Origin of the sequence: Pseudomaricurvus alcaniphilus, assembly GCF_011440395.1 — a bacterium.
Lineage (GTDB): Bacteria > Pseudomonadota > Gammaproteobacteria > Pseudomonadales > Cellvibrionaceae > Pseudomaricurvus > Pseudomaricurvus alcaniphilus.
This window is the reverse complement of sequence record NZ_JAAOIX010000001.1, coordinates 403,699-518,030: the sequence shown is the minus strand read 5'-3', so window position 1 is coordinate 518,030 and position 114,332 is coordinate 403,699. Positions and strand designations below refer to the sequence as shown.

Annotated in this window: 106 protein-coding genes and 4 tRNA genes (2 of these 110 only partly in view); 57 read left to right on the top strand and 53 right to left on the bottom strand. The window is 58.0% G+C overall.

Annotated elements, in window-relative coordinates:
* The 4 genes from G8764_RS02265 to G8764_RS02250 form a co-directional block, all read left to right on the top strand.
* Positions 1-535 carry the final stretch of an indolepyruvate ferredoxin oxidoreductase family protein gene (locus G8764_RS02265; protein ID WP_166161442.1) on the top strand. Its footprint begins 2,957 nt before the window's first position, so the window shows 535 of its 3,492 coding nt (coding positions 2,958-3,492); its start codon lies beyond the left edge, outside the window; it ends in the stop codon at positions 533-535.
* Between the two features lie 698 nt (positions 536-1,233).
* Positions 1,234-2,196, top strand: a complete 963-nt coding sequence (locus tag G8764_RS02260; RefSeq protein WP_166161440.1) for a 2-hydroxyacid dehydrogenase — start codon at positions 1,234-1,236, stop codon at positions 2,194-2,196.
* 164 nt (positions 2,197-2,360) lie between these two features.
* Positions 2,361-3,305 (top strand): AEC family transporter, encoded by a 945-nt coding sequence (locus G8764_RS02255; protein ID WP_166161438.1) that lies wholly within the window; start codon positions 2,361-2,363, stop codon positions 3,303-3,305.
* 235 nt (positions 3,306-3,540) lie between these two features.
* On the top strand, positions 3,541-3,780 hold the full coding sequence (locus G8764_RS02250) for a TIGR02647 family protein (protein WP_166161436.1): 240 nt from the start codon (positions 3,541-3,543) through the stop codon (positions 3,778-3,780).
* Between the two features lie 92 nt (positions 3,781-3,872).
* Here G8764_RS02250 and G8764_RS02245 read toward each other — a convergent pair whose 3' ends face one another.
* From G8764_RS02245 to G8764_RS02205, 9 genes are all read right to left on the bottom strand, one after another.
* Positions 3,873-4,853 (bottom strand): DUF6635 family protein, encoded by a 981-nt coding sequence (locus G8764_RS02245; RefSeq protein ID WP_166161434.1) that lies wholly within the window; start codon positions 4,851-4,853, stop codon positions 3,873-3,875.
* Between the two features lie 15 nt (positions 4,854-4,868).
* Positions 4,869-5,039 (bottom strand): hypothetical protein, encoded by a 171-nt coding sequence (locus G8764_RS02240; RefSeq protein ID WP_166160658.1) that lies wholly within the window; start codon positions 5,037-5,039, stop codon positions 4,869-4,871.
* Complete coding sequence (locus G8764_RS02235) at positions 5,014-5,328, bottom strand: GIY-YIG nuclease family protein (protein WP_166162960.1); 315 nt, start codon at positions 5,326-5,328, stop codon at positions 5,014-5,016. The genes G8764_RS02240 and G8764_RS02235 overlap by 26 nt, the downstream gene beginning before the upstream one ends.
* 314 nt (positions 5,329-5,642) lie before the next feature.
* Positions 5,643-6,491: an SPFH domain-containing protein gene (locus G8764_RS02230; RefSeq protein ID WP_166161432.1), complete on the bottom strand. Its 849-nt coding sequence runs from the start codon at positions 6,489-6,491 to the stop codon at positions 5,643-5,645.
* 25 nt (positions 6,492-6,516) lie between these two features.
* Positions 6,517-6,969, bottom strand: coding sequence for an NfeD family protein (locus tag G8764_RS02225; protein WP_166161430.1), 453 nt, complete (start codon positions 6,967-6,969; stop codon positions 6,517-6,519).
* Between the two features lie 307 nt (positions 6,970-7,276).
* Positions 7,277-8,185: a response regulator transcription factor gene (locus G8764_RS02220; protein ID WP_166161428.1), complete on the bottom strand. Its 909-nt coding sequence runs from the start codon at positions 8,183-8,185 to the stop codon at positions 7,277-7,279.
* On the bottom strand, positions 8,172-11,678 hold the full coding sequence (locus G8764_RS02215) for a hybrid sensor histidine kinase/response regulator (RefSeq protein WP_243748526.1): 3,507 nt from the start codon (positions 11,676-11,678) through the stop codon (positions 8,172-8,174). The genes G8764_RS02220 and G8764_RS02215 overlap by 14 nt, the downstream gene beginning before the upstream one ends.
* Positions 11,679-11,822: 144 nt before the next feature.
* Positions 11,823-12,503 (bottom strand): ChrR family anti-sigma-E factor, encoded by a 681-nt coding sequence (locus tag G8764_RS02210; protein ID WP_166161424.1) that lies wholly within the window; start codon positions 12,501-12,503, stop codon positions 11,823-11,825.
* Positions 12,500-13,075, bottom strand: a complete 576-nt coding sequence (locus G8764_RS02205) for a sigma-70 family RNA polymerase sigma factor (protein ID WP_341806272.1) — start codon at positions 13,073-13,075, stop codon at positions 12,500-12,502. Before G8764_RS02205 ends, G8764_RS02210 begins: the two co-directional genes overlap by 4 nt.
* A 386-nt stretch (positions 13,076-13,461) precedes the next feature.
* Between G8764_RS02205 and G8764_RS02200 the strand changes: the two genes are divergently transcribed.
* From G8764_RS02200 to G8764_RS02170, 7 genes are read left to right on the top strand one after another with little or no spacing between them, the layout of a single operon-like run.
* Positions 13,462-13,881, top strand: coding sequence for a nuclear transport factor 2 family protein (locus G8764_RS02200; protein ID WP_207951631.1), 420 nt, complete (start codon positions 13,462-13,464; stop codon positions 13,879-13,881).
* A 52-nt stretch (positions 13,882-13,933) separates the two neighbouring features.
* Entirely contained in the window at positions 13,934-14,704 is a 771-nt protein-coding gene (locus G8764_RS02195; protein WP_166161420.1) for an SDR family NAD(P)-dependent oxidoreductase, read from the top strand.
* A 49-nt stretch (positions 14,705-14,753) separates the two neighbouring features.
* Positions 14,754-16,001, top strand: a complete 1,248-nt coding sequence (locus G8764_RS02190) for an NAD(P)/FAD-dependent oxidoreductase (RefSeq protein WP_166161418.1) — start codon at positions 14,754-14,756, stop codon at positions 15,999-16,001.
* The gene (locus G8764_RS02185) at positions 15,998-16,762 is read left to right on the top strand and encodes a DUF1365 domain-containing protein (protein WP_341806271.1); all 765 of its coding nucleotides are present in this window, start codon (positions 15,998-16,000) and stop codon (positions 16,760-16,762) included. Before G8764_RS02190 ends, G8764_RS02185 begins: the two co-directional genes overlap by 4 nt.
* Positions 16,755-18,023: an SAM-dependent methyltransferase gene (locus G8764_RS02180; RefSeq protein ID WP_166161416.1), complete on the top strand. Its 1,269-nt coding sequence runs from the start codon at positions 16,755-16,757 to the stop codon at positions 18,021-18,023. Before G8764_RS02185 ends, G8764_RS02180 begins: the two co-directional genes overlap by 8 nt.
* The gene (locus G8764_RS02175; RefSeq protein WP_166161414.1) at positions 18,007-18,528 is read left to right on the top strand and encodes a DUF2878 family protein; all 522 of its coding nucleotides are present in this window, start codon (positions 18,007-18,009) and stop codon (positions 18,526-18,528) included. The genes G8764_RS02180 and G8764_RS02175 overlap by 17 nt, the downstream gene beginning before the upstream one ends.
* Positions 18,529-18,569: 41 nt before the next feature.
* Positions 18,570-19,364, top strand: a complete 795-nt coding sequence (locus G8764_RS02170) for a hypothetical protein (RefSeq protein ID WP_166161412.1) — start codon at positions 18,570-18,572, stop codon at positions 19,362-19,364.
* Between the two features lie 61 nt (positions 19,365-19,425).
* Here G8764_RS02170 and G8764_RS02165 read toward each other — a convergent pair whose 3' ends face one another.
* A complete protein-coding gene (locus G8764_RS02165) occupies positions 19,426-20,085 on the bottom strand; it encodes an NAD(P)H-binding protein (RefSeq protein ID WP_166161410.1) in 660 nt (219 codons plus the stop codon).
* Positions 20,086-20,116: 31 nt separating this feature from the next.
* Positions 20,117-21,151, bottom strand: coding sequence for an alpha/beta hydrolase (locus G8764_RS02160; protein ID WP_166161408.1), 1,035 nt, complete (start codon positions 21,149-21,151; stop codon positions 20,117-20,119).
* A 224-nt stretch (positions 21,152-21,375) separates the two neighbouring features.
* Here G8764_RS02160 and G8764_RS02155 point away from each other — a divergent pair, with 224 nt between their 5' ends.
* Together G8764_RS02155 and G8764_RS02150 are read left to right on the top strand one after the other, a co-directional pair.
* Positions 21,376-22,899, top strand: coding sequence for an AbgT family transporter (locus G8764_RS02155; protein ID WP_166161406.1), 1,524 nt, complete (start codon positions 21,376-21,378; stop codon positions 22,897-22,899).
* A gap of 565 nt (positions 22,900-23,464) precedes the next feature.
* Positions 23,465-24,355 carry a DMT family transporter gene (locus G8764_RS02150; RefSeq protein ID WP_166161404.1) on the top strand — a complete coding sequence of 297 codons (891 nt, stop codon included), beginning with the start codon at positions 23,465-23,467 and terminating at the stop codon, positions 24,353-24,355.
* 39 nt (positions 24,356-24,394) lie between these two features.
* Here the strand turns inward: G8764_RS02150 and G8764_RS02145 are convergent, their stop codons facing one another.
* Positions 24,395-25,057 (bottom strand): nitroreductase, encoded by a 663-nt coding sequence (locus G8764_RS02145; RefSeq protein WP_166161402.1) that lies wholly within the window; start codon positions 25,055-25,057, stop codon positions 24,395-24,397.
* Positions 25,058-25,247: 190 nt separating this feature from the next.
* On the opposite strand from G8764_RS02145, the gene prfB reads away from it, so the two are divergent.
* The 3 genes from prfB (at position 25,248) to G8764_RS02130 (ending at position 28,704) form a co-directional block, all read left to right on the top strand.
* Positions 25,248-26,343, top strand: a protein-coding gene (gene prfB / locus G8764_RS02140; protein WP_166161400.1) for a peptide chain release factor 2 whose coding sequence is annotated in 2 segments (ribosomal slippage) — positions 25,248-25,319 and positions 25,321-26,343 — 1,095 coding nt in all. Because the reading frame shifts where the segments join, the coding sequence is not laid out codon by codon here.
* A gap of 25 nt (positions 26,344-26,368) precedes the next feature.
* A complete protein-coding gene (lysS, locus tag G8764_RS02135; protein ID WP_166161398.1) occupies positions 26,369-27,868 on the top strand; it encodes a lysine--tRNA ligase in 1,500 nt (499 codons plus the stop codon).
* 125 nt (positions 27,869-27,993) lie between these two features.
* Positions 27,994-28,704, top strand: a complete 711-nt coding sequence (locus G8764_RS02130) for a hypothetical protein (protein ID WP_166161396.1) — start codon at positions 27,994-27,996, stop codon at positions 28,702-28,704.
* 24 nt (positions 28,705-28,728) lie between these two features.
* Here G8764_RS02130 and G8764_RS02125 read toward each other — a convergent pair whose 3' ends face one another.
* Positions 28,729-29,502, bottom strand: a complete 774-nt coding sequence (locus G8764_RS02125; RefSeq protein ID WP_166161394.1) for a ferredoxin--NADP reductase — start codon at positions 29,500-29,502, stop codon at positions 28,729-28,731.
* Between the two features lie 146 nt (positions 29,503-29,648).
* On the opposite strand from G8764_RS02125, the gene G8764_RS02120 reads away from it, so the two are divergent.
* The gene (locus G8764_RS02120; protein ID WP_166161392.1) at positions 29,649-30,536 is read left to right on the top strand and encodes a LysR substrate-binding domain-containing protein; all 888 of its coding nucleotides are present in this window, start codon (positions 29,649-29,651) and stop codon (positions 30,534-30,536) included.
* 17 nt (positions 30,537-30,553) lie between these two features.
* On the opposite strand, the gene G8764_RS02115 is transcribed toward G8764_RS02120, so the two are convergent.
* Positions 30,554-31,273 carry a DUF3581 family protein gene (locus tag G8764_RS02115; protein WP_166161390.1) on the bottom strand — a complete coding sequence of 240 codons (720 nt, stop codon included), beginning with the start codon at positions 31,271-31,273 and terminating at the stop codon, positions 30,554-30,556.
* A gap of 145 nt (positions 31,274-31,418) precedes the next feature.
* Here G8764_RS02115 and G8764_RS02110 point away from each other — a divergent pair, with 145 nt between their 5' ends.
* The 4 genes from G8764_RS02110 to G8764_RS02095 all read left to right on the top strand — a co-directional run bounded on the left by G8764_RS02110 (position 31,419) and on the right by G8764_RS02095 (position 34,289).
* Positions 31,419-31,820, top strand: coding sequence for a hypothetical protein (locus G8764_RS02110; protein ID WP_166161388.1), 402 nt, complete (start codon positions 31,419-31,421; stop codon positions 31,818-31,820).
* Between the two features lie 9 nt (positions 31,821-31,829).
* Positions 31,830-32,231, top strand: coding sequence for an SMI1/KNR4 family protein (locus tag G8764_RS02105; protein ID WP_166161386.1), 402 nt, complete (start codon positions 31,830-31,832; stop codon positions 32,229-32,231).
* 82 nt (positions 32,232-32,313) lie between these two features.
* A complete protein-coding gene (locus G8764_RS02100; protein WP_207951630.1) occupies positions 32,314-33,180 on the top strand; it encodes an HpcH/HpaI aldolase/citrate lyase family protein in 867 nt (288 codons plus the stop codon).
* A 131-nt stretch (positions 33,181-33,311) separates the two neighbouring features.
* A complete protein-coding gene (locus tag G8764_RS02095) occupies positions 33,312-34,289 on the top strand; it encodes an HPP family protein (protein WP_166161384.1) in 978 nt (325 codons plus the stop codon).
* 127 nt (positions 34,290-34,416) lie between these two features.
* Here G8764_RS02095 and norR read toward each other — a convergent pair whose 3' ends face one another.
* Positions 34,417-35,964, bottom strand: coding sequence for a nitric oxide reductase transcriptional regulator NorR (gene norR / locus G8764_RS02090; RefSeq protein WP_166161382.1), 1,548 nt, complete (start codon positions 35,962-35,964; stop codon positions 34,417-34,419).
* Between the two features lie 274 nt (positions 35,965-36,238).
* Here norR and hmpA point away from each other — a divergent pair, with 274 nt between their 5' ends.
* On the top strand, positions 36,239-37,423 hold the full coding sequence (gene hmpA, locus G8764_RS02085) for an NO-inducible flavohemoprotein (protein WP_166161380.1): 1,185 nt from the start codon (positions 36,239-36,241) through the stop codon (positions 37,421-37,423).
* A 64-nt stretch (positions 37,424-37,487) separates the two neighbouring features.
* Here hmpA and tsaA read toward each other — a convergent pair whose 3' ends face one another.
* From tsaA to G8764_RS02070, 3 genes are all read right to left on the bottom strand, one after another.
* Positions 37,488-38,204 (bottom strand): tRNA (N6-threonylcarbamoyladenosine(37)-N6)-methyltransferase TrmO, encoded by a 717-nt coding sequence (tsaA, locus tag G8764_RS02080; RefSeq protein WP_166161378.1) that lies wholly within the window; start codon positions 38,202-38,204, stop codon positions 37,488-37,490.
* Positions 38,205-38,240: 36 nt separating this feature from the next.
* Complete coding sequence (locus tag G8764_RS02075) at positions 38,241-38,984, bottom strand: UDP-2,3-diacylglucosamine diphosphatase (RefSeq protein WP_166161376.1); 744 nt, start codon at positions 38,982-38,984, stop codon at positions 38,241-38,243.
* Between the two features lie 239 nt (positions 38,985-39,223).
* Positions 39,224-39,718 carry a peptidylprolyl isomerase gene (locus G8764_RS02070; protein ID WP_166161374.1) on the bottom strand — a complete coding sequence of 165 codons (495 nt, stop codon included), beginning with the start codon at positions 39,716-39,718 and terminating at the stop codon, positions 39,224-39,226.
* 197 nt (positions 39,719-39,915) lie between these two features.
* Between G8764_RS02070 and G8764_RS02065 the strand changes: the two genes are divergently transcribed.
* The 5 genes from G8764_RS02065 (at position 39,916) to G8764_RS02045 (ending at position 45,463) form a co-directional block, all read left to right on the top strand.
* A complete protein-coding gene (locus G8764_RS02065; RefSeq protein ID WP_166161372.1) occupies positions 39,916-41,610 on the top strand; it encodes a glutamine--tRNA ligase/YqeY domain fusion protein in 1,695 nt (564 codons plus the stop codon).
* Positions 41,611-41,686: 76 nt separating this feature from the next.
* Positions 41,687-43,072, top strand: a complete 1,386-nt coding sequence (gene cysS, locus G8764_RS02060) for a cysteine--tRNA ligase (protein ID WP_166161370.1) — start codon at positions 41,687-41,689, stop codon at positions 43,070-43,072.
* Between the two features lie 315 nt (positions 43,073-43,387).
* On the top strand, positions 43,388-44,383 hold the full coding sequence (gene hemB / locus G8764_RS02055; protein WP_166161368.1) for a porphobilinogen synthase: 996 nt from the start codon (positions 43,388-43,390) through the stop codon (positions 44,381-44,383).
* Positions 44,380-44,583 carry a DUF3012 domain-containing protein gene (locus G8764_RS22685; RefSeq protein ID WP_166161367.1) on the top strand — a complete coding sequence of 68 codons (204 nt, stop codon included), beginning with the start codon at positions 44,380-44,382 and terminating at the stop codon, positions 44,581-44,583. The genes hemB and G8764_RS22685 overlap by 4 nt, the downstream gene beginning before the upstream one ends.
* Before the next feature lie 61 nt (positions 44,584-44,644).
* Entirely contained in the window at positions 44,645-45,463 is an 819-nt protein-coding gene (locus G8764_RS02045; protein WP_166161366.1) for an ion transporter, read from the top strand.
* A 32-nt stretch (positions 45,464-45,495) separates the two neighbouring features.
* Here G8764_RS02045 and G8764_RS02040 read toward each other — a convergent pair whose 3' ends face one another.
* The 3 genes from G8764_RS02040 to G8764_RS02030 all read right to left on the bottom strand — a co-directional run bounded on the left by G8764_RS02040 (position 45,496) and on the right by G8764_RS02030 (position 48,017).
* Positions 45,496-46,206 (bottom strand): NUDIX hydrolase, encoded by a 711-nt coding sequence (locus tag G8764_RS02040; RefSeq protein ID WP_166161365.1) that lies wholly within the window; start codon positions 46,204-46,206, stop codon positions 45,496-45,498.
* Positions 46,207-46,564: 358 nt separating this feature from the next.
* Positions 46,565-47,410 carry a mechanosensitive ion channel family protein gene (locus G8764_RS02035; RefSeq protein ID WP_166161364.1) on the bottom strand — a complete coding sequence of 282 codons (846 nt, stop codon included), beginning with the start codon at positions 47,408-47,410 and terminating at the stop codon, positions 46,565-46,567.
* Positions 47,411-47,501: 91 nt separating this feature from the next.
* Positions 47,502-48,017: a DUF3806 domain-containing protein gene (locus G8764_RS02030; protein ID WP_166161363.1), complete on the bottom strand. Its 516-nt coding sequence runs from the start codon at positions 48,015-48,017 to the stop codon at positions 47,502-47,504.
* Positions 48,018-48,181: 164 nt separating this feature from the next.
* Between G8764_RS02030 and G8764_RS02025 the strand changes: the two genes are divergently transcribed.
* From G8764_RS02025 to G8764_RS02010, 4 genes are all read left to right on the top strand, one after another.
* Positions 48,182-49,204 (top strand): nucleoid-associated protein, encoded by a 1,023-nt coding sequence (locus G8764_RS02025; protein ID WP_166161362.1) that lies wholly within the window; start codon positions 48,182-48,184, stop codon positions 49,202-49,204.
* A gap of 38 nt (positions 49,205-49,242) precedes the next feature.
* Positions 49,243-49,623 (top strand): hypothetical protein, encoded by a 381-nt coding sequence (locus G8764_RS02020; protein ID WP_166161360.1) that lies wholly within the window; start codon positions 49,243-49,245, stop codon positions 49,621-49,623.
* Between the two features lie 47 nt (positions 49,624-49,670).
* On the top strand, positions 49,671-50,450 hold the full coding sequence (locus G8764_RS02015) for a DUF748 domain-containing protein (RefSeq protein WP_166161358.1): 780 nt from the start codon (positions 49,671-49,673) through the stop codon (positions 50,448-50,450).
* A 330-nt stretch (positions 50,451-50,780) separates the two neighbouring features.
* Positions 50,781-50,981 carry a hypothetical protein gene (locus tag G8764_RS02010; RefSeq protein WP_166161356.1) on the top strand — a complete coding sequence of 67 codons (201 nt, stop codon included), beginning with the start codon at positions 50,781-50,783 and terminating at the stop codon, positions 50,979-50,981.
* A 171-nt stretch (positions 50,982-51,152) separates the two neighbouring features.
* Here G8764_RS02010 and msbA read toward each other — a convergent pair whose 3' ends face one another.
* The 8 genes from msbA to ppnP form a co-directional block, all read right to left on the bottom strand.
* Entirely contained in the window at positions 51,153-52,892 is a 1,740-nt protein-coding gene (gene msbA, locus G8764_RS02005) for a lipid A export permease/ATP-binding protein MsbA (RefSeq protein WP_166161354.1), read from the bottom strand.
* A gap of 130 nt (positions 52,893-53,022) precedes the next feature.
* Positions 53,023-53,445, bottom strand: a complete 423-nt coding sequence (locus tag G8764_RS02000) for a thioesterase family protein (protein ID WP_166161352.1) — start codon at positions 53,443-53,445, stop codon at positions 53,023-53,025.
* Between the two features lie 133 nt (positions 53,446-53,578).
* Positions 53,579-53,809, bottom strand: coding sequence for a DUF2789 domain-containing protein (locus G8764_RS01995; RefSeq protein WP_166161350.1), 231 nt, complete (start codon positions 53,807-53,809; stop codon positions 53,579-53,581).
* A 103-nt stretch (positions 53,810-53,912) separates the two neighbouring features.
* Positions 53,913-54,539: an acyltransferase gene (locus tag G8764_RS01990; RefSeq protein WP_166161348.1), complete on the bottom strand. Its 627-nt coding sequence runs from the start codon at positions 54,537-54,539 to the stop codon at positions 53,913-53,915.
* A 59-nt stretch (positions 54,540-54,598) separates the two neighbouring features.
* Positions 54,599-55,348: an endonuclease/exonuclease/phosphatase family protein gene (locus tag G8764_RS01985; RefSeq protein WP_166161346.1), complete on the bottom strand. Its 750-nt coding sequence runs from the start codon at positions 55,346-55,348 to the stop codon at positions 54,599-54,601.
* Positions 55,349-55,354: 6 nt separating this feature from the next.
* Positions 55,355-56,500, bottom strand: coding sequence for a phospholipase D-like domain-containing protein (locus G8764_RS01980; RefSeq protein ID WP_166161344.1), 1,146 nt, complete (start codon positions 56,498-56,500; stop codon positions 55,355-55,357).
* Positions 56,478-56,741, bottom strand: a complete 264-nt coding sequence (locus G8764_RS01975) for a hypothetical protein (RefSeq protein ID WP_166161342.1) — start codon at positions 56,739-56,741, stop codon at positions 56,478-56,480. Before G8764_RS01975 ends, G8764_RS01980 begins: the two co-directional genes overlap by 23 nt.
* Positions 56,742-56,854: 113 nt before the next feature.
* Positions 56,855-57,136 carry a pyrimidine/purine nucleoside phosphorylase gene (gene ppnP / locus G8764_RS01970; protein WP_166161340.1) on the bottom strand — a complete coding sequence of 94 codons (282 nt, stop codon included), beginning with the start codon at positions 57,134-57,136 and terminating at the stop codon, positions 56,855-56,857.
* Positions 57,137-57,230: 94 nt separating this feature from the next.
* On the opposite strand from ppnP, the gene G8764_RS01965 reads away from it, so the two are divergent.
* Positions 57,231-57,836, top strand: coding sequence for a DNA-J related domain-containing protein (locus G8764_RS01965; RefSeq protein WP_166161338.1), 606 nt, complete (start codon positions 57,231-57,233; stop codon positions 57,834-57,836).
* On the top strand, positions 57,823-58,605 hold the full coding sequence (locus G8764_RS01960; RefSeq protein WP_166161336.1) for a spermine/spermidine synthase domain-containing protein: 783 nt from the start codon (positions 57,823-57,825) through the stop codon (positions 58,603-58,605). The genes G8764_RS01965 and G8764_RS01960 overlap by 14 nt, the downstream gene beginning before the upstream one ends.
* A gap of 69 nt (positions 58,606-58,674) precedes the next feature.
* On the opposite strand, the gene G8764_RS01955 is transcribed toward G8764_RS01960, so the two are convergent.
* The 4 genes from G8764_RS01955 to folD are packed head-to-tail and all read right to left on the bottom strand — an operon-like array spanning position 58,675 to position 62,165.
* Positions 58,675-59,724 (bottom strand): class I SAM-dependent methyltransferase, encoded by a 1,050-nt coding sequence (locus G8764_RS01955; protein WP_166161334.1) that lies wholly within the window; start codon positions 59,722-59,724, stop codon positions 58,675-58,677.
* A gap of 39 nt (positions 59,725-59,763) precedes the next feature.
* Positions 59,764-60,459, bottom strand: a complete 696-nt coding sequence (gene rsuA, locus G8764_RS01950) for a 16S rRNA pseudouridine(516) synthase RsuA (RefSeq protein ID WP_166161332.1) — start codon at positions 60,457-60,459, stop codon at positions 59,764-59,766.
* A gap of 51 nt (positions 60,460-60,510) precedes the next feature.
* Positions 60,511-61,308 (bottom strand): tRNA pseudouridine(65) synthase TruC, encoded by a 798-nt coding sequence (gene truC / locus G8764_RS01945; protein WP_166161330.1) that lies wholly within the window; start codon positions 61,306-61,308, stop codon positions 60,511-60,513.
* An 11-nt stretch (positions 61,309-61,319) separates the two neighbouring features.
* A complete protein-coding gene (folD, locus tag G8764_RS01940; protein ID WP_166161328.1) occupies positions 61,320-62,165 on the bottom strand; it encodes a bifunctional methylenetetrahydrofolate dehydrogenase/methenyltetrahydrofolate cyclohydrolase FolD in 846 nt (281 codons plus the stop codon).
* Positions 62,166-62,465: 300 nt separating this feature from the next.
* On the opposite strand from folD, the gene G8764_RS01935 reads away from it, so the two are divergent.
* The 3 genes from G8764_RS01935 to G8764_RS01925 all read left to right on the top strand — a co-directional run bounded on the left by G8764_RS01935 (position 62,466) and on the right by G8764_RS01925 (position 62,915).
* Positions 62,466-62,542: transfer RNA gene (locus G8764_RS01935), tRNA-Pro, on the top strand.
* 127 nt (positions 62,543-62,669) lie between these two features.
* Positions 62,670-62,746, top strand: a tRNA-Arg gene (locus tag G8764_RS01930).
* 93 nt (positions 62,747-62,839) lie between these two features.
* Positions 62,840-62,915, top strand: a tRNA-His gene (locus G8764_RS01925).
* A gap of 76 nt (positions 62,916-62,991) precedes the next feature.
* Here G8764_RS01925 and G8764_RS01920 read toward each other — a convergent pair.
* The 6 genes from G8764_RS01920 to G8764_RS01895 all read right to left on the bottom strand — a co-directional run bounded on the left by G8764_RS01920 (position 62,992) and on the right by G8764_RS01895 (position 70,850).
* Positions 62,992-64,368, bottom strand: a complete 1,377-nt coding sequence (locus G8764_RS01920; protein ID WP_166161326.1) for a multicopper oxidase domain-containing protein — start codon at positions 64,366-64,368, stop codon at positions 62,992-62,994.
* A 319-nt stretch (positions 64,369-64,687) separates the two neighbouring features.
* Entirely contained in the window at positions 64,688-65,836 is a 1,149-nt protein-coding gene (locus G8764_RS01915) for a DUF1513 domain-containing protein (protein WP_166161324.1), read from the bottom strand.
* Complete coding sequence (locus G8764_RS01910; protein ID WP_166161322.1) at positions 65,823-66,926, bottom strand: imelysin family protein; 1,104 nt, start codon at positions 66,924-66,926, stop codon at positions 65,823-65,825. Before G8764_RS01910 ends, G8764_RS01915 begins: the two co-directional genes overlap by 14 nt.
* 18 nt (positions 66,927-66,944) lie before the next feature.
* Entirely contained in the window at positions 66,945-68,318 is a 1,374-nt protein-coding gene (locus G8764_RS01905) for a di-heme oxidoredictase family protein (RefSeq protein WP_207951629.1), read from the bottom strand.
* 78 nt (positions 68,319-68,396) lie between these two features.
* Complete coding sequence (locus tag G8764_RS01900) at positions 68,397-69,641, bottom strand: imelysin family protein (RefSeq protein WP_166161318.1); 1,245 nt, start codon at positions 69,639-69,641, stop codon at positions 68,397-68,399.
* Positions 69,642-69,725: 84 nt separating this feature from the next.
* Positions 69,726-70,850 carry an LbtU family siderophore porin gene (locus G8764_RS01895; protein WP_166161316.1) on the bottom strand — a complete coding sequence of 375 codons (1,125 nt, stop codon included), beginning with the start codon at positions 70,848-70,850 and terminating at the stop codon, positions 69,726-69,728.
* 286 nt (positions 70,851-71,136) lie between these two features.
* On the opposite strand from G8764_RS01895, the gene G8764_RS01890 reads away from it, so the two are divergent.
* Positions 71,137-71,454 (top strand): hypothetical protein, encoded by a 318-nt coding sequence (locus tag G8764_RS01890; protein ID WP_166161314.1) that lies wholly within the window; start codon positions 71,137-71,139, stop codon positions 71,452-71,454.
* A gap of 18 nt (positions 71,455-71,472) precedes the next feature.
* Here the strand turns inward: G8764_RS01890 and selD are convergent, their stop codons facing one another.
* The 6 genes from selD to G8764_RS01860 form a co-directional block, all read right to left on the bottom strand.
* Positions 71,473-73,746, bottom strand: coding sequence for a selenide, water dikinase SelD (gene selD, locus G8764_RS01885; protein WP_166161312.1), 2,274 nt, complete (start codon positions 73,744-73,746; stop codon positions 71,473-71,475).
* 65 nt (positions 73,747-73,811) lie between these two features.
* Positions 73,812-75,326, bottom strand: coding sequence for a PhnE/PtxC family ABC transporter permease (locus G8764_RS01880; RefSeq protein WP_207951628.1), 1,515 nt, complete (start codon positions 75,324-75,326; stop codon positions 73,812-73,814).
* Positions 75,327-75,329: 3 nt separating this feature from the next.
* The gene (locus G8764_RS01875) at positions 75,330-76,013 is read right to left on the bottom strand and encodes an ATP-binding cassette domain-containing protein (protein ID WP_166161310.1); all 684 of its coding nucleotides are present in this window, start codon (positions 76,011-76,013) and stop codon (positions 75,330-75,332) included.
* The gene (locus G8764_RS01870; RefSeq protein WP_166161308.1) at positions 76,003-76,878 is read right to left on the bottom strand and encodes a putative selenate ABC transporter substrate-binding protein; all 876 of its coding nucleotides are present in this window, start codon (positions 76,876-76,878) and stop codon (positions 76,003-76,005) included. Before G8764_RS01870 ends, G8764_RS01875 begins: the two co-directional genes overlap by 11 nt.
* A gap of 27 nt (positions 76,879-76,905) precedes the next feature.
* Complete coding sequence (gene mnmH, locus G8764_RS01865; protein WP_166161306.1) at positions 76,906-78,012, bottom strand: tRNA 2-selenouridine(34) synthase MnmH; 1,107 nt, start codon at positions 78,010-78,012, stop codon at positions 76,906-76,908.
* A 377-nt stretch (positions 78,013-78,389) separates the two neighbouring features.
* On the bottom strand, positions 78,390-78,710 hold the full coding sequence (locus G8764_RS01860; protein ID WP_166161304.1) for an HPF/RaiA family ribosome-associated protein: 321 nt from the start codon (positions 78,708-78,710) through the stop codon (positions 78,390-78,392).
* Positions 78,711-79,410: 700 nt separating this feature from the next.
* Between G8764_RS01860 and G8764_RS01855 the strand changes: the two genes are divergently transcribed.
* Together G8764_RS01855 and G8764_RS01850 are read left to right on the top strand one after the other, a co-directional pair.
* Positions 79,411-79,932 (top strand): Hsp20 family protein, encoded by a 522-nt coding sequence (locus G8764_RS01855; protein ID WP_166161302.1) that lies wholly within the window; start codon positions 79,411-79,413, stop codon positions 79,930-79,932.
* Between the two features lie 177 nt (positions 79,933-80,109).
* Positions 80,110-80,757: a class I SAM-dependent methyltransferase gene (locus tag G8764_RS01850; protein WP_166161300.1), complete on the top strand. Its 648-nt coding sequence runs from the start codon at positions 80,110-80,112 to the stop codon at positions 80,755-80,757.
* An 86-nt stretch (positions 80,758-80,843) separates the two neighbouring features.
* Here G8764_RS01850 and G8764_RS01845 read toward each other — a convergent pair whose 3' ends face one another.
* Entirely contained in the window at positions 80,844-81,842 is a 999-nt protein-coding gene (locus G8764_RS01845) for a GlxA family transcriptional regulator (protein ID WP_166161298.1), read from the bottom strand.
* Positions 81,843-82,003: 161 nt separating this feature from the next.
* Here G8764_RS01845 and G8764_RS01840 point away from each other — a divergent pair, with 161 nt between their 5' ends.
* The 11 genes from G8764_RS01840 to G8764_RS01790 all read left to right on the top strand — a co-directional run bounded on the left by G8764_RS01840 (position 82,004) and on the right by G8764_RS01790 (position 97,181).
* Positions 82,004-83,902, top strand: coding sequence for a beta-ketoacyl synthase (locus G8764_RS01840; protein WP_166161296.1), 1,899 nt, complete (start codon positions 82,004-82,006; stop codon positions 83,900-83,902).
* A gap of 98 nt (positions 83,903-84,000) precedes the next feature.
* Entirely contained in the window at positions 84,001-84,531 is a 531-nt protein-coding gene (locus G8764_RS01835) for a helix-turn-helix domain-containing protein (RefSeq protein ID WP_166161294.1), read from the top strand.
* Between the two features lie 282 nt (positions 84,532-84,813).
* Positions 84,814-86,964 (top strand): fatty acid oxidation complex subunit alpha FadB, encoded by a 2,151-nt coding sequence (gene fadB, locus G8764_RS01830; protein WP_166161292.1) that lies wholly within the window; start codon positions 84,814-84,816, stop codon positions 86,962-86,964.
* A 136-nt stretch (positions 86,965-87,100) separates the two neighbouring features.
* Entirely contained in the window at positions 87,101-87,994 is an 894-nt protein-coding gene (locus G8764_RS01825) for a TraB/GumN family protein (protein ID WP_166161290.1), read from the top strand.
* Positions 87,995-88,155: 161 nt separating this feature from the next.
* Positions 88,156-88,240: transfer RNA gene (locus G8764_RS01820), tRNA-Leu, on the top strand.
* 90 nt (positions 88,241-88,330) lie between these two features.
* Positions 88,331-89,650, top strand: coding sequence for a trigger factor (gene tig / locus G8764_RS01815; protein WP_166161288.1), 1,320 nt, complete (start codon positions 88,331-88,333; stop codon positions 89,648-89,650).
* Between the two features lie 189 nt (positions 89,651-89,839).
* Entirely contained in the window at positions 89,840-90,478 is a 639-nt protein-coding gene (gene clpP / locus G8764_RS01810) for an ATP-dependent Clp endopeptidase proteolytic subunit ClpP (RefSeq protein WP_166161286.1), read from the top strand.
* 208 nt (positions 90,479-90,686) lie between these two features.
* Positions 90,687-92,003, top strand: a complete 1,317-nt coding sequence (clpX, locus tag G8764_RS01805) for an ATP-dependent Clp protease ATP-binding subunit ClpX (RefSeq protein WP_166161284.1) — start codon at positions 90,687-90,689, stop codon at positions 92,001-92,003.
* Positions 92,004-92,167: 164 nt separating this feature from the next.
* A complete protein-coding gene (gene lon, locus G8764_RS01800; RefSeq protein WP_166161282.1) occupies positions 92,168-94,564 on the top strand; it encodes an endopeptidase La in 2,397 nt (798 codons plus the stop codon).
* Positions 94,565-94,828: 264 nt separating this feature from the next.
* The gene (locus G8764_RS01795) at positions 94,829-95,101 is read left to right on the top strand and encodes an HU family DNA-binding protein (RefSeq protein WP_166161280.1); all 273 of its coding nucleotides are present in this window, start codon (positions 94,829-94,831) and stop codon (positions 95,099-95,101) included.
* A 205-nt stretch (positions 95,102-95,306) separates the two neighbouring features.
* Positions 95,307-97,181: a SurA N-terminal domain-containing protein gene (locus tag G8764_RS01790; RefSeq protein WP_166161278.1), complete on the top strand. Its 1,875-nt coding sequence runs from the start codon at positions 95,307-95,309 to the stop codon at positions 97,179-97,181.
* Positions 97,182-97,205: 24 nt separating this feature from the next.
* Here the strand turns inward: G8764_RS01790 and G8764_RS01785 are convergent, their stop codons facing one another.
* From G8764_RS01785 to G8764_RS01770, 4 genes are read right to left on the bottom strand one after another with little or no spacing between them, the layout of a single operon-like run.
* Positions 97,206-98,846, bottom strand: a complete 1,641-nt coding sequence (locus G8764_RS01785) for an ABC transporter ATP-binding protein (protein WP_166161276.1) — start codon at positions 98,844-98,846, stop codon at positions 97,206-97,208.
* On the bottom strand, positions 98,843-99,898 hold the full coding sequence (locus G8764_RS01780; protein ID WP_243748525.1) for an ABC transporter permease: 1,056 nt from the start codon (positions 99,896-99,898) through the stop codon (positions 98,843-98,845). Before G8764_RS01780 ends, G8764_RS01785 begins: the two co-directional genes overlap by 4 nt.
* Positions 99,899-99,903: 5 nt before the next feature.
* On the bottom strand, positions 99,904-100,983 hold the full coding sequence (locus G8764_RS01775) for a microcin C ABC transporter permease YejB (protein ID WP_166161274.1): 1,080 nt from the start codon (positions 100,981-100,983) through the stop codon (positions 99,904-99,906).
* Between the two features lie 8 nt (positions 100,984-100,991).
* Entirely contained in the window at positions 100,992-102,857 is a 1,866-nt protein-coding gene (locus G8764_RS01770; RefSeq protein WP_166161272.1) for an extracellular solute-binding protein, read from the bottom strand.
* A 167-nt stretch (positions 102,858-103,024) separates the two neighbouring features.
* On the opposite strand from G8764_RS01770, the gene G8764_RS01765 reads away from it, so the two are divergent.
* Complete coding sequence (locus G8764_RS01765) at positions 103,025-104,461, top strand: HDOD domain-containing protein (protein ID WP_166161270.1); 1,437 nt, start codon at positions 103,025-103,027, stop codon at positions 104,459-104,461.
* A 102-nt stretch (positions 104,462-104,563) separates the two neighbouring features.
* On the opposite strand, the gene G8764_RS01760 is transcribed toward G8764_RS01765, so the two are convergent.
* Positions 104,564-106,177: a LysM peptidoglycan-binding domain-containing protein gene (locus G8764_RS01760; protein ID WP_207951627.1), complete on the bottom strand. Its 1,614-nt coding sequence runs from the start codon at positions 106,175-106,177 to the stop codon at positions 104,564-104,566.
* Positions 106,178-106,606: 429 nt separating this feature from the next.
* Complete coding sequence (gene gloB, locus G8764_RS01755; RefSeq protein WP_166161268.1) at positions 106,607-107,383, bottom strand: hydroxyacylglutathione hydrolase; 777 nt, start codon at positions 107,381-107,383, stop codon at positions 106,607-106,609.
* 130 nt (positions 107,384-107,513) lie between these two features.
* Between gloB and G8764_RS01750 the strand changes: the two genes are divergently transcribed.
* The 3 genes from G8764_RS01750 to dnaQ all read left to right on the top strand — a co-directional run bounded on the left by G8764_RS01750 (position 107,514) and on the right by dnaQ (position 109,629).
* Positions 107,514-108,371: a class I SAM-dependent methyltransferase gene (locus G8764_RS01750; RefSeq protein ID WP_166161266.1), complete on the top strand. Its 858-nt coding sequence runs from the start codon at positions 107,514-107,516 to the stop codon at positions 108,369-108,371.
* Complete coding sequence (rnhA, locus tag G8764_RS01745) at positions 108,358-108,789, top strand: ribonuclease HI (RefSeq protein WP_166161264.1); 432 nt, start codon at positions 108,358-108,360, stop codon at positions 108,787-108,789. The genes G8764_RS01750 and rnhA overlap by 14 nt, the downstream gene beginning before the upstream one ends.
* Before the next feature lie 138 nt (positions 108,790-108,927).
* The gene (gene dnaQ / locus G8764_RS01740) at positions 108,928-109,629 is read left to right on the top strand and encodes a DNA polymerase III subunit epsilon (protein WP_166161262.1); all 702 of its coding nucleotides are present in this window, start codon (positions 108,928-108,930) and stop codon (positions 109,627-109,629) included.
* A 43-nt stretch (positions 109,630-109,672) separates the two neighbouring features.
* On the opposite strand, the gene nhaB is transcribed toward dnaQ, so the two are convergent.
* On the bottom strand, positions 109,673-111,178 hold the full coding sequence (gene nhaB, locus G8764_RS01735; RefSeq protein ID WP_166161260.1) for a sodium/proton antiporter NhaB: 1,506 nt from the start codon (positions 111,176-111,178) through the stop codon (positions 109,673-109,675).
* Between the two features lie 446 nt (positions 111,179-111,624).
* Between nhaB and G8764_RS01730 the strand changes: the two genes are divergently transcribed.
* The 3 genes in view from G8764_RS01730 to G8764_RS01720 are tightly spaced (at most 27 nt apart) and all read left to right on the top strand, a layout consistent with a single transcriptional unit that may run on beyond the window.
* The gene (locus tag G8764_RS01730) at positions 111,625-113,340 is read left to right on the top strand and encodes a FimL-related protein (protein ID WP_166161258.1); all 1,716 of its coding nucleotides are present in this window, start codon (positions 111,625-111,627) and stop codon (positions 113,338-113,340) included.
* Between the two features lie 27 nt (positions 113,341-113,367).
* On the top strand, positions 113,368-114,183 hold the full coding sequence (nudC, locus tag G8764_RS01725; protein ID WP_166161256.1) for an NAD(+) diphosphatase: 816 nt from the start codon (positions 113,368-113,370) through the stop codon (positions 114,181-114,183).
* A gap of 9 nt (positions 114,184-114,192) precedes the next feature.
* Positions 114,193-114,332, top strand: partial view of a hypothetical protein gene (locus G8764_RS01720; protein ID WP_166161254.1) — the start only. The gene runs 517 nt beyond the window's last position; 140 of the gene's 657 nt are visible here — the first part of the coding sequence; the start codon lies at positions 114,193-114,195; its stop codon lies beyond the right edge, outside the window.

Below are 114,332 nucleotides of genomic sequence, written 5' to 3'. Positions count from 1 at the left end.
CCCCTTGACCGAAGCAGTGGCCCGTTACCTGTTTAAACTGATGGCCTACAAGGACGAGTACGAAGTGGCACGGCTCTACACCGACGGCAGTTTCCTCGACCAGGTGGCGCAGACCTTCGAAGGCGACTACAAGCTCAAGTACCACATGGCACCGCCCCTGCTGGCGCGGGAACTGGATGCAGAAGGGCGGCCAAAGAAACTGCAGTTTGGCCCCTGGATGTATCGCGCCCTCAAACTCACTGCCAAATTCAAGTTCCTGCGCGGTACCGCCCTGGATCCCTTTGGTCGCACCCTCGAGCGCAAACACGAGCGCGCCCTGATCGAGGAGTACCAGCAAACCATCAATGAGCTGCTACCACAGTTAACCGAGCGCAATTTTGACTACGCCCTGCAGATCGCCTGCCTGCCCGACCAGATCCGCGGCTATGGCCCGGTAAAAGAGCAGGCCATGGAAGAAGCCAGGTTAAAGCGCAAGGATCTGCTGCAGCGCTTCGCCAATCCGGACAGTGTGGTACGGTTAGTGGAGGTGGCTTGAGTAGGGAGTTGAGCAGTATTTCTGTTTGTTGTGAAAACCAGTTTTTTGCCGGAATTCCCCTGCGCAGGATCAACCCAGACACGCCGTGAATACATCCGTGTAGGCTCTCTGTGGCCATCCATGGCCACAGAAGGTCTGGGTTGCTCCAGCGCAGGGGAATTCAACCACTTTCGAGCCAGCTCAAGGATTTTTTATAAACCAAAATCTTGCTCATAGGTTGGGGTGGCGATGGGCGAGGTTGCGCAGCTGACCGTCTGCCGACAGGGACAAGGTGAATCAAAGCGGAGCTTTGAGAGAGGGTCCCCTGGGGGGTCGACAGTCGAGCGACCCAGGGATGGCACGAGAAGAGAACTATCGACCCGCGGAGGCCCTATGCTCATGATGCGCGAAGGAAATACTGGCAGCGGGCGCGAAGGTTGGGGTGGCGATGGGCGAGGTTGCGCGGCTGACCGTCTGCCGACAGGGACGTCGGCAGTCGAGCGACCCACGGATGGGCTTGAGCGCGTCAGCTGCGCGACCTCGGCCATCGCCACTTGTGACAAACTCTTAATCGCCACTCTTGACGCACCCTCAATCGCCACTTGCGAGGCACTCCTCAACGCGACAGATTTCCCGGTAAATGCTCCACACAATCAGTAACCAAATTGGTGCATAATTAGTACTTCTTACTCCCAGCCAATTTATTCAAGCCTGCAGCTATGACGACCACTATTGTATTGACCCGCCGCTGGACCCCGGCGGTGGAAGCCGCGCTCTGCGAACGTTTTGATGTGCGACTCAATCCCGAAGACACTCCCCTAAGCCACGACGAGATTGTGCGCCGCTGTGCCGGGGCCACGGTGCTCTGTCCCACCGGGCCGGATAAGGTTAACCGGGAATTGATCGAACGGCTGCCTGACAGCGTCAAGTTGCTGGCCAACTTCGGCGCCGGTACCAACCATATCGATGTGGCGGCGGCCAGGGAGCGGGGCTTGCTGGTGAGCAATACGCCCGGAGGCGTGGTGGACGCCACTGCTGACCTGACCTTCGGCCTGATTATCGCCACCTGCCGGCGTTTTGCCGAGGGTGTGCAAATGATCAGGGATGACCAGTGGCAGGGGTGGGGTATCAACTTTATGCTCGGCAGCCAGGTGTCCGGCAAGACCCTCGGGATCGTCGGCATGGGCGCGATTGGCACCGCGGTGGCAAAGCGCGCCCGTGGTTTCGACATGCCGGTGCTCTATCACAACCGCCAGCGCCGCCCGGAGGCCGAACAGCTCACCGGCGCCAGCTATTGTGACACTCTGGAAACCCTGCTGGAGCAAGCGGATATTGTGGCTTTGACCTGTCCGCTGACCCCGGCAACCCACCACCTGATCGACGCAGTGGCGCTGCAGCGTATGCGGCCCGAGGCGATTCTTATCAATACCGCGCGCGGGCCGGTGGTGGATGAAGAGGCTTTGATTGTCGCGCTGCGAGAGGGTAGTATCGCCGCCGCGGGGCTGGACGTGTTCGAGGATGAGCCCCATGTACCGGAGGCACTGGTGCAACTGCCGAACACATTTCTGTTGCCCCATATGGGTACCTCCACCCGGGAGGCGCGGGATGCCATGGGCTTTATTGCCCGGGACAATATTGTCCGCTTCCTCGAGACGGGTGCGCTGATCGATCCGGTGGTCTAGTAGCCCATAAGTTTGTGACATCAAGTGGTTCGGCATTGCGACGTATTGCGCTGGGAAGGTCGACAACTTATCCAGGAAATACAACCCAGTGGTGGTGAATTTTAGGGCTACCCGCAGGGCCAGCCTGAGTCGGCGGTGAGGCACGACATAACCAAGGAAGCCAGATGGAAGAAGTCATATTACTGGTGGTGCCGATCTTCGGTGTCATGGCCCTCGGTTATCTCGTCGGCAAATTGGGCATTCTGGGGCAGGAAAGCACCCACGGGCTCAACGCTTTTGTGTATTACGTGGCGATGCCGATTATGCTGTTTCGGGCCATGGCCAATACCGACATTGTCGCTCTGTGGGACATCAACTTTATTGCCATCGTGGTGGTGCCGCAGTTTCTGGTGCACGCGGTGTATTTGCTGGTTGCCATGTACGTGTTTGGCCGCGGTTTCAAGGAGGCCATGCTGGCGGCGCTGGCTGCATCCTGGGGCAACACGGTGTATATGGGTTTTCCGCTGGCGCAGACGGTACTGGGGGAGGCGGCCATCGCCGCGGTTGTCATTATCGCCGTGGTGCAGACCTTTATCTTTTTGATCGGTACCCTGTTGCTGCTGGATATCAGTGACAACCGCCGCGGGTCAACCGCCATGCAGGCGGCGCGACGCAGCTTTATATCGTTTATCAAGAACCCGGCCATGGTAGCGGCGCTGTTGGGTATGTGCTTTTCTGCCAACCACTGGTCGCTGCCGCCGATGCTGGATTCATTCACCGCCATGTTAGCGCCGGCGGCGGCACCCTGTGCGCTGTTTGCCATCGGCCTCTTTCTCACCACCACGCGCTTGAATAAAGGCCTGGGGGAGATCTCGGTCATTACCCTGGTAAAGCTACTGGTCAGTCCGGCACTGGTGTTGGTGGCCGCCCTGTTGCTGCTGCGCTGGGGTATTGAGGTCGATACATTGTGGGTCAAGGCCGCCATCTTACTGGCCGCGACCCCCACCGGCACGCTGGTGTTTGTCATTGCCCAGAAGTACCACGCCGCGGAGGATTGTTGTTCCGGCGCCATCCTGCTCTCCAGTGTGGTGTCGGTGTTGACCATCGCCGTGTTGATCGGCTGGCTGTAGGCGTCGGGGATCAAAAAGTGTTTTGCCCCCTTCAATGTTGCTGGTTGAGGGGGTAGGATAAGCGGGTTTGGCGGTCGGCTGGATTCGGCCGCTGGATACAGAGAGAGTAAAACAATAACCGGTGCACCAGGCTAGCTTATTGCGCAACTGTCGCTGCAAGCAAGGGTTGGTCGACGCCCAATTCAATTTACGTGGTACGTTTGGCTCGCCGCCGAGCGCGACCCGGGATAAATTTATGCCCTATACGTTAGAGACAATGGAAGAAATCAAGCTGCTCAACCAATTCAAGCTGGATTCCACCCAAAGCGGTATCAAGGTTCACGCCCACCAGGCACCACCGGCTACCGTGGCCGCCGCCGCCCGGCTGTTTGACAAGGGGCTGACTGATCACGTCGACGGCGGTTACCTGACCGAGCGTGGCCTGGTTGCCGCCAATCACGCACAGATCCTGATGGGGTTGTTGGCACAAGACTAGCGGGGTAGCAGCCCATACAGGAATGCAGTTGACTGGCCGCCTGGCGTACAAGCGGGTCGGCCAGTGGTACACCTTCTGCTCCTGACAAGGCACTAGCCCAGGTTCGATTTCACCATATCAAACATATCCAGCACCCGGGCCACAAACTGGTCCTTGGGGCGGAAGCCGCCGCGGGTCTTGCGCCTGAAGTCGTCCTCCAGGTGGTCGATGAGCCGGTTGAGCCGGCGCCGGTGCAGGCCTGTGCCCGCCTGGATGGGGTCGGCCAGCAAGCCGGACAGGGAGGCAAAGGCGGCCAATCCCAATAACACGATTAACACACTGCTGAAGCTGGTTGCCAGCGATGGCGTCGGCGGAAAAGCTGCGTAGTACAAGCCGCCGAGAAAACTGCCGAAAATAAAATCCCGCGCCGCTATGGTCTTGGCCAAAATCGAAGCCAGCAACAACCCGACCCCAATCCCGCCCGGGGTAAACTTCTGGAACGCAAAAGCGCCGAGCACGGTACAGGCGAAGGTGTTGGTGATGTCCGCCGAGGCGGTGCGGGTGACCTGGTACTGCAGCATGGCGTCTTCGATCAGCGGCTCCAGTTGCTGGCGCAGGTGGGCCTGATCTCCCGGCGCCGCCGGGTATTGTCCGCTGTAGCTTTGCTGTAAGGCGGCGAGCACATAATCTTCCAGGGCGCTGGCCTGCTCGCTGGTTTGCAGCAGTTCGGTGTAAATCAACTCGCTGACATGCTGCTGCACCCGGGTGTCGAGGCCGGCCGGAATCCGATCCAGAAACCGGTACAGGCGCTGGCGCCCGGACTTGCGGATAAAGAATTTCAGCAGGCAGGCACCGGCGTAAATGGGCGCCCAGATCAAATTCAGCGGCGCCCGCAGAATGTCCAGCCCCAGTGCCACCTTGTTGGTGTGCCAGGCGCCGGGGTAATTGAAGTGGCGGTCGATAAAGCCGGGGATGCGCTGGCGGCAGTCGTCAAAATAACTGTGCGCAGCGGCCAACAGGGCATCTTCTATGTCCTCTGCTGCAGGGTGTTGTTGGCGAGGCACTGGTGCATTGAGGGTGTTGGCCTTGGGCATGGAGTTTTAAACAGTCTATGGCGGCGCTGGATGATAACATGAGCCGGGTGACAGTTTGAGGCAGTAGCGAAATAATGGGATTGGGTCGTCATCGCCGCGCAGGCCGTCATCCCCGCGCAGGCCGTCATCCCCGCGCAGGCCGTCATCCCCGCGCAGGCCGTCATCCCCGCGCAGGCGGGGATCCATCTATCAGATCTGAATATAAATCTCGCCATTCCGGGTTTTGAGTTTCAATCAGCCTTATTTTCCATTGCCTGTTCCATTTCTTTAACTGTTTTTCCCGGGTTATAGCGGCGTACATATCGTCGGCCAATTCAAAATACACCAGTTTATGTACCTGATGTTTTTGAGTGAACCCGGCGATGAGATTTTGTTTGTGTTCCCATATGCGCCTTACAAGGTTACTTGTGACACCTATGTAGAGAGTGCCGTTTCGTTTGCTGGCGAGTATGTAGACACACGGTTGCTTGTCCATCATGCAAGTCTATCTTGGATTCCCGCCTGCGCGGGAATGACAGCTCGCGCGAAGGAAACCGCCTGGTCGAGGTTCAAGGACCTTTCCGGAATGACAGCTCGCGCGAAGGTAACCGCCTGTTCGAGGATGAAGGTCGTCACACTGATGGCGAGACGTATAAAGATGACGGATCCTGCAAAGGTAAAGGGCTGTACAAAGATGACGGACCTTGCAAAGTTAAAGGGCCGTATAAAGATGACGTACCGCATGGAAAGGAGGGCCTGGGCGGTAATGACTCTCTAAAATAGACCCCATTTAACCGGACCCGCAGGCCTCTACTTGCCCATCATGCCCTTGATTGCCGAGGGGATATCCGCCGGGAACACCACGGTTTTACTGTTGGCCGAGGTGGAGAGATTCTCCAGTGACTTGACGTATTTTTCCCCGAGCAGGTAGACCACGGGCATTTCCTTGTCGCCGATGGCGGCGGTGACCATTTCGATGGCGCGCTGGCTGCCTTTGGCCAGTACCACTTGCGCCTCGGCGTCGCGACGGGAGGCTTCGAGGCGGCCTTCGGCTTCGAGGATGGCGGCTTGCTTGTCGCCGTCGGCGCGGGTGACGGTGGCGCGGCGGGCGCGCTCGGCGGCGGCCTGTTCTTCCATCGCGTGTTGCATGGTGCCGGAGGGGTTGATGTCCTGGATTTCCACGGTCTTGAGGATGATGCCCCAGTCGGAGATGTCGTCGGAGATGGAGTTTTTCAGGTGTGCCTTGATTTTATCCCGCGAGGAGAGAGCATCGTCGAGGTCCATTTCACCGATGATGGAACGCAGGGTAGTTTGCACCAGGGTCTGGATGGCAATGCGATAATCTTCCACCCCGTAGACGGCTTTTTCCGGCGAGACGATATTGATATAGGCCACCGCGTTGGCGATGATCACCGCGTTGTCGCGGGTGATGACTTCCTGGGAGGGAATGTCCAGCACGATATCCTTGGTGGTGACCTTGTAGGCGACGTTGTCCACGTAGGGGATAATAATATTTAGACCGGGGTTGAGGGTGGAGTGGAACTTGCCCAGCCGCTGCACCACCCATTTGTGCCCCTGGGGCACCAGCCGCACGCCCTTGGCGAGAGTGACAATGACCAGCACAAACAGTGCGACGACGACGTAAAATCCTGCTTCCATGAGTGATTCCTTTAGTGGGGAGTAATTAAGCTTTTTCTACCATCAGGGCATTGCCCGATACGTCAACCACGCGCACCCGGTCGCCCACTTGCAGCGGCTGGTTGGCAATGATCATCCACTCATCGTCCCCGAGAATGGGGGCGGGAAAGCGCAACTTGCCGCGCTTGTCACCGTTGGGGGCGTCGATGACCTGGCCGGTCTGGCCGACTATGGCTTCCCGCGACAGGCCTGCTGTGGTGCGGTCGATGGACAGCGGCTTGAGGTATTTAAACCAGGCGAAGGCGAGGATGGACGACAGCACCGTCCACAAGAAAATTTGCCAGGAGAGACTGATGCCCGGCGCAACAAACAGCAGGCCACCGATGATCAGTGCGGCGACGCCAAACCAGAGGAAAAAGAATGTGGTGATAACGATCTCCAGCAGCATCAGGGCGACGCCGAAGACGATCCAGTGCCAATAGAGCACATCATAGTCCATGCAAAACTCCAACTTGGGTTGGCGAGTGGGGTACGGTAGACGAATTCAACCAGCAGCACCATAAAAAGTTTGACTGGCTGCTCATCACTCTTGCCTGCATTAGTCTAGCCAAGCCATTGTGTCAGTCTAGGAGCCTGTCGGACTTAGGTGCCCGTAGCGAGAGAAAGTCCGATTTGAGTCAGTTTTTAACCATTTTTGAGGCGAATAGTGGTTCTATTTAACGAGAAAATGGTTAAAAAATGGCCAAGCTCGGCTTTTTCGCAGCAGGGCAACCCTAAGTCCGACAGGCTCCTAACCAACCATTGTGTCAACTTTGTGCCAGTGCCCGAATGGCGACGCTGGCGGCGGTGGTGCGGTTTTCCACGTTGATTTTGTGGAATACCTGCTCCAGGTGTTTGTTTACGGTGCGCGGGCTGATCTCGAGAATCTGGCCAATTTCACGGTTGGTCTTGCCCCGCGCAATCCACGCCAATACCTCCGCTTCCCGCAGGGTCAGGTTGAGGCGCTGGCGCAATAACTCCTCGTCGGAAACGCAGACCCCGTCGACCAGCTTGAGCAGGTATTCCTGGCGACTGCGGGCCTCCACGAACACCACTGCCACCGGATGCTCGAGGGCATCAAAACTGAGCCGGTGCTGGGGTTGTGGATCCTGCCGCAACCAGTCGGCCAGGGCGGGGGCGAAGCTGTGCAGCAGCCATTGATCGGACAGGTTGGCCAGTTGCAACAAGTCGTAGGTCTGGGGTGTGGCCCAGAGTAATTTGCCCTGCTGGTTGACGGTGAGCAGGTTCTGGCCGGTGGAGTCCAGCGCCTGCTGGGCACTGGAAGTGAGGCGGGCGTTCTGCAAATGTACCTTCATGCGGGCCAGTAATTCATCCGGGCGAATGGGCTTGGTCAGGTAGTCGACACCGCCCACCTCCAGCCCTTTGACCACGTTCTCGGTTTCCGTCAGCCCGGTCATAAAAATAACCGGGATATTGGTCAGTTGCGGGTCGGCTTTTAACTGGCGACAGGTTTCAAAGCCATCCATGTGGGGCATAACCGCGTCCAGCAGGATCATGTCGGGGCGCATGCGCTTGGCGATGGTAATGGCCTGGCGCCCTTCGAGGGCCACCAGCACACTGATGCCGGCCTGTTCAAGGGTATCGTTGATCAGGCTGAGAGCGTCCGGGGAATCGTCGACGACCAATACGACGTCCTGGGTATCAAGTGAATTCATTGCTGACTGCGCCTAGTATTTTCTCTATCTGGTTAAATTGCATGGTGTCGGCCATGGCCCGGATTTGCTGCAACTGCTCAGCGCTGAGGATATTTTCCGCCGCAACCTGTTGCAGCACCAGCAGAAAGCCTTTCTTGTGACCGATCTGGGCTTTCTCCAATAGCTGCTGTAATAGGGGGTGGTTGACCAGGGTGCCCAGGTCGCCGGGCTGCAGGGCCTTTTCGTCGCTGCAAGCTTTTTCCGGTTGCGGGGCATAGGCCCATTCCAGCGCCAGTAAACTGCCTACCTTTTCCAGGAACGCCTGGTTGCGAAACGGTTTGGTGATATAGCCGTTGTGGCTGGCCAGGGCTTGCAGTGGCTGGTGTGATTCGGTGGCGTCGGCCGACAGCATCAGGATGGGCGCGACCACACCGTGCTGGCGCAGCCACTCGGCCAGCTCGAGGCCGTTCATGCCGGGCATGTTGACGTCGAGGATAAACAGGTCGGGTTGTTCCACCTCCAGCAGCGCCATGCACTCCTCGGCGTCCTGGGCTTCGTGGGTGCGGATGCCGATGGCATCCAGTATTTCCGATACCAGTCCGCGGTGAATGGCTTCGTCGTCCACCACCAAGGCGGTCTTGCGTTCGCCGCGATAACCGATAACGGTTTTTTGCGGGGCGGCATCGACGACCGCTTCGGCCACCTTGGACAGCATCAGGGAAACGGTAAAACAGGAGCCGCTGCCCGGTGTGCTCTGGATCTTCAGGTCCCCACCCATCACTTCGGTCAACAGGTGGACGATGGTCAGGCCCAGGCCGGAGCCGGAGACCGAGGGCACGTCCTTGTTCCTGACCCGTTCGAAGGGGCGCAGGATGCGGTCGATGTCGGCGGTGGCAATGCCCACCCCGGTATCCATCACCATAAATTCCGCCACCTGGTAGCGGTAGTGGACATGGAAATCCACCCGCCCCTTGACCGTGTACTTGACCGCATTGGAGAGCAGGTTGATGAGGATCTGGCGCAGGCGCTTCTCGTCGGCGATGACCATGGCGGGCAGTGGATTGTGCTGGTGGAAATGGAACTCGATGCCCTTTGCCTGGGCCTGCTGTTGAAAGATCTCCACCAGTTGCGAGAGTAACTCCTGAATGGGCACGTTGTTGCGATAGATGTCCAGCCGGCCGGCTTCGATCTTGGAAATCTCCAGCAGCCCCTCGATCAAATCCGCCAGGTGCTCGCCGCTGTTGCGGATAATTTTGACGCCGCGCTGGTGCTGGGGTGGCAGGTCGGCCTGGCCCTGCAGCAGTTGCGCGTAGCCGAGAATCGCCTGCAGAGGGGTTCTCAGCTCGTGACTGATGCCGGACAGGTAGCGGGTCTTGGCACTGTTGGCGCGCTCGGCGTTTTCCTTGGCCTGTTGCAGTGCCGCATCGGTCTCTTTGTGGGCCTCGATTTCATCCAGCAGCAGGCTGTTTTGGCGGCTCGACTCCTGCTGTGCCACCATCCGACTTTCGTGGGCCAGCAGGAACAGCCAGGAAATGACCCCGGAAATCACCAGCAAAATATAGAATACGGTCCACAGGGTCTGTTTCAGCAGGGCCTGTTCCTGTGCCACGCCGGTGTTCATGTGGTAATAAATCAACGCCATAAACGCGCCAATAATCAGGCCAAGGGCAATAAATATGGCGATAAAGTGGGTGATGCGCGACTGGGCTATGGCCAGTGCCCGGGTCGGGGTAACCAGTCTTAACAGGCTCGCTAACTGGTCGCTGAGGCGCGCATCGGTCTTGCAGGCGTCCAGGCAGCGGGCATCGAGCGAGCAGCACAGGGAGCAGATATTGCCGGCGTAGGCGGGGCAATAGCTCATATCCTCAATTTCGAAATCGGTTTCGCAAATGCAGCAGTTGAGGCGCGCCGCCTCCACTTTCAGGGCATGGGGTTGGCTCGGCAGCCGCTGGTTGGCGGCCGGATAGATCATATCGACATCGTTGCGCGCCAGGTAGAAGCGGCCGCGGGTGATAATGGCCAATAGCGGCATCATGACAAAGCAAGTCAACAGGGCCAGGTAGTGGGCCAGGTGCCTGGCTATTTCGCCGAAGTAACCCAGGTAAGAGAAGATCCCCACCGCCGATGCCAGGATCATGGAGCCAAAGCCGACCGGATTGATATCGTACAGGTGGGAGCGTTTGAATTCGATGTGGGCCGGGCTCAACTTGAGGGGCTTGTTGATCAGCAAATCGGCGGACAGGCAGCCCAGCCAGCTGATGGCGACAATGGCAAATATGCCGAGGATCGCCTCCAGCACTCGATAGATGCCGAGCTCCATCAGCAGCAGGGCGATGGCAACATTAAACACCAGCCACACCACCCGTCCGGGGTGGCTGTGGGTGAGGCGGGAAAAGAAGTTGGACCAGGCAATGGAGCCCGCGTAGGCATTGGTGACGTTGATTTTCATCTGCGAGATGATCACCATCACCCCGGCCAGGATCAGGGCGAAGGTGGGGGACTGCACCAAATAGCCAAAGGCCATCTGGTACATATACACCGGGTCCAGCGCCTGTTCGGTGGCCACCCCGCTGGTAATGGCCAGATAGGCCAGGAATGACCCGAGTAGCATTTTTGGCAGCCCAATCAATATCCAGCCGGGGCCGGAGAGCAGCAGCCAGAACCACCACTGGCGCCGGTTGGCTTTGGTTTTATCGGGCAGGAAGCGCAGGTAGTCCACCTGTTCGCCGATCTGGGCCACCATGGCAAAAAACAGTGCTGAGCAGGCGCCAAACAGGGCCAGGTTGAAACCCTCGGCGGCCTCTGGCAGGTCGGCAGGGGCGTAGTCCAGCCACTGCGGCATCTGCTCCAGTTCGTAGTAGGCCACCACTCCCAAAGCGCCCAGCTGCAAGGCCAGCCAAATGGGCTGGGTACCGATCTGGAAGCGGCTGATGGCGGTGATGCCGTGGGTGACTATGGGGATCACCATAAACGCGCAGATGACATAGCCAATGCTCATTGGCACCCCGAACAGGGCTTTCAGGGCCGAGGCCAGAATGGCGGCTTCGATGGCGAAGAAAATAAAGGTAAAGGAAGCGTAGATCAGGGAGGTGATGGTGGAGCCGAGGTAGCCAAAGCCGGCGCCCCGGGTCAGCAGGTCGATATCGAGGCCGTTTTTCGCGGCATGCACGGTGATGGGTATGCCGGTGACAATAATCACTGCCGCCAGGGCCAGCATCGCATAGAGGGCGTTGATAAAGCCGTATTGCAGGGTGGCGGCGGCGGCCAGCGCTTCCAGTGCCATAAAGGCGGTGGCGCCGAGGGCGGTTTTGCCGATTTTATCCGCGCTCCAGCGGCGCGCCTGTTTGGCGGTGAAACGCAGGGCGTAGTCTTCCAGGGTCTCGTTGCCGACCCATTGGTTGTAATCCCGGCGCACGCGGAAGATGGATTGTGTCGCTCGCATAAGGCTCGTCAGCTGGTGGCTGGGCCGGGGCAGGGGGGTTGCGGCACCCATGCGCTCGGCAGAAGGCGACATTATACAGTTATTGGCGGGTAGCGCCCGGCGCTGGCAGGGTAAAAAAAAACGGCATGGGCCGGGGGCGGGCCAACATGCCGTATCAAGAGCGAAGCGGTGCGCGAGGAACTGTCTGGTGTGGTGCCGCCCAAGTTGCCCCAGGCGTCAGCTGGAATAGTGGCTGCGCCGGATCAGCGGGTTCAGCAAGCGGGCGAAGAACCCGGTAAACTGGATTGGCGCTGCCACCGAGGTCAGGCAGATACAATCCGCGTCCTGGCTGGCGATGGGGCGGTGATGCTTGTGCTCCCGATCGCGAAAAATAATATCGCCGCGGCGGTAGACACCATCGGCGTCGGAAAAGCTGCCCGCCAGCACCACGGTAATCTCCTCGCCACTGTGATTGTGACTGGCTACCTGGCCACCGGCTTTGATTTTCAACAGCTCCACCTTGGCGCCGTTGACATCAGTGCAGAGTTTGGCGGCGTAGATGGCCGGTGATAAACGCTTCCAATGCACCCCTTGCAGCCCATCGGGCAGCAATTTGCGCAGGCTGCGGGGCACATTCGCCGGTGCTGCTGGTTTGGGTTCTGTGGCAGGGCTGCCAGTGTCGGCTTCCAGTCCAAGGGTATCCAGTTTAGCCATCAGTGCAGTCTTGAGGTTGTCGCTGCGCCGTTGCACGGCGACAGCGCTGAATAATTCGGCGCCCAACAGTTCCAGCCGCTGCAGTTCGCGCCGGCATTGGGGGCAGTGCTCGGCGTGCACGCTGATGCACAGCGCCTGGTTCATCGGCAACGAACCGGCGGCAAAACAGGAGAGACGGTCGGCAGATGGATGGTGGTTACTCATTGTTCTTCACCTCGAATTAAAACCTCCAGCTTTTGTAAGGCCAGGCGCACCCGGGATTTAACGGTGCCCAGGGGAATACGCAGCTCAGCGGCCGCTTCCTGCTGGGTCTTGCCTTCCAGGTAAATCTTCGCCAGCACGTTGCTCTGGTCAACTGGCAGTTGATCCAGGCCGCGCTGAATACGATCGGCGGTGTGGCGCTGCTGGGTCGTTTCAAACGGGCCGGGTTCGTCCGCTTCGATGGCGGCAAACAGGTCGTCGGCATCGACCTCGCTGGCGTAACGGCCGTTGCGGCGCAGGTAGTCGATGCGACAGTTTCGCGCCAGGGTAAAGATCCAGGTGTTGACGTTGGCTTTGCTGGAGTTGTAGGTGTGCGCTTTGAGCCAGACTCGAATCAGTACCTCTTGCACCAATTCATCGGCCACCAGGTGAGCGCCCGGGTCACGGGCGAGGCTGTAGGAGCGGATCAGGGGAGCAAAGTGTTCGAATAGCTCGGCAAAGGCATCCCGATCTCGGTCTTTTGCCACCCGCTTCATTAATTCCTGGTGTTCTATGGTGCCTGGCCTGGACGTCACTGCGATTCTCATTGGTGCCCCGATGTCGGTATGCTAACGTTGGCTGAAGAAATAAGCTATGTCCTTTATACGCCGCTGCTGTGGCGACGGTTCAACGCGTTACAGCTTTTTTCGTTGGTGCGGTTTCAGCGGCGGCCCTATCGGTCAGCAGCAATCATATCGATAGCCAGTCTGTCTCTGCCGGTTAAAGCGGCTTAAAGTGGCTGCAGGGGTGCCGGGTGTAAGCGAGCCGGTGGCTGGGGTAAATAATCTTGATAAAAGAAGGTCGTTCAAGGTCGGTGCATTCAGTGCAAGTGATCTGGGCTGAGGCCCCGGGCGTAAGCAATAGCATGGATCAACCGGGCCGCAGGTGCGAGCACCGGTAGTCACAGATCAGGAGAAGGCCAGTGCCACCCTTGCTAGATGAGTTTAAAGCCCTCTACAGAGAGCTGGGCCCCGTAAATACCCGCAGTTTTAATCGTGTCTATCATGACAACGTCAAATTCAAAGATCCGGTGCATGAAGTGCACTCGGCGGCATCTCTGCTCACCTATATGGAAGATATGTGCCAGACGCTGGATTTTTGCAAGTTCGAGTACCTGGACGAATTGGTGGCCGCTGATGCCGCCTACATCAAGTGGAATATGAACTTCAGGCACCCGCGACTGGGTGACAAGACCCACACGGTGCGGGGTATGAGTCACATCCAGTTCGATGATCGCATCTACTTTCACGAAGACGTCTATGACCTGGGGCAGATGGTGTACGAACACGTGCCAGTGCTGGGCGGCATGACCCGCTGGGTAAAGGCGCGGTTGGCCAGTTAATTCCGGTTCCTGACGAACACAATTTGAAGCACCTGATTGGAAGGAAGTGGTTATGAGCACTGATGCATTGAACGGGGAAGTTATCTGGGTGACAGGCGCGAGCAGTGGCATCGGTCGGGAACTGGCTTTGCAGTTGGCCGCCAGGGGCAATCGGGTGCTGATCACCGGCCGCAACCAGCAGGCGCTGCAAGAGCTGGCAGAGGGCAGTGTTGGCGATCTCGTGCCGGTGCCCGGCGACATCGCCGCAGCCGACGCCGCCGAGAGCTTGCAGGCCAAATTGGAGGCGGCTTCACCGTGGCTGGACCGGATAATTCTCAATGCCGGCACCTGCGAATACTTCGACGTCAAGCAGCCGGACTGGGGCATGCTGCGGCGGATTATGGAAGTCAACTTCTTCGGCTCGATCAACTGTTTGCAGGCGGCCCTGCCACTGCTGGAGCAGCATCGGATCGGGCGCGGTCACGTGGTCGCCATCGGTTCCCAGGCCAGTCGCGCCGCCTTTCCCAGGTCCCAGGCCTACGGTGCCTCCAAGGCCGCGTTGAGCTACTTTATGCAGTGTATGGCCGTGGATATGCAGCAGCGGGGTATCGATGTCACTGTCGTGCAACCCGGCTTCGTGGATACCCCGCTGACCCGGAAAAACGACTTTCCCATGCCGTTTGTGATGTCGGTGGAGAAGGCGGCAAAAATTATTTTAAACAAGGTGGCAAAGCGGCCACTGCTGGTGCAGTTCCCGACTCGTCTCAATGCGGTTCTGGCGCTGGCTGAACTGGCTCCGCAGTTCTGGTGCCGGCGGATTGTGGCGCGGCGGAGCCGGGCCTGACAGGCGCAGTGCTGGGGCGGGCTTGAATTTCATGGGCGGGGATAAAAATTTGAAAATTGCAATTATTGGCAGCGGTATTTCCGGGCTCACATGTGCCTACCTGTTGCAGCAGCGTTATGACATCACCGTGTTTGAGGCTGCGGCTGACATCGGTGGTCATACCGCCACCAAAACAGTCAACCTGCATGGCCGGCAGTACCCGGTGGACACCGGCTTTATCGTCTTTAACGACCGCACCTATCCGACGTTTATTCGCTTGCTGGATCAGTTGGGGGTGGAGTCACTGCCCACGGATATGAGTTTCAGCGTCAGTTGCGAGCAGACCGGGCTGGAATACAACGGCACCTCACTCAATGGCTTGTTCGCCCAGCGCCGCAATCTGGCCAATCCGTATTTTTGGGGCATGCTCAAGGATATTGTGCGGTTTAACCGGCAGGCCCAGGCGGATCTCGACAGCGGCGCCATAGCCAGCGCCACCACCCTCGGTGAATACCTGGCCCGGCACGATTATGGCGAGTACTTCACCCGGCGCTACCTGTTGCCGATGGGCGCGGCAATCTGGTCGGCTTCGAGCGAGGGAATGCTGGAGTTTCCGCTGTTGTTCTTTGTGCGCTTTTTTAAAAATCACGGTCTGCTCAGTATCAACGACAGGCCCCAGTGGCGAGTGATCAAGGGCGGCTCGCGCAGTTATCTCGATCCCCTGACCGAGGGCTTCAGGGATAAAATTATGCGCGCTTGCCCGGTTACTTCGGTGCGAAGGGAGGCGGGTGGCGCAGTGGTGGCAACTGCCGCCGGCAGCCAGGCGTTTGACCAGGTGGTGTTTGCCTGTCACAGCGACCAGGCGCTGGCCCTGCTGGCGGATCCCTCGGCGGAGGAGGTCGATATTCTCGGCCGCATGGATTACCGGGACAATGATGTGGTGTTGCACACGGACACTCGACTGCTGCCGAAACGACCGCTGGCCTGGGCCTGCTGGAACTATCGCATTAAGCAGGCACCCACTGAACTGGCGACCCTGTCCTACAACATGAACATGCTGCAGGGAATCGACGCGCCGGAAACGTTTTGCGTCACCCTGAATGACACGGCGGCGATCGACCCGGACAAAATTCTCGGCCGCTACAATTACAGTCATCCGGTGTTTAGCCTGGCTTCCACCGCCGCCGCCCAGCGCTGGCAGGACATCAACGGGGTCAATAGCAGCTGGTATTGCGGCGCCTACTGGGCCAATGGTTTTCACGAAGATGGCTGTAACAGCGCTGTGCGAGTGGCGGCGGGGCTGGGAGTCGACTGGTGATTGAGCACAGCGCCGTCTACCAGGGCTGGGTCCGGCACCGCCGCTTTGCCCCCACCAGCCACCAGTTCCGCTACCGGGTGTATATGCTCTACCTGGACCTGGCCGAACTGCCCCGGGTGCTAAAATTGCACCCTTTCTGGTCGGCCCGGGCCTGGGCGCCGGCGCGCTTTTGTCGGTCCGATTTTTATGGCGACCCCGCCGTGCCTTTGGATACCGCTATTCGCGACAAGGTAGAAGCGGAGACCGGGCGGCGGCCCCGGGGGGCGATACGGATGCTGGCCAACCTGCGTTATTTCGGTTTTATCATCAACCCCATCGTCTGCTATTACTGCTTTGACGCTGAAGATCGCCTGCAGGCGCTGGTGGCTGAAGTGACCAATACGCCCTGGCGGGAAAAACACGCCTATGTGCTCAACTGTGACCCGGACGCACAAATGCAGCGTATTCAATTTCCAAAGACGCTGCATGTATCGCCCTTCAACCCCATGAATATTGAATACGATTGGCGCAGCAACAGCCCGGCAGACAGCCTGGTCATTCACATGCGCAATTTACAGGCGCAGCGGTGTGATTTCGACGCGACGGTCTGCCTGCAGCGACAGCCGCTGTCGCGCCACTTGTTACAAGGAATATTGCTGCGCTATCCGTTTATGACATTGAAGGTGGCGTGCGGAATTTACTGGAATGCGATGAAGCTGTGGTTTAAGCGGTCGCCTGTCTACGATCACCCGCAAGGAAAAAGGTCTGTAACACATGAGTGAAATGAATATTTCCAGCCTGGACTTGGGCACACAAAGGGGCAATTGGCTGGACAACCTGGCCCGCTCACTGGTGCTGCGCTCACTGAAAAAATTGCCCGCCGCACGGCTGCTTATCAAGGAGGGCGATCGCGTGCATCAGTTCGGTGAGCAGGGAGGTGGCGAGGACGGAAGTAGCGACGGCCTCTGCGCCACCATCATTGTGCACCAACCCTCAGCCTACCGTGATTTTGCCTTCGGCGGCTCGGTGGGTGCCGGTGAGGCCTATATGCAGGGCAGCTGGAGTTCGCCGTCGCTGTTGAACGTCGTCAGGGTGTTTGCCCGCAATATCGATGCCCTCAACAGTATGGAGGTGAAGTGGCCGTTTCTGCAGCGCTGCATTGACAAGTTTCTGCACACTTTCAAGGCCAATACCCTGACCGGATCGCGGCGCAATATCGCCGCCCACTACGATCTCAGTAACGAGTTCTTCGGTTTGTTTCTCGACCCCAGCATGATGTACTCCGCGGCGATCTATCCGCAGCCTTCAGCGAGCCTGGAGCAGGCGTCCATCTTCAAGCTTGAAACCCTGTGCCAAAAGTTGCAACTGCAAGCGGGCGATCACCTGTTGGAGATCGGCACCGGTTGGGGTGGGCTGGCGATTTACGCCGCCAAAAATTACGGTTGCAGGGTAACCACCACCACCTTGTCGAAGGAGCAATTCCAGTACGCCGAGGCGCAGATACGTGCCCAGGGGCTGGAAGACAAAATTACCTTGCTATTGAAGGACTACCGGGAACTGGAGGGCCAGTACGACAAGCTGGTGTCGGTGGAGATGATCGAGGCCGTGGGCCACGAATACTATCAGGAGTATTTTCGCGTTTGCAGCGAACGGCTCAAGGCCGACGGCCTGATGGTGATCCAGGCCATAACCGTCACCGACCAGCGTTACGCCACCGCCAAAGCCAGTGTGGATTTTATCAAGAAATATATTTTTCCCGGTGGCTCGCTGCCGTCGGTGACGGTGATGGCCAATTGCCTGGCGCGCAAGACGGACCTGACCATTACTCATCTACAGGATATCGGCATTGATTACGCCGATACCCTGCGCGACTGGTACCAGCGCTTCAGTGGCAATTTGCCCCAGGTCAAGGCGCTGGGTTTTGACGACACCTTCTGTCGGATGTGGGAATTTTACCTGCTTTATTGCGAAGGAGGCTTCCGTGAACGAGCGATCAGCACTGTGCAGATGGTCATGGCCAAACCCGGTGCCCGAGTGGAGTAACAGCGCAGTTAAAGCCGCGCTCAACGGGCTCCTGTTCCAGCTGGGCTGGTTGGTGGCGGTGCAGGGCAGTAGCCGCTATGCACTGCTTGCCACCGCGGTGCTGTTGGTGCTGCACTGGTGCTATTGGTCCAGGTCGCGGCGCGAGTGGGGCTTGATTATGGCGGTGGCGGCCGCGGGCTATGCCATCGACAGTGTGCTGGTGTGGCAGGGCGTGTTCCTGGTGGCTGGCAATGAGTGGGTAGCGCCCCTGTGGTTGCTGTGCATCTGGGTTATGTTTGCCACCACACTGTGCCACGCCTTCGCTTTTTTGCAGCGCAATCTGGGCCTGGCGATGCTGCTGGGCGCGGTATTTCCACCCTTCAGCTACTGGGCGGGCGAGAAGCTGGCGCCGCTGGAATTTAGCGATAGCGTGATTGCGCTGGGGGTGTTGGCTGTGATTTGGGCAATTTTGTTGCCGCTGCTGGCCCTGTCGGCGCGGCATGTGGAAGAGGGCAGTAAACAATGATCTGGACTGAGGTTTCTGGTGGTCAGCGCCGGTCAGCGGGTTTGAGCTGCGCAATAGCAGGGTGGCTGGCAGCGGCACTGCTGCATATTCCCGCTGCCTTGGGGGCAGGCGCGGCGAGCCAGTCGGCGGCGGCGGAAATTGTTGGTGAAGCCTTTTTGGCAGGTTCCGATCAACTCGCCTACCGCGAATACCTCTATCGCAATACGCAGGGCCATATACACCGGGTGGTGTATGAGTTGCCCGACGGCAGCTTGCTGGCGGAGAAAACCCTGGCCTTTGGCGAACCCCTGTCACAACCCTCTTTTCGCCAACAGAATTACTTCACCGGCCGCGTGATCGGGGTGGATGTGGTGCCGGCGGAGTCTGCGCCGGCCCCGTTGCAAGTAGCCATGTATCACCACGCTACTGGCGAGGCAATGCAACGCACCCTGGCGCCAGTCAGTGACCAGCGCAGCCTGGTCATCGATGCCGGTTTCGATCCGTTTATCCGCAGCAAGTGGTACAGCCTGTTGCAGGGGCAAAAGCAGGCGATCCAGTTCCCCCTCGCCAGCAGTGGCCGGCTATTGGATATGGTGGTGGCCAAAACCCGCTGCGCCGATGGGCCGGCGCAAACCACCTGCTTTCGAATCTACCCCGACTCAATGCTGTTGAATTTGTTGCTGCGCGATCCGGTTCACCTGGTGTATGAAAACAGTGGCGCGCGACTGTTGACCTACCGGGGCGTGGGCAACGTGGCACTGGCGGATGGCCAGTTACCGCGGGTGGAAATTCACTACCGCTATCCGGACGAGCCGGATGCAGCTGCACAAATGACCGTAATTGAGGCAGCGCAGTAAAGCCCGGTCCGGCACCGACCAGCGATTCCCTCCATGCCGTTAAATGCCCCACGGCGGGCTGTCACGACTCGAGAAACTGGAAAATTTTACCCAGCACAAAGGTGTGTTCGCCGGGAGGCAGGTCACTGCAGGCGCAGGCCACAATGGCCTGGCCGAGCTGGGCGCCGCTGATGGGACGATACTTGCTGGCACCGGGTATCCAGCGGCTGAGGGTGTCAATGACCGGGGCAGCCAGTTTTTCCGCGCTGCGATGGTCCGCACGATCGCCAGTGATCAACGAGGGCTGGAATATGGCCAGGGTTGGAAAGCTTTGCTGGCGGGCAAAATCTTCCAGCTTACCCTTCATTTTTGTGTAAAACAGCGGCGACTTCTGGCTGGCATTGGGGGATGAGACCAGGAATAGCCGCTGCACCCCATTGCGTGCCGCGGCCTGGATTGCGTTGGCCTGGTAGGTGTAGTCAACCCGGTACTGTTCGTGTTTGCTGCCGGCCTGCTTGCGGGTGGTGCCGAGGGCGGAAAACAAATCGTCACCCTGGAGCAGGTGCTGCCATTTTTTCGGCTGGTCAAAATTCACCACGTGGTTGGTCAGTTTGTCGTGGCGTAAGGCAAGCTCGCGCCGGGAGAGTACGATTACCTGGCGGTACTGTTCTGCATCGAGCAGGTGTCGGGTAATACTGCTGCCGGTGAGGCCGGTAGCGCCGATAACGATGGCAGTTGTCATGGGATTGTCTTCTGCTGGGTGGACGAGGGAGTTAACCGTAGCGGCAAAAATGGGCGATGCTGGCGGCGGTGTCGCGGCTGATGTCCGGGCAGGCCACCGGGAATATTTCCGTACCGTGAATGGTGCCCATCACTTGCCGGCAGCGAGCCTTGACGCCGGCGCGCAGCAGCAAACGATAAAACTCGATGCCTTCATCGCGCAGCGGGTCGCATTCATTGACACTGATAACCATGGGCACTAAACCGGCGACATCCGCCTCGCTGGCAAAGGCCGGCCAGGCCAGTGGGTTGCGCTGTTCAAACTCTTTGATGCCGTAGGCCATGGCGCCCTGGTTGTTGTGCAGGTCGATCAGCAGCCCGTTGTTCTCGTAGGAGGAGGGGTACTTGTCCTGTGGCCAGGCGCCGGCGATATAGGGGCAGAGCGCGTAGATACCCTGGATCAGGTCCAGTGCACCTGCCTGCTTCAGTTTCAAGCCAGTGGCAATGGCCAGGTTGCCGCCGCCACTCTCACCGGCGACGATCAGGTGCCGGTTGTCGATGCCGAGCAGTTCCGCATTGCTCGCCACCCATTGCAAACCGCTGACACAGTCGTTGAGACCGGCCGGGAAAGGCCCGATCTCAGGCACGGAAGAGGGCACCGTGGCGTTGCGAAAATCCACCATGGCAACCGCGACGCCCTGGGCGGCGAGTATTTTCCCCCAGGCCCGGTAGTTGCCTTCGTAGCAGGACATCACCTGCATGCCACCGCCGTGAATGTAGTAGATACAGGGCAGGATCTCGCTGTTGTCCGGCCGGATAAACTGGATTCTGGCGGTATTGCCATCCGGTGCGGAGGTAAATTCGTAATCCTGGATGCGCAGGCCGTGCTGCGGGGCGACCTGTTCGTTGTCACAGGTGTCGAGGAAAGCGCTCAGGCCCTGCCGGGCCGCCGCCGCGGTCGGGGTGTTGGCCGCCGCCAGTATTTCCTCGCGACTGCTGACATCCGGCAGGGCCTGAGCGGGAAGCCTTCCAAACAGGGCTTTGATGCGTGGATCTATGCGGGGGTCTGTATCCATTTTATTGGCCATTGTTAACCTCTATGTCAGCCTTTGCAGGTGCGACGCTGCAATTGTTATTTAAACCTTCCATGTTACATCGTTATTTAAGGCGCGCTTTTCTGTTGCCTGGTTTGCCGCCAGAACGACGGCCTTGAATTTTCAGTGGCGGCCAAGATAGCCCAGAGTGCGGACAAATTCCAGTTGCCGTTGCGGGTCTCGAATGGCTAGACTGGCGCCTGCAAAGGAGAATCGTATTGTCCATACAAGCAAACCCGCTAAATCGCTTCCTGTCCCGCCTCGAGCATATCGGTAATCGTCTTCCTCACCCGGCCATGTTGTTTGTCTATCTCTGTGGCCTGGTGTTGCTGTTGTCGCTGCTGTGTGCACTGGCTGGGGTCAGTGCCGTGCATCCGGTCAGTGGCGATACTGTACAGGCCATTAACCTGCTGAATAGTGTCGGGTTGCACAAAATTCTCACCCAGACGGTAACCAATTTCACCCAGTTTGCGCCGGTGGGCACAGTGCTGGTGGCAATTATGGGCATCGGTATTGCCGAGCACAGCGGCCTGATTGGCGCGGTGTTGCGTGCCGGAGTGACCCGGGCCCCGGCCGGTTTGTTGACCTTTATCGTGGTGTTCGCCGGGGTGATGTCCAGCCTGGCAGCGGATACTGGCTACGTGGTGCTGGTGCCGCTGGCGGCGATGATGTTTGTGGCGGTCGGTCGTCATCCGCTGGCCGGTATTGCGGCGGCCTTTGCCGGGGTGTCCGGCGGCTACAGTGCCAATTTGCTGATCGGTCCGCTGGATGTGATCCTGGCCGGCCTCTCCAGTGAGGCGGCGCATTTGGTCGATGCCGAGTACGAAGTGAGTGCGGCCGGCAATTACTATTTTATTGTGGTCTCCACCTTGCTGGTCAGTGTGGTGGGTACCTGGGTTACCGAGCGCCTGGTGGAGCCGCGTTTGGCCGAGCATAAGTTGACGGCTCACAATGAGGCGCCAGCGCAGGGGCTGACGCCGGAGGAGAAGCGCGGCTTGATAGTGGTAGCGCTATTCTCGCTGGGCTTTGCTGTGCTGTTGCTATGGGGACTATTGCCGGCCGATGGCCTGTTGCGCGATCCGGAGACGGGCAGTGTGCTGAAGTCGCCGTTTATTCGCGGCATCGTGGTGATCATTGCGGTCTACGCCGGGCTGGCGGGAATCCTGTTTGGTCGCAGCAGTGGCAAGTGGAAGTCCAGCAGTGAGTTTGTGCTGGCCATGGAGCGCAGTATGGTGACCATGGCCGGTTATCTGGTGTTGATGTTTTTTGCCGCCCAGTTTGTCAGTTACTTCAGTTGGAGCCAGCTGGGGGTGATCGCCGCGATCAATGGCGCCCAGTTGTTGCAGGTGTTGCAGTTGCCGCCGACCTTGTTGTTGCTGGTGTTTGTGTTTATGGCCGCGGCTATCAATTTGCTGGTGGGCAGTGCGTCGGCCAAATGGGCGCTGATTGCGCCGATTTTTGTGCCTATGTTGATGCTGCTGGGAATTGCCCCGGAGGCGACGCAGATGGCTTTCCGGATTGGCGACAGTGCAACCAATATCATTACTCCGTTGATGCCGTATTTTGGGGTGGTGGTGGCTTATGCCCAGGCTTATGACAAGAATGTGGGCATTGGCACTATTATGGTGACTATGTTGCCTTACAGTGTGATGTTTTTGCTGTGCTGGTCGTTGCTGTTGTTGTTGTGGTTGTGGTTTGGGTGGCCATTGGGGCCTGGGGTGGAGACACTTTTGGGGCAGTGAGCGGGTATATCTGTAAACTGGTGACTCGATGACCTTTTTGAGTTTCCCTGTGAGCGAGGGTGCTGTCGGGGAATATAGCTGTTTGGGGTATTAGTTCTTTATCCGGCTTGGCTGCGGGTGCTTGCTTTCAAGACTCGCCGTGCACCCGTCCATGGGGGCTCCACGACAGCATCCATGCTGTCGAGGGTCTTGAAAGCAATCACCCGCAGCCAGACCTGCTTTATTGCCAGCGTCCAGCTTCCTGCTTTGAGATACTTGGCTTTGGTGGTGATCGGGATAAGCTTCGTTGGAGGCTCCGCGGTAGCATCCGTGTTGACGAGGGGCTTGTAAGCAAGCTTCCGCAGTCAGACCTGCTTTATTGCCAGCGTCTAGTGTCCAGTGTTCTGATTTGAGCTGCCAGGCTTTGGTGTTGAGCGGGATAAACTGTAGACTGCGCGACCTGCGCAGTATCTTGCCGGGCTTGCCGATCTGCACTATGCGGCAGGCGAGAACGCTTGCCGCAGTCATTCAGCGTCGTAAAGCTCCGGCTAATTCAACTTTAAATTTTTTAACAGGACTGGCTTTGATGCAGTCGTTATCTGCTTTTGTACCCCTCGGTGCGCGCTATATGATTCTCAGCGCCTTTGGTTTCGCTTTGATGGGGATGTTTGTGAAGCTGGCCAGTGTCCGGGGTATTCCGCTGCTGGAGATTGTTGCGGCGCGCTCGCTGGTGTCGGCGCTGATCAGTTACCTGGACGTAAAGCGTAAGCGTATTCCCCTGTTGGGCACTCACAAGACCTTGTTGTTGGCTCGGGGCGGGGTGGGTACTTTGGCGCTGATCTGTGTGTACTACGCGCTTACTACGATTCCTTACGCCGAAGCGACTGTGTTGCAGTACTTGCACCCGATGTTTACTGCGTTGTTGGCGCTGGTGTTTTTGGGTGAGCGGCTGCAGCGTTCGACCCTGCTGTGTATCCTGTTTAGTCTGGCGGGTTTGTTGGCGATTGTCCGCCCAGAGTTTTTGTTTACTGAGCTGGCTGCCAGTTATCCGCCGCTGGCCATTGTGGCGGCGATTACTGGCGCCTTCGGCAGCGCCGTGGCCTATGTGCTGGTGCGCACCTTGAGTGGACGGGAAGATCCGTCGGTGATTATTTTTTATTTTCCCATTATTGCGCTGCCGGTGTCGCTGCTGTTGCTGGGCAGTGACTTTGTTATGCCCAGCGGCTGGGACTGGCTGCTGCTGTTGGCGGTGGGGGTTGCCACCCAGGTTGGCCAGGTTGGCCTGACCAAGGCCATGCAGACGGAAACCGCCAGCAAGGCCACCAGTTTTTCCTATTTGCAGGTGGTGTTTGCGGCGCTGCTGGGGTGGCTGGTGTTTAGCGAGGTGCCCGGGGTATGGACCCTGGTGGGGGGTGCGCTGATCGTGTTGGGGGCGTTTATTAATCTGTTGGGTTCGCGCCGGGCTAAAGCTGCCTGATTTGCCTGGCAGGGTGCCTAGTCGACAACTAGTCGACAACTAGTCGACAAAGGTAACGGCGTTACCCAGTTCCTCGCGCTCTGTGCGGGCGCGGTTGACGATGGCATCCGGGTCCGGATAGCCGATTGACATACCGAATAGCACCCCGCGGCTGGGGGGGATGTCCAGCAGTTCCCGGATCGGGTCGGGGTATTGGCCCAGTGCACCCTGCATACAGCAGCCAAGGCCGTGCTCGGTTAGCAGTAATGCCAGCGACTGGGCGTAGATGCCGGTATCTACCGCGCCCATGATATTGAGGTATTTCTCCATGGTGAAAAAAACCACGTGCGGAGCGTCGAAGAATTCCCAGTTGCGAATCATGGCCTGCTGCCTGGCCTGGCGGTCCTGGCGCTCAATGCCGATGGCGGAATAGAGGGCGTTGGCAGCGCCGTATTGACGCACTTTATGTTCCGCTTCGTAGTAGACCTTCCAGTCGAAATCCGGGTTGGGCTCGGCGCCACTGGTCACCAGTGCCAGCAGCCGCTGTTTTAGTTCTTCCCTTTTTGCGCCGGAGACCACGTAGGTCTGCCAGGGCTGGGTATTGCAGTTGGAGGGCGCCTGCTGGGCGCTGGCAAAGATGGTTTGCAGGGTGGCGGCCGGGATGGGTTGGTCGAGAAAGGCGCGCACGGAAACGCGGGCGTGCAGGGCTTCGATAACGTTCATGGATGGCTCATTGGAGTTGGGGTTGGGGCAAGAATAAACAATCCTTGCGGGAAACTGAATGGTTGCGCCGGGGCGGTGGGTAAATATTTGTTAATCGCTGATGTGCAGCAGCACTCTGGAGATAAGGTGGCGCCTCCTGTACAATTCGCGCCTGATTTTTGCCGCCACGCCAACCACTTATAGGGCTTCTATGGAAATCGCACCGCTGGTAAATTCCCTCAAGGATCTGCAAGAACGCACCGACGTTCTTAGGGGGTACCTTTGACTACGCTGAGAAGAAAGAGCGTTTAACCGAAGTCGAGCTGGAGCTGGCGGAGCCGTCCGTTTGGGATGATCCTGAGCGGGCCCAGGCACTGGGGCGCGAGCGCTCCAGCCTGGAAGAGGTGGTTGCCACCATTGAAAACCTGGATCAAGGGGTCAGCGACTGTCGCGAATTGCTGGAAATGGCCGCCGACGAAGAGGATGAAGACAGTGTTGCCGAGGTAGAGACGGAAATCGAAAGCCTGGAGGCACACCTGGCGAAGCTCGAGTTCCGGCGCATGTTTTCCGGCGAGATGGACGCCAACAACGCGTTTTTGGATATTCAGTCCGGCTCCGGTGGCACCGAGGCCCAGGACTGGGCCGAAATGGTGCTGCGCATGTACCTGCGCTGGGGTGAGCAGAAGGGCTTTAAGACCACCTTGGAAGAGGCCTCCGCCGGGGAAGTGGCGGGCATCAAGAGCGCCACCATCCGCTTTGAGGGCGAGTACGCTTTCGGCTGGTTGCGCACCGAAACCGGTGTGCATCGACTGGTGCGCAAGTCGCCGTTTGATTCCGGCAACCGCCGCCACACTTCCTTCTGTTCGGTCTTTGTGTCACCTGAAATCGACGACGATATCGAAATCGACATCAATCCGGCGGATGTGCGCACCGATACCTACCGGGCTTCCGGTGCCGGCGGCCAGCACGTCAACAAAACCGATTCGGCGGTGCGCCTGACCCACGCCCCCAGCGGTATCGTGGTGTCGTGCCAGAGTGAACGCTCCCAGCACCAGAACCGCGACAACGCCTGGAAAATGCTGCGGGCGCGGGTGTACGAACAGGAAATGCTCAAGCGCAATGCCGAAAAGCAAGCGATGGAAGACAGCAAGGCGGATATTGGCTGGGGCAGCCAGATTCGCTCCTACGTGCTCGACGACCAGCGCATCAAGGATCTTCGCACCTCGGTGCAAACCAGCAACTGCCAGGCGGTGCTGGACGGGGATCTGGACCAATTTATCGAAGCCAGTTTAAAAGCCGGCTTGTAAAGCGACAAGATACGACGGATTTGCTATGACTGACCACCAAACACCCCAGGATGAAAACAAGCTGATCGCGGAGCGCCGCGCCAAACTGGCGGCTTTGCGCGAGCAGGGTAATGCGTTCCCCAACAGTTTCCGTCCCCGGCACAAGGCGCAAGACCTGCAGGACGAATACGGCGAGCAGGAGAAAGCTGCGCTGGAGGAGCTGGGCAAGGTGGTCAGCGTCGCCGGTCGCCTGATTCGCAACCGCGGTGCGTTTATGGAGCTGCAGGACAGCTCCGGCCGCATCCAGCTCTATGTCACCAAGGAGGCGCGCGGGTTCGCCAAATCACTGGATCTCGGGGATGTCATTGGTATCGAGGGTGCCTTGCACAAGTCTGGCAAGGGCGATCTGTACGTGCAGCTGGACCAGTATCAACTGCTGACCAAGGCGCTGCGCCCGCTGCCGGACAAGTACCACGGCCTGGCCGACCAGGAGATGCGCTACCGCCAGCGCTATGTGGATTTGATCGCCAACCCGGAGGTGCGTGAGACTTTCAAAATGCGCTCGCGCATCGTCGCCTTTATCCGCAGCTACCTCAATGCGCGGGAGTTTCTCGAGGTGGAAACCCCGATGCTGCAGCCGATTCCCGGCGGCGCCACCGCCAAACCATTTACCACTCATCACAATGCGCTGGACATCGATATGTACCTGCGCATCGCCCCGGAGTTGTATTTGAAGCGCCTGGTAGTGGGTGGCTTCGACCGGGTCTACGAGATCAACCGCAGTTTCCGCAACGAGGGTTTGTCCACCCGTCACAACCCCGAATTCACCATGCTCGAGTTTTACCAGGCCTACGCCGACTATCACGACCTGATGGACCTGACCGAGGATATGTTGCGCAAGCTGTGCGAGCAGGTGATCGGCAGCAGCGAGATCCGCAGCACGGTGAAAAATGCCGAGGGCGAGGTGGTGCAGGAAACGGCCTACGACTTCAGCCAGCCGTTCCGGCGCATCAGCGTGTTTGATTCAATCTTGCACTTCAATCCGGATATCAAGCCCGAGGCACTGGCGGATGAGCAGGGCGCGCGGCAGATTGCCGAACATTTGGATATCCCCCTGAAAGACAACTGGGGGCTGGGTAAGGTGCAGATCGAAATCTTTGAGAAAACCGTCGAGCACCGTCTCGATAACCCCACCTTTATCACCGAGTATCCCACCGAAGTGTCGCCGCTGGCGCGGCGCAGCGACAGCAACCCGTTTGTCACCGACCGGTTTGAGTTTTTTGTCGGCGGGCGCGAGATCGCCAACGGCTTTTCCGAGCTCAACGATGCCGAGGACCAGGCCGCGCGCTTCCGCGCCCAGGTGGCGGAAAAGGACGCCGGCGACGACGAGGCCATGCACTACGACGCCGATTACGTGCGCGCGCTGGAGTACGGCATGCCGCCGACGGCGGGCCAGGGCATCGGTATCGACCGACTGGTGATGCTGCTCACCGATTCGCCCTCAATCCGGGATGTGCTGTTGTTTCCCGCCATGCGCCCGGAGTAATTTCCCGGGCGGCTGGTTTTAGCGACAGGTAATGCGCAAACTGTGGGCGGCGTCACAGGTTTACTTGGGGTTTCGGGTATAGTTCGTTATTGTTCAGGGAAGATTTGTCTCCAGTGGAGGTGGCAATGTGGGGTTACGACAGGGCGGACGAATCGCAGCTGGTGCCGTTCAAAACGCAGGACCAGCATTTTAATCTGTTTTGTATGGTGCTGGAGCGCGGCTTTGCTCTCCACACCGGCCATTCGGAGCGCCTGATCCCGGAATTTCGTCTGCGTGACGCCGGCTCACACCGCTATCTGCCCAAAGTCATTCCCAAAGAAGGGGTCAGTTTCCGCATCCCGGAAAGCTGCCTTTCACCCAGCCAGATGTACCTTCATTACGACCCCAAGAGCGAAACAGACTTGCCGGTACTGGCCTGCTACGATGCCGACCAGGGGGCGTTTGTGCCCTACGATTACCAGCAGAGCGATTTGTTCAGCAAGGGCGGCGAGGTGACACCACTGCCGGTGGTCAAGTTGTCCACTTTGCGGGGGCTGCACTACATCAAGGATATTGCCTGCTTGCAGATGTTTGAGCTGGATTTTGCTCGCCTGAGCGCGGTGGACTCGGCTCTGGCGGCGGAAGTGCGGCAGGTGTTGACCCGCAAATTGACCCGTTTTGTGGTGTATACCCATCCCTGGTTGCAGGCGACCCATGCCGAGCGGGCCGCCCATGATTACCTGGCCAACGAGGAGCAGCGGCGGGCGGCGCGGCGCCAGTCATTGGCGCAACCAAATCAAACGCAGAAGCCAGCGCCGGACAAGCCCGGCGCTGAACCCTTTATGGAGTGGGACTGAGCCGAAGCGCGCCAGCGCAGCGGGTTATTTCTCCACAAACGCTCGTTCGACTACATAGTGGCCCTGGTGGCCGTGACGCGACTCAATAAATCCCTCCCCATCGAGCCAATGGCAGGTGTCCTTCAGCATTGACGGGCTGCCACAGATCATAAAGCGATCATTCTCAGGGCAGATATCTGGCAGGTTTATCGCCCGGTTCAATTGCCCGGATTTCATCGAATCGGTCAACCGGCCCTGGTTGTGATAGGGCTCCCGGGTGACCGTGGGATAGTAGATCAGTTGCTCCTGCACCAGTTCGCCCAGGTATTCGTGCTGCGGCAAATCCTTGAGGATCACATCCTGGTAGGCCAGTTCAGAGACCGAGCGCACACCGTGGGTGAGGATGATCTTGTCGAAGCGCTCGTACACTGACGGGTCGCGAATGATACTCATAAATGGCGCCAGCCCGGTGCCGGTACTGATCAAATACAGGTGGCGGCCTGCCAGCAGGTGGTCGGCCACCAGGGTGCCGGTGGGCTTGGTACTGACCAGCACTTCGTCACCGACGGCGATATTTTGCAGTCGCGATGTCAGCGGGCCGTTGGCGACCTTGATGCTGAAAAACTCCAGCTCTGGCTCGTAATTGGCACTGGCAATACTGTAGGCGCGCATCAGCGGTTTGCCCTCGACTTCCAGACCCATCATGACAAAGTGGCCGCTTTCAAAGCGCAAATCCGGCGCGCGTGTGGTTTTGAAGCTGAACAGGTTGTCGTTCCAGTGGTGGACGCTGGTGACTCTTTCCTTGATAACGGTGGCCATGACTGAATCCTCAATACCAGATAGTGATTGTGGTCAGTTTAGGATTGCACTAGCATATACGTAAAACGCGTAGTTCGGCATTGATTAATCGGATTTACCGATAAGAGTGCGGCCTGCGCAAGCACACCGCGATCTCGGGGATAGTCATGCGTTACTCACTACGACAGCTGGAAGTGTTCCTCGCTGCCGCCCACTTTGAAAATATTACCCGCGCTGCCGACAGCCTGGCCATGTCGCAATCCGCTGCCAGCAGTTCGCTGCGGGACCTGGAGCAGCAGTTTGATATCCAATTGTTCGACCGGGTCGGCAAGCGCCTGCAGTTAAACGGCCTCGGCCGGCTGTTGCGGCCGAAGGCGGAAGCCCTGCTGGAGCAGGCGCAGGCGTTCGAGCGGGACTTGAAACAGCACCGGGAGGAGGGGCTGCTGAAGCTGGGCGCCACCCTCACCATCGGCGACTACCTGGCGGTGGATATGATGGCGCAGTACCTGCGGGAAAATCCGGGCGCGGATGTGAACCTGGTGGTGGCCAATACTGAGTCGATCGCGCGCATGGTGGAAAACTATGAGCTCGATATCGGCCTGATCGAGGGCGAGTTGCAGCACCACGACCTGGATGTGATCAAGTGGCAGGAAGATAACCTGGTGGTGTTTTGCGCGCCCGACCACCCCATGGCCGGTAAAAGTGAGTTAACGGATGCAGACCTGATGGGGTTGGTTTGGGTGGTGCGTGAGTCCGGGTCGGGTACTCGCCAGGCTTTCGATCGCGCCATGCACGGCATTTTGCCTGGGCTCAATATCCGCCATGAATTGCAACATACCGAAGCGATCAAGCGGGCTGTTGCCGCGGGGCTCGGGGTCGGTTGCCTGTCCGAATTTACCCTGTGCGAGGCCATCGCCCAGGGCAGTCTGGTGCCGCTGCCGGTGCCCCACAGGGATTGGCACCGGCAGTTCTATATTATCCTGCACAAACAGAAGTATCGGGGGCCCGGTATCGATCGCTGGCTAAAGCTGTGTGAGACCTATACCGCCAGCTAGTTGGGCTAAACGGCAACTCAACAGCCCAGTTCGACTTTCCTGCGGTTGTAAAACTCCACCAGGTCGTCAATGGCGGCCTTGTCGAAGGGTTTCAGGCCGCTGATGACCATGCGTTTTTCGCCGTGACCGATTTCACGATCGCCCTGCTTGAAGACAAAGGGCAGTCGCACATTGCCGCGCTTGCCGTTGACTTCCAGCGAGGGTTGCGCCAATTGCAATGTTGGCCGGTCAAAATCGAAGTCGTCCAGCTCAATGCTCATTGATTCATAGATCACCAGCGGCCGGGCGGGGTTGACCATAACGTCGTGCTGTTGCCACAGTGGCACCAGTACGTGGGGAAAGGTGGTGCCGGAGAAGGCGACGTACTGTTCCGTGAGGCCGCGAATTTTATCCTGGTCGCTGCAGTGCTCACCCCTGGCGCTTATACGCAGGTAGGTTTTGCCGTTGGCGTCCTGGATGGCGGTATGCTCATCGTCCTCTTGTTGCAGGTGCAGCTCGACCCCGTCGCTTACCATGTCGGAAAAGCTGATGTGCATTTTCTGGCTCAGCCCCAGTTTGGACAGGGCGATGGCAAACAGCAGGTCGCCGGGTACGCAAAAACGCTTGGCGTCGATGTCGTGGATGGGATTAAAATCGTCGGCTACCCGTTTGGCAAAGTTGCTTGCGTGTTGACGGGTGAATGAAAACGCGTCGGTTGCGCTAGTGGCTACAGGTTGGAAATACGTGTCTAGCTGCATGAGGTTGGGGTCGCCAGGTGGTTTGGATAATTTGATTCTAGCAGGGCGATAAGCGAAAACCAAAACAGTTGTAATAATTCAGGGGCCGCTGCCTATGGCGTCGGGCTGCCAGCTCGGCGAGCGGTACTAAAGGCGGGAGTTTGAAGTGGACGATATCGAGATTTACATTCGCGAGCCGGTGTTAAAAAAGCTCCTGGGTTGGCTCAAGAGTCGCCTCGGACCGCTGCAGGAGCTGGGGCCTGGGCAGCCGGGTGCAGGGCGATCGAAAGGCGCCAGGGTGTATACAACCCTTGAGTGGCAACCGCCAATTCCGATCCATATCCAGGCGGGTATCGAGGGTGGCCCTTATACCTGTCTCTGGTTCAAGTCTGCCCATACGCCCTGGCGTACCGATGCGGAGTGTGCCCGGGAGGTGTTTGCGGCACTGGGGGTGCCGGTGCAGTGTGATCCGGGCCAGGAATACGAGCACCAGGATGATTTTTTGCGTATCGATGGCAGCGGTGAGCGGGTAGTGCGTTTGCCGGGTGGCCGTCTTGGCAGTCAATAAGGGAAGGTTATGGAAGAGTTGATCGATGAGTTACATGAGCTGGCGGAGGATGTGCCGGTGCCGCTGGAGTTGCCTGAGCATGACCAGGTGGTGGATGCCCAGGAGCAGATTTTGATGCCGCTGCCACGTGATTTTCGCGAGTTCCTGATGACGGCGACGGATGTGGTGTACGGTTCCCTGGAGCCGGTAACAGTGGCCGATCCGGCTTCGCACACCTATTTGCCGGAGGTGACCTCGACGGCCTGGTCGCTGGGTATGCCGCGGGAGATGATCGCGTTGTGCGAGTGCCCCGACGGCTATTATTGCGTGGCCCAGGATGGGGAGGTCAAGCTTTGGACCCATGGGGATTACGCTGAGGAGACCTGGGAGAATGTCTGGTATTGGGTGCGGGATGTGTGGATGCAGAGTTAAGGGCGCGTAATTACTGCCATTGCAAAGAGCCAGCTGCGGTAGAATTCGGCTTTTTTATTTCGTTATTTTTGGGGAGATAGTTATGTCGTTGCGACCACGCCGTTCCGTTCTGTATATGCCGGGCTCGAATCAGCGCGCGCTGGAAAAAGCCAAAACCTTGCCGGCTGATGTGTTAGTGCTGGACCTGGAGGATGCGGTGGCGCCGGAGCAGAAGGAGGCCGCCCGGGAGCAGGTGCTGGCGGCGGTGCAGGCCGGTGGCTACGGCAAACGGGAGTTGGTGATTCGCGCCAACGGACTGTCGACGCCATGGGGGCGGGAGGATGTGTTGGCCATTGCGCGGGCACCGGTGTCGGCGGTGTGCATGCCAAAGGTGGAGTCGGCGGCCGAAGTGCGGGCAGTATCGGCGCTGCTGAAAGAGGCGGGAGCGCCGGCGCAGATGGAGATCTGGGCCATGATTGAAACCCCGCGGGGAGTGGTCAATGTGCAGGAGATTGCCGCGGCGGATGTCCGCCTGTCGTTGCTGTTGATGGGGACGTCGGATTTGGCCAAGGATATGCGTATTCCCCATACTGCCGACCGGCTCGGATTTATTTCGGCCCTGAGCCAGTGTGTGCTGGCGGCGCGAGCCAATCAGCTGGATATCCTCGACGGGGTGCATCTTGCTCTGGATGATGAAAGTGGGCTATTGGCGATTTGCGAGCAGGGCCGCAATCTTGGCTTTGACGGCAAATCGCTGATTCACCCCAAGCAGATCGCTGCGGCCAACGCTGTGTTTAGTCCGGCGGAGGCCGATGTAGTGCGGGCGCGCAAGATTATCGACGCCTGGCGGGAAACCGAGGCCGCGGGCGAGGCAGTAGTGGTCGTAGACGGCAAGCTGGTGGAGGTTCTGCACGTGGAAGAGGCCCATCGCACCCTGGCCATTTGGGATGCCATTGCCGAGCGGCAGTAAGCGCCGCCGCTTGATGCCTGGCTGCCTTAACCTGGTGCGCGAATAGCTGCCGCCAGTGGCAGGGCGTTGTATTTCTCGCCAACAGTCCTAGAATGGCGCACTGCAATGGTGCAGAAGCAAGGATTGGCGCTATGGGAAGCAGGGTTTGGTTGGGTGAACTTCGCCTGCTGGTCGGTTTTGAACAGAACCGGACCAGCCACGGGGAGAAAATAATATCCGCACTGGGAGCACTGCTGGGGATAATGGCGGTGGCCGCAGTGAGCGGCGGGATGCACCAGCTGGGCTTGCTCGATGCGGCGGCGGGTTACCTGGTCGTTATGTCCATTGGTGCCAGCGCCGTGCTGTTGTTTGCTGTGCCCCAGGGGGCACTGTCGCAGCCCTGGCCGCTGCTGGCTGGTCATCTGTTGTCGGCTTTTATTGGGGTGACCTGTTTCCAGCTGTTCCAGGATACCCTGTGGTCGGCGGCCCTGGCGGTGGGGCTCGCTATCGGAGCCATGCACTACTGCCGCTGTATTCACCCTCCCGGAGGTGCAACGGCACTCACTGCGGTTTTGGGCGGGACGCAGGTGCATGAGCTCGGTTATTTTTACCTGCTGGTTCCCATTCTGTTGAATGTGCTGGTCATTCTGTTGGCCGCCATTGCTTTTAACAGTCTTTTTGCCTGGCGCCGTTATCCCGCTCACCTGGCTCGCAAGCACAAGGTTGCGAGAATGTCGCAGCCGCCCAATCGCCAGTTTGAATTAACCCAGGAGGACTTCTCCGCGGCCATGCAGGAGTTGGACTCCTATGTCGATATCACGGCGGAGGGTTTGACCGAGCTGCTGGAGCTGGCCAAGCAGCACGCGGAAAAAAACATCACTCACCCGGCCGAGATTGTGGCTGGAAAGTTTTACAGTAACGGCAAGTTGGGCCGCCTGTGGAGCGTGCGCCAGGTGGTGGATGAATCCACCGATGTGCGTCCCGCCAATGACAAGATTATTTTTAAGGTTGTCGCCGGCGATCAATCCTATATCACCGATATTTGCCTGCGCGATGAATTCCGGCAGTGGGCACGGTTTGAAGTAGAAAAGCGGGACAATCGCTGGGTGAAACTGGTCAGCGAAGGCTAGGGCTTACCGGGCGGTACCGATTGGTTGCGAACCAGGCTGGCGGGGTTGAGCGGCACGGGGTTAAACGTTGCAGTGCCGCAACAGTGGTTTGAACCCGGGCTGGGCCTGGCGGCTGGTGGCAGTGATTTTACAGCCCCAGGCGTTTCTTCAGGCGGTGAAAATTGCTGCGATCCATGCCCAGCTGTTTGGCTGCCTGGGCCTGGCTGTTTTGGTTGGCCTGCAGGGCTTGCTCAAGCAGTTGCCGCTGGAAGTTGTCGGTGGCCTGTTTCAGGTTTGCGATGGCTGGCGGCGGTTGGTGAATTTCTGCGGCGGCGCTGGTGGTCGCAGCCGGGCTCTCCTGCCGGGGTATATCCAGGTCCTCCGGGGTGATGTGCAGCAGTGCCGGAGTGGTTCGGTGCCGGCTTTTGGCTTTCAGCAGGGCGCGGCTGATACTGTGTTGCAGTTCGCGCACATTGCCGGGCCAGTGGTAATGCAGCAGCTGGGCCTGGGTTTCCCGGGTCAGGCGCACCGCTTGCAGGCCAAAACGGCGGCGCTGCTGCTCCAGGAAAAATCCCGCTAGTAACACCGCATCGCGCTGCCGCTGGCGCAGCGCCGGCACCTGGATCGGGTATACGCTGAGGCGGTGGTAGAGGTCGGCGCGGAAGCGTCCCGCTGCCACTTCCTCGGGCAGTTGGCGATTGGTGGCGGCGACAATGCGCACATCCACCGACAGCGGCGTATCGTTGCCCAGCCGTTGAATTTCACCGCACTGCAGCGCCCGCAACAATTTCGCCTGGGCGGCCAGCGGCAGTTCGCCCACCTCATCCAGGAACAGTGTGCCGCCATCGGCGACCTCAAACTTGCCGGCCCTGAGCTGGGTGGCGCCGGAGAAGGCGCCCTTGATGTGGCCGAACAGTTCGCTCTCAACCAGGTTTTCCGGCAGCGCGGCGCAGTTGACGTACACCAGCGGCGCCTCGGCCCTGGTGGAATGTCGGTGGATTTGTTGTGCCACGAGCTCCTTGCCAACCCCGGTTTCACCGTAAATCAAAACCGACAAGTCTGATGCGCTGACCGCTTCGATGTCCCGTTTGAGTGCCTCCATGGCCGGGCTGTTGCCGAGCATGGGTTGGGCGTTGCGCTCGGCCAGCACGGCCTGCACCACCTGGTGTTCCCGTTGCAGTTTGCTCTCCAGGCTGCGAATCAGTTCGGCGGCGGTAACCGTGGCTTCGGCGAGGCGGATAAAAGCTTCCAGCTCCGCCGTACTGATGTCGTCGAAGGTGCCGGTTGCGGCGGCATCCAGGGTAAGCACACCCCAGGGCTTGGCATCGATATAGAGAGAGACGCCCATGCAGTCGTGAACTTTGAGGTCGTGGCTGCTGATGTCAATAAGTCCGTCGTAGGGATCAGGCAGCGGCGAGTTGGCATCAAAACGCAGCGGCTTGCGGTTGAGCAATATGGCGGCGAGGCGCGGGTGCTGGTCGAGATCAAACTGCCGGCCGAGGGTGTCTTCACTCAAACCGTCTACGGCCAGCGGGATCAGTTTGCCCTGTTGCAGTTGCAGCAGGGCAGTGGCATCGCAGGGAAAAACCTGTTTTAGCGCTTGTAGCAGGCGCTGGAAACGCTCCCGTTCTGACAGTGGTCGCGCCAGGTCGGTGACAATGGTGAGCAGTGACTGGATAAAATTGCTTGTTGTCATATTGACCTTTATTGTTGTTGAAATGATAACTTTATTAACTTGTCAAAGTGACAACATTAATTGAAAAAACTATAAATATCAAACGGTTATATATTGGTACGGATATTGTATTGGATGTTGTAATGAATGTTGTAAGAGGTATTACAACGACTATTGCAACGGGTATTGCACCAGTCGTTCTGTACTGGAAATTTCGAAGTAAAGATTCCCTCGGGGAGCGGGTTGCGATTGTGCGCCACCGCAGCCCAAATACTAACTGTTTGGAGATATATTAATGCTGTCACAAAAGAGCAAGGATTTAATCAACGCATCGCTGCCCGCGGTGGGGCCCAAAGTGGATCAGATCACCGCGGTATTTTACCCGCTGATGTTCAGCCGCTACCCCCACGTGAAAGCCTACTTTAACCAGGCGCACCAGGCCCAGGGTACCCAGCCGCGAGCGCTGGCAAACGCGGTGGTGGCCTACGCCACCAATCTCGATCGGCTCGAAGTGCTGGGCGATGCGGTCGCCCTGATTGTGCAGAAACACGTGTCGTTGAATATCCTCCCCGAGCATTACCCCATCGTCGGTGAGTGCCTGCTGGCGGCGATCGCCGAGGTACTGGGTGATGTGGCCAGCGACGAGATCCTGGCGGCCTGGGCTGAGGCCTATCAACAACTGGCAGACTTGCTGATCAGCGCCGAAGAGCAGGCTTACCAGCAAGCCGAGCAGCGCGAGGGCGGTTGGCGCGGCGAGCGCGAGTTTGTATTGCGGCGCAAGCAGCCGGAGAGCGAGGTGATTACCTCGTTTTATTTTGAAGCCGCGGACGGCGGCGCCATTTGCACGCACTTGCCCGGGCAATTCACCACCGTTGTGGTGGCCGCGAATGGTGAAACCTTGCGGCGCAATTACTCCCTCTCAGGCCAGGCCGGCACGGGCTATTACCGCATCAGCGTCAAGCGCGAGCCCGGCGGGGTGATGTCCAATTACCTGCACGATCACCTGCAGGTGGGTGACAGCGTCAAGCTGACACCGCCGGCGGGCAGCTTTACCCTGAATGATGCGGAGCGCCCACTGTTGCTGTTGACCGGCGGTGTCGGTGTGACCCCGGCCATGAGTATGTTGCCTGAGGCGCTGGCCCGGGGCAGGGATGTGCATTTTGTCCACGCGGCGCTGAACGGCCGGCATCACGCCTTTAAGGACAACGTCGACCAGTTACTGGCCCGGCACGGCAACCTGCAGGTCAATTACTGCTATGAAAAGCCTGAGCCGGACGATCGGCCGCACTTCGCCGGCTTTATCAGCCCGGAGATGCTCGACGGCGTACTGCCGGCAGAGCGGGATATCGATGTCTATATGCTGGGGCCAAAGGGTTTTATGCAAGCGGGATACCGCGCCCTGCAAAGCATCGGCGTGCCGGTGGCGAATATCAAATACGAGTTCTTTGGCCCGCTGGAGGCGCTGGAGGCGAGCGCCTAATCTCGCTGCAGATTAGCGCGGGCCTGTGCTTTGCAGTTGCGGCTATGGGCTCTGAACCGGGGCTTTAGTTCAGGGCCAGGTTCACCACCAGGCACACATCCCGGCTCTGGCGCCACTGGATATTGTAGTGGTAGAGGCTCATGCCGTAGATGCGCTCGTCGTCGCTGTGGTATGCCGGCTGGGGCCGTTGCGCCAGCACCTGCTCGATCAAGGTGCGGAAATTTGGCGGTGCATCGACCAATTGGTCCAGTTGCGCCAGGGCCTGCTCGGAGAATTGCACCGCTACGGTTTGCGCCGGTGGCTCGGGAGCATAGTTGGCGCGGGCGTCCGGCAGGGCGTCGGCATAGGGCAGGTAGGGCTTGATATCGAGTATGGGGGTGCCGTCCACCAGGTCGGCACCGCCTACCAGGACACGCCAGTGGCCGCCACTCTGTTCGATGCCTTCCAAAGTGACCACTGACAGGCCAATGGGGTTGGGCCGGAACGGACTGCGGGAGGCAAATACCCCGACCCGCCGGTTGCCGCCCAGGCGCGGCGGCCGCACCGTGGGTTTCCAGTCGTCGCGCTGGGCCTGGTGAAAAACAAACACCAGCCACAGGTGGGAGAAGCCTTCCAGGCCGCGCACAATCTCCTCGCGGTTGCAGCGCCCCAGCAGTTCAATGTGGGAGCGGGCCGCGGGCACCAGTCCCGGTTGCCGCGGCACGGCGAATTTTTCCGGGTAGGGGGTGTGGATGGTGCCGATGGGATCGAATTCGAAGCCTGTCGTCTGGTCGCCGGTCATTGTCGTCTGCTGCCAATCATTGCCGTCTGCTGCCAGTCACTTGGCCAGGTAGGCGTCGATGGGCTGTTGGCACAATTCCAGTGTGCCGTCGGGCTCGGCTTGCAGCCACCACAGGTGACTGCCCCAGTCGCCCAGCACGATGCGCTCGGCGGTTTCACCGTTGAGCTCCAGTTCATGCCTTGCCGGGCGGTGGGTGTGGCCGTGGATCAGGCGCTGGACGCCGTATTCCTGCATCACTCGCGCTACCTCGGCGGGGGTCACATCGGTGATGTCGGCGGCCTGCACACGGTTGTGAGCCTGGCTCTGTTGCCGCGCCTGGTCGGCGAATGCGCGGCGCACCTCCAGCGGTTGCGACAGCATCTGCTGTTGCCACTCGGGGGAGCGGGACAGGTGTCGAAACGCCATATAGTCGGTGTCGCGGGTGCAGAGGCTGTCGCCGTGCATCAGCAGGGTGGGGACACCGTACAAATCGATAAGGGCCGGGTCGTCGAGCAACATGGCACCACACTCGTCGGCAAAGTCTTGCCCCATCAGGAAATCCCGATTGCCCACCATCAGGTAGAGTTCGCCACCGTTATCGGTAAACTCCCGCAGCAGCTCGGCAATGCCGAGGTTGAATTCAGAGCGGTCGTCATCGCCGATCCAGACCTCAAAAAAGTCACCGAGGATAAACAGCGTATCGGCGGCCGGCGCTTGCAGCTGCATAAATTGTGCGAACGCGGCGCTCAGTTGGGGCAGCTTGGCATCGAGATGCAGGTCGGAGATAAAGAGCGTGGTCATAGGCGCTTGGATTGTGGAGTAAGTGGAGTAAAAAGCCGGGGCTTAGCCTGGATTTAAATTGGACTGGGGCCAGGTTCGAATGGGGCCTAGCTCGACCGGGGCCAGGATGGTCCAGGGTTAAGTTGGGCCGGGGTGTAAGTTGGACCGGGCCAGTACCAGCGTTCTGCTGGCACCGGTTGGGCAAACCCCTGTGTCGCGGCGCGGGGTCTGCGCCGCAATGATAAGTCGCGATAACCGGGTTACTTGTTGACTGTAACCTTGTCAATGGTGACTGCATCGACCGGTACGTCCTGGTGGCCCCCCTGGCTGCCGGTCTTGACGCCCTTGATCTTGTCGACCACGTCGGTTCCCTCGGTAACCTTGCCAAACACACAGTAGCCCCAGCCCTGGGAGTTCTTGCCGGTGTGGTTGAGGAAATTGTTGTCGCTCACATTGATAAAAAACTGGGCAGTGGCGCTGTGCGGGTCCATGGTGCGGGCCATGGCAACGGTGTAGGTGTCGTTGGTAAGGCCGTTGTCGGCCTCGTTTTCCACTGGCGCGCGAGTTTTCTTTTGGCTCATGTCAGCGGTCATACCGCCGCCCTGAATCATAAAGTTATTGATGACGCGGTGAAAAATAGTGCCGTCGTAGAAACCGTCTTCGGCGTACTGGAGGAAGTTGGCCGCGGTCTTGGGGGCCTTGTCGAAATCCAGTTCCAGGGTAATGTCGCCAAAGTTAGTGTGCAGTGTGATCATGTCGGTGTTTCCTGCCATATTATTGCTGTCAGATTGTGTGGGCCCGGTGAGGCAGGGTTGCCAACCAGGATTGCCAAAAAAGGTGCTTACCGCACCCCGAGACGGCTATAATACACGATTTGCCGGTTCGGGTAGGAGCTGGATAAGACCAGCACCCTATCCGGCCCGCAGGGCAGCCATCCAAGTTAAGTAAGAATATGAGCGAAACTAGCAGTAAATCCGGTACTACCAGACCCTTGAACTTTCTCGAACAAATCATCAGCCAGGACCTTGAGCAGGGCAAGGTCGACAAAGTGATCACCCGTTTTCCGCCCGAGCCCAACGGCTATTTGCATATTGGTCACGCCAAGTCTATCTGCCTCAATTTCGGCCTGGCGGAAAAGTTTGGCGGCGCCTGCAACCTGCGCTTTGACGACACCAACCCCTCCAAAGAGGAGCTGGAGTACGTCGAGGCCATCAAGCGCGACGTGCAGTGGCTGGGCTATAGCTGGGCCGATGAGGTGCGTTACGCCTCCAGTTATTTCGATACTTTTTACCAGTGGGCGCTGCACCTGATCAATGAGGGCAAGGCCTACGTGTGTCACCTGTCCGCCGATGAGGCGCGGGAGTACCGCGGCTGGGCCTCCAAGCCCGGTAAGGAGAGCCCCTACCGCAACCGAACCGTAGCGGAGAATCTGGCTGAATTCGAGAAAATGCGCGCTGGCGAATACGAAGAGGGCGCCTGTTCATTGCGCGCCAGGATCGATATGGCCAGCCCCAATATGAATTTGCGCGACCCGATGCTCTACCGCATTCGCAAGCAGCGCCACCATCAAACCGGCGACAAGTGGTGTATCTACCCCACCTATGACTTTGCTCACGGCCAGGAGGATGCCATCGAGGGGGTCACCCACTCCATCTGCACCCTGGAGTTTGCCGATCATCGACCCCTGTACGACTGGTTTATCGCCAACTTGCCGGTGCCGCACAAACCCACCCAGTACGAGTTTGCCCGGCTGGAGCTGAATTACACGGTTACCTCCAAGCGCAAACTGAAACTGCTGGTGGACGAGGGCCATGTGGATGGCTGGGATGACCCGCGCATGCCCACTATTTCCGGCATGCGCCGACGCGGCTACACCCCGGCGTCACTGCGCCAGTTTTGCGAGCTGATCGGGGTCACCAAGTCCGGCAGCACCATCGACGTGGGGCAGCTGGAATACTGTGTGCGCGATGACCTCAACAACAACGCGCCGCGCGCCATGTGTGTGCTGAGCCCGTTAAAGGTGACCCTGACCAACCTGCCGGCCGGTGAAGTGCAGACCATGACCCAACCGGTGCACCCTAACCGGCCTGAGCTGGGCGAGCGGCAACTGCCCCTGTCCCGGGAAATTTTTATCGACAGCAGCGATTACAGTGAAGACACCAGTCTGTCACGGAAGAAGTTCAAGCGCCTGGTGTTGGGGGATTACGTCCGCCTGCGCGGCGCCTACGTGATTCGAGCCGACGAGAGTGTCAAGGATGCGGCCGGCAATATTGTCGAACTCAAGGCCAGCCTGGTGGAGGGCACGGTGGGTGAAAATCCGCAGGATGGGATCAAGCCCCGCGGAGTCATTCACTGGGTCGACGCAAGCAATTGTGTCGACTGCGAAGTGCGCCTCTACGATCGGCTGTTCAGTGACGCCGCACCGGATGCCGGCGACAAGGATTTCCTGCAGGCACTGAACCCGGAGTCACTGACCATCATCGAGGGCTGCAAGGCGGAAACCAGCCTGGTCAATGCCGTACCGGAGCAGAGCTACCAGTTTGAGCGGGAGGGCTACTTCTGTCTCGATGGCAAGTACTCCAGCGCCGCCAGGCCAGTATTTAACCAGACCATTGGCCTGAAAGATAACTGGGCCTCCAAGGTATAGAACTCCGGGCCGCCAGGCTCTGTCAGTCAGGGCCCTGGCAAACCAGGCTCTAGCAAACAAGGTATACGCAGTAACAATGACTCTACACGTTTACAACACCAGCACGCGCCAGAAAGAAGAATTCAAACCGCTGCAGGCGGGCAAGGTCAAAATGTACGTCTGTGGCCCCACAGTCTACAACCTTGTACATATAGGCAACGCTCGCCCGGTGGTGGTGTTTGACACCCTGTTTCGCCTGCTGCAGAGTGAATACGCGGAGGTGATCTACGCCCGCAATATTACCGATATTGACGACAAGATCATGAAGGCGGCGGCTGAGAACAGCGAGCCCATCTCAACGCTGGCGGCGCGCTACGCCCGGGAGTTTGAGGCCGACATGGCCCAGCTCAACAACCTCGCGCCCACCATCGTACCCTACGCCACCGACCACTTGCCGCAGATGATCAGCATGGTGCAGCGCCTGATCGACAAGGGCCACGCCTACGTCGCCGAAGGGCACGTGCTGTTTGCGGTGCAATCCATGGCGGAGTATGGCCAGCTGTCCAATCGCTCGCTGGAAGATATGCTCGACGGCGCCCGGGTCGAAGTAGCCCCCTATAAGCAGTACGCCGGAGATTTTGTGCTCTGGAAGCCCTCCCGCGGCGACGAACCCGGCTGGGACAGCCCCTGGGGCTACGGTCGCCCGGGCTGGCACCTGGAGTGCAGTGCCATGATCGAAGCACACCTGGGTGAAACCATCGATATTCACGGTGGCGGCCGCGACCTGGTCTTTCCCCACCACGAGAACGAAGTGGCGCAGAGCTGCTGCGCCCACGACGGCAAGGAATACGTGCGCTACTGGATGCACAACGGCTATATCAATATCGGTGGTGAGAAAATGTCCAAGTCGCTGGGCAACTTTCGCACCGTGCGCGAACTGCTGCAGCAGTACAAGGGCGAGGTGATTCGCTTTGCCCTGTTGTCGGCCCAGTACCGCTCCGAGCTGGACTTCTCCGCCGACCTGCTCAACCAGTCCAAAGCCAGCCTCGATTCCCTCTACGGATTTCTGCGCGACGCCGAAGAGGTGGTGGCCGACCCATCGGTGGACATCAAGACCCAGCCTTTCTACAGCGCTATGCTCGACGACCTCAATACGCCGATTGCCATCAGTGAGCTGCATCAAATGGCCAAGGCCCTGAATAAGGCCGAGGCAGCGGAAAAGGCACGCCTGAAAGGGCTGATCCTGCAGGCAGGTGCACTGCTGGGTATTTTGCAGCAATCACCGGAAGCCTGGTTCACCTCCACGGCGGGCAGTGCCGAGGAGGGTATATCGGCCGCTGAGATCGAGGCCCTGATCGCCGAGCGCGCCCAGGCCAAGCTGGACAAGAATTACGCCCGCGCCGACGAAGTCCGGCAAGAGCTGAAAGCCCTGGGCGTGGTGCTGGAGGATTCCCGCGAGGGCACCAAGTGGCGGCGGGAGTGATTCATCGAGGCAACTACCGCCACATTATCGATAGATGAAAAAAGCGCCAGTGTTGCAGCTGATGACAACCCGCAGACGAAGCGTTGATTTCTGGCAGGAATATGCGCATACCCGCAATGTGAGCGAGAGGGTGGGAGGTACCAGGGAAAACCGTCTGCGGCATGGAGACCCAATGCACTCGCGTTGCTCGCGGGGCCGGCTCTGCCGCAGTCGAGCCTACATGGACGTATTTACGGCGTGTTTTCTATGGTGCCTCCCACCCTCTCGCGCGGGCTGGAAACCAAAAGTAATTATTAACTGAGTGGCCTTTATTAAATGACCAACACCATAACCCCTGAATTCCGCTTCCGCCGCCTGCGCCGCACCTCCGTATTGCGCGACCTGGTGCGCCAGCCCACCATCTCCACTGACGACCTGATCCTGCCACTATTTATCGAGGAGGGCATCACCGAACCGCTGGCCATCAGCAGTATGCCTGGCGTGGTGCGCTACCCGGAAGATCAACTGGCAGGCGCAGTGCAGCGGGCCTGGTCCAAAGGCATCAAGGCGGTATTGCTGTTTGGCGTGTCCCGGCACAAAGACAGTATCGGTTCGGACACCTGGGCCGACGACGGCCTGATGGCGCGCTGTATTCGCAGCGCCAAGAAAGCGCAGCCGGAAATGGTGGTGATCAGCGACAACTGCTTCTGCGAGTACACCGATCACGGTCACTGCGGAGTGCTCTGTGAAGGTTCCCACGAGGGTGTGGATGTGGACAACGACGCGACCCTTGCCAACCTGCAAAAGCAGGCGGTGGTGGCGGCCCGGGCCGGTGTGGATATGATCGCCCCCTCCACCATGATCGACGGCATGGTGGCGGCCATTCGAGAGGGGCTGGACGAGGCGGGCTATAGCCATATCCCCATCATGTCCTACTCTACCAAATTTGCCTCGGCATTTTACGGGCCGTTTCGCGACGCCGTGGACAGTACATTTAAAGGCACTCGCTCCACCTACCAAATGGATCCGGCCAACAGCCGCGAAGCATTGGCAGAGTCCATGCAGGATGAACTGGAAGGTGCCGATATCCTGATGGTTAAACCTGGTATTGCTTACCTGGATATTATTGCCGCTGTGCGCGCCAATAGTCAGCGACCGCTGGCGGTCTACCAGGTCAGTGGCGAGTACGCCATGATTAAAGCTGGCGCCGCCGCCGGAGTTATTGATGAAGAGGCCATTGTGATGGAAATTATGACTGCGTTTAAGCGGGCCGGCTGCGACCTGGTGATCACCTATTTTGCCGAGGCCATTGCCGACTGGCTCAAGCCGTGAAAAAGTATCTGGGCATACTGATCTTGTTGTTGGCGGGTTTGCTGGTGGCGTTGCTGGGCCTGAGCCTGGTCTCGGGCGGGTTCTGGGGTGCGCCGGAGCCGGTGGGCGAAGAGTGGTGCGAGCTGATGATGGAGAAGGCCAATGGCGATTGGACCGACGCCGAGACGCGCAGCTTTTCCAGGACCTGTTTGTACGAATAGCCAAATTACTTGTGCAGCATTCGAGTGACTGGCGAGTGCGTTTTTTGAGAGATAGGAAGGTATGGATCAAGCGTTAAACAATCAATGGCAAAATGCATTTTATCGGCTGCGCTCCAACAAGGCCTTTGAGCTGTTTGTGATTGGCATTATTGTATTTTCCGCGCTGGTGATTGGGGTCAAAACCTATCAGCTGCCGGATTACGTGTATCGTATCGTCACAGTGCTGGACTGGGCGATCACGTTTATTTTTCTCACGGAAATCACCATTCGCTACCTGGGTGAGCCGGATAAAAAGCGTTTTTTTCGCAACCCCTGGAACGTTTTCGACACCCTTATCGTGGTGGTGAGCCTGATACCTATCGACAATACCGATATGGCCCTGATCGGTCGCCTGGTGCGAATTTTCCGGGTGCTGCGGATGGTGTCGATCATTCCGGAATTGCGCATGTTGCTGAACTCGCTGGTGCGGGCGCTGCCGCAGTTGGGCTATGTGTTGCTGATGATGTTTATTATTTTCTATATCTACGCCGCGATTGGCAGTACTTTCTTTGCCGCGATCAACCCGGGTTTATGGGGCGATATTGCCCTCAGTCTGCTCACCCTGTTCAGGGTGATGACCTTTGAAGACTGGACCGACGTCATGTACGAGACCATGACAGTCTATCCCCTCAGCTGGTTTTACTACCTGACGTTTATATTTTTCACCGCTTTCGCGTTTCTCAATATGATCATTGGTATCGTGGTCAATGTACTGGATGAAGAGCATCGCAGGGTGGCCCGGCAGGAGGCCGAGGACGCGGGTGAGCCGGATTTGCGCGACCTGCAGCGGGAAATTCGCGAGCTGAAAGAGCTGATTTTGCAGCAGCAAAAAGCGGGCTGAAGATCTCGCCCCGCGCCCGGGCACGGGCTCGCTCAGCAGGTTTTGATGTACTCCCATCCCGATTTGCCAAGCACGATCCGGTGCTTTGGCCCGTCCAGGCTCAAGTCCTTGCTTGCGTAGGCAATATCTTCGGCGTAGAGGCTGTAAAAGACGTCGTCGCGAGTGGTGGTTCTGGGCAGGATCTGCGGCACCTCGCGCTCGCTGGCAAAGGTTCTGGCGGCGGCCATAGTTGCGCATTGCTGCAATTCCAGCAGGGTGATATACGCCGGCGGCATCAGCTTCAGGTCGCCGGCGACGTGCTGTTGTAACGCCTCGTCAGGAGTGAGCCAGCGGTATTCGACAATCTCGTGGTCGTCGATCAGCACCGCTTGGTCCTCTGCCACAGTGTCCAGCACAAACCAGGTGGCAAAACGCTTCTTAGACTCCGCTGGGGTGGTCCAGTGGGAGTAGTAAATCATTGAGTCGGTGGCCAGTTGCAGGCCGGCTTCCTCCCGGCACTCCCTGGCAGCGGCGCTTTTGGCGGCTTCCAGGGTAAAGCGATCGCCAGCGGGGGCGTCACTATCCTCAATGCGGCCGCCGGGGAACACCCAGGTGGCGCCGGCGAATTTGATGGCACCGGCGCGCAGCAGCATTAGCACTTCAAAGCCCGCACTGGCCGGGCGCAGCAGTATCACTGAGGCGGCCGGGTGAGCAACAGAGGGTTTGCTGCCCGGGTCTTTGCTGGCAAAGGGTTGTTCGGTCATTCAGGTTCCTGCTGTTTTAAGTGTTTTGGCCAGCTAATTACTTTATAACTAAGTCAGCCATCGGGGTTGTTAGGCTATATATTTTAGTGCTTGGGACATCCGCTTTTTCCCCGGCCTGGCTGCGGGGTCTTGCGTTCAAGACTCGCCGTACCCAACGCACTCACTGCGTTCGCGGGGCAGGCTCTGCACCATCCCTGGGGGCTCCACGACAGCATCCATGCTGTCGAGGGTTTTGAACGCAAGCCCCCGCAGCCAGACCTACAATTTCGCCAGATTTAGGAGTCTTGGCTTCGGTGGTAACGAGGTATGATTGATTCGTTTACCAACTGCTGCCCGTGCCGTACGGCCCCTTTTCTGTTCAACTGCTTTCGCTGTTGCCGAGCATGCGCACTTCCCGCTGCGGGAAGGGGATGTCCACGCCTTTTTCATTGAGTGCGGTGAAAATAGCGCGATTCAGTTTGTACATGTTTTCGTAGTACTGCTGTGTAGGCAGCCAGGCGCGAATGCCGATATTGACACTGCTGTCGGCAAAGGCCTCGATACCGACCCGGGGTGGTTTGGCGGGGTCAAAACCACCGGTTTGCTGCATCGCCTCTTCGATAATGGCAATGGCGTTGTTCGGGTCTTCATGGTAGGCGATGCCGATGCTGATTTGGGCAAGGGTATTGGCAAACGAGTTGTGGATGATTTCGCCGACGATGTGGCGGTTGGGAATGGTGATTCGCACTCCGTCTTCATCCGTCAGGACGGTGTTCGCCAGGTGTACTTCCTCTACCTGTCCTGTAACCTCTTGCACGGAAATGGTGTCGCCAATCACAAACGGGCGAGTAATGATGATGGTCAGGCCGGCACTGTAGTTTGACAGCAGGCCCTGTAGCGCCAGGCCGGCACCGAGGCCGAGGGCGCCGATGGCGGCAATAAACGGTGTGATACTGATGCCGATCTTGCCCAGGGCAATGACCGCCACCATGATAACCACCACAATCCTGGCGGCGGAGGCAATAAAACGGCTGAGGGTGATATCGATGCTTTTACGCTGGCACAGGTTGAGCACCAGGTTGCCCACCTTGCGCGCCACCAGTAGGCCGATCAGCAGAATAATGATGGCCCCCAGGATCTGGAAGCTGTATTTCACAAAGAACTCGACCACCATCTGGTAGATGGCCGTTGCCTGCTCCAGTTCCTTGCTAAGTTTGTCATCCATATGGTCGTTTCCCTGGTTGGTTGATTTGAGTTTCAGCGATCAGTTGGGGGCCGCCAGCGTGCGCAGCGTCGCGTTCAGGTGCTATGGGGGCTTAGATCGACGGCTTTTGGTGGCTGCGGCTTCTTTGAATGTGGGGCGCTATTTCGGCGCTGGCATCGCGGTAGAGTTGCTCGATATCGGGCAGTAGCCCCACGGCCATTCTGCGCGACAGCATGGTGATGGGAAACAGGCATTCGCTACCGCCAGGCACGCAGGCTGCGCGGCTCTTGCCCAGCTGGTCCTGGTAGACTTTCCACTCCAGGCCGAGATCCGCCACCATGACATTGCCGAGTACGGCACCGAGGGCCTGCAGGGCAGGGATGTCGTCCCTGGGGATCAGGCCGCGATAGACGATGCGCTGCAACAGGTCGAGATCGTCGCGGTTGCCCCGCACTGGAGTGCCGAGTTTCATGCGGGCCAGTTCGTCGATCTGTTCGACCTGGCTTTCCAGGTGGCGTCTTTCCAGCCAGGACAGATCTTCAATGACAACGGGTTGCTCTGCCGCTGATAGAGACAGGCTGGCGAGCAGGGCGAGGACAAAAACACTATAGCGAGCTGTAAACATCATAAATTCTGCAAAACCTCTGGCCGGGCATTTGATTCGAGCCGGTCATTATAACAGCATCTATTATTGTCGGGGGCGGTTGGGAGCTACACTTGGCTATGCGTCGCCCTCTATGGGGTTATAATAGCGGGCTACTTCTATCAAGCCGAATACCGGGACACCTCTCAATGCCGTTTACTCATTCTATCGGCCACGCCATTTCGCGCAGTGGCACCGAAGCACCGCTGCAATCGCATATTCGAGATCAGGAGTTTCCCGTCAGCGGCTACCTGGATGAGTTGCTGCGCGAGCTCAAACACGCCTTTCAGGGTAAGGCGGGCAAGCAGTACGGGCAATTCCACAGCGATGCGGCCATCGCTTTGGTCTGTCAGTGGCTGCGCCAATTCAGGCAGGAGAAAATGGGTTTCCAGGCCTTTACTAAAAAAGCGGTTGAGCATTTGCAGAGCCTGCTCGCCGATACCGAGATAGTGGTCGACGGTCACCTGTTGTTTACGCTGGAGTCGCTTGCTGATGGCGATTACCTGTACGTGTTTTTTGTGGTTCACAACGAAGGCATCTATCTCGATGGCGACTTGAACCTGGAAATCAGCCGTGCCCTCGACGTTAAGGGCGTGCTTTGGGCGGCAAAGGTCAATTTAACCGACTGGGAGAGCGAGGACGCGGAAGGTAGCTACCTGGCAGTGTTGCGCGCGCGGGGGGACAAGGATCTTACCGAGCAATTGTGGAAGTGGATCGGCTTTGCCGATCAGCGCGATATCGCCGCTGAAACCAACACTTTCCTGGACGCGGTCAGTGCCTATGTGGAGACGCTGGAGCCGGAAGCTGCCCAGACCTACCGTCACAAAGTGGTGGATTTCTGTCTCGACCAGGATCGCCAGGGCGAGGCGGTTGTTATTCGCGAGCTGTCCGCGCATATTGACGATGAGCAGCCAGAGCGCTTCGCCAGCTTTATGGAGGCGCGCGATGAGACTCCCCGGGAATTGATCCCGGTGCGAAGGCAATTGAAGGAGTATGTTCGCATCAGTGGCCGCAATGACCTGCTGAGCATGAGCTTTGCCGCGGAATGTCTCGGCGATTCTGTGGTCTATGACAGGCAAGATGACAGTTTGACCATTCGCAATATTCCTGCGCCGTTGAAGTTGCGCCTCATCAAGCACATGCAAAAGCTGGGTAGCAGCGACACAGAGTGAATTCTGCGGCGCCTTGCCACGTGTAATTGGAGACCAGGATGAAAAAGTTGATCGCGCTTATCGGTGTTTTGTTGCTCGCCGGGCTCGGCTATCTGTATGTGGATAGCCAGCGGCAGTTGCAGCACTACCAGCAGGAGGCCGCGGCGCTGCAATTGCAGCTGGATGCCTTGCGCCAGGACCTGCTGGCGCTGGAAAAAAAGGTGCATATATTGGATAAATCCAGTGTCCAGGGAATCGTGCGCGATACCAATAGTGCCTTGCTGGAAGGCTGGAAGGCATTGATGTCTACCGTTGAAAAAGAGATTAAAAAGGTCGGCGGGGCCACTGCCGACCCGTCACCAGCACCTGCCGACCCGCCACCGGCGCAAGACGATGGTGCTGCGGCGGCACCCGCTGCGCCGGGAAAGCCCGCGCAATAATGCAGCAGGCAGGGAAAGTTCGCTCAATAATCAGTTAAGGAGTTCTTATGAAAGCGGTAAAAATTATTGCCGGGGTGCTGGTTGCTATTGTCGCCATTGTGGCGATTGTGCTGGTCGTCGGTTTGCAGAACCTGGATAAAATCGTCAAGTCAGCGGTGGAAGAGTTGGGCCCGCAGGTGATGGGCAGCAGTGTCACCCTGGATGAGGTCAAGATTACCCTGACCGAGGGGCGCGGTGAGCTGCGCGGCCTGAATGTGGGCAATCCCAAGGGTTTCAGTAGCGCCAATGCCCTGAGCATGGGGGAAGTGGCGCTGGAGATCGACCCTGCCAGCGTCACCGGTCCGGTCATCGTTATCAACGAGGTGCTGATCAGCAATACCCAGCTGCTGGCGGAACTGAAAGGGCTCAAGGACAGCAATCTGCAGGCGTTGTACAACAACGTCAGGGCCAATACTGCCGGTAGCGGCAAGGCCCAGGCGCAGCCCGCCGCAGGCGATCAGGCCGAGGTGCGGCTGGCGGTGAAAAAGTTCACCTTTGCTGACGGCTCCATTCAACTGGTGTCGGATCAGCTGGGGGAAAAGACCCTGAAGTTGCCGGCGATCCGTTTGCGGGACCTGGGTTCCGTAGAGCAGGGGTTGACCCCCGACGAACTGGCTGCTGCGGTGATGCAGCCGATCCTGGCTGCCGCCAAGGAAGCGGTTCAGGATTATGTCGAGGGCATGGCGAAAGACAAAGCCAAGGAGGCGCTGAAGGACAAGTTGTCCGAGAAGCTGGGGGAAGATGGCGCGGAAAAGCTCGACCAGTTGAAATCGTTGTTTAATCGCTAAGGCGCTGTTGCATAGCGGTTTACTGCGCCGCTATTTGCTGCGCAGTGCTGCTTGTTTCTTGGGTGGGCAATAAGGAGGGCAATAATTGGACGGGCTATGTTTTGAAACGTCTATGTTTTGAAAGGTCTATGTTTTGAAAGGTCTATTTTTTGAGAAGGCTACGGTTAAAGGGCTGGCTTTTGCGACGGGCTGTATGTGGTTTAGTCGGGCAGTTTGATTCAACCAAACAGAGTATATTTACCGGTTAAGTCACCGCCTGCAAGCTTTTTCTGCAAAAACATGCTGGATCATGTACAATGGCGATCAATTTCAATAGAGGTTCCCCCTGCTATGCCTGCCAAGCCTAAAACCGCAGCCGCAAAAAAGAAGCAACCAGTCGCCGTAGAATCTTCTGAGAGCATCGCCCAGCAAACCGAAGCGTTCCTGAAGTCCGGGGGCAGCATCGACCACATCAAGTCCGGAATCAGCGGCCAGCAGAGCATGGCAGGCCCCAAACACATTTCCCTGGGCAACAGCAAACCGGCCAAATAAGCCCGGCTTGAGTGTCCCTGGCGGTTAGCTGTTGCCTTTAACAGCTACTGCCTTGCAATAGCCCCGAATGAAACCCCCGATTTACTCTGCTGGCCTGGTCTTGCACCGGCCAGCGGAGTATAGCTGTGGGCTAAAGGCCCTGATCCTGACTGTTCTGGACTTATTCAGGTCCTAATCCTGTTCCGACTCAAACAAGCGGGCGTAGTGGCCACCGTTCTTGATCAATTCTGCGTGAGTGCCCTGTTCCACGATTTTGCCGTGATCCAGCACGATCAGGCGGTCGGCACGAAGGATGGTGGACAGTCGGTGGGCGATGACAAAGGTTGTCCTGGAGCGCGCCAGGTCTTCCACGCCTTCGGTGATGATGGCTTCGGATTCGTTGTCCAGGGACGAGGTCGCCTCGTCGAGAATAAGGATCGGTGCATCTTTCAGGAAGGCGCGGGCGATGGCCAGGCGCTGGCGTTGGCCGCCGGACAGCTTCAGTCCGTTTTCGCCAATCTCGGTGTTGAGCTTGTCCGGCAGGGCTTCGATAAATTCCAGCGCGTGGGCTTTCTCCAGTGCGGCGATAATCTCGGCGTCGCTGTAGGTGCTGACACCGTAGCTGATATTGTTGCGAATGGTGTCGTTAAACAGGGCCACATGCTGGCTGACAATGGCAATTTGCTCGCGCAGGTTGGCCAGTTTGTAGCGATTGATATCGACCCCGTCGATAAATATCTTGCCATCGTCCACCTCGTACAGGCGGTAGATCAGGCTGGAGAGGGTGGATTTGCCGCTGCCGCTCTTGCCCACAAGGGCAATCATTTCACCCGGGTTGACATGCAGCGAGATGTTTTCCAGAACCCGCTTGTCAGTGGCGGGGTAGTGAAAGGTGAGGTCGCGAATGTCGATGTCACCGCGAATTCGCTCTGCCTGGTAATCGCCCTCATCTTTTTCCGCCCTCTGGTCGAGAATGGCAAAGATCAGCTCTGCGCCAATAATACCCTGCTGGATAGTGACGCCGACGCCGCTCAGTTGGCGCAGCGGCTTGGGAATCAGGGCGGCGGCAGTGAGGTAGCCAACCAGTTCGCCAGTGGTGTTCTGCGCCAAAATTGCCGGGTCGAGCAGCAAAAAGATAATCATTGCCACCGCAATGGCCACCACCAGTTGCGATACGGGTGAGAACATGGCCTGCACCCGGCGTATCTTCAGCTGGCTTTTATAGGCTACGTTGAGCGCCTTGGCGTAGCGTGACATCTCGTACTTTTCCGCGCCGAAGCCGCGTACCACACTGTAATTGCCGATGGTTTCCTTGGACACCTGCATGGCTTCGCCCAGGGCGCTTTCATTGCGGCGGGTGATTTTGCGGAAGCGCTTCGATGTGCTGGTTACCATCCAGGCGAGTAATGGTGCCGCCAGTAAAAAGATCGCCGACAGCTGCCAGTTCAGGTAAAAGACATAGGCGAGCAGGCAAACGACGGTCAGCCCCTCCCGGATGATGGTCTTAAGGGCAGTGGTTACCGCCGCCTGGATCTGGTTCACCCCTGAGCTAATACGATGCAGCAATTGCCCCTGGGTGGTCCGGTCGTAAAATTCCGCCGGCAATAACAGCAGCCGATCAAAGATTTCCACGCGGATATTGCGCACGACTGTGGCGCCGACGTAATCGTTGAAGTAAGTGCCAAGGAAAAACCCAAGACCCCGTATCACGAACACCCCGACGGAGAACAGCGGCAGGGTAATGCGGGCGACGGTGTCCTTGTTCTCAATGGCCTCGATAATCAGTTCCATGACTTTGGCCAGCATGGGCTGCGAAGCGGCAAAGATTAGAAAGCCGATGATGCTGAGGCTGAACGGCGTAAGCAGCCCCCGGAGATACCCCAGTAACCTGAGGTAGGTGGTCAACGTTGTTGGTGCAGGGCTTTCAGGCATGAAGTTCTAACACTGTGTCCAGGGGTTCAAGGGCGCGATTATACGTGAATTGTTGCAAAAATAATGTCTTTAGCTGGGACCGATGCCGGTAAAAGTCGATGGCCGCTGCGTGGCAAACCGCCATCGGCGCTTACTGCCGGGTCTTTGCTCTACCCAGTTTGTCGACAAAGCGCTGGTGATCAATAACCACCCGCTCGTGCTTGCCCCGGGAAATGGTATCGATGCCGTCGTGGGCTTCCACGCTAAACGTCAGTTTGCGCCCCTCCACATTAATCAGTTCTACGTTGGCGATGATTTCCATACCCGGTAGGGTCGCCACTTCGTGGCTGACATCAATATGGGTGCCGAGGGTCTGTTCCCGGGGCCAGTCGATGTGGGGGTTGACCGCCAGGATACAGCTCCACTCCAACAGGCCGACCAGGAAGCCGGTGGCGAAGACCTCCGGCATAACCAGGAATTCGGCGGCTTCCGGGTAGAGCATGGGTACGGTTTTTGACTCCGGCACTAAAAATGTGTGTTGGTAGCGAATGCCGACGCACAGGGACTCTTTCATGGTCACCCTTCTTATTTTTGGCGTTATTTTTACAGCGTTTTAATTACCGGCCTTTTTAGCGGTAGCGCCCGGCCGACGGGCAGGCCGCCGCGAACCGGGCAGCCCGCTGGCACGAGCAAATGAACGTCGCTGGTTAACGCAGCTGGGCGTCGAGATGATCGACAATCTCAGCCCAATCCGCGTCCTCGGCGATGGTCTGTTGCAGAAACGCGGCCTGGGCCGAGTTCCAGCACGGCGCCTTGTGCAGTTCGACCTCGGCTGGAATGGGGCGGTTGGCGGCAATAAATTGTTCAATGGCCTGCTCTGAGCTGTCTAGCCCCAGTTGATCAAACAAGGCTTGCATGGAGTGCATTTGGGATTCCATCTTGGTGCTCCTGTTGTGATTGAACAAATTAGCAGTGTGTTTCCGGACTAGTCTACCCACTGCATAACTGATTTGCTATCCATTCGACACTTGCGGTGGCGAGTTAGCGCGGCTCCCCAGGCAGTAGCTGTGGGTCCCTGGCGCCGATAATGCGCGCTGGGTTGCCGCCAACCTTGGCGCCGGCGGGGACATCCCGGGTGACCACGCTGCCCATGCCGATAACTGCTTTATCGCCGATATGGACGCCGTCGACAATGCTGGCATTGGCTCCGATCCAGACGTCGGCGCCTATGGTCACGCCGCTGGAGGTGACGGCTTGCTCCTGAATGAGCCGCTCCGGTGCCATGCCGTGGTTAAAGGCAAAGATACAGGTGTTGGCCGCGATGCGGGTGTTGGGGCCGATGCGGATGCCGGCGCTGCCGCCGTCCAGGATCGCCGCCTGGTTGACGCTGCAGCCATCGGCCAGGCTGATGGGGCCGTGCAGGAAGGCGTTGGCCGCCACCTGGCAGCGGTTGCCAAGCTGAATGTTGCGCCCCGGCTCCGCGAACAGGTTGGCCTCGGGGGCAATAAAGCAATCCGCGCCGATCTCGATGGTCTCGAGCAACTGCAATTGCTGCTGGATCGTCCGCTGCCAGTCCTGCGCCCATTCGCGGTGCCTGGGTTTTAACCGGTAGTAGAGCCAGGGCATAAAGCTGAGCCGCTTTTTGTGTTGTTCACGGTAGATGTCCATGGCCAAATCATACTATGGATAGTGGGCGAGGAATAAAATTAACCTGCTCAGGTGCGCCTTTACCGCGGCAAAAATTCGGCGACTACGGGGCAGTGGTCCGACAGTTCGGCCCAGTGCTCACCAACGCAGACCTGGCTGTCAAGCAGTTGCAGGCCACGGTAGTAAATGCGATCCATGGCGACCCGGGGTTTGCGTGCCGGGTAGGTGGGCAGCAGCTCCCCCTGGGCGTGGCTGGTGACCTCCTGCAAGCCATGTTTGCGCAGCAGAAAGCGGTGGATGCGCTGGTGCCAATCGTTAAAATCTCCCATCAGAATCACCGCCGCCGCGGCGGGCAGCGAGTCGATCCAGCGCGACAGCAACCGCAACTGCCGGTATTGCTCGAAGGGCATAAAACCCAGGTGCACGCAGGCGATATGGATCTCGAGACCGAAACCCTCGGGGCGGATTTCACCGTGTAAAATACTGCGCCGGGAGTAGCGCGACTGGCTGATGTCGCGATTGTGGAGCAGGTGAAAAGGGTATTTGCTGAGCAGGGCATTGCCGTGGTGGCCGGCCTGGTAAATGGCGTTTTTACCGTAAGCGTAGTGGGGCCAGACCTGGTCGGCCATAAATTCGAAATGCGCCTCGCCATGCCAGTTGGCGTGGCGCGATGCGTGCTTCCGGTGTTCGCCGATCACCTCTTGCAGGGCCACGACATCGGCGTGCACCTCGCGGATGGCGGAGCGCATAGAGCCCAGGATAAAGTCCCGGTTGCGAACATTAAACCCCTTGTGGATATTGTAAGTGAGGGTTTTCAAGCTGCGCGACATGGCTATTTATACCCAGTAGCGAATGAGTTTGGCACACCAGCCGATCAGCCGGGCAGTGAAGGAGTAGCGGTGCGACTTGGCCGTCACCTCGATGCTGTCTTTTATGTCCTGCATAAACCACTGGCGCAGGGTTTGTTTACTGTCGGGCAGGTGCAGTTGAATGTCCAGTTCCAGGTCGTGCAGAAACGAGCGATGGTTGAAGTTGGTACTGCCAATCAGGTGCAGGTCGTCGATAATAACCGCCTTGGCGTGGATCATGGCCGGCTGGTATTCATAGACTTTGACCCCGGCATTGAGTAAATCGGCGTAGTAGGTGGCGGTTAAAAACGGCAACAGGCTGATATCGGAGTGCGCCGGCACGATCAGTTTTACGTCCACCTGGCGTCGCCTGGCATTGGCGAGGGCCTTTACGATCGATACCGCCGGTGAAAAATAGGCGCTGACGATCCATATGTGATCCCGGGCGTTATCGATGTGCTGCAACAGCAATTGGTTGCGCCGGCGGCGGGCGAGGCGACCGAGGTTGTCCCAGTACAGCCTGAACAAACCCTTGCCGAGCTTGATGTTGCCGCGGCTCCAGAGAGCGTCAAAGTTCTGGTTTAACTCTTCCACCACCGGGCCGCCGACGCAGAGGCCGTAATCACGCCAGCCTTCACCGCCGTTTTCCGGTGCGAGGTGTACAGCGCTGATATTGAAGCTGCCACTCCACAGGTGGGTGCAGTCAATAACACAGAGTTTGCGGTGGTCGCGCTGATTGATGCGGCTGATAAAATGCAGGGCCTTGTCCAGCCACGATCCCGTGGTCGGCGAGCGGTGGTAGTGATGAATTTGCCAGGGCAGGGGGTGGAAAATTTTAACTTCTACACCGGCAGCCTCGAGCAGGCCGGCGTAGTAATCGCTGGAGTCGTAGCAGCCCACCGCATCCATCAGCACCCTGACCCGGAGGCCGCGCCGGTGAGCGTCTATCAGCGCTTGTGCAACCCGGCCACCGACTGCATCCCGGGCAAAGATATAGCTCTCAAGGTCAATGGAGTAGCGGGCGGACTCAATGTCTGCAACCAGGCTATCAAAGTAAGCTTCTCCCGTGTTGTAAAGGGTTTCGGAGCCCCAGGGGGAAAAGTGGTCTTCCTCAATGACCGTGGGAAGGCTCATCAACAATGATTGTACCGTCCAGGCAGGTGATCTTGATGTCATCCAGGCGCGGATGATTTTCCGGGCGCAGGCGTTCGAGTACGTCGTCCCGGTCCAGCGCCACCACCCCGATATTCAGCACCCGCACGGCGATGCCCTTGCAGCCCTTGTGGCGCAGCAAGTCGGCCAGTTGCAGGCTGTTGAGCTGGTAGCGGCCGGAGGGGAACAGTTCGTGTAACTCGACAAATTGGTCGTACTGCATGCAAGATCCTCATTGCTTGTTATTGGTATTACTCGGCAAATATAGCACAGTTGGCGCTGACAGCTGTTGCTCGATCGTCAGCTGCCAGCGCGGTAGCGAAAATTGGTCGGCGCTTAGCCGTAGAGGCAGAGGTAGGAACTCTCCACGTCGGCCCGAACCAGGAAAACCTCGTTGGCGGCGATTTCGAAGCTCTCGCCGGCGGTGAAAGTTTGCCAGTCGGCAGAGCCGGGCAGCTGGACCGTGAGGGAGCCGCTGGTGACGGTCATTTTTTCTTTCTGGTTGGTGCCAAACTTGTATTCGCCCCGAGCCATAACGCCGATGGTGGCGGGCAGGGTTTCGGTTTGAAATGCAATGGATTTAACTTTGCCGCCAAAATAGTCGTTGGTTTTAAACATGGATAAGGCTCTTGCTGTAGGATTAGGCAGCAATTATAAACACAGGCGGTGATCAGGTCACCGTTACTTTTGGGCCAGCGAGGAAACATAACCCGTGCTCAATCCGTTGCTGGGTACTTTGCGAAAACTGATCGAAGAGGATGACCTGCTGCCGGCGTCGGAACACCAACTGCTAAGCCGGATGGTGAGCGAAGGTGTGTTGGCGCGGGATTACAGTAGCGAGCCGCTGGGGTTGTTTCAAGCGCATTTCCTGCTGATGAACGGGCTCTACCAGTTGCAGGCCAGCTATCGCTCCGGCGGGCGTGGCCTGCTGTCCATTTCGGCGCTGGAAATTGCGCTGCTGCCGGCCCGGGGCCAGAGTGAAAATTCCTCGGAGGTAGCCGGTTTGGCCTCCGTTTGTATGGCCGACTATTATCTCGACTGGAACAATTTTAGTGCGGCAACCAGCGACTCGGTTGACGAGTTGCTGGGTTCCTTCTGGCGCCGGTATATGGGCCGGGATGATGTGCTGCAAGCGCTGGCGGTGCTCGGACTGGAGTCGCTGGACCCTCGGGACCTTGGCAATTGGCTTTTGATCAAGCAGCGTTACCGGCGCCTGGCCATGGAGTGCCATCCGGACCGCGGTGGTGACCAGCAGCAGTTTACCCGTTTGCAGGCGGCCTTTACCCGGCTCAAGGCCTTCTTTGGTGAGTCTGGCTGATATGGCGGTTATCTGGGAAAAGCGCAGTGCCAGCAGCGCGCAGCCGCACAATATCGATGTCTACCAGGTGCGCAGCGCCGGCCGCAGCCGGCGCCTGTACACCAATGGGGTGTTTCACAGCCAGTACAACCCCCACTACCCGGCGGCCGGATCGGTGTGGGATCTGCTGCTATTGCCGGCGTTTTTCCACCCGCCCGGTGCGTTGCAACGGGTACTGGTGCTGGGCGTAGGGGGCGGTGCGGTGTTGAAACAGCTGCAGCATTTCCTGCAGCCGGCCAGTATTACCGGGGTTGAATTGAACCCGGTGCACCTGCAGGTGGCGCGGCGCTTTTTTGAGGTAAAAGGAAAGTGCTTTCAGTTGTATGAAGCGGATGCGGTGGCTTGGCTAAAGGCATACCGCGGGCCAAAATTCGATCTGATAATCGATGATCTGTTCGGTGATATGGACGGTATACCTGCGCGGGCGGTGGCGGCAGAGCCCGGCTGGTGTCGACTGTTGCAGCGCCGCTTGGCCAGCGACGGCTCGCTGGTTATGAACTTCGATACTCCGGCGGGGCTGGCTGGCAGTGCCTGGCTTGCGGATCCGGAATTCGCGGGCAGCTGGCAGCAGCGCCTGCGTTTCTCGACGCCCCTGTACGAGAATGCGGTGGGGCTGTTTACCCGGCAGCCGACCAGTCTGGCCCAGTTCCGGCACCATCTGCAGCAGTTCAAGCAGCTGGACCAGGGCCGCTCAAGCTGTCGTTTGAACTTCAGGGTGGCGAAAATCTGATCCCGGGCAGGTGCTGCCGCTCAGCTTCTCCAGTGTGGATTGTCTATAGCTCTAGTCTATGGCTACAGGCTATGGCCGCAGCGCCAGCACTTTGAATTTGCCATTGCTGGCCAATTGTTCAACACCGCTATAGTGGCGTGTGGCGAGGCGCTCCAGAGGGATAAACTGGTTGACCACAAACAGGGCAACTCCGCCGCGAGACAGTCGTTGGCGGCTGTGGCGAAGAAACTTTTCCGTCAGTGCAGCATCGACGGAGAAACCCTGGTGGAAGGGTGGGTTGCAGAGGATCAAGTCAAACTGGCTTTGGATGCGGGCACCGCAATCGTCGGCACTGAGGTTGACCGGCAGCCCGAAGGCGTCGGCATTCAACTGCGCGCAGTGAATGGCCGCGGCATTGTTGTCAGTGGCCCAGCGCTCGCGCAGCGAAGACCAGCCGGCGCTGCACAGGGTCAGGTAACCATAGCCGCAGCCCAGGTCGAGCAGGGAGCCGGGCTGCATTTGGTTGGCGGCCAGGTAATCGGCGGCCACGGTGACCAGGAACTCGCTGCCGGCGTCGATCTTGTCCCAGCCAAACAGCCCCGGTTTGCTAACTACAGGTTGGCCATCCAGCTCGGCTATGACTCGCGCCGTTTCGTAATCGCGATCGTCCAGCGCCGTGCCGCTGCCGGCGCCGGACGTTTTGCGGATACGGGCCAGGTAGCTGTTGCCGTGTTTTTGGGCGGCGGCTTTAGTACCGAACAGCTTGCCGGCCTTGTCGGCGTAGGTCTTGATGCCATCGCCTTTTTCCCCGGCCAGGATCAATTCAGCATCCACTTTCAGCAACCCCAGTGCGAGGTTGATGAGGTAGTGCACCACCGGCTTCTCCTTCGAGACCCGGTAGACGATGCGGTCGAAGCTGGCGGGAGGTAGCCGGCTGCAATCGTAATCGCTAAATTCCGCATTCAAGCCCTGGGCCTTGCAGGCGCTGTAGACATCAAAGCGGTTGCTGATGATAAGCAGTTGTGACCCCGGCTGGAGGTCGGCCGCGCTGGTGAGCAGGTTTTCATCGGCAAAGCACAGTGTCTGCAGAGCCTGGTCGTGCAAGTAAGGGGCAATGATGCGAAAGCTGGCGTCAGTCATAGAATAGCCGGGTTGATGATGGGCAGTGCCACAGCACTTTTACAGCTGCACGCTGGCGATTTCGCTGGCGCTGAGTTCGCGGTAGTCGCCCGGTTCGAGGCTGTCATCAAGGACAATGGCGCCGACGCTCTCGCGGTGTAATTCCTCAACCCGGTTGCCCACTGCGGCGAACATGCGCTTTACCTGGTGATAGCGGCCCTCGCTGATGGTGAGCCGGGCCTCGTTACTGTAGACCTGTTGCAAGCTGGCGGGCAGGGTAGGTTTGAGGTCGCCGTCGAGTAGCACGCCCTGGGCAAACAGGTCGGCGGTCTCGGGGCTGATGTCCGTTGCCAGGGTCACATAATAGGTTTTACCGCAGCTGCGTTTGGGGGAGGTGACGGCGTGGTTCCACTTGCCGTCATCGGTAATCAGCACCAGTCCGGTGGTGTCGATATCGAGGCGGCCGGCGATTTGCAGCTTGTCCCGGTTGGGTTCGTCCAGCAGTTCCAGCACGGAAGGGTGATCCCGGTCCTTGCTGACGCAGACGTAACCCACCGGTTTGTGCAGCATAAAGTAGCGCGGCCGCGGCGCTTGCAACAGTTCACCGTCGATGGCCACTTGTGCCTCGGCGCTGATATGCAGGGCAGGGTCCTTGCTCACGGCCTGATCCACCGTCACGCAACCGCTGCGCAGCAAGCGCTTGACGTCCTTGCGGGACAGGTCGGTGACCTGGCTTATGTATTTGTCGAGGCGCATGCTGGTGTCTTCACTGGTCAGGGGTTATTGATTCGGGCTTATTGATCGGGTTTATTGATCGGGGTTTGCTGGTCCAGGGCCATCCCCATGGGTTGACAGGGAATGGTGCCACTGCCGGGGGATGGCGTCCAGCCACTGAAAACCCTGCAAGAGTGCGTGCAGGGTCTGGTCCAGCGGTGCGGTAATTTGCAGGGGCTGTCGGCTGAGGGGGTGCTGCAGTTGCAGGCTGGCGGCGTGCAACAACAGGCGCCCGGCGCCCAGGTGATCCTTGAAATAGCGGTTGTGGCGGCCGCGGCCGTGCTTGGCGTCGCCGATAATCGGGTGGCCAATGTGTTTCATGTGACGGCGGATCTGGTGCTTGCGGCCGGTTTGGGGCTGGCACTGGACCAGCGAGTAGCGGCTCTGGGGATAGGTCTCGATGGCCACATCCAGTTCCCGGGTGGCGAGGCACTGGTAGCGGGTAACTGCGGCCTGGGCGGGTTTGTTCTGGCGCGCCTTGTGGTCGCTGTACTTGTCCAGTTCCTCAGTCAGCGGGTGGTCGATCAATCCGGCCGGCTCGGCGTAGCCACGCACTACGGCGAGATAGGTCTTCTGCACTCGTTGTTCCTCCATGGCCTGGCTCAGCGCGCGGGCGCTGTCGGGGTCGAGGGCGAACAGCAAGGCGCCGGAGGTGGGTTTGTCCAGTCGGTGCACCGGATAGACCCGTTGGCCGAGCTGGTCGCGCAGCAACTGCAGGGCAAAGCGGGTCTCGTGCCGGTCGATGGCGCTGCGGTGCACCAACAAGCCACTGGGCTTGTTGATGGCCACCAGCCATTGATCCCGATAAAGGATGGGTAGTTGTTCGGCCAAGGGGAGTTCAGTTAGCCGATTTTCTTTTCGCCAGAATCCACAGACTGGTAGATCAGGGTATTGATGGTCATGGGGCCGACGCCGCCGGGCACCGGGGTGTAGGCGGCCACTCGGTCCTTTAATGGACCCAGTTCGATATCACCGACGCCACCGGGATGGTAACCGGCGTCGACCACGACCGCGCCGTCCTTGATCCAGCTGGCCTTGATAAATTCCGGTTTGCCCACTGCGCCGACGACGATATCCGCCTGCTTGATATGATTTTCCAGCCCCCGGGTGCGGGAGTGACAGATGGTGACAGTGGCGTTAGCACCGAGCAGCATCATCGCCATGGGCTTGCCCAGAATGGGGCTGCGACCGACTACCACGGCATGCTTGCCGGACAGCTCGATATTGTAGGCTTCCAGCAGGCGCATAATGCCCTTGGGTGTGGCGCAGCCGTAGGCCTCTTCGCCCATGCTCATGCGACCGAAGCCCAGGCAGGTGACGCCGTCGACGTCCTTCTCCAGGGCGATGGCGTCAAAACAGGCGCGCTCATCGATTTGTGCCGGAACCGGGTGTTGCAGGAGAATGCCGTGCACATTGGGGTTGCTGTTTAATTCCTCGATCTTGGCCAGCAGCTCCTCGGTGGTGGTGGTCTCCGGCAGTTCCACCTTGAGGGAATCCATACCAATGCGGGTGCAGGCGTTGCCTTTCATGCGCACGTAGGTGGCAGAGGCGGGATCCGCACCTACCAGGATGGTGGCGAGGATGGGAGTTTGACCGTTGCTCTTTTCCTTAAGGGCGGCGACCCGGGCTGAGAGTTCCTGCTCGGTTTTTGCGGCAAGGGCCTTGCCGTCCAGTACCAGTGCTGACATCGATGAGTCCTGTAGGTGGTAGTAAAAGAAAGAGATTTGAAGCTGTGGTGCAAATCAGGGCGGCTATTCTCCCACAAGCGGCCGCCAGAGCCAATATATTGACCTTTTTGCTGTGAAATCAGGCGCTTGGGGTCGGCTTGAGCAGTGCCCGGGAGGCGTCTGTGTGGCGTCAGCGTGGTGAATGCATGGTGAATGTAAGTTACTGCAATTGTTGAATATTTTTTTCCAAAAAGCCGTTGACGGAGGGGCGGTGCATGGGTAATATGCGCACCTCTTCGCCGCCGTGCGGTTTGAAGCAGTCGGAGTGTAGCGCAGCTTGGTAGCGCATCTGGTTTGGGACCAGAGGGTCGGGGGTTCGAATCCCTCCACTCCGACCATTATTTCCGGTCTTTACAAGCAGTCCTGTTGTGAAGACCCACCGGGTCAAGTGTCCGGTAATGTTAGGAGCCTGGCTAAGGCTTTGAGTCTGGGGCTCACCCCGTTGCCAAACTGGCAATACCCAGTGCGCCCGTAGCTCAGTTGGATAGAGCATCCGCCTTCTAAGCGGATGGTCGCAGGTTCGAATCCTGCCGGGTGCGCCATATTTTAGTTAAATTGCGTCCGCGGTGGATTTTCAGCCCGTTGCGTCAAATTTCTGAAGAAGTTGAAGCGCATATTCCCCGCACCGATCAATGGTGGGCGTAGCTCAGTTGGTAGAGCCCTGGATTGTGATTCCAGTCGTCGTGGGTTCAAGTCCCATCGTCCACCCCATTTAATGGCCTGTAAGTTATTGTCTGACAACAACTTACAGGCTTTTTTTGTGCCCGCTGTTTAGCTGCTTGAGGCACTAACTCACCCGAATATACCCCATCAGCCCGGTCTTCATATGCTCGATCACATGGCAGTGGTACATCCAGTCGCCGGGGTTGTCGGCCACAAAGGCGATGCGTGCGCGCTCGTTTTTGGCCAGCAGGATGGTGTCGGTGTGGTAGGGCGTAATCTCGCGCTTGTCAGAACCGATGACGGTAAAGGTGTAGCCGTGCAGGTGGATCGGGTGCTCGTGGGGGCTGGCGTTGTGCAGTTCAAAAATATAGGTCTTGCCGAGGCTTAGCTCGGCCAGTGGCGCCGGTATATGGTCGGCGCTCATATGCCCCCAGGCGCGCTTGTTGATCATCCAGAATTTGTGGTCTACCTTGCCGTCGCTGTTGGCCGGCGTCAGGGCGCCCTCCCACTCGAACACAAAGTTGAGAACTTCCGCCTCGGCCAACTGCGGCGCCGGAATTGGATTGACCGGCAGGGCGGGGATGCGCGTGCGCCGGGGTAGCTCCGCCGGCACGCTGCGCAGGCGGAAAATCTCGAAGTTGAAGCGGCCTTTGCGGTCGTACACCACCACCTCTTCGCCCACTGCGGCGGGCGCCACCAGACCCAGGTCGAGGCGCATGCCGGCACCGGTCGGGCGGCTATCCAGCGGGTAGGGTTTAGCGATGGCGTTGCCATCCAGCGCCAGTACCTGGGCCGGGTAGTCTTTCAGGCTGAGGTCGAATACCCGGGTGTTATCGACATTGATCAGGCGCAGCCGCACCAGGCCGCCAGCGGGAACTTCGAACACCGGCTTTTGCAGCCCGTTGACGGTTTTGACGTTGCCCAGTGTGCCCATGCGGGCGGCCTGGCGCGGGCTGGAAAAAGGCTTGAAGCTGCCGTCGGCATTGAGCAGCCAATCCTTTAACACCACCACCAGATCCTGGTCAAACCCTGCCGGCTCGGCCTCTTCCACAATCAGTGCGCCCACCAGGCCGCGGCTCATTTGCTCGAGGCTGTTGACGTGAGGGTGGTACCAGAAGCTGCCGGCGTCCGGGCAGAGAAAATCGTAGACAAAACTCTCGCCGTGCTGCACCGGCGGCTGGGTCAGGAAGGGCACGCCATCCATGGCGTTATCGATGCGGATGCCGTGCCAGTGAATGGTGCTGGGCTGGCCCAGCCGATTGATAAACTTTACCCGCAGCCGCTGCCCCTGGCGGACCCGCAGCAGGGGGGCCGGTGCCATGCCGTTGTAAGTAAACGCCGGGGTGCTGGTGCCGGGCAGGATTTCCACCGGCGCCGGTTCGGCCAGCAGCACGTAGTCGTAGTCGTCAGTGTCGCTGTCCACCAGGGTGCAGTGGGGCAGGGTGGTAACCGCGACTCCGGCGATGGCGGTGGCTAAAAATTGGCGGCGGGTGATGGGCACAGTAACAATCCTTACAGGTAACCTTGTTTCTTGCGGGCAGCGGAAGTTAACTGTGAGTCACGGCTGCGCGAAATATTTGCTGAATTGTATAGAAAATCGGTGTTGTTAGGGGTAATTAGTATTCTCTGGGTAATCCAGCTGCGCCGCGAATAGACTTTGGCGACAGCAGGCGAGCCCTGCTTATCCGCAGGGCAATGAATTCGACCTGTTGCTTAGGGCCAGACAACCGAGTCGTCAGGGACTGCCGCCAGCAGGGTGCCCGCTCGCGCAAATGAATCCGGGCAGCGCAGGCACCAGGCAAAAAAATACGGTCTGCGGCTCAACCAGGTCCAGCGGCCAAATGATTGTCCCAGCGCAAGTCGCGGTGAACAAAGTGGTTGTGTAGCGTGTCGGGTTGGCGGGCGTCGATGGCGATGACCTGGCCGTGGCCGTTGCTGACTAAAAACTGTTCTGCGCCCGGGCAGTAGGTCGCGCCGGCGACATCGGCAAGGTTATGGCTGCGCAGCAGGCTATGGTTGGACAAGTCCCACAGGCTGATATTGTTGCCCTTGGGGGATGTGGTCAGGGCCACCTGCCTGGCGCTGTCTACAGCGACGCTGGCGATGTACTGTTTTTGCCCGAGCCAGTGCAGTTCATCGGCCTGCATCGGTTGCAATTGGTCTTCACCGCCGTGACTCAATACCAGCGGCAATATCTCACTGCTGTCCCCTTGAAACTGCACCCCCATGACCACCCGGTCATCCGCAGACACGGCCAGGTGACGAATGCTCATCTGGTGGTGCTGGGGCCGGAACTGGTCGATGACCTTGCCGTCGCGACTGTCCAGATAGGCCAGCGATGGCTGCATGGTGTCGGGATTGAGGTTTTCACGCGCCTGGTCCGGGTGGGTAAGGATACCGCCGGTGGCTATGGCCAGAGTGGTTTGATCACTGAGGAACTCCAGCTGGTGCGGGCCGATACCGCCGCAGTGAAATTCGCCCAGGCGACGGTAATAGGCGCTGTCGTAGATACCGATGACACCGTGACCGCGCTGGTAGGCGTTCTCGGTGGTGAACAGGCGACTGCCGTCGGCGGAGAATGCCCCGTGGCCGTAATAGTGGTAACCGGGGGGGCTGGACACCTGCTGCTGCAGTTCGCCCCTGTCGAGGTCGACGATATAGAGTTCCGTGCCGGGGCGACGGGCGTAGAACACCGCCTGCGCGCGATCCGGTCGCCAGCTGATGGCGTGGGCGCGGTGGGCGACGGGAATGCGAAACGCCGGCTCGCCGTCGGCCCGCCAGCCGCCGATCCAGTGATTGCCCCGGGCGTCATTGCAGGCGGACAGCAGCAGGTCATCGGCAGCAGCTCGCTGGCCGTGGGAGCGTGGCGCTAACCAGCCGGCGCCGGCCAGGCCGATTGCCCCCAGGCCCAGCAGGCCGAGGCCGCCCAGCCCGGCACCCAGGAGCTGGCGACGTTTAATCCCCGTCATTGGCATTAAACCCCAGGTTGACGCCCATGGCGGCGGGCAATTGGGTTTTCAATTGGGTTTGCAGCAGCCCCACATCCACATATAACTGCTGCAGAAGTTGGTGCTGGTCGGGGTCGGATACTCCGTCAAAGATATTCGGGAGCAGCTCCAGTTGCCCGGTGGCACGGCTGAACAGGTTGTCGATTTTGACGGCCAGCTCAGCCTCGCCCCGGTGCTTGAGGTAGTCGTCCATGCCGTAACCGTCGGCGCCGCGATAGAGATTGGCGGCTGCGTACAGGTTGGCGGCCAGGGCCTGGCTGGAGTAGCGGCTGCGCCAGGCTTCGCTCAGGTAGGGGCGCGGTCGATTGCCTTTGGCGCGATGCCCCAGGGGTTGTGCCAGCTGGTCGCGCTTGGCCACTTCAACACTGTTCACCAGGGCGTCGACCAGGGCGGCGATGGCGCTGGCCTGGTCGGGAAATTCGCTGTTGTCCGGCCCGGTTGCAGTGAAACGGGCCCGGTAGTTGCCCGCGTCTGCGCGCCAGGCGCGATAGAGATTGGCGGCCACCTGCTCGGTGTGTTGGCTCACCGCCTGCAGCAGCTGGCAGCGGCGCTGGCTGAGCGGGCCAGTCTGGTAACTGCTCAATTGGCCGTCCTGGTGGTCAAACAGCAAGAACTCCAGCGCAGACAGGCCCTGGGTGACCACACTGGCTTTGCCGATGCGCTCCACCGTCAGTTCTTCATCGCTGCGCAGCAGGCTGTTCAATTTCTTTTCGATAAGGTTGTGCTTGTCGGGCCAGAACTGGATTTTCCAGCTTTGATTGTCGACACTGATTGGCCCAAAGCCGATAACTTTTACCGCTTGCCAGGTGCGCATGGACTGGCGCCATTGTTCTCGTAACTGTTCCAGACCGGCGTTGTCAGGTTGTCCGCAAAAGCTCTCGCTCAGCCGGGCCAGCTCAGCGCTGTGCTGACTGAATTGCTGTTGCGCTGGCAGGATGACGTTGTTGGCGATGTTGTCCAGCAATTGCTGTTCGGGGCTGGCGGTTGGCTGGCAGCCGGTCAGTGAAATAAGTACAGCCGATACTATGGCTGCAAGGCGGATAAAAGTCATAGGAGCCTGTCTGTTGGTCTATAAGGATTGTAAAAACTGAATCAAGGCAGCGCGATCCGCTCTGTTCATTGCCAGAACTTTGTCCCGCGCAGCCTCGGCTTCGCCACCGTGCCAAACGATGGCCTCGAGCAGGGTTTGGGCGCGGCCATCATGCAGGAAGTTGGCCCGGCCGGCAACGGTTTCGGTCAAGCCGATGCCCCACAGGGGAGCGGTGCGCCACTCCCGTCCGCTGGCGAGAAACTCCGGCCGCTGGTCCGCCAGTTCCGGGCCCATGTCGTGCAGCAGGAGGTCGGTATATGGCGCTATGGTCTGCCCGCTGAGCCAGGGGAATTTGGCTTCGCCAGTGGTCAGCCGGGGCAGGTGGCAGGCGCTGCAGCCGACCTCGGCAAACAGTTGTTCGCCCCGTTGCACCTGCGGTTGGTCGGCGTTGCGGCGGGCCGGTACCGCCAGGTTGTGGGTGTAAAACGTTACCTGGTCGAGAATGTTGTCCGCCACCTCCGGCTGGCCACCGCTGACTCCGCGCTGGCAATCCGCCTGCTTCGGCCGGCAGTTTTCCGTAGGGAAAACAGAACTGGTGATGCCCATGTCGCCATTGAAGGCGGCGCTGTTTTGTTGTTTCAGGGTAGGTTGCCCGGCCTTCCAGCCGAAGCGACCAATGCTGGTTTGCTGGCGCTCTGCATCCCAGACCCAATTCAAACGCCCGGAAATGCCGTCGTTGTTGCTGTCCTGCGGATCTTCGAGGGCGGCGAGTGTCTGCGCGTCGATGGCTTGCAGCAGGCCCAGGCCGATCATCGCCGGCGCGATTCGAGCCGAGAGCATAACCTGCGGGTGCAGGGGACCGTAATTGAGCTGCTGCAGGCGCAGGTTGGGCTGCCGCAGGGTAATGGTTTCACCGTCGGCAAAGGTGCGGGTGACGGTCTGGTATTCGATCCTCAGTTGAGCCTCGGGGGCAACACCGGCGATGGCAAAGTCCTGCAGTTGGTCGCCGTAATTGGGCTCAGGTACCGCGCCCCGGGTAAGCAGCAATTGCCGCTCGGCCGCGGTGGTGGCGGGGATGCTCATGCGCACCAGCATGGAAACGGCATTGAGATCTGCGCTGGACGGGGCGTGCCCGCGGCCATCGCGAATGTGGCAGTTCTGGCAGCCGTTGGTGTTGAACAGCGGGCCGAGGCCGTCCCGTGCGGAAGTGGAGGCCGGGGCGCTGACCCAGGGGTTGCGGAAAAAGCTGTTGCCAACGTGAAAGTCCAGCTTGCGCGCCATGGGCATATTGTGCGCGGGCAGGGAGTAGGCCTGCCGGTTACTGCTCATTACCGTGGTGTCGCCACCGGCGGGGGCGGCGACACTGGCGGCGCTGCTCGCGACCAGCACAAATGGCAGCAGTATCCTGGTCACTTTGTTTGCCAGCATCGCGCCGAGTGCCGGCCTGCGCCGCCCTGGTAGCCCTGCCGGAATCCTGTTTGCCGGCATAGATTAAAACTGGTGCTCGGCGGTGTCGGGATTGAGGTTGTCGATGCCGAGAGAGGCGGCTACCTGCTCCAGCAGTTGGGTTTGCGCGACCAGTGCGGCGATAGCGGCGCCGATGATCTCCCGGCCCTGGTTGTTGCCTTCGGCGATCAACTGGTCAAAGGCGGCGTCGCCGGACTCGGCACTGTCGACCAGTACCTGCAGTTTGGCCTGGGTCGCGTCGAGGGCGGCGCGCATGCGCTGGTCCAGGGCCGAGTCTTGTGCCGCTACAAGGTCGGCCAGCGATGGGCCCTGCAGCAGGGAGCCGTCCACGCGTCGGTACTGGCCTGTATAGATGTTGCGAATACCGAGGGCGTTGTAAAAGTGGGAGTAGTGAGTGTTGTCGCTAAAACAGTCGTGTTCATCTTCCGGGGAGTGTGCCTCCAGTGCGACTTTCATGCGCTCACCGGCCAGTTCGCCCAGCGACAGGCTGCCCATGCCGTAGAGCGCGCGGGTGAATACCTCGTGACTCGGCAGGCCCTGCAAGTGGCGGCGATAGTTGCCACCGGGCTGCCACTGGCCCACCATATACTCCAGGTCACTGACCAGCAATTGGGTCACCGCTAGCAGGTAAGCGGCGCGGCGCTCACAGTGGCCATTACTGCAGTTCGCGCCGATGGCATAATCCGTGTAGGGGCGCTGGCCGGCACCGGGGCCGGTGCCATTCAAATCCTGGCCCCACAGCAAGAACTCGATGGCGTGATATCCGGTGGCGACGTTGGCCTCGCTGCCGCCCAGCTCATTGAGGCTGGCCAGCAGTTCCGGGGTGATGGTGCTGGCGTCCAGGCTGCTGTCGCCGAGGTTTATAACGGGGGTGGCAATGATGTTCAGGTCGGCGCCTATATTGCCCATTTCACCGCTGTAGTCGTCGGCCACGTAATCGATCAAACCCTCGTCCAGCGGCCAGGCGTTGAGCTGGCCTTCCCAGTCATCGATCACAGGGTTGCCGAAGCGAAAGGCTTCACTCTGCTGATAGGGCACCCGCGCTTGTTTCCATGCGGCCCGGGTGGCCGCCAGGCTCGCGGCGCTGGGCGCGCTGACAAAGGCTTTTACTTGTTGTTGCAGGTTCAGCGCGGTCGCCAGTGAATCCGCATATACCGCGTGGGCAATGTCCGCATAGTGGGTTGCTACCCGGGATTCCTCCACTGCCTGGGCGGGCCCTGCCAGTGCCAGGGCGATGATCACACAGGTGTTTTTTATACGCTTGAACATGGTGTTTCACTTCTTCCGTTATAAATTAAATGGTTTGCCAAGGGCTTGGGGCGGACGCACGCACCGCAGCCCCGGCGCGCCGGGTTAAAAGTGCGCATTCAATTGCAGCAGCAGGTTGTCGGCATCCCTGCCGCTGTAATCCTGGTCGCGCCAATATTCCAGGCCAATGCCGAGGCTGTCGTTGATGCTGGTACTGGCACCCAGTGACAGGCGCTCTTGCGGCAGCAAGTTGGCGGCGTTATCCGTTTCCTGCCAGGACAGGGCGAGAGTCCAGGGGCCGATATCGGTGGCGGCCTCCAGGTGCACTGCCTGCAGCTCGCGCTCGCTAAAGCTGCCGATGCTAAAGCGTTCACTGTCCACATACTCGGCGATGAGCATGAGGTTGGCGAGCCTGGCCGTAGCCTGGAGAATAAATGCGCCGGCACGGTCCTCGATGTTGGACAGGTCCAAACCCGCTTCACTTATATCCTCGGCCAGGGCGGCGCTGAGGCTATCGCTGTCGAGAATGTTGCTGATATAGTCGGCGCCAAAGCTGAAACCGTCGTTGCTCCAGCCGAGGGAGACACCGAGGCTCTCCAGGGTGTCGCCGCCGTGGTCGATATCACCGTTAAAGGTGTAGGCGGAGACGTTGAAGCCCTGGTATTCCCAGCTGAGCATGGCGGCTGTTTCGCGGGTTTCCGCAAGTTCCAGAATCAAAGTGTCATTGACCAGGTTGGTTTCGAAATTGCCAAACGGCACATAGGTTTGGCCGAGGCTCAGGCTGACACCGCTACCGGCCAGGTCGGCCAGGGTCAGGGTGGCCTGATCGATTTCCAGGTCGGTAGCATCCTCTTCGTAGAGCGCGGTAACAGTGGCGTTGATATTGCGGGTGAGCTGGGCGTCCAGCCCCAACTCTACTGTGGCCACCCCCAGGTCACTGCTGGATCCCTGTTGGTTATCGGAGTAGCCGGCTTCAATTTCCAGCAGGCCATAAACGGTCACGGCCGGGGTTTCATCGCGTTCAATAATCATGGTTTCCGGTTGTGATCGCGAATCATATGGCGCCTGCATGCCCTGGCTAGCTTCCAATTGCTGCAAGCGAGCGCTGATGTCTTGCAGTTGCAGCTTCAAAGCGCGAATCTCAGCTTGAACATCTGCCTGATTGGCGTACAAAGCCGGTGCAAAAACAAACAGCGACGCTGCCAGTGTCAATTTGGTTGAAAAAGCCATACATCAGTTGTCCTGGGATTGCCGGTGTCAGCCAGCGAGGGTGGATGATAATAGTAAATGATAATTATTTGCAATAATATTTGTGTAACATTTATAGGCCGATATACGCCTGGCGTTGGCGGCCGACACCATCATAGGAGACATGGGACAGCTAATTGTTGTTTATTGGTGCTTCCCGGCAAAATTTTTCGCTGATTTTATGCGTTATGGTTCCCGGCGCCGGTGGAAAGCAACCCCGCGATTGCTCTACAATTACAGCACTTGTTGAAATCACGGATGTCACCTTATGTCGAATAGTCGTTTTCGAGAAATTTTGAAGGCCTGGACCAAGAACGCTGCAGATACCGAAGAGCTTGAGACCCTCGAAGTCGCGGTCAAGAAGTCTGATATACAGAAGCTGCAGGCTTTGGCTGAAGTGTTTAACCAGACTCCCGAAGCGATTACCAGTGAATTACTCCACAGCGCTGTGCACGAAATTGTCGAGGCCATGCCCTACGTGGCAGGTGACAAGGTTATCCGGGTTGAAGACGGGCTCAACATCTACGAGGATGTCGGTCCGACGCCAAAATACCTGCAGATCCTGAAGCAAAAGCAGGGCGGCTGAATCGCACCGGCGCAGCCCTCAGGAAATCAGTTCCACTGAGGGGTGGTCGGGGTTGGAAAATGACTGCTCCCATACCTCGCCGATGACTGTCGCCTCGGTATATCCCGCCGCGTGCAGTTGCTCGAGGCAGTCGTTCACCCGTTCGGCGGGAACGCAGCCGAGTAGCCCCCCGGACGTCTGGGGGTCAAACAGCAACTGGTAGTTGTCGTGGGGAGGCCAGTGCTCGAGATCACAGATGGCTCTGCGCAGGCGCATATTGTCCGGGTGCAGGCTGGAGGTGACACCGCGCTGCAACAGCGCCACCACACCCGGCAGGGCCGGAATTTGCGGCAGCTCCAACACCGCTTGCAGGCGCTGGGGTTTTAGCATCTCCAACAGGTGGCCGAGCAAACCAAACCCGGTCACGTCAGTGCAGGCGCTGGCCCCCACGGCACTGAAAATCTGCGCCGCAGTCTTGTTGCTGGTCAGCATCCACTTGATGGCTTCATCCAGCCAGGGGCCTTTGGCCAGCAATTGATTGTGGGCTGCGAACAGGGCGCCGGTGCCCAGCGGTTTTGTCAGTATCACTCGATGCCCCGGCTGCAGGCCCGCCTTGTGTAGCAGTGCCGCTTCGTCCGCCAGGCCATTTACCGAGAAACCGAGGCTGAGTTCAGCGCCTTCGCTGGTGTGGCCGCCAATCAGTTCGCACTGGTGTTCATTGAGCACTTCCATGGCGCCGCACATCAGTTGCAGCAAATCCCGTTCGATTAAGTCTTCCGCCGCGTAAGGCAGGGTAGCGATGGCCAGCGCACTGTGAGGTCGCGCATTCATGGCAAAAATATCACTGAGCGAATGTTCTGCGGAAATCTTGCCCAACAGCCAGGGGTCGTCCAGCAGGGCCCTGAACACATCGACGCTCTGGATCAGCAGTTGTTTATCGGGGACGCGAATGGCTGCGGCGTCGTCGGGCTGCTGTAAGCCGATAACCACACCCTGTTGATGGACGGGATGCAACTGGGTCATGACGCGCTGCAATATGGTGGCGCCAACTTTGGCGCCACAGCCGCCACAGCGCATGGCTGCGGCTTCAATTTTGGCAGGGTCTAATTCGCCGCTGATGGCCGGGTGCACGGGTTCATCCTGCATGCCTGTGGGCAGTGTGAGCTGCTGAAACTGGGCCATGAATTTTTGGTCGATGCGGCGCTTCCAGTGCCAAACCCAGTGGCCGGCAACAGTTGGCAAGAGGCCAGCTGTGCGGCAGCCGACGGCGCTGCGGCCGCCGCTGGTGAGCAAGCTCAAGTAGGATTTTTGCGGCCGAAACGCTTTTAGCGGTTGTTCGGTCAGGTAGTTCTGCAGGTTTTCAAAAAGCACTGGCGCCTGGCGTACGGCAAACACACCCGCTCGCGGCCGGGGCGTGGCAATTTGCTGGGCGATATCGCCGGCGGCGAATACCCAATCGTGACTGGTGGACTGTAAAAAGGCGTTGAGTGCGACAAAGCCATCCGTGTCGGTTGCCAGCCCGCAGGCTTCGGGCCAGCGGGCGGCGCTGGCCGGGGTACACCAGAATACAGCGTCGACCGGGAGGCGCTCGCCGCCGGCCAGGTGCAGCGCATTGGGCAGCGCTGAGCTCACCTGGCTGTTGCAGTGCAGTTGAATGCCCTTAGCCTGCAGGGCGCGGCCGATACGCTGCTGCACGGCGCGGGGATAATTCTGCGGAACCCGCTCGCCCTGGTGAACCAGGTGACAGCGCACATTGCGTGTTATGCGGGAGTTGCTGGCCAGCGCATGGTGCACAGCAAAAACCAGTTCGACGCCTGCGGCGCCGCCGCCGACCACCGCCAGCTCAAAGGGCCCGGCTGTATCGTCGCGCTCCAGTGCTTGCACCAGCGCTTGCCAGCGGGGGTAAAACTCGGCAATAGGCTTGACCGGAACCCCGAAGTTGGCGGCCCCGTCTATCTGCAGCCCTGGCGTAATACCGGTGTTGAGCGATAAAACATCGCAACCGATGGCGGGGCGCTCGGCGAATTGCACCGAGCGGGTTTGCAGGTCTATGCCGGTTGTCGCCGCCTGGATAAAGCGCGCATTGGCGAATTGGCACAGGCGGGCCAGGTCGATGTGGGTTTCTTCGAAACTGTAGTTGCCGGCGATCAGTCCGGGCAGCATGCCCGAGTAGGGCGTCAGGCTGTTGGGCGAGACCAGGGTCAGGCGAACCCCGGGCAGAGGTTGCATGGCCCACTTGCGCAACACCAGGGCGTGGCTGTGACCGCCGCCGATAAGGACGAGGTCGCGATAATTGATGGCTGTGTTGCGCATGTTGGTTTACTCGGGTATCCGTGTTGTGTTGACCTGGTGTTTACAGGGTGTTCTTGTCTCCGGGACTAGAGAGTTTCGGGGGTTGTGGATAAATGCAACCGGCGGCGCAAATGGCGGGCGAGGTTGTCAATGCCAATATTCAGCAGCGCTGAGGTGAGGATCAGCAGGGCGGCCCGATCCAGGCGGAACTCCTCAAACGCCGAGTCAACATAAAACCCCAGTGTGGCTATCCCCAATATGCCCAGTATAGCGCTCTCGCGCATGATGACCTCCCAGCGGTAGAGCAGCAGTGCCAGAAAATGGCGATACAGGCGCGGCAAAATTTCGTAAGCATAGCGGTTGATGCCTCGACATGCATCGGCGCGCAGGCAAATCTCTGCACTGAAGCCGCCCAGCAAGTGGGCGAGAATTGCACCATTGTGCAGGGTCAGGGCAATGATGGCCGGCAGCATCGAGGGGCCGACAAAAAGCAGCACCACAAACGCCAGCAGGTATTCCGGGATGGTGCGCAGCACCACCAGCAGTGAGTCCCCCAGAATACGGCTGGCGCGGCCGGTGAAATGGGGCGAGTTTAGCGGGAACGCCAACAGCGCCAGAACTGCAGTGCTGACCAGGGCAATCTGGCTGATGATAAGGGTGTTCGCCAGGCCCGGCCACATTTGCTGTTGCCAGAGCAGTTGCAGCCACTGCCAGAGTCGACTGCCAGTATCCGCCTGCCAGCCCCCCTGCAGGGGGGCTGGAACGATATCCTGGGTAAAGAAGCGAAGAATAAATTCGGGTTTGACCTCGGCCACTGGCGGCAAATACCAGAATGCCAACAGCACGTAGATGGGCAGCAGGAATTTTTGCAGCGCGTATTTCAGCGCAATTACCATCAGGATCAGGGTGTATAGCAGGGCCGCGGCCTGCGCATAGTAGCCCTCGCGCAGGGTGCTTTCCAGGTGATAGCCGAGGGTTGGCAGGCCGATAAAGCCGAGCACGATGCTGGAGCGCAGGGCGCACTCCAGTCGATAGCTGGTATAGGTGAGCAGTGGTTTCCAGGCCAGTGGCAGAGTGGTGAACAGGAATGCACTGAGACCGTTGGGCTGGAGCAGGGTGGAGCGGGGCAGGGGGTCGGTTTCGTCAAACAGTTCGCCGTAAATTTTCGCCAGCGTGCCGGCGTAGGGAATGGCCAGCGCCAGCACGCCACTCAGGGGCGAGAGGCCAAGGCATTGGATAAACAGCAACGCCCAGAACAGCTCGTGAATGGCGCGTAAAAAAGCGCACAGGGCGCGAATCCACCAATGTCTGTACAGCAGCGCCAGCAGCATGCCGAGAGCGATCGCCAGGGTCATGCCCTCCACCGCGAAGGCCAGGGTCTTGGCGGTCCACTCCAGCAGCTCGCCCCAGGACGATACCTCAGGGTGCAACAAGCCCTGGCCCATGCGGGCGAACTCCGTCCAGGGGTTGGCGTTGACAATATCAAGGTCGGCCAGTAGCAGGCCGACCAGGGCGGCGGCTGCAAACCAGAAGGTGGTGCGGCGAATCTGCCCGTAGCTGTCCAGTTGCGCCGTGCGCTGGTTTGTCCCGGGCTGGCTCATGGGTCAGACATACAGTTGGGCCAGCTGGCGATGGGAAACCTCGGCCGCAGGGCTGTCGAGGACGATATGGCCGGCGCGAAGACCGATAATTCGGCTGCAGGTTTGTAGTGCCTGTTCGGTATCGTGTAGAGCCAATACCCGGGTTGGGTGATGGCAGGCGATCAATGTCAGCAGTGCGTCGGCCTGGTAGCGATCCAGCGACGACACCGGCTCGTCGCCGAGAAAAATTGGCTGGCGCTGGAACAGGGCGCGGCCAATAGAGACCCGTTGCTGCTGGCCGCCGGAGAGCTGGCTGACCGGGGTCCAGAGCTTTTCCGGCAGGTGCAGTTTATCCAGCAAGGTGCTGATTTCGGCCACCGGCCGGCCCGGTGGTTTCAGTAGCACCAGCAGGTTGTAGGCGACATTGTGACGGTTAAGGCCGCCCATATAGACGTTGTGGAAGACGCTCAGTGATGGCACCAGCCCGCAGTCCTGCGGACACCAGGCGACTGACCGGGACTGCTGTTGGCGCAGCGCTTTCAGCAGAGTTGACTTCCCGGCGCCCGATTTTCCCACCAGGGCGACGCTTTCGCCGGCGTAAATGTCAAGTTCGACGTTGTTGAGTATCGGTTGCGCCCGGTAGCGCAGGCTCTCGCGCCGGAATGAAAACAGTGGGGGCTGGCGACCACCACTGGTCTCATTCGGCATCCAGCAATCCTATAGCGATAGCGGTGGCCTCTACCGGCGCAAAATCGTCGTTGCTGGCGGTCACGAAAGACTGGCGCGGGAATGTCGCCAGGATTTCCGGGTCCTGCAGTGCCAGCAGGGTGCGTTGTAGCCTGGCGGTAAAGCCTGCACCGAAGGCCTGGTCGGCGTCGCCTCGCACCGTCCATTGATAATCCGGGTAGCTTGGGGTCTGCCAGATCACGCCCACCTGCTGAGTGTCGACCTTGCCCTCTGCCAGGGCCGTTTCCCAAACCTGGTAGTTGACCGCTCCGACCTGGTAGGCGCCAGCTTGCACCAGGGCGATGGTGCGACTGTGATCGCCGCTGAAGCCGACCCGGCTGAATACCTGTTGCGGAGCGGCCTGGAAGTGTTGGCGAATATAGTATTCGGGCATCAGCCGGCCCGAGGTCGAACCCTTGGAGCCAAAGGTAAAGGTCTTGTCCCTGATGGCATCGGGGAATTGGCCAGGGTTGGTGTGCTTGAGCAGGCCACTGCTTTTATGGGCGATAAAGTAGGACTTGAAAAACTGGTCTTCATAGCCCTGGGCGATAGCCTTGCTGCCCGGTACCAATTGCCGGGCCTGAACGCCGGACAGGCCGCCGAACCAGGCCAGCTGCACCTGGTTGTTGCGAAAGGCGGTCACCGCCGCCGGGTAACTTTTCACCGGCAGATAGCGCACCGGCACCCCGAGCTCGCGCTCCAGGTAATTGGCAACCTTGTCAAAGCGCTCCTGCAACCGGGTCTCATCCTGATCCGGTATGGCGGTAAAGGTGAATACCTCAGCCCGCAGCAGCGGGGAGGTGAGGGAGGAAATTAGCAGCGCTGTTAAGACAGTCAATAACCGCATTTTTGATTCTCCTGGTCGGATTGAAGTTTAGGGTGGTGCTGTACGGTGCTCACTGATCCATTTGATGAGATCGTCCATGGAGCCGCGAACGACTTCTCGCCCCCGGCGTTGCTCTTGCTGGTAGTCGTACATTGGGTCGTAGTACTGGGTCAGCAGCCGTTCGATACCGGGGCGGAACTCGTCAGTGCTGCCAGTTGATTCCAGCGCTGTCAGGCCCGCGCAAAACAACTGCTGCAGCTGCTGGTAACGGTCGCTACCCAGGCGCTTGGAAATTCGCTTCAGGTTGCCGAGGATGTGTTCCCTGAACACCTGCCGGCCCTGCTCTTCGCCATACTGTTTTAAATACCGGGGGTAGGGCAGGGTCACATAATCTTCCAGCACCATAGCCACACGCTCGTCCATGCTCGTTTCCAGCACCGCGAGTTCAGCCCCTTGCAGGGCAGCGCGCAAATTGAGCGGGATATTGACGCGCCCGATCATGCGGCTCTCGTCCTCCATGACCAGACGGGAGTGGTGCTGGCGCTGCTTCATAATGGCGATGCTGAGTGTGTTTTCGAAATCGATTTGGCTGGGCTGGGGCGAGAGCTGGCGCCCAAACGCCGAACCGCGATGGTTGGCAATCTGTTCCAAATCAACGGCCCCCGCAACCCGCTGCAACAATCGGGTCTTGCCACTGCCGGTGCGTCCGCCCACCACCAGCAGGGCCGCGGCAACACAATTGTGCTCCAGTTCATCGAGCAAGAACCGGCGCATAGCTTTATAGCCACCCTTGATCAGCGGATAGGGTGCGCCATTATCCCTGAGCAGCTGTTGGCTCAGGCGCGAGCGCAAACCGCCGCGGAAACAGTACAGAAAGCCATCGGGGTGGCGCTCGATAAAGGCTTTCCAGTCGCGCAATCGCTGCGCCCGCACGTCCTGGGTGGCAAATTTCCAGCCCAGCTCGATCGCGGCGTCCGGCCCCTTGTTCTTGTAGCGCAGGCCGATGGCGTGGCGCTGCTCGTCGTCGAGGAGGGGCACATTGACACTGGTGGGGAATGCGCCCTTGGCAAACTCCACCGGCGCGCGTACATCCAGCAATGGCACGTCCTGAAGAAACAGCGTGCGGTAGTCCTGGGTGTCGGGTCGATGAGTCATGGAGGCGTCAACTGGTCGAGGGCTGCGGAGTTCCCGGGCGCTTACTGGCGGCGGACCGAAGCGGCTGCGCCGGTGCGGCAGTCGCGCCCGAAAATAGCTTTTGGGGCGTCGCAAATATTGATCCGGGAGGCGGCAGAGAGGGCGTAAACAGGCATGGCGTCCAGTTCTGGTGTTGGCGAAAAGAGGCAAGTGTGGCACAAGGCGGGCCACAGGGAAAGGTGGGGCGGATTTCAGTGAGGCGGCTATGGCGGGTAGCGGGAGTATAAATCCCGATAATATAGGTGCTCTGTTGCTGGAAACGGCGAGTTGGCGGGAACCTGCCTGCTGCCGGTTCCCGCCAAAATCGATGACCCTAAGGTATTGGTCTGGTGAACGGGTTAGTGACGTTGTTTGCTGTGCAGTTTCGAGCTTGTTTCTTTCAGTTTGCGCTCGGCGGCTTTGAAGACGTCCCTAACCGCAATGTGAATCGAGTCACTGTCTTTGTGCAGTGCTATGGCAGAGCCTTTTACGGCCAGCTCAATCTGGGCCCGGTAAATTTTACCCTTGTGCTTGTGCTGATGGGGGGACTCAAGTACCACCCTGCTGCTGTTGATGTCATCGGACAGGCGGGCCAGCTTTTTAAGCTTCTTGTCGATGATGCTGGTGAGGGCTTGGGAAGATTCCAGGTCTCGGTAGACGACGTTGTTGAGGTTCTGCATTTAGGTACTCCTTGGGTGTGCCTTTTACCAGGTACACTGCGCGCATCAACTCAGCGGCGAGGAGCGTTTGACCAATGGGCTGTGTTTACAAGCTATACCAGCCGTCACTACTGAACTGACCGTCTCAGCGGACGGTTCGTACGGCAGTATCGATACGTGACCCCAGGCAAATTCATACCACCCGACTGCACGTATCTGGCTGTGCTTGCAAACCATTGTTCAATAGCTACCCGGCTGGGAATAATACCGTCAGCTTGGAAAAGTCGAACAAAAAAGGTGGCCACCTCACTTCCTATATTGCCGTTGAAAAAATAAATTTCAACTGCTTTTTTGCCAGAACTTTCAAACTATTCCTCGTTGCTGTTCCGGTTATAGTTGTCCTGGCCATCTGTCTTGGTTATTAACGCCGTCGCGGTCTCGGCCAGGGCAGTCTGGGAAACGCTATAGACAGGATTGGGCCAGGCTGTCGTGCCCGGCGGGAATGCCGTGGCCCAATAAAAAGCTGGCACCGGTCTGGCAAAATTCGGCTTGCCAGCCCTTGAAAAAAACTTGCCAGCCCTTGAAAAAAAATAACAAGCCCCTATCTAAGGTTACAAGCTCGCTCGCTGGAGGGGCTTAACCGGCCTGAAGTGGTTCAGGCTTTAACTGATCTGGTCATCGACGGATCCAATTACATATTGCTTTAGAAAAGGATATGCACATGAGAAATACTGATTTTTCCCCTTTGTACCGTACTGCCATTGGTTTTGACCGCATGGCGAATATGTTGGACAACCTCAGCCGCGCCGAACAGGCCCAGGGTGGTTACCCGCCTTACAATATCGAGCTGCTGGACGAAAACGAATACCGAATTACCATGGCTCTGGCGGGATTTACCCGGGCAGAGCTGAACATTGAAACAGAGCAGAACACGCTCAAGATCAGCGGCAAGAAGGCGGAGGACTCCGGCGCCAGGAAATTTCTCCACCAGGGGATCGCGGCCCGCAATTTTGAGCGCCATTTCCAGCTGGCTGATCACGTCAAGGTCGAAAATGCCCGTTTGGAGAACGGTTTGCTGCATGTGGAATTGGTGCGGGAAATTCCCGAAGCCATGAAGCCGCGTACGATCAATATCCAGACGGATGCTGTTCTCGACGGCCGTACCGCCGATGCCCGCCAGGGTGACAGCAGTGATGATTCCGCCCGCACTGAATTGCCCTCTCAGGGCAGCCGGGTGGCTTGATGGGCGCGGGCTCTTGGCTTCCTTAGCCCCGGCTGCAGAGGCTGTGGGCTGGAATAAATAGCCCGGGCTTTGTTGTCTTGTCTCCCCGGGCTCAAGTCTAACCCGGCCGCAGGATCGGTTTCGCCACCGTTCCTGCGGCTTTTCTTTATGTTGGCGCCAGTTAGGGGAAAAGAGGCTATGCCCGAGGCACCTGACTGCCCTTTGTGCGGCTTTCATGCGACCGCTTACCATACCGATGTGCGCCGTGACTACCGCCAGTGCGGACGCTGTAAACTGGTGTTTGTACCGCGCCGCTTTCATCTCTCCCGCGAACAGGAAAAGGCGGAGTACGACCGCCACCAGAACTGTGTCGACGACCCCGGATATCGACGTTTTCTCAAGCGTATGCTGGATCCCGTGCTGGAGAAAATCGAGCCCGGCGCCAGCGGCCTTGACTTCGGCTGTGGTCCCGGGCCAGCGCTGGCAGCCATGCTGCGGGAGGCCGGTTGCCAAGTGAGTGTGTTCGATATTTTTTACTTTCCCGACCCGGAGGCACTGGCCAGCCGCTACGATTTTATTACCGCCACCGAAGTGGTGGAGCACCTGGCGGCGCCGGCGGCCGAGCTGGACAAGCTCTGGATGTTACTCAAGCCAGGTGGCTGGCTGGGTATAATGACCAAGCGGGTGCGTGACCAGTCGGCCTTTTCTGGCTGGCATTACCGCAACGATCCCACCCATATCAGCTTCTTTCACGCCGATACCTTTCGCTACCTGGCCCACCGCTGGGGCGCCACTGTCGAGTTTAGCGGCGCAGATACGGTGCTGCTGCAAAAGCCTCATGGCTAATGCGGTGCCCCGGATACACTAGTGTAGTGCCTCGTATCTGGCCCTTTAGCGGCTTGCTGAATGTACACGTTATACGAGGCACTACACTAGCTGCCGGCGCTGAACAGCTTGGCCCGGACGATGGAGCGGTATTCACTAGGGGTGGTGGAAAGTTGCTTTTTAAACAGGCTGGAAAAAAAGCCGATATCCTGGTAACCGACCTTGTAGGCGATTTCGCTGACCGACAGGTTGCTGGTCTGAAGTAGATCCTTGGCCATGTCGATGCGTATTTCCTGCAGGTATTGCAGCGGCGTCTTGCCCGTTGCCGCCTTGAAACGGCGATTAAAGGAGCGCACGCTCATATCAAACCTGGCGGCTACGTCTTTCAAAAAGATCTCCCGCTGGCTGTTATCCTGCAGCCATATTTGTGCCTGCACGATACTTTCGTCCGGGTGCAAGCGGTACTTGTCGTCGTAGAAACTGGTGGATTCGTAGGGGCGGCGGATTTCATGGGAGAAGTTGCGCTGCACCTGGTTGGCAATGTCCTTGCCGTAGGTGCGGTGAATAAAGTGTACTGTGAGATCGGCCACTGCATTGACGCTGGCAGCGCAATAGATATTGCCCGCCTGGGTGATAAAGTATTGGCGCTTCAGGTCAATGTCGGGGTAGTCGCGCTGAAACTGGTCAAAATAATGCCAGTGAGTGGTTGCTGCCTTGCCGTTGAGAACACCGGCTTCCGCCAGGAAACAGACACCGGTGCCCACGGCGATAAGGGTTGTGCCCTGTTCATTCAGGGTTTTCAGCCAGGCGACGATCTCCGGGTGTTTACGCAGAATAGGGCGCGGATTGCGCCACAGTGAAGGGATAATCACCATGTCGGTGTGGGCGATGTTGTCCAGCACCAGGTCGGCTTGCAGGGTAAAGCCCGACCGGGTTTTAACCGCCTCCCGGCGCACCGACGCCGAGGCAATATTGAGGCGCATGGCGTTGCGGTCGTGTCCCTTGGCAGCACTTTCCGCCAGGTTGAGCATTTCGATCGGCAGGGTGATGCTGGTTGCCAGCATATCCTCGATCACGAGAAAGGTGGCGGCGAGTTTTCTGCGCATTATTACCCTGGAAGAGTGCCCGTTCGGTGAGCGTAAAGTGATAAGGTGTGGCGTTTGGCTAATATACCCTAAATTATGGCCAGCATGCCAGTAACATCAAAGGGGGTACTGCTTCTAAACTGTTGACACATGAACTAAATACTATTCCGCAGAGGTTGGATATGTCACGTTTGCCCATTATTGTCGGCTTTGGCGGTTATAACGCAGCGGGTCGAAGCTCCTTTCATCACGGTTTTCGGCGCATGGTTATTGAGAGTCTGGATGCAGCCACGCGCCAGGAAACCCTGGCCGGGCTCGGCGTGATGACCAGGATCATTAACGCCAACTCGGACGGTTTTCAGGACCGCGATGGCAATCCATTGACTGCGGCGGAGATTGAAGCCCGCTACGGTGAGCAGATCCTGCAGGCGACCCTGATCCGGCGTATTGAAAAGACCTACTTTGATGTGGATGCCACCCCCTGGCAACAATCACTCACTGTTATGCCGGAAGCCGGACCCGTGTCGTTCGTCGTGTCGCGGCGACAGTTGCCCGATCCGCTGCCGGCCAGTTGGTCTGTGTCCGAGTTGCCGAGCGGGGATTTTAAAGTTGAACTGGCGGAAAACTGCCAGGTAAGAGTCGAATCTACCCGGGACATGCCAGTCAAGTCAGCGGGTCAACTGCCGACCAATTTTGATCCGGGTGAGCTCTACAATTCCCGCTTTCACCCGCGCGCACTGCAGATGACTATCGTCGGGGTCAGTGACGCCCTGCACTCTGTAGGCATTCCCTGGGAGACGATTCGGGCGTCGGTCAATCCGGATGAGATTGCGGTCTATGCCGGCAACGTTATGAGCCAGCTGGATGAAAACGGCCTCGGCGGAATGATGCAGTCGCGGCTCAAGGGTGGCCGTGTTTCCGCCAAACAGTTACCGCTGGGCTTGAATACGATGCCAGCGGATTTTGTCAACGCTTATGTGCTGGGTAATGTCGGTACTACCGGTTGTGCTACAGGCGCCTGTGCCACATTTCTCTACAACCTGAAAATGGGTATTGAAGCGATCCAGTCGGGTCGCTCGCGGGTCGTGGTGGTGGGCAATAGCGAGGCGCCGGTAACTCAGGAAATCATCGACGGCTTTGCCGCCATGAGTGCCCTTGGTACGCTCGATGGTTTGAAAAAGATTGAGGGTTGTGACAGCCCTGACCTGCGTCGCTCCAGCCGCCCATTCGGGGACAATTGCGGCTTTACTATTGCCGAGTCCAGCCAGTTTGTGGTTCTGATGGACGATGAGCTGACGGTTGAGTTGGGGGCCCAGGTTTACGGCGCCGCCACCGATGTGTTTATTAACGCCGACGGGTTTAAAAAATCCATCTCCGCACCGGGACCCGGCAATTATATTACCTTGGCGAAAGCGGTGGCCGCCGCCAGGGACCTGCTGGGGATGGACGCGGTGCGCAAGCACAGCATGGTGCATGCCCACGGTTCCAGCACGCCGGCTAACCGGGTAACCGAGTCGGAGCTGTTTGATCGCATCGCCGGTGCTTTTGATATTACCGACTGGCCGATTGCCGCGGTAAAAGCCTATGTCGGGCACTCCATTGGGCCGGCCAGCGGCGATCAGCTGGTGGCCGCGCTGGGTTCCTTCGAATACGGGCTGGTGCCGGGCATCAAAACCATTGACCGGGTGGCGGATGATGTGCACGGGGAGCGGCTGCATATTTCCACCACGGATACTCCGATTGAACAGTTGCAAGTGGCGTTTATTAACTCCAAGGGTTTCGGAGGCAATAATGCGACCGGCGTGATTATCGCGCCGTCGGTAGTCAAGTCGATGTTGGCCAAGCGCTACAGTCCCGATGTCATGGCCGCCTATGAGGAGCGTCTGCAAGGCGTGCGCGAACGAGCGCTGGAGTATGATCGAGCAGCCACTCATGGCCAGTTCAATATTGTCTATAATTTCGGCGAGCAGCTGATTGACGACAAGGCGATGACCATCTCCGACGCCAGGATTACAATCCCCGGCCTGGATAAGCCCATTGAGTACAAGGCTTGCGACCGCTATCAGGATATGCGCGACTGAATTCCACTGGTAGGGTGGCGGCTTTGTTGCAACCGATAGGAGAGTGGCTGGCGAGCTGGTAGTATGGTGCCCGTTTTCTCCAGTGGTCGGGTTACTTTATGGCGTCACAGCTTGGTATACGCTTGAAAGCGCTGCGCGAATTTTATGGTTGGTCGCAGCGCGAGCTGGCTAAACGCGCCGGCATTCCCAATAGCGCCATCTCGGTGATTGAACAGGGGGCCGTCAGTCCGTCGGTATTATCCCTCGAAAAAGTTTTAAAAGGCTTCCCCATTTCCCTGCCAGATTTCTTTGCCATCGATATCGCCCGGCAAAAGATTGTGGCCCATACGGTACCCGGCAACAGTGTCGCAGGACATATGTTGTCCGCAGGTCTGCAGGCTGAGGCTCGTGGGCGCGGCGGTGATATCCAGCTGCGGGTTTTCAGTCACAGCGCAGGCGATTCGCCCTTGAATCTGCTGGCGCGTCATACCACTCTGCTGCTGGTGACTGCGGGGGAGGCAGTCTTCAGTTCCCTGTCCGGTAGCCAGACCTTGCGGCGGGGAGACAGCCTGACCCTTTACACCACCACGCCGTTCCGGCTGGAGCCATTGCAGGGCGAAGTGCAGTGGGTGCAGGCCACTCTCGAGTAGCCGGTCACGGCTGCGACGCCAGGATCAACAACAGCAGAATCCCGTTTTTTTGTGTTGCTCGTGTCGAACGCACCGCACAATCGTCTTGCATCGCCTTGCTGTTTGTCGTGTCGCGGCTCCTGAAAAAATGGTTCAAGGGTCGGATATGAAACGGTATACTGCCGTACTTGTTTTTGGTCGTGCGCTGATTTCACTGGCGTCGATGGCTGGTTCAACTGCCCCAGGCCAGATCCCCCGGGCGACATGGCGTCGTCATCCAAAAAAGAATTTATGAGGTCATACATGATATTTGAAGGAACCACCCTGTCAGTCAAATTGCTAGACGGTGATGTTGCCGAGCTTAATTTCGATTTACAGGGGGAGTCGGTTAACAAGTTCGATACTCGCACGGTCGCCGAGCTGGATAAAGCGATTGCAGCGCTGGAGGCGCAACCGTCCCTGCAGGGGGTGCTGGTGACCAGTGGCAAGGGTGTATTTATCGTCGGCGCCGACATAACGGAATTTGTCCCGCTGTTCGCCGAGGGTGCCGACGCAGTCGCTGCGCACCTGGACCAGAATGTCCAAAATTTCAATCGAATCGAAGACTTGAAGGTGCCCGTGGTGGTGGCCATCAATGGCTTTGCGCTGGGCGGCGGGCTGGAGTTCTGTCTGGGATGCGATTATCGGGTCGCCAGCAGTGGCGCCCAGGTCGGCTTGCCAGAAACCAATCTCGGTTTGATTCCCGGGTGGGGCGGTACCGTGCGCTTGTCCCGCCTGGCCGGTTGTGAAACGGCGATTAACTGGATTGCCTCGGGCCGCAACCAAAAAGCCGAGGCAGCCCTGCAGGCGGGTGTGATCGACAAAGTGGTCGCTCCCGATGCACTGCGCGAATCTGCGCTGGCGACACTGCAGCAGTGCATCGACGGCGAGTTGGACTTCCAGTCACGGCGGCAAACAAAGCGGGCGCCTGTAAGCGACAATCCGGCTGCATTGCAGGCCGAATTTGATAGGTTGCGGGCAGCCCTGGCGAAGCAAGTGGGGCCGAACTTCCCGGCGCCCATGACGGCACTGGACGCCATTCAGCAGGGCGCGGGGCTCGGGCGCGATGAGGCCCTGGCAGTGGAGAAGAAGGCCTTTACCAAAGTCTTCGCTACGCCCTCAGCGGCTGCGTTGGTGGGCATGTTCCTGAGTGACCAGTTGTTGGCAAAAAAAGCCCGCGGTTGGGAGAAAAAAGCGCAACATCAAGTGGCCAAAGCCGGCGTGCTGGGGGCGGGTATTATGGGGGGCGGCATCGCCTATCAATCAGCTTATACCGGTACGCCTATATTGATGAAGGATATCGCCCAGGCGGGTCTCGACCTGGGTATCAAGGAAGCCAGCAAGCTGCTCAACAAGCGTGTCAGCAAGGGCCAGATGACGGCGGAGAAAATGCAGCAAATCCTCAGTGGTATCAAGCCCACTCTGACCTATGAGGGTTTCGATAAGGTCGATATCGTGGTCGAGGCTGTGGTCGAAAACCCGAAAGTAAAGCACGCGGTATTGGCTGAAGTGGAGCGAAATGTCTCCGAACAGGCCGTTCTCACCTCGAATACGTCGACTATTTCCATAACCTACCTGGCCGAAGCCCTGCAGCGCCCGGAAAATTTCTGCGGCATGCACTTCTTCAACCCGGTTCACGCCATGCCCCTGGTGGAAGTCATACGGGGTGAAAAAACTTCCGATGAAGCCATTGCACGAACGGTCGCCTATGCCAACTCACTGGGTAAAAAGGCCATTGTGGTTAACGATTGCCCGGGGTTTCTGGTCAACCGTACCCTGTTCCCCTATTTTGCCGGTTTTGCCGGACTGGTCCGCGATGGCGCCGACTTTCAAAAGGTAGACCAGGTGATGGAGCAGTGGGGCTGGCCGATGGGGCCTGCATACCTGAGCGATGTAGTCGGTATCGACACCTGTTATCACTGCGAAGAGGTTATGGCAGAGGGCTTTCCGGATCGAATGGCGAAAAGTGGCAAGACTTGTGCCGATGTCATGTATGAAAATAACCGATTCGGCCAGAAAAATGGCAAGGGATTTTACAGCTATGAAGCCGATGAGCGCGGCCGCCCGAAAAAGATGGCGTCGGCGGAAGTCTATGACCTGATTGCCGCCGTCAGTGAGCCGCGGCGGGACTTTGACGACGAGGAGATCGTCGCTCGTTGCATGTTGCCTATGGTGATCGAGATGGCCCGTTGCCTCGAAGAGGGCATCGTGGGGACCGCGGCGGAAGCCGATATGGCACTGGTCTATGGCCTCGGCTTTCCAGCTTTCCGTGGCGGAGTGTTTCGCTGGGCAGACAGTATTGGTCTGGCAAAATTGGTCGCTTACAGCGATAAATACCAACATCTGGGCAAATTGTACCAGGTTACCGAGCAGCAGCGAGCCATGGCGGCCGCAGGCAAAAGTTATTACGCCTGATGCCATCGACGGCCGGGAATCCGGCTGGCGGGAGTGGTGGGTTGGCTTTTCACCGGGCCGATGCAAGGTCGGAGTGGAGTGGGCTCTTGGTTCTGCCTGGAATGTTCGTGATTAGGGTTATGGTATTAGCCAGCTGATGAAACTGCGTTATTTTAACCCCTTGTTCATGCTGCTGATGGCCGCTGCCTGCCTGGTGCGGCCGGTTTTGGCCGCGCCGGCCTTATGGCAGGTGAGCGGTGAGGATGGCGCGGCGCAGGCCTATCTGTTCGGTTCGGTGCATTTTGGCAACGAGTCGATGTACCCTTTGTCGGACCAGGTTATGCAGGCGTTTGCTGCCAGTGAGGTACTGGCGGTTGAGCTGGATATCGCGCCCGGCGCTGCTACCCCATCCGGTCGCGAGCTTATGCAGCTGGGCAGTTATCCCGCTGGAGTCAACCTGGAGCAGCAACTGTCACACCAGCAGTGGCAGCGGTTGGCGGCAATCGCTCGGGGGCAAGGGCTGACACCGTCGCTGTTGTCGGGCCTGAAACCCTGGCTGGTGGCGTTTATCCTGACTGCAGGGCAGATTCGCGCTGGCGGGTATAGTGAACATCTCGGGGTCGATCAATTTTTCTTGCAGCAGGCGCGCCAGGTTCCGGGAGAGATGGGGATCCTGCCATTGGAGACGGTTGCGCAGCAGTTGGCGGTCTTCGACCGGATGAGCAGCCAGCGGCAGATAGAGTTTCTTCTGCAGACCCTCTCGGACTACAGCAACGGCCCGGCAATGCTGGCGACTATTATTGAGGCCTGGCGCCAGGGTGATGAGCGCGAGTTGGAGCAGCGAACAATCGGTATCCTGGGCGCCGGAGAGTCCGACCTGGGGGAGATGCTCTACCAAACGCGCAACCGGAATATGCTGGACAAACTGGTGGCGCAGCTGCAACAGGGTAAAAAACTGTTCGTAGTGGTGGGCGCTGGCCATATTGTGGGCGCGCAGGGTCTGCGGGCGTTGCTGCAGGGCCAGGGTTATCAATTAACCCGGATTCAATAAGCAAATACCCGTGAATGCCGCACTGCACAGTTGATCAGCGCTGGTGAGTGTGGCAAAATCTCCACCCCTTAACCGGCAGCCCTGCTTTGGGTTTTTGAAATTCATAAGAAAATCAAAGGGTTGCGGGCAAAACCTTAGTCAGGTTCTAAAAAGTAGGCTACGCGGACGTGGCGGAATTGGTAGACGCGCTAGATTTAGGTTCTAGTATCGCAAGGTGTGAGAGTTCAAGTCTCTCCGTCCGCACCATACCTGACAGTTGCCTGGGTAAAGTTTGCCGGGCCTGTCAAAGCACGAAATACCCTATTAGGTATTGATCTGATTTTTACGAGGAACACCATGCAGGTTTCAATCGAAACGACCACCGGCCTTGAGCGTCGTATGACGGTAGGCATCCCGGCTGAACAAGTAGAATCTGAAGTCACCAAGCGCTTGCAGGAAGCCGCCAGGACTGTGCGCCTGAACGGTTTTCGCAAGGGTAAAGTGCCCTTGAAAGTAGTTAAGCAGCGCTTCGGTGCTGGTGTGCGGCAGGAGGTGATCGGTGAGGTGATGAGCCGTTCCTTCTATGACGCCATTCAGCAGGAAGATGTGCGTCCCGCCGGACAGCCAGCCATCGAGCCAAAAGAAATGACCGAGGGCAAGGATGTCGAGTTTGTCGCCACTTTTGAAGTCTATCCGGAGATCGCCCTTGGCGATATCGCCGGATTTGAAATCGAGAAGCTGACAGCCGAAGTTCAGGATGCCGATATCGATAAAATGATCGATACCCTGCGCCAGCAGCAGGCCAGCTGGAGTGACGTGGAGCGCCCGGCAGCCATCGGAGACCAGGTCAATATCGACTTCACCGGCACCAAAGACGGCGAAGAGTTCGAGGGCGGCAAGGCTGAAGGTCAGAAGCTGGAATTGGGCACCGGTTCAATGATTCCGGGCTTCGAGGACGGTATCGTCGGTATGCAGGCGGGCGAAGAGAAAGTGTTGTCGCTGACGTTCCCCGACGACTATCACTCCGAAGACCTGAAAGGTGCGGCAGTTGAGTTCCAGGTCAAGGTCAATAGTGTAGCGGAGAAAACCCTGCCCGAGCTGGATGAGGAGTTCTACTCCAAATACGGCATCGAAGGCAAGGATGAGGCCGAATTTCGCGCCGAAGTGCGCAAGAACATGGAGCGCGAGCTGAAAAATGCCGCCAAGACCAAGGTTAAAAACCAGGTCATGGACAAGCTGATAGAGGCTCATCAGGTGGATCTGCCCAAAGCGCTGATCAGCGGCGAGATCGAGACGCTGCGCAACCAGATGATGCAGCAGTTTGGTGGTGCCCAGCCGAATATGGATCTCAAGTCACTGCTGCCCGATGATATGTTCAAAGAGCAGGCAGAGCGCCGCGTGGCACTGGGCTTGATTGTTGCAGAAATCGTTAAGGCTGCCGATATCAAAGTGGATAGTGATCGTGTCCGCGCCATGATTGACGAAATGGCGTCAACCTACCAGGAGCCGGAAGAGGTGGTTAATTACTACTACTCCAACCAGCAGCTGCTGGCCAGCGTTGAGTCTGCAGTACTGGAAGACCAGGTGGTTGATCACGTTCTCGATGGCGCCAAAGTCACCGAGACTGCCAGCACCTACGAAGAGGTTGTCAAGCAAGCGGGTGGCGAGCAAGAGTAAAAACACCCTGGTTGAATGTTGACCAAAAAGGCTGCGAAACATCTGTTTCGCAGCAAAATCTTCTGCAATTCTGCAGTTGCTCTGGAATATATCTTTCTCACGGTTTAAGCTCCCACCAAACGTGTCCACCGAGTGCAAAACGGGTGGCTTTTATAGCGATTTGTAACAAAAGGGAAGTAATTAAACTGTATGTCAAACTTCGATAATAGTACCCAAACACCAGCTATCCAGAGTGCTCTGGTGCCAATGGTAATTGAGCAAACCGCCCGTGGTGAGCGCTCATTTGACATCTATTCCCGGCTCCTGAAAGAGCGGGTTATCTTTATGGTAGGGCAGGTGGAAGACCATATGGCCAATTTGGTGGTGGCCCAGCTGCTGTTCCTGGAAGCCGAAAACCCCGACAAGGACATCCACCTGTACATCAATTCGCCCGGTGGCTCGGTCACTGCAGGCCTCTCAATTTATGACACCATGCAGTTCGTCAAGCCCGACGTCAGTACCATGTGTATCGGCCAGGCGTGCAGCATGGGTGCGTTTCTGCTTACCGCCGGCGCCAAGGGCAAGCGCTATATGCTACCCAATGCCCGCACTATGATTCATCAGCCCAGTGGTGGGGCCCAGGGCCAGGCCACGGATATTCATATCCACGCCCAGGAAATACTGAAAACCCGCGACCGCCTGAACCAGATTATGGCCTATCATACAGGTAAGGATATGGACCGCATTGCGCTGGATACAGAAAGGGACAATTTTATGAGTGCCGATGAATCCCGCGCCTATGGGCTGATTGATGAGGTGCTCACTCACCGCAGCGGCCCGGCGCTGTAATCCACCGCTGCCAGGTGGGGCGGAATTGGGTGCCTGGCGGTGTATTTTACCGCCAGGCAATGGTCTGCTTAGCTATTTTTGGCGTATTATTAGGGCAATTGATTTGTAATTGTTCTGACATAATAATAGGACGAACTTGAAAATTTTGGCTGTTGAACGCATTGTTATGTAGCAAGCGGCTTTAAAGTGGGTAATTTGGAGAGGTTTAATGACCGACCACACAGGTGATAATGGGGATAACAACGGCAAGCTGCTCTACTGCTCGTTTTGCGGTAAGAGCCAGCACGAAGTGCGCAAGCTGATTGCTGGCCCGTCGGTGTTTATATGTGATGAGTGTGTGGATCTCTGCAACGATATCATTCGCGAAGAAATTCAGGAAAGCACGTCGGAGAGCAGCAGCAAGCGCCTGCCAACTCCGAAAGAAATTTCTAATATTCTCGATGACTACGTAATTGGTCAAAAAAGGGCCAAGAAAGTGCTGGCAGTGGCGGTGTACAACCACTACAAGCGCTTGCGCGCCTCCGAGAAAAAGAAAGAGAAAGAAGATATTGAGCTGGGTAAAAGCAATATCCTGATGGTGGGCCCGACGGGCAGCGGTAAAACCCTGCTGGCCGAGACCCTGGCTCGATTGCTGAATGTGCCTTTTACCATTGCCGATGCCACCACACTGACCGAGGCCGGTTATGTGGGTGAGGATGTGGAAAATATCATCCAGAAGCTGTTGCAAAAGTGCGATTACGATGTGGAGAAGGCCCAGCAGGGTATTGTCTATATCGATGAAATCGACAAGATATCGCGTAAGTCGGACAATCCGTCCATCACCCGGGATGTTTCCGGTGAGGGTGTTCAGCAGGCCTTGCTCAAGTTGATCGAAGGCACCGTGGCCTCTGTGCCACCGCAGGGGGGGCGCAAGCATCCCCAGCAGGAATTCTTGCAGGTCGATACCTCCAATATTCTGTTTATCTGCGGCGGCGCGTTTGCCGGGCTGGACAAGATCATCCGCGATCGCTCGGAAAAAGGCGGTATTGGCTTCAGTGCGGAGGTAAAGAGCAAGAATGCCAAGAAAGATGTGGGTGAAACCTTCAAGGACCTGGAGCCGGAAGATTTGGTGCGCTACGGCCTTATTCCCGAGTTTGTCGGTCGACTGCCAGTGATTGCGACGCTGGAAGAGCTGGATCTTGAGGCGTTGGTGCAGATTCTCACCGAGCCGAAGAATTCGCTGACCAAGCAGTACAGCAAACTCTTCGAAATGGAAGGGGTAGAAGTGGATTTCCGTAAGGATGCCCTGGAAGAGGTAGCCAAGAAAGCCATGGACCGTAAAACAGGTGCTCGCGGCCTGCGCTCGATTATGGAATCAGTGCTGCTTGATACCATGTACCGGATCCCCTCGGAGAAAGGCGTCAGTAAAGTGGTCGTAGATGACTCGGTGATACGCGGGGAGTCTGAACCGCTGCTGGTGTACGAGACTCAGGAAGCCGAAGAGTTGCCCGCACCGCCAAAGCAAAAAGTCGCTCCCGACGAGTAAACGGAGCTGAACGCGACGCGAAACCTGGACAAAAGGAGGCCTCTGAGCCTCCTTTTGTCTTTTTTGTACCCGCAAATATTGTAATTGGGCACAGTTGACCCCATTCTTTATGAAACCCGTTATGTTGGTAGGGAAAATTAATGGAAACAAGTGGTGCAAATGCTATGACAACACTCGAACTGCCCCTGTTGCCCTTGCGCGACGTGGTGGTATACCCACATATGGTGATACCTCTGTTCGTAGGGCGGGAGAAGTCCATTGAAGCACTGGAGCGGGCCATGGCCGCGGACAAGCAGGTTCTGCTGCTGGCCCAAAAGAACGCTTCTGACGACGACCCCGGCGCACAAGACCTTTACAGCATTGGTACCGTATCCACCATTCTGCAACTGCTGAAGTTGCCGGACGGCACTGTCAAAGTGCTGGTGGAGGGCGGTGAGCGCGCTGCGGTACAAGCTATTCACAACGAGGGCGCTTATTTTCGCGCCGAAGTGGAGCAGCTGGTCAGCGAGGATATACCGTCAGTCGAATCCGATGCCTTGTTGCGCTCCGCTATGAGCCAGTTCGAGCAGTATGTCAGCCTCAGCAAGAAGGTGCCTGCTGAAGTCATTACCTCATTGTCTGGTATCGATGACCCGGGCCGGCTCGCCGATACGGTGGCGGCGCACATGACCCTGGAGCTGCAGCAGAAGCAGGAAATCCTGGAGATGGTCAATGTGCGTGAGCGCCTGGAGCATCTGCTCGGTTTGATGGAGGCGGAAATCGACCTGTTCCAGGTTGAAAAGCGCATCCGTGGTCGGGTGAAGAAGCAGATGGAGAAGAGTCAGCGCGAGTACTATTTGAATGAGCAGATGAAGGCTATTCAAAAGGAACTGGGCGAAATCGGCGACGAACCCAGCGAAATGGAAGAGCTGGAGCGCAAGATTGCCGACGCTAAAATGCCTGAGGAGGCCGAAAACAAGACCCGGGCAGAGTTGGGCAAGCTGAAAATGATGTCACCCATGTCGGCGGAAGCGTCGGTGGTAAGGGCGTATATCGACTGGATGGTGAATGTGCCCTGGTCAAAGCGCAGCAAGGTGCGGCACGACCTGGCCAGGGCCGAGAAGGTGCTGGAAGAGGATCACTACGGCCTGGAAGAGGTCAAGGAGCGCATTCTCGAATACCTGGCGGTACAGCAGCGGGTGAAAAAAATCAAAGGCCCTGTGTTGTGCCTGGTGGGGCCGCCCGGGGTGGGTAAAACGTCTCTGGGTGAGTCGATCGCGCGGGCGACCAACCGCAAGTTCGTGCGCATGGCACTGGGCGGCGTTCGGGACGAGGCGGAAATTCGCGGTCACCGGCGCACCTATATCGGCTCGCTGCCGGGTAAACTGATTCAAAAGATGTCCAAGGCCAAGGTCAAAAACCCGCTTTTCCTGCTCGATGAAGTGGACAAGATGGGGATGGATAGCCGCGGCGATCCTGCCTCTGCCTTGCTGGAAGTACTGGACCCGGAGCAAAACAACACCTTTAACGACCACTATCTGGAAGTTGACTACGACCTGTCGGACGTGATGTTTATCTGCACATCAAACTCCATGAATATACCCGGGCCGCTGCTGGATCGAATGGAAGTGATTCGTATTCCAGGCTATACCGAGGATGAAAAGGTCAATATCGCCCTGCGCTACCTGATCCCCAAGCAGATGAAAAACAACGGCCTGAAGCAGGGCGAGTTTACCGTGGATGAGGAAACCATTCGCGATATCGTGCGCTATTACACGCGAGAGGCCGGTGTGCGGGGGCTTGATCGGGAGATTGCCAAGCTCTGTCGCAAGGTGGTTACTCGCCATGTCAAGGACAAGGCCATCGTCAATGACCGCATTAGCGCGGACATGCTGGAAGACTTTCTCGGGGTGCGCAAGTTCGATTACGGTGTCGCCGAAGAGGAAAACCAGATTGGCCAGGTAACCGGATTGGCCTGGACCCAGGTGGGTGGCGAGCTCTTGACCATCGAGTCCTCTGCCATGGTCGGCAAGGGCCGGATTGTGAAAACCGGTTCCCTGGGCGACGTTATGCAGGAGTCGATCCAGGCGGCGTTGACGGTGGTCAGGTCACGCTCCCAGGTGCTGGGTGTGGCGCCAGACTTTATCGACAAGAATGATATTCATATCCATGTGCCTGAGGGGGCGACGCCCAAGGACGGACCCAGTGCCGGTGTCGCCATGTGCACGGCGCTGGTTTCAGTGCTCACCCATATCCCGGTGCGTGCAGATGTTGCCATGACTGGCGAGATCACCTTGCGCGGTGAAGTGCTGAGGATTGGTGGCTTGAAAGAGAAGCTGTTGGCGGCCCATCGGGGCGGCATCAAAACGGTTCTCATTCCCGCTGACAATGAGCGCGACTTGAAGGAGATTCCCGACAAGATCAAGTGTGACTTGACTATTGTGCCGGTGAAGTGGATCGACCAGGTTCTGGAAAAGGCGTTGCAGCACATGCCAAAGCCATTTACCGACGAGGAATACGAAGCCTTGCAGGCCGAGGCGAGGGAGGGGTCACAGCCGAAAACCAGAATCAGTACGCATTGATTAGGCGGGCAACGATTAGCCCGGAAGACCGCCGCCGAACTGGTTGGGGGCGGTTTTTGCGCTTATCGGTTGCAATATGATCAATAGCTGGCGGCATTCTACAATAATTGTAATCCCGCCTTGACCGCCTCGCTGCCAGTTGGTATAAATCGCTCTTTCCTGCGCTGGGCAGGCTTTGGGATCGAGCAACAAAAGGATTTCATTCCTTTCAAAATTTTTTCCCGGTTTTTTTCTTGATATTTTTCGTATAAAAAGGGGTTTAGTGTGAACAAATCTGAGCTGATTGAAGCGGTAGCCGCATCCGCCGATATTCCAAAAGCCGCTGCGAGCCGAGCAGTTGACGCCGTAGTTGAAGCAGTTACAAATGCATTGAAAGCGGATGAGCAAGTAGTATTGGTTGGTTTTGGCACTTTTTCAGTAAAAGAGCGAGCAGCTCGTACCGGTCGTAACCCACAGACTGGCGCGCCAATTGAAATTGCTGCTGCAAAAATTCCCAGCTTCAAGGCTGGTAAAGCTCTTAAAGACGCCGTTAACTAGGGCGCAACATCCGAATCGTAAAATTGCTCCCAGCTCACCTGAAAAAGTGATTAACGTCTGGCCAGTAGTGCGAACAGGATAGATTTTATAAGGCGCATCTGTGATGCGCCTTTTTTTCATTTCCAAGCCATAAAAAGTTTTTGCCGGGATGGATACGCAGGCTTGCCTATCCGCTCCAGGCGATGGTTTAAAACAGAGGTTACCCATGCTGCAAAGTTTGCGCGATAATTTGAAAGGCACCGTGGCGATTATTATCGTAGGTTTGATGATAATTCCATTCGCATTGTTTGGCGTGGACTCACTCTTTTTGCAGGACGGTTCGGCTGGTAAAGCGGCTGAGGTGAACGGTGAAGTGATTTCCGAGATGCAACTGGCGCGTGCGGTGCAATTGCAGAAGCAACAGATAATCCAGCGCTTTGGTGACCAGGCACCGGCCGAGTTGCTGGTGGACGAAGAGCTGCGTGGGCCGGTTCTAACCCGTTTGTTACGACGCGAGCTGTTGCGCCAGGCGGCTGCCAATGGCGGCATGGCGGTCAGCGAGACCAGCATCGACCAGTTGATTGTTTCGACTCCCCAGTTTCAGCAGGATGGCAAATTCAGTCCTGAACTCTACACCCAGTTACTGCGTAACATGGGCTATACCCCGGCCAGTTATAAGAAGTTGTTGATCGAAGATATACTGATCAACCAGCACGCCAGCGGGGTTAGCAACAGCGCCTTTGCCACGCGTCGCGACCTCGATCGATTGACCGCACTGACCCAGCAACAGCGCAGCTTTTACTATATAACCTTGCCGTTTGAGTCGGTTCAGGCGCAAGTAGAAGTGGGTGATGAGGAGTTGCGGGCGTACTATGAAAACAATCGCGCCACCTTTATGCGACCGGAGCAGGTGGCGGTCGAGTACATCGAGTTGAGTCTGGATGAGCTGGCTGCAAATTCCTTTGTCGATCCGCAAGCGGTGCGAGACCAGTACCAGCAGGAAGTGCGCAACTTCAAGGCGCTTACCCAGCGCCATGTCGCTCATATCCTGATCGAAGATGACGATGGCGCGGAGGATATCGTCGCCGAAGTGAAGCAAAAACTGGCCGCCGGCGAGTCGTTTGAAACTCTGGCGAAAACCTATTCCCAGGATCTCGGCTCCAGTGAACTGGGTGGTGATCTCGGTATGACCGACGGCTCAACATTTCCCGAATCGTTTGAAGCGGCAGCGGCAGAGTTGGAGGTGGGACAGGTTTCAGGTGTGGTTGAAACCGATGCCGGATTCCATTTTATCAAGCTGTTGGACCAGTCGGTGACCGAGGCTCCGGAGTTTGAAGAGGCGCAGAGCCGGATTAAAGAAGAGCTGGCGTTTGCCGCGGCGGAGTCGACCTTTATCGAGTTGTTGGAGGCCCTGCCAGATGCAACCTACAATGTTGCCAGCTTGAAGCAGGCAGCGGATCAGCTGGGGCTTGAAGTGAAAGTGTCCGAGTATTTTGATCGCTCCGGCGGTGTCGGGGTTTTGGCGAATAACCAGGTCAAGGCGGCAATCTTCAGTGATGATGTGCTACACCAGCGTTTGAGCAGCGATGTGTTGGAGCTTTCCAATAACCACGTGGTGGTAGTGAAACTGAAGGATCGCAAGCCGGAAGCCCTGCGGCCTTTTGAGGAAGTAGAACAGGAAATCGTCAATCTGCTGACCGAAGAAAAGGTGCGCACGATATTGGCCGAGCGCGCTGCACAATTGCTGGCTGAATTGAGAGGCGGGGCCAAAATCCAGGAACTGGCAGAAACCAGTCAACTGGAATGGCAGGTAAAAGCGGACGCTATGCGCAACGACCCGGCCGTTAACCGGGAGCTGCTGTCACATATTTTTACCCTGCCCAAACCCCAGGATAAGCCGGTAAATACCAGCTTGCCACTGGCCAATGGTGACTATGTGGTCGCCCAGCTGACCGTGGTTAAACCGGGCAAGTTACCCGATATGGATGCCGCCCAACTGGCGTCTTTCCGGCAGCGCCTGGCCCAGGACTACGGCAATAGTGACCTGGCGGTGTACCAGAGCGCACTGGAAGCCCGGAGCGACGTGGAGCTGTATCAATAAGGCGAAGCCAGGAAAAGGGCGCGGTTAGCTGATCGCGCCCGGCAGAAAGCTGGCTTCCAGCAGTGCCTTGGTGTACGCGTTGGCGGGGTGTTTAAAGATGTCGCCGGCGAGCCCGGATTCAATTATATGGCCGTCTTTCATTACCAGCACCCGGTGACTCAGGGCGCGGATAACCTGCAAGTCGTGACTGATAAAAATGTAACTAATGCCACGCTTGCGCTGCAGGGCGCGCAACAAATGGATCACTTTGACCTGCACTGCCCGATCCAATGCTGAGGTGGGTTCGTCCAGGATAAGCACCCGCGGGTCGAGAATCAGGGCCCGGGCGATGGCGATACGCTGGCGCTGGCCACCGGAGAACTCGTGGGGATAGCGGTGACGCCAGCTTGGGTCCAGCCCAACCTCTTGCATAACCGCAATCACTCTGCGGTCACATTCTTCTGCGCTGACCGGTTCGTGGATTTGCAGCCCTTCGCTAATGATAGCGGCAATACTGAGGCGCGGGCTCAAACTGGCAAAGGGATCCTGGAACACCACTTGCAGGTGGCGTCGCAGAGGGCGCAGCAGGCGCTCTTTGCGTCCCTGCAGCTCAGTGCCCTGGAACACAATTTGGCCGCTGGACTCGATGAGCCGCAGGATGGCCAGTGCCAGGGTGGACTTGCCAGAGCCGCTCTCACCGACAATGCCGAGTGTTTCCCCAACGTTGAGCGACAGCGACGCATTGACCACTGCGTGGAATTGTGCGAGCGGCTTGCCGAGGATGCTCTTCTTCAGGCAGAAGTTTACGTTTAAATCCCTGACCGCCAATAGCGGCGTGCTACCGTCCTGCTGGTGGCGTAACTCCACTTGCCCCGGATCACTTTGGATCAGTTGGCGGGTGTATTCATGGCTGGGTTCGTTCAGGACGCGGCTGACGCTACCCTGCTCGACGGCTGCACCGTTCTTCATTACCACAACCCTCTGTGCACAGTGCGCAACCAGCCCCAGGTCGTGGGTGATCAGCAGCAGAGCCAGTTGCTGCTGGCGCTGCAGGTCTGCTAACAGCTGCAGGATTTCTTTCTGCACGGTGACGTCGAGAGCCGTGGTCGGCTCGTCGGCGATCAGCAACTCCGGCTCGTTGGCCAGTGCCATGGCAATCATGACGCGCTGGCGCTGGCCGCCGGAAAGTTCGTGGGGATAGGAGCGCAGGCGTCGTTCCGGTTCCGGGATATTGACCTGGCGTAGCAGGTCCAAAACGATGGGCCTGACCTGCGCGGGCTTGAGCCCGCGATGCAGGCAGACTACTTCGCCGATCTGTTTTTCGACCGTGTGCAGGGGGTTCAGGGCGGTCATGGGCTCCTGGAAAATCATGCCGATACGATTGCCTCGAATCGACTGCATCTGCACCTGGTCCAACTGCAATAGATCCTTGCCGCCAAACAATACCCGGCCGCTTGGGTGCGAGGCCATGGGGTAGGGCAGCAGGCGCATAATGGCCTGGGCAGTTACCGATTTGCCGGACCCGGATTCACCCACCAGGGCCAGGGTTTCCCCTTTGTACATGGCAAAGCTGAGGTTGTTGACGGCGCTTGTGGATTTGCCGTCCTGCCGGAACAGCACCGACAAATCCTCAACCTCCAGGATGGGCCGGGTTTTGTTATCGGGTGATTGATTAGCATGGGTCATTTACTGACTAGCCTTGGGTCAAATGCGTCGCGAACTCCCTCGCCGATAAACACCAGCAGGGTCAAGGTGCTCGCCAGAACAGCGAAGGCGGTGATGGCCAGCCACGGGGCGTGCAGGTTGCCCTTGCCCTGGGCGACCAGTTCACCGAGTGAAGGAGAGCCAGGTGGCATGCCAAAACCGAGAAAGTCCAGCGAGGTGAGTGTGGTTATGGCGCCACTGAGGAGAAAGGGCACCAGGGTGACAGTAGCGACCATGGCGTTGGGCAGGATGTGGCGCAACATGACCGTGTGGTCGGGAACTCCCATGGCTTTCGCGGCGCGCACATATTCCAGGTTGCGACCCCGTAAAAATTCAGCCCGCACTACGTCCACCAGTGAGGTCCAGCTGAACAACAGCATGATAAGCAAAAGCCAGCCAAAACTGGGTGCCACAAAATTGGCCATAATGATCAGCAGAAACAGCACCGGCAAGCCGCCCCAGATCTCCAGCAAGCGCTGTCCGAGCAGATCCGCCTTGCCGCCGAAATAACCTTGCAGCGCGCCCACCGTGATGCCTAGCAGGCAGCTGCCGAGGGTGAGAGCGATGGCAAACAGCATCGATATGCGAAACCCGTATATCACTCGGGCGAACACATCGCGAGCCTGGTCGTCAGTGCCAAGCCAATTGGCGGCCGATGGCGGCGAAGGTGCCGGCGCGGGCAGGTTGGCGATGTGGGTATCGTAGTTGTAGGGCACGGGCGGCCATAAAATCCAGCCGTTCTCTTCGATTAGCGCAATGACATAGTCGTCGGCGTAGTCAGCTTCGGTATCAAAGTCACCCCCAAAGGTTGTCTCGGGGTAGGACTTGAGTACTGGAAAGTAAATGCCGCTGTCATACACCACCAGCAGTGGGCGATCATTAGCAATAAACTCGGCGAACAGTGAGAGAAAAAACAGCACCCCGAGGATCCATAGGCTCCAGCAGGCGCGCCGATTTTTCCAAAAAGCACGGACCCGGCGCCGATTGAGCGGACTCAGTTGCGGGCGGAAACGGTTTGGGATAAGAGTGTTCAATGGTGTTACGCGCCCTGGCTGTCAAAATGAATGCGGGGGTCGACCAGCACGTATACCAGGTCCGACAGCAGTTTCACCAGCAGACCAATCAGGGTAAAGATATACAGTGTGCCAAAAATAATCGGGTAATCCCGGGTCTTTACCGCTTCGAAGCCGAGCAAGCCGAGTCCGTCCAGGGAAAATATGACTTCGATCAATAGCGAGCCGGTAAAGAATATTCCAACGAAGGCCGCCGGAAAGCCGGAAATGATGATCAGCATCGCGTTGCGAAATACGTGGCCATACAGCACCCTGGATTCAGACAGGCCCTTGGCCCTTGCGGTGAGCACGTATTGCTTGTTGATTTCATCGAGAAACGAATTTTTGGTGAGCATGGTCAGGGTGGCAAAGCCGCCGATGGTATAGGCCACAAGTGGCAGTGCCAGGTGCCAAAAGTAATCGCCGATCTTGCCCAGCAGTGACAGTTCTGCCCAGTTCGGCGAGGTCAACCCGCGCAGGGGAAACCAGTCCAGGTAACTGCCTCCGGCAAAAAATACGATCAGCAGTATGGCAAACAAAAAGCCGGGAATGGCGTATCCCAGGATAATAATCGTGCTGGACCAGACGTCAAAATTTGAGCCGTGGTGAACTGCCTTGCGGATACCCAGCGGAATCGATACCAGGTAAATGATCAGTGTGCTCCACAAACCCAATGAAATAGAGGTGGGCATTTTGTCCTTGATCAGGCTGATGACGCTGGCATTGCGAAAAAAGCTGTCGCCAAAGTCAAAGCGGGCATACTGGCCCAGCATATCGAAAAAGCGTTCCCCCGCGGGTTTGTCAAACCCGTACATGGCTTCAATGCGAGCGATCACTTCCGGTGGCAGGCCCTGGCCACCGCGGTATTTATTGCTGGCGAGACTGGTCTCGCCACCGCTGGAACTGATGCGAGCAGTGGCGGCGCCGTCGCTGTGGCCCTCCAGTTGGAAGATCATTTGCTCCACCGGGCCGCCGGGCGCGGCCTGGACGATTAAAAAGTTGATGGTCATGATACCCAGCAGTGTGGGGATCATGAGCAGCAGGCGGCGAGCAATATAGGTTCCCATACGGCGTGCTATTCAGGCCTGCTTGACGACTGCCACTGGGGCTTGAGCCACCAGCTGAAAAAACCGGTGTCGAAGGTGGGGTCGTAGGGTGGATCTATGGCCGGCTTATTAAACTTGTCCCAGTAGGCGATGCGGTGTTTGTTGATATGCCATTGCGGGATGACGTAGTGACTGTGCAGCAATACCCGGTCCAATGCCCGGCAGGCGACAATCAGTTGCGGGCGGGTCTTGGCCTGGATTATCTCGTCGACCAGGGCGTCCACCACCGGGCTTTTAACCCCAATCAGGTTGCGGCTGCCTTCCATGTCGGCGGCCTCCGAGTACCAGAAGTCACGCTGCTCGTTGCCGGGGCTGAGAGACTGACCAATCACATGGCTGATCATATCGAAATCAAAATTCCTGCGCCGATTGATAAATTGCGAGGTGTCGACAATCCTGATGGTGACGATAATGCCAAGCTTTTTCAGCCCCTGTACAAACGGGTTGGCAATTCTTTCAAAGTTGGCATCGTAGAGCAACAGTTCGAACTCAACCGGAGTCTTGTTGCCGGGGGTAACCAGGGTGCCGTTGACGACCCGATAACCTGCCTCGTCCAGCAGGCGCTTGGCGGCGCGCAGATTGGTGCGATTGTGGTCACTGCCATTGGACGAGGGCAAGCTGAATGGCTGGTTAAACACCTCGGCTGGCAGTTGCTTGCGGAAGGGTTCCAGCAGTGCCAGTTCCTCGGCGCCGGGCAGGCCGGAGGAAGCCAGGTCGGAATTGGAAAAAAAGCTGCGGGTGCGGGTGTAGGCGTCATAAAACAGGTTTTTATTGGCCCACTCGAAATCGAACGCCAGGCTTATGGCTTGCCTCAGGGTGCGATCCTGGAACAATGGGTTGCGCAGGTTGAAAATAAAAGCCTGCATGCCGGTGGGGTTCTGGTGGGGGATTTCTATCTTCTTGATGCGGCCATCCTTGAGTGCATCGCTGTTGTAAGCGGTGGCCCAGAGCTTGGATGTGCGCTCGGCACGGTAGTCATACTCGCCGGCTTTGAAGGCTTCCAGCGCGACCACGTCGTCGCGATAGTAATCGTAGGTGATCTGGTCAAAATTATTGAAGCCCCGGCGCACCGGGTGATCTTCTCCCCAGTAGTCTTTTACCCGGCTGAGGGTGATCGAGCGGCCGGGGTCGACCGCGGTGATTTTATAGGGGCCGCTGCCGAGGGGAATTTCCAGGCTGGATTGCTCGAACTCCCTGGTTTCCCAAAAGTGCTTTGGCAATACCGGCAATTGGCCAATGATCAGCAGTGTCTCGTGACTGGAATCCTCGCGGAAGTTAAAGCGAACCTTGTGTGGCGTCAGCACTTCGACGGACGTGACATCGGCGTAATAAAAGCTGTAGAACGGGTTGCCCTTGGTGGTCAGCAACTCAAAGGTGTATTTCACATCCGCGGCGGTCAAGGCTTTGCCGTCGTGAAAGCGTGCCTGTTTATTGAGATGAAAAATTACCCAGGAGCGGTCTTGGGGGTATTCGATCGCTTTGGCAACCAGTCCGTATTGGGTAAAAGGTTCATCGGCGGAGCTGACCGTGAGTGTGTCGTAAATCTGCCCGGTGGCCGCCGCTGCAGTACCCTTGGCAATAAAGCCGTTGAGGCTGTCGAAGGTGCCGAGTTCGTGCAGGGTGATAGCACCGCCTTTGCTGGCTTCTGCGGAGGTGTAATCAAAGCGCTCAAAGTCCGGGCCGTATTTCGGTTGTCCGTGCATTGCCACGGCATGGCTGACCGTGGTCTCCGTTGCGCAGACGAAGGCATTGAGCAGTAACAGGGCGGCTAGCAACAGATAGTGGCGGGCGAGCCCCCGGCCAGGCAATGGAAAAGTAGCGGTTTGGAACGGCATGAAGCTCCTGCTGAGAGTTTTTGATGGCTGAGTCAGGTTTGACTGTAGAGTACGGATTTTTATCCCAATTGCCAGTATTGTGTGGGTAACCCGCAAACTTTGTTACAAAGTCAATTGATGGTCTAAACTTCGGTAACTGATAGCAAGCTGCAAACGAATTACCGCTTATGAAGATTAAAGGACTGGAGGCCTGGGTTGAGAAATTGGGCAAAACTGAAATGCCTGTGCTGGCGAACGTGGTGCAGGAGCTCAATGAGCTGACCGGGGATGACGATACCGAGATAAACCAGCTGGCGGAAGTGGTGCTGCGGGATGCCAACCTGACCTCGCAGGTGCTCAGAATCGCCAACAGCGTCATGTACAACCCCTCCAGCTTTCCCATCAATACTGTCAGCCGGGCCATTGTGCTGATCGGCTTTGGTGGGGTGCGTGCCATCTGTATCAGCGTCATGATTATTGACTCGCTGCTGGGCAAGCAGCCCCGGGAGCGACTGCTCAAGCAAATGGCATTTGGCTTTCACTCGGCGGTGCAGGCGCGAACCCTGGTGGGCAAGACCAACGACAGCAGTCGCGAGGAGGTCTTTATCGCCGGCCTGCTTTACCACTTGTCGGAACTGGCGTTCTGGTCCAGCGGCGGGGTACTTGCCGACGAGTTGGAAGAGCGGTTACAGGCGGCCGATCCAAACGAGCAGGGCAGCGTTGCGGAGCAGGTGCTGGGTTGTTCGTTCAAGTCGATAACCAGGGCCCTGGCGGTCAACTGGAAACTGGGTGAAACACTGGAGCAGTCGCTCTATCCGGCCAAATCCCCATCGCCGAAGGTCAGCGCGGTGTGCCTGGGAGAAGAAATTACCCAGGCGACCCGTTATGGCTGGGACTCCAGCGAAATGGAGGCGGTATTGCAGCGGGTGTCAAAGTTTACTGGTCAGGGGTATCGCGAGGTTCGCCAGCGGGCAGAGGCGGCAGCGGAAGAGGCGGCTGCGGTGGCGCTGGCCTTCGGCGCGCCGCAGGTATGCCACTTGATCCCCGGACGCCGCCGGTTAGAGCAATCCGATTCCGAACTGCAGCAGCCTGAACCCTTGCAACCTAACCCGGATTTGCAGTTAAGTGTGTTGCGCGACCTGTCCAACGCCTTGCTGGAACACCTGGATGTGAACGCCGTTTTCCAGATGGTACTGGAGGGCTTGCATCGCGGTATTGGGCTCGAACGGGTAGTGCTTGGATTTGTCCAGGGGGGGCGGGTTAGCGCCAAGTTTGTGCTGGGCCAGGGCACCGAAAAGTGGCGTGACAAATTTAATTTCTCCGTGGCCAGGACAGAGGAAAATATTTTCACCGAGGCGATTCGAAAGCAGCAGCCGCAGTGGTATGGCGCCGATTATATGGAGCAACACAAGCGCCGTTGCAACCCCGAAATTCGCCAGGTGGTGGGTTGTTACCCGGCGTTCGTGGCGGGCATATTTCTCGGCAAACGCTGCATCGCGCTGTTCTACGCCGATCGCTGCCAATCCGGCGGGGCATTGGGGGAAGATCAGTTCCAGAGCTTCCGCCACTTTATGATCCAGACTGAAATGAGCCTGCGCCTGATTTCAGAGCGGCGAGTTCGCTAGCCGCGCATTGGAAATCTTCACCAGCAGAAGATTCCTGCACTACACGGCCGCGGCTCTGCCATGCAGTGCAAACAGCCGCCTGCAGCTTGTTTGTAAAAGCTGTTAGTTGCGACTGGTGGTGCGAGTGACGTCGACATAGAGGGTCAATGACTGCCCGGGGTGGATGTAGGAGGACTGATCGATTGAGTTCCAGCGCGAGATGTCCTGCACCTTCAGGTTGAACTTGCCGGCGATGGCGGCCAGGGAGTCGCCGTTGCGCACAGTATAGGCCAGCTTGCGCACCAGCGGATCCTTGAGTGCAGAAGTCCCGGAGGTCGCCACCGTATTTTCAAGCGGCGTCCAGATCACCAGCTTCTGCCGCAGCTTGAGGGTATCCCGCGGCGCCATCCCGTTCCACTTCGCCAGCTGACTAACCTTGACTTTGTGGGTCTTGGCGATGCTCCAGAGGGAGTCGCCAGAGTTGACTGTGTAAGTAATTTTGCGGCTGCCTTGGGGGCCGCTGGCGCGGGACTGGGTGCGCAGCAAGCGCTGCTCTTTGCTCAGGGAATAGTCCTGGGCCGCCAGGCTGGCAGAGGGGATCAGCAGCATTTGCCCCGCCCGAATCATATTGCCACTGATTTTGTTGTTTTCCTTCAGCACCGCGACCGTGGTCTTATGGCGGCTGGCTATGCTGATCAATGAATCCCCGGATTTTACCCGGTAGCGTTCCCAGCTGACCCGGTCTTCTCCGCTCTGCGCCAGTTGTGCGCGCAGGTTGTCGGCGTTCTCTATGGGTATCAGCAGTCGGTGCGGTCCCGCCGGGTCCGTGGCCCAGCGATTGAAACCGGCATTGAGTTGATAGAGCTCATCCATGCTGATGCCGGCCATGCTGGCAGCCTGGGCCAGGTCGATTTGGGAGCCTGTATCAACGGTCTCGAAAACGGCCTGGTTGGGGATTTCCTCCAGTTCCAACTGGTAGCTTTGCGGATCCAGGACGATACGGCTGACGGCCAGCAGTTGCGGCACATACGCCTCCGTCTCGCGGGGCAATTGCAGCGACCAGAAATCCGTACCCTTGCCGCGTTTCAGGTTCTTGCGTATGGCCTTGCGCACATTGCCCTCGCCAGAGTTGTAGGCCGCCAGTGCCAGCAGCCAGTCTCCATCCAGGCGCCGGTGCAGGTCAGACAGGTAGTCGAGTGCGGCGTTAGTGGCGGCGAGAAAATCCCGTCGGCCGTCATACCACCAGTTCTGCTTAAGGCCGTACTGCAGGCCCGTACCCGGTATGAATTGCCACAGGCCGGCAGCGCGGCCGTGGGAATAGGCAAAGGGGTCAAAGGCGCTTTCGACCACCGGCAGCAGGGCGATTTCCAGTGGCATGCCCCGCTGTTCCAGTTCATTGACAATATGGTAGAGAAAGGGCGCACTGCGCCTGGATACGCGGGGCAGGTAATCCGGGTGCCGCACGTAGGTGTCGATGTATTTGTCGACCTCGGGGTGGTCTATGTCGGCCAGTTGATAACCGCTGCGCAATCTGTTCCACAGGCTCTTGTAGTCCGGTTCCTGGTAGTGGTCAGCGTGATCGTTTGGCAGCTGGCAGAGTCGGTCCGCCTTTCTTTTCTGCAGGGTCTGGGCCAGCTGTTTGGCTCGGCTGGCATCGGTGGCAGCTGATTGTGTGTCGTTGAAAGAGCAGCCGGCAAGAACCAGGATAACGGCAAAAATAACGCTGCTTATTGTCAATCCCTGGCGACGGCCTGGTTTCGCTTGTATCGGGTCGAGTGGCATGGGCTCAAGTCGTGCTCGGTTGTTGTTCATCATTTCGGGGTTTACGTGGTCAACCCCACAGCAGGTCAAACTAACAGCAGGTCAGCATTTAGCTGTTCACAGCCTTAGTTAGTCTGTGAGGGGGCTGATAAGTTCATTTCCCTTTATGGCTATATGGGGTGGTCAAAAGGGCATTTTACGGTTGTCGGGGCGCTTTATTGCCTCCACTGGCCGGCCGGGCTAGGAGCCTGTCGGACTTAGGGTTGCCCTGCTGCGAAAAAGCCGAGTTTGGCCATTTTTTAACCATTTTCTCGTTTAATAGAACCACTATTCGCCTCAAAAATGGTTAAAAACTGACTCAAATCGGACTTTCTCTCGCTACGGGCACCTAAGTCCGACAGACTCCTAGAAGTTGTCCTTCCAGCGCCGCAGGGCTGCAAAAACCTCCGCCGGGCTATCAACCGGCCGGCCATTATACGCACTGGCGGCCTCGATTACTGCGCGTTGGGTCACGCGCAAGAAAGGATTGGTGGCCAGTTCCAGGCTCAGTCGGGAAGGTACGGTAGGCTGGTTGGCCGCGCGCAGGCGCTGGGCTTCCTGCTGGCGAGCCAGCAGTGCCGGGTTGTTCTGCTCTACCTGCAGGGCAAATTTCAGGTTGGCGAGGGTGTACTCGTGGGCACAATAGACAGTGGTGTCCGCCGGTAAGTCGGCCAGTTTCTGCAGCGAGTTCTGCATCTGTACCGGATTGCCCTCGAACATCCGCCCGCAGCCGGCGGCAAAGAGGGTATCGCCACAAAACAGCAGGTGCTCATCCGGGTTGAAGTAGGCGATGTGTTCCAGTGTGTGTCCGGGTACGGCCAGTACCCGGAAGGAGATTTCGCCGCCGTCGAGGGTCAGCAGGTCACCGTCGGCGAGCGGCCGGGAAACCGCCGGGATCTTGCTGGAAAGGGGACCGTATACCGGGATGTCGCGCTGCTGCAGCAGCGCATTGACTCCGCCAATATGGTCGGCGTGATGATGGGTGATAAGGATACCGGCGAGCTGTAACCGGTGTTTTCGCAGCGCCTGTTCGATCGGAGCCGCCTCACCCGGGTCGACGGCATAGGCGGCGTCACTGCCCTGGCGATGAAACAGCCACAGGTAATTATCCTGGAAGGCGGGCACAATAATAACGTTTATCATAGGGTCACATAGAGCTTTGGCGGGGTTAACGGCATAATAGGCAATATTCGCGAACAAAATGCTGTGCTGTTGCTTTCATCTGATTAAAGCATAGCACAACTGATGGTGGGGCTCAGCAAGGTACGGTTGTATGCAAATCCTGAAAAAGCTAAACGGTCTGGTCAATTGGGCCCGGTTACGGCGCCGCCCCCAGTCCTATTCGCAGACACTGGAGGGGCTTGACTTATGGCGCCAGACGCCATTGGCAAGAGCGATCATCGACGAGCAAAAGGCACAGGTAGCAGCGCTGCTCAGTGACCTTTTTGGTTACCATCTGCTGGAGCTGAGCAGTGTGGCCAGTGAATCGTTCGCCTGCGGCAGTCGCATCAATCATTGTTTCAAGTTGTGTCCCGAGAGCGCCCATGGCGCCCAGGCGCTCTCTGAATTGGAGCGCTTGCCGCTGGAAGATGATTCAATTGACGTGGTGTTGTTGCACCACGTTCTGGATTTCGCCGTCAACCCGCACCAGGTGTTGCGCGAAGCCAACCGAATTGTCATACCACGCGGTCACCTGATTATTGTCGGATTTAACCCATTGAGTTTACAGGGTGTATGGCGCTTTATTTTTCAGTGGTTTAGCCGCAACAGTTTCTGGCGCCGCCACTCGCTGGGGGCCTGGCGCATTGCCGACTGGCTCAACGTGCTCGACTGCGAGCCGGTTGCCCTGCAGCGCGGATTTTTTCGGCCGCCGGTCAATCATGAAAAGATCCTCGCCGGCATGAAGTTCTGGGAGCGGTTGTGCCAGAAGATGAAGCTTCCTTTTGGCGGCTACTACATATTGGTGGCGCGCAAGGATCGGGTCGTACTGCGGCCGATCAAGCCGCTGTGGGGCAACTTCAAGCCGGTAGTCGGCCTGATGGGAGATCCGGCTCCACGTTTGCCCCAGGTAGTTGGTCAAAACTCTCTGCATAAACATAAAAAGGCAGAGACAAGCATTGAAAAGCGTTGAATTATTTACCGATGGCGCCTGTAAAGGCAATCCGGGCCCGGGGGGCTGGGGTGCGTTGCTGCGTTACGGCAAGGCCGAGAAAACACTTTGCGGCGGTGAGTTGAACACCACCAACAATAGAATGGAGCTGTTGGCGGCAATTAACGGGCTGGCGGCACTCAAAAAGCCCTGTCGGGTTATCCTGACCACAGATTCCCAGTATGTGCGCAAGGGGATTACCCAGTGGTTACACGGCTGGAAGAAAAACGGCTGGAAAACATCGGCCCGCAAACCGGTAAAGAATGAGGACTTGTGGCGCGAGCTGGACCAGCAGGTAAGTCGCCACGAGGTGGAGTGGCATTGGGTCAAAGGGCACTCTGGCCATCGGGAGAACGAAATCGCCGACGCCCTGGCGAACCGGGGCATTGAGCAGTTGTGATCGGGCCAGTGCCGCAATGGCTAATAGACCATAATTGCAAGGCGGAAAATATGAGGCAGTTAGTATGAGGCAGGTAGTATGAGGCAAGTAGTATGAGGCAAGTAGTATGAGGCAAGTAGGAAGTATGAGGCAGGCACTATGAGACAAATTGTTCTGGATACGGAGACCACCGGGCTGGAGCCCTCCCAGGGCCACAGAATTATCGAAATTGGCTGTGTGGAGTTGGTCAATCGGCGTTTGACCGGGCGTCATTACCACCAGTATATCCAGCCACAGCGGGACATCGATGAAGGGGCCATCGAAGTACACGGAATCACCAACGAATTTTTGGCCGACAAGCCGGTATTTACCCGGATAGCCGCGGACTTTCTCGAGTTTATCAAGGGCGCGGAACTGGTGATTCACAACGCCCCCTTTGATGTGGGCTTTATCAACCATGAGTTTGCCCGGCTCAAGCCGGCTCTGGCACCGGTGCAAGAGTACTGTTCGATTGTTGATACCCTGGTAATGGCGCGGCAAAAGCACCCCGGGCAAAAGAACAACCTTGATGCGCTGTGCAAGCGCTACGGTGTGGATAATTCACAGCGGGACCTGCACGGTGCACTGTTGGACGCCGAGATTTTGGCCGATGTCTACCTGTTTATGACCGGTGGCCAGACCAACTTGCTGCTCGGGGCGGAATCGGGCTCGAGCGATGCCTCTGGCAATCAGGTGAGCGGCATACGACGCCTGGCGACGGGGCGCAGGCCGTTGCCGGTAATCCGGGCCAATACGGAGGAGTTGGCGGCCCATGAAGCCAAGCTGGACCAGTTGGGGGAGGGGTGCATCTGGCGCCGTTGAGGCGCCAGGTAAAGATGTTAACCGGCTCAGGGCGCCATCGGCGTTAGAGCATGTAGCTTACCAGCGCCAGGCCGACAGTGCCCAATACGATGGTGTAGGGCAGGGCCATAATCACCATGCGGCCATAGGAGAGCCGGATCAGGGGCGCCAGCGCGGAGGTCAACAGGAACAGGAATGCAGCCTGACCATTAGGAGTGGCGACACTGGGCAGATTGGTACCGGTGTTGATCGCGATAGCCAGGTGGTGAAAGTGCTCGAGGCTGATGGTGCCGGCATCGTAGGCGGCCTTGACCTCGTTGATGTAAACGGTTGCCACAAAGACGTTGTCGCTGATCATGGAGAGAATCCCGTTGGCGAGGAAAAACATCGCCGGCTGCACGGCGATATCCATTGCCAGTACGGCGTCAATGATCGGGCTGAACAGGTGCTGGTCGTGAATCACGGCGACCACGGCAAAGAATACTACCAGCAGTGCGGTAAAAGGCAGTGCCTCTTCAAAGGCATGGCCGATCTGGTGCTCTTCGATAATACCGTTAAAGGCGGTCAGCAGAATGATCACCATCAGGCCTATCAGGCCAACTTCGGCCACATGGAAAGCCAGCGATAACACCAAAAGCACGGCCACTATGCCCTGTACAACCAGTTGTATGGTGTCGCGGCGATTGCGTTTGGCGTCCTGGGCCTTGGCGAAATCTTCGAGGATGGTGCGGACATTTTGCGGCAGTTCCTCCCCGTAACCCAGGATTTTAGTCTTTTCCAAAAGCACACAAGTAATGATGCCCGACACCAGTACCGGCATGGTAATGGGCGCCATAACGAGGAAAAACTCGACGAAATCCCAGCCGGCGCGCTGGGCAATCAACAGGTTCTGGGGTTCGCCCACCAGGGTGCAGACGCCACCCAAAGCGGTGCCCACCGCGCCGTGCATCACCAGGCTGCGGAGGAAGGCGCGAAACGAGTCCAGGTCTTCGCGATGGTAGGTGAGAACCTCTTCGTCGCTGGAGTGGTCGTGGGTGTCGTGGTGAATCTTTTTACCCGATGCCACCTTGTGGTAGACGCTGTAAAAGCCCACCGACACGGCGATCAGTACAGCGGTCACTGTCAGGGCGTCGAGAAATGCGGAGAGGATTGCCGCCACCAGGCTAAAGAAGAGTGACAGGGCGATTTTTGAGCGCACTCCCAGCAGGATCTTGGTGAACAGGAACAGCAGCAGGTTCTTCATAAAGTAGATACCTGCCACCATAAAGACCAGCAGCAAGATGACTTCCAGGTTGCCTTCGACCTCATGATAGATGGTGTCGGTGCTGGTCATGCCCAGCAGGGCTGCCTCCAGGGCCAGCAAACCACCCGGTTGCAGTGGATAGCACTTGAGCGCCATCGCCAGGGTGAAAATGAATTCGCCGAGCAGCACCCAGCCGGTAATAAAGGGTCCTACGGTGTGGAGCAGGATCGGGTTAAGTACCAGGAAGGCCAGGATAGACTGCTTGTACCAATCAGGCGCCTGGCCGAGAAAATTCTTTAGAAATGACTTTGGAATTGATTGATCCATATATGTCCCTTAAAACGCCAAGCGCGGGTTGACGATGTCTGCTGCGGATTAAATTGATTATTTTGTCTATTAAAGCGACATTGAAAGCAACGTCGCCAGAATGAGCGGGAGCACAATGTCGCGCCCGGCTGCAGGCGGTAATCATACTATTGAACATGGCACGAACCAAAGAAATATCAAGTATTTCAATAAGATCTGGCTACAATATCCTGGTCTGGCGGCAGATTGTCGCCCCTCGGCCCGCGACACAGGCTATATTGAAGAGTGGATTGCTGTAAAAGAGTACCGACTGTCCAAAATTTAATCGAGGCTTGAGGTCGGTGTGGAAAACTATTGGTCACAGGGCCCGTTGCAATTGTATATTGCATGGCAATTTTGCCGCCAACGGGGGCCGTTGCAGGCGCCTGTTGTGACCCGCCCAAGCAAGGTAACCTAAGGAAAAGTAAGTGTCTCCAAGTGACAAAGTGAATCTTTCATCCCTGAATATTGTCGGTGACGAGCTGGTAGCAACCATCGAGCAGGCGGCCAACAAGCTGGAGCAGTTTGTGGCGATGCCCCAGCGCGCCGACCTGCTGCAGGGTTGCATGGCGGATATACGCCAGATCAGTGGCACTTTCAGTCTTATTCAGCTGTATGGCGCGAAAATGCTGGCCGACGAGATGCTGGCCGCGGTCGAGGGCATCGAGGCAACCAATGGAGTGATTGAAGAAGAACCTCTCAGCCATTTAACCAATGCCTTCTTTGTCTTGCCCCGTTACCTCGAGTATACCCAGCAGGCACGGCGTGGCATGCCGGTGTTACTGGTGGGTTATATCAATGAATTGCGGCAGCTCGGCCGGCGACCGCCGATCGCTGAATCGCAGTTTTTCGAAGTCAATCTCGACGTCTCCTATACGCCGCGAGCCAGGGGCAGCGCCCTTGTCATCGAAGATCTGGATTCGCTGGCGCGACGATTGCGGCATATGTACCAGGTGGGTTTGTTGAATTTGCTCCAGGGCAAGCAGGTTCGCAGTGCTCTTGGTATTATGCAGAGAGCCATGGAGCGGCTGGAGATTATTGCGGGCGCGCGCCCGGGGTCGGTGCTATGGGCAGTGGCGGGGGCGGCGCTGGAAGTATTGCGCACCAATAATATGGAGATCAACAAGTCCCGCAAGATGTTGTTGACCGCCGTCGACCGCGAAATCAAGAAGCTGCAGGCCAAGGGCCTGGATTGCCTGGACGAGGAGGCGCCGGCGGCGATTCTCAAGCAATTGCTGTTTATTCTCGCGCTGGCCCACAAGCCTTCTGCCAAGGCGGAGGCCATTATTTCCACCTTTGCTATAGCCCCGCTGGGCTACAACGACCACGACTTGCGCAACGAGCGGGAAATCCTGCGCGGGCCCAGCGTCAATACCGTGGCTTCGGTGGCTGCGGTTATCAAGGATGAGCTGCGCACTGTCAAGGAAGTGCTGGAGTACGTTGCGGAAACCCGTCTGGTAGCCGTCGACGAGTACCAGGACCTGATTGGCAGTATCAGCAAGGTGGCAGATATTCTCAGCGTGGTTGGCCTGGTCTCTGCCAGCGGGTCACTGAAAGAGGCGATCCGGAAAATTGAGGGCTGGCGAGATTCAGGTGAGCAATGTGATGCGGCGGAGATGATCTCGGTGGCGGATGCGCTGCTGTTTGTGGAGAGCACCTTGTCCGGCCTCGAGTCTTTGAATTTGACCAGTGAGAAACTGGTGCAGATCAACAGTTTGGCGCAGCGAGAAGTGATTGCGTCCTCGCAGTTGGCAGAAGCTGAAATGCTGGTTATACAGGAGGCGGAAGCAGGGCTGTCACTGGTGAAGCGCGGTTTGAATGCATTTGCTGAATCCAACTATGACCACGGTCACGTCAAGAATGTTGCCGCCACACTCAACGGGGTGCGCGGCGGGCTGATCGTACTGAACCTGGTGAAGGCCGCAGCGGTGGTGCAGAGTTGTATCGAGTTTGTCGAGCAAACCCTGCTGGCAAGTAAACAGCCCATCGCCCTGCAACAATTGCTGGAAACCTTTGCCGACGCAATTATTGGTCTCGAGTACTATATGGAGTCGGTAAGGTACGATAAGAATACTGACGATTCTGTGCTGTCCATTGCCGAAGAGAGCTTGCAGGTATTAGGGCACCGGGTGCGGATGCGCTAGGCAAGATTTCCGCTGCAGGTGGCAAGTATGTTTATTCCCGATCACAAACCGCTGTCAGAGGCTGGGGACAGCTGTTTTATTGCAGTTTCACAGGGGCAGATCCTGGCCCCGGATCAGTCGTCCTGGGCGCCGCTGGAGGAGTCGACCTGGCGCTTCAGTAACCCCCAGCTGCAAGCGCCCCAGTACTGCATCGGTCGCTACCGTGGGGCGGACTGTTTCGTGGTGCTGATCGATGACCGGCCCGATGTCTACGGCCACCACTGGATTGATTTGCGTCGCCTGATGGCGCTGCTGGATGAAGCCCATTACCAGATGGCTGCCAGGGCCCTGCAGGTTATCCAGTGGAAGCTGGATCACCGCTTTTGTGGCCGTTGTGGCGCAAAAACCGTGTCCCACCGCCGGGAAATGGCCAGCCACTGTGACGCTTGTGACCTGTTTTTTTACCCTCGTTTATCCCCCTGTGTTATCGTGCTGATCACCCGTGGCGACCACTGCTTGCTGGCTCGCAACGCCAATTTTGCCGGACCATTCTTCAGCGCCCTGGCCGGGTTTATTGAGGCCGGAGAAACCATAGAAGGGGCGTTGCAACGGGAGGTGATGGAAGAGGTGGGGATCGAAGTTGGCCAGTTAAAGTACTTTGGCAGCCAGTCCTGGCCCTTTCCCAGTCAGCTAATGATCGGGTTTCATGCCGCCTATGCCGGCGGCGACATCGAGGTTGATGGTGAAGAGATCGTCGAGGCCGACTGGTTTCGCTACGATGAACTGCCTCAGGTGCCGCCGGAAACGTCTCTCGCCGGGCAGTTGATAAGACACTTTGTGGCACAACATAACAACATTGGGTGAGACCCGGGTATGCTCTACGAGGCCATAGCGACCACTACCGCAATCGCAGGATTATTGTTATTACTGTTGGCGTTAAGGCTGCTGTTGCGTCGCGGCTGGTTGCTGGGCTGGTTGAAAGGCATGCTGGGCCTGGTGTTGGCTGTTGTCGC

Excerpts from the sequence above, each read along its gene's own strand:
- G8764_RS02220 (WP_166161428.1), bottom strand. The coding sequence starts at position 8,185 with ATGAATTCACTTGATACCCAGGACGTCGTATTGGTCGTCGACGATTCC.
- rsuA (WP_166161332.1), bottom strand. The coding sequence starts at position 60,459 with ATGCGCCTCGACAAATACATAAGCCAGGTCACCGACCTGTCCCGCAAG.
- G8764_RS02000 (WP_166161352.1), bottom strand. The coding sequence starts at position 53,445 with ATGAAAGAGTCCCTGTGCGTCGGCATTCGCTACCAACACACATTTTTA.
- G8764_RS01900 (WP_166161318.1), bottom strand. The coding sequence starts at position 69,641 with ATGTTCAAGCGTATAAAAAACACCTGTGTGATCATCGCCCTGGCACTG.
- mnmH (WP_166161306.1), bottom strand. The coding sequence starts at position 78,012 with ATGACTCATCGACCCGACACCCAGGACTACCGCACGCTGTTTCTTCAG.
- G8764_RS01890 (WP_166161314.1), top strand. The coding sequence starts at position 71,137 with ATGTCGAATAGTCGTTTTCGAGAAATTTTGAAGGCCTGGACCAAGAAC.
- G8764_RS01825 (WP_166161290.1), top strand. The coding sequence starts at position 87,101 with ATGAAACTGCGTTATTTTAACCCCTTGTTCATGCTGCTGATGGCCGCT.
- G8764_RS02020 (WP_166161360.1), top strand. The coding sequence starts at position 49,243 with ATGAAAAAGTTGATCGCGCTTATCGGTGTTTTGTTGCTCGCCGGGCTC.
- G8764_RS02125 (WP_166161394.1), bottom strand. The coding sequence starts at position 29,502 with ATGGCCACCGTTATCAAGGAAAGAGTCACCAGCGTCCACCACTGGAAC.
- G8764_RS01910 (WP_166161322.1), bottom strand. The coding sequence starts at position 66,926 with ATGACTTTTATCCGCCTTGCAGCCATAGTATCGGCTGTACTTATTTCA.
- G8764_RS02195 (WP_166161420.1), top strand. The coding sequence starts at position 13,934 with ATGAGCACTGATGCATTGAACGGGGAAGTTATCTGGGTGACAGGCGCG.
- G8764_RS01790 (WP_166161278.1), top strand. The coding sequence starts at position 95,307 with ATGCTGCAAAGTTTGCGCGATAATTTGAAAGGCACCGTGGCGATTATT.
- G8764_RS02250 (WP_166161436.1), top strand. The coding sequence starts at position 3,541 with ATGCCCTATACGTTAGAGACAATGGAAGAAATCAAGCTGCTCAACCAA.
- G8764_RS01845 (WP_166161298.1), bottom strand. The coding sequence starts at position 81,842 with ATGCGCAGAAAACTCGCCGCCACCTTTCTCGTGATCGAGGATATGCTG.
- G8764_RS01850 (WP_166161300.1), top strand. The coding sequence starts at position 80,110 with ATGCCCGAGGCACCTGACTGCCCTTTGTGCGGCTTTCATGCGACCGCT.
- G8764_RS01880 (WP_207951628.1), bottom strand. The coding sequence starts at position 75,326 with ATGAGCCAGCCCGGGACAAACCAGCGCACGGCGCAACTGGACAGCTAC.
- G8764_RS02165 (WP_166161410.1), bottom strand. The coding sequence starts at position 20,085 with ATGACAACTGCCATCGTTATCGGCGCTACCGGCCTCACCGGCAGCAGT.
- G8764_RS01770 (WP_166161272.1), bottom strand. The coding sequence starts at position 102,857 with ATGCCGTTCCAAACCGCTACTTTTCCATTGCCTGGCCGGGGGCTCGCC.
- nhaB (WP_166161260.1), bottom strand. The coding sequence starts at position 111,178 with ATGGATCAATCAATTCCAAAGTCATTTCTAAAGAATTTTCTCGGCCAG.
- G8764_RS01980 (WP_166161344.1), bottom strand. The coding sequence starts at position 56,500 with ATGAGCCTTCCCACGGTCATTGAGGAAGACCACTTTTCCCCCTGGGGC.
- G8764_RS01915 (WP_166161324.1), bottom strand. The coding sequence starts at position 65,836 with ATGACGGGGATTAAACGTCGCCAGCTCCTGGGTGCCGGGCTGGGCGGC.
- hmpA (WP_166161380.1), top strand. The coding sequence starts at position 36,239 with ATGCTGTCACAAAAGAGCAAGGATTTAATCAACGCATCGCTGCCCGCG.
- G8764_RS01875 (WP_166161310.1), bottom strand. The coding sequence starts at position 76,013 with ATGCCGAATGAGACCAGTGGTGGTCGCCAGCCCCCACTGTTTTCATTC.
- tsaA (WP_166161378.1), bottom strand. The coding sequence starts at position 38,204 with ATGACCGGCGACCAGACGACAGGCTTCGAATTCGATCCCATCGGCACC.
- G8764_RS02070 (WP_166161374.1), bottom strand. The coding sequence starts at position 39,718 with ATGATCACACTGCACACTAACTTTGGCGACATTACCCTGGAACTGGAT.
- G8764_RS02145 (WP_166161402.1), bottom strand. The coding sequence starts at position 25,057 with ATGAACGTTATCGAAGCCCTGCACGCCCGCGTTTCCGTGCGCGCCTTT.
- G8764_RS02255 (WP_166161438.1), top strand. The coding sequence starts at position 2,361 with ATGGAAGAAGTCATATTACTGGTGGTGCCGATCTTCGGTGTCATGGCC.
- G8764_RS02105 (WP_166161386.1), top strand. The coding sequence starts at position 31,830 with ATGGAAGAGTTGATCGATGAGTTACATGAGCTGGCGGAGGATGTGCCG.
- G8764_RS02075 (WP_166161376.1), bottom strand. The coding sequence starts at position 38,984 with ATGACCACGCTCTTTATCTCCGACCTGCATCTCGATGCCAAGCTGCCC.
- G8764_RS02180 (WP_166161416.1), top strand. The coding sequence starts at position 16,755 with ATGAGTGAAATGAATATTTCCAGCCTGGACTTGGGCACACAAAGGGGC.
- G8764_RS02210 (WP_166161424.1), bottom strand. The coding sequence starts at position 12,503 with ATGAGTAACCACCATCCATCTGCCGACCGTCTCTCCTGTTTTGCCGCC.
- G8764_RS01855 (WP_166161302.1), top strand. The coding sequence starts at position 79,411 with ATGAGAAATACTGATTTTTCCCCTTTGTACCGTACTGCCATTGGTTTT.
- clpX (WP_166161284.1), top strand. The coding sequence starts at position 90,687 with ATGACCGACCACACAGGTGATAATGGGGATAACAACGGCAAGCTGCTC.
- G8764_RS02040 (WP_166161365.1), bottom strand. The coding sequence starts at position 46,206 with ATGACCGAACAACCCTTTGCCAGCAAAGACCCGGGCAGCAAACCCTCT.
- hemB (WP_166161368.1), top strand. The coding sequence starts at position 43,388 with ATGACCAACACCATAACCCCTGAATTCCGCTTCCGCCGCCTGCGCCGC.
- G8764_RS02235 (WP_166162960.1), bottom strand. The coding sequence starts at position 5,328 with ATGGACAAGCAACCGTGTGTCTACATACTCGCCAGCAAACGAAACGGC.
- G8764_RS01895 (WP_166161316.1), bottom strand. The coding sequence starts at position 70,850 with ATGGCTTTTTCAACCAAATTGACACTGGCAGCGTCGCTGTTTGTTTTT.
- G8764_RS02010 (WP_166161356.1), top strand. The coding sequence starts at position 50,781 with ATGCCTGCCAAGCCTAAAACCGCAGCCGCAAAAAAGAAGCAACCAGTC.
- fadB (WP_166161292.1), top strand. The coding sequence starts at position 84,814 with ATGATATTTGAAGGAACCACCCTGTCAGTCAAATTGCTAGACGGTGAT.
- folD (WP_166161328.1), bottom strand. The coding sequence starts at position 62,165 with ATGTCAGCACTGGTACTGGACGGCAAGGCCCTTGCCGCAAAAACCGAG.
- G8764_RS01860 (WP_166161304.1), bottom strand. The coding sequence starts at position 78,710 with ATGCAGAACCTCAACAACGTCGTCTACCGAGACCTGGAATCTTCCCAA.
- G8764_RS02260 (WP_166161440.1), top strand. The coding sequence starts at position 1,234 with ATGACGACCACTATTGTATTGACCCGCCGCTGGACCCCGGCGGTGGAA.
- G8764_RS02245 (WP_166161434.1), bottom strand. The coding sequence starts at position 4,853 with ATGCCCAAGGCCAACACCCTCAATGCACCAGTGCCTCGCCAACAACAC.
- G8764_RS02230 (WP_166161432.1), bottom strand. The coding sequence starts at position 6,491 with ATGGAAGCAGGATTTTACGTCGTCGTCGCACTGTTTGTGCTGGTCATT.
- G8764_RS02095 (WP_166161384.1), top strand. The coding sequence starts at position 33,312 with ATGGGAAGCAGGGTTTGGTTGGGTGAACTTCGCCTGCTGGTCGGTTTT.
- G8764_RS01985 (WP_166161346.1), bottom strand. The coding sequence starts at position 55,348 with ATGTCGCGCAGCTTGAAAACCCTCACTTACAATATCCACAAGGGGTTT.
- norR (WP_166161382.1), bottom strand. The coding sequence starts at position 35,964 with ATGACAACAAGCAATTTTATCCAGTCACTGCTCACCATTGTCACCGAC.
- msbA (WP_166161354.1), bottom strand. The coding sequence starts at position 52,892 with ATGCCTGAAAGCCCTGCACCAACAACGTTGACCACCTACCTCAGGTTA.
- lon (WP_166161282.1), top strand. The coding sequence starts at position 92,168 with ATGACAACACTCGAACTGCCCCTGTTGCCCTTGCGCGACGTGGTGGTA.
- G8764_RS02025 (WP_166161362.1), top strand. The coding sequence starts at position 48,182 with ATGCCGTTTACTCATTCTATCGGCCACGCCATTTCGCGCAGTGGCACC.
- G8764_RS02115 (WP_166161390.1), bottom strand. The coding sequence starts at position 31,273 with ATGCAGCTAGACACGTATTTCCAACCTGTAGCCACTAGCGCAACCGAC.
- gloB (WP_166161268.1), bottom strand. The coding sequence starts at position 107,383 with ATGATAAACGTTATTATTGTGCCCGCCTTCCAGGATAATTACCTGTGG.
- tig (WP_166161288.1), top strand. The coding sequence starts at position 88,331 with ATGCAGGTTTCAATCGAAACGACCACCGGCCTTGAGCGTCGTATGACG.
- G8764_RS02030 (WP_166161363.1), bottom strand. The coding sequence starts at position 48,017 with ATGATGTTTACAGCTCGCTATAGTGTTTTTGTCCTCGCCCTGCTCGCC.
- selD (WP_166161312.1), bottom strand. The coding sequence starts at position 73,746 with ATGCGCAACACAGCCATCAATTATCGCGACCTCGTCCTTATCGGCGGC.
- G8764_RS01990 (WP_166161348.1), bottom strand. The coding sequence starts at position 54,539 with ATGGACATCTACCGTGAACAACACAAAAAGCGGCTCAGCTTTATGCCC.
- G8764_RS02120 (WP_166161392.1), top strand. The coding sequence starts at position 29,649 with ATGCGTTACTCACTACGACAGCTGGAAGTGTTCCTCGCTGCCGCCCAC.
- G8764_RS02130 (WP_166161396.1), top strand. The coding sequence starts at position 27,994 with ATGTGGGGTTACGACAGGGCGGACGAATCGCAGCTGGTGCCGTTCAAA.
- G8764_RS02215 (WP_243748526.1), bottom strand. The coding sequence starts at position 11,678 with ATGTCGCCTTCTGCCGAGCGCATGGGTGCCGCAACCCCCCTGCCCCGG.
- G8764_RS01840 (WP_166161296.1), top strand. The coding sequence starts at position 82,004 with ATGTCACGTTTGCCCATTATTGTCGGCTTTGGCGGTTATAACGCAGCG.
- cysS (WP_166161370.1), top strand. The coding sequence starts at position 41,687 with ATGACTCTACACGTTTACAACACCAGCACGCGCCAGAAAGAAGAATTC.
- G8764_RS02160 (WP_166161408.1), bottom strand. The coding sequence starts at position 21,151 with ATGGCCAATAAAATGGATACAGACCCCCGCATAGATCCACGCATCAAA.
- G8764_RS01870 (WP_166161308.1), bottom strand. The coding sequence starts at position 76,878 with ATGCGGTTATTGACTGTCTTAACAGCGCTGCTAATTTCCTCCCTCACC.
- G8764_RS02015 (WP_166161358.1), top strand. The coding sequence starts at position 49,671 with ATGAAAGCGGTAAAAATTATTGCCGGGGTGCTGGTTGCTATTGTCGCC.
- G8764_RS02100 (WP_207951630.1), top strand. The coding sequence starts at position 32,314 with ATGTCGTTGCGACCACGCCGTTCCGTTCTGTATATGCCGGGCTCGAAT.
- G8764_RS02045 (WP_166161366.1), top strand. The coding sequence starts at position 44,645 with ATGGATCAAGCGTTAAACAATCAATGGCAAAATGCATTTTATCGGCTG.
- G8764_RS01955 (WP_166161334.1), bottom strand. The coding sequence starts at position 59,724 with ATGACTGACGCCAGCTTTCGCATCATTGCCCCTTACTTGCACGACCAG.
- dnaQ (WP_166161262.1), top strand. The coding sequence starts at position 108,928 with ATGAGACAAATTGTTCTGGATACGGAGACCACCGGGCTGGAGCCCTCC.
- G8764_RS02150 (WP_166161404.1), top strand. The coding sequence starts at position 23,465 with ATGCAGTCGTTATCTGCTTTTGTACCCCTCGGTGCGCGCTATATGATT.
- clpP (WP_166161286.1), top strand. The coding sequence starts at position 89,840 with ATGTCAAACTTCGATAATAGTACCCAAACACCAGCTATCCAGAGTGCT.
- G8764_RS02035 (WP_166161364.1), bottom strand. The coding sequence starts at position 47,410 with ATGGATGACAAACTTAGCAAGGAACTGGAGCAGGCAACGGCCATCTAC.
- G8764_RS01835 (WP_166161294.1), top strand. The coding sequence starts at position 84,001 with ATGGCGTCACAGCTTGGTATACGCTTGAAAGCGCTGCGCGAATTTTAT.
- G8764_RS01785 (WP_166161276.1), bottom strand. The coding sequence starts at position 98,846 with ATGACCCATGCTAATCAATCACCCGATAACAAAACCCGGCCCATCCTG.
- G8764_RS02065 (WP_166161372.1), top strand. The coding sequence starts at position 39,916 with ATGAGCGAAACTAGCAGTAAATCCGGTACTACCAGACCCTTGAACTTT.
- ppnP (WP_166161340.1), bottom strand. The coding sequence starts at position 57,136 with ATGTTTAAAACCAACGACTATTTTGGCGGCAAAGTTAAATCCATTGCA.
- lysS (WP_166161398.1), top strand. The coding sequence starts at position 26,369 with ATGACTGACCACCAAACACCCCAGGATGAAAACAAGCTGATCGCGGAG.
- G8764_RS02240 (WP_166160658.1), bottom strand. The coding sequence starts at position 5,039 with ATGGATCCCCGCCTGCGCGGGGATGACGGCCTGCGCGGGGATGACGGC.
- G8764_RS01775 (WP_166161274.1), bottom strand. The coding sequence starts at position 100,983 with ATGGGAACCTATATTGCTCGCCGCCTGCTGCTCATGATCCCCACACTG.
- nudC (WP_166161256.1), top strand. The coding sequence starts at position 113,368 with ATGTTTATTCCCGATCACAAACCGCTGTCAGAGGCTGGGGACAGCTGT.
- G8764_RS02225 (WP_166161430.1), bottom strand. The coding sequence starts at position 6,969 with ATGGACTATGATGTGCTCTATTGGCACTGGATCGTCTTCGGCGTCGCC.
- G8764_RS01765 (WP_166161270.1), top strand. The coding sequence starts at position 103,025 with ATGAAGATTAAAGGACTGGAGGCCTGGGTTGAGAAATTGGGCAAAACT.
- G8764_RS01750 (WP_166161266.1), top strand. The coding sequence starts at position 107,514 with ATGCAAATCCTGAAAAAGCTAAACGGTCTGGTCAATTGGGCCCGGTTA.
- G8764_RS01975 (WP_166161342.1), bottom strand. The coding sequence starts at position 56,741 with ATGCAGTACGACCAATTTGTCGAGTTACACGAACTGTTCCCCTCCGGC.
- G8764_RS01995 (WP_166161350.1), bottom strand. The coding sequence starts at position 53,809 with ATGGAATCCCAAATGCACTCCATGCAAGCCTTGTTTGATCAACTGGGG.